Source organism: Holdemania filiformis, from assembly GCF_003459085.1.
GTDB lineage: Bacteria > Bacillota_I > Bacilli_A > Erysipelotrichales > Erysipelotrichaceae > Holdemania > Holdemania filiformis.
Window position 1 is genome coordinate 1 of sequence record NZ_QRUP01000006.1, and the last position, 115,343, is coordinate 115,343.

The window sequence follows — 115,343 nt, forward strand, 5'->3', positions numbered from 1 at the left end:
AGTTACGCATTTTTTTATTTTTTCCTATCCCTTATCTGTCACAGCCTCTTTTCTTTCGTTCCGCAACTCTGAAAAAAGCTTCCGCTGTTTGATCCTTATTTTTAACGGCTGGACAGTGATGCGGTTAATTCGAAGATTCAAGACAAAAAAAGACCGGATGATCTGTACGATCGTTCCGGTCCCGGATTTAATTTGAAGGGGACGCGTCTTCCAGATAATCCAGACAATCATCCACGGTATCGAACAACCGGCTGGCCGCCGCTTTAGCCGCTTCCACGCCGGAGCTCATCGCGAAACCATGCAGCCCCTCGATCATCGGAAGGTCGTTGTAATCGTCGCCGATCACATACACTTCGTCCGCCTTCAGCCAGGAAGCCGCCCACTCGACGCCGGTCTGCTTCGACACGCCCCGGGCAACGATATCCAGCGTTCCGCGGTTGAGATAGCTTTCCACCGCGTCACCGAACCTTTCCTGAATTTCCGCCTGCATTTCCGCCATCCGGCCGCGGTCGCTGATCCACGCCGCCAGCGAGATCATCCGGCCTTTCGCCAGCACTTCCGCCTCGCCGATCGTCTTGGCGAAGAACTTCTCGCGCCGCTCTAACGAGCGCGGACTCTGCACGATGTGTTCATTGACATGATAACCGCTGTCCTCGCCGTTACAGAATGTGAACGATTCGAAATCCGATTGCTTCAAATATTCGATCAAAGCGCACGCCCGGTCAAACGGAATCCAGTGCGCGGTTAAAATGTTCTGATCCCGATCCGCGATCAGCGCGCCGTTGGAACAGATAAAGACGTCCGGATCGACCTGATTGTGATGCGCTTCATCATAAATCGTATTCAGCGCGCGCCCGGTGACAATACCGAAGCGATGTCCATGACTCTGAAACTGAGCCACACGCGCGGCGGTTGCCGGATCCACCTGCGGCGCTAACCGCAGCGTTCCGTCGTAATCGGATGCTAAAAATTTCATTGACGTTCCTCCCCTGTCGTTTTAATTCAGCCGGATCGCAGGATGGATCCAGTATTCTTTTTTCAAACAGACCGATTGATCTCCAGCTTTCAGGCCGCAAAAAAACAGCGGCCTTTTACTTCCTGTTTTCCTGCCTACGCGTTAGTCTGAATCCAGTCGTCGATCAATTGAATCATGTTCGCCGTATTGCTGACAAGCAGCTTCGGCTCAAATGTCCGGACTTGTTTCAGCACCTCATCCAAGCGATCAAAGTCATGCAGCGCTAACAAATATCCCTGCTGCTCAAAGCTGGACACAATTTCCGTCTGATGATCGTTGTGATGCTCGTGATATTGCGCCAGCCGGGGCGCCGCGATGATCTTTTTCCCTAACCGCAGGCCGGCCATAATCGTTCCGACCCCGCCATGCGTGATCAACAGATCACACCGGGCTAACAGCTCGTCAAACTGTTCCATCGGAATCAGATCAAACAGCTTCATCTGCTCAGATTCAAAGGCGGTGCAGCCGGCCTGGACGATAACCTCATCGTTGATCGTTCCCTTCTTCAGCTGCTTTTCAATCGCTTCCAACAGCCGCGGGAAAGCCTTATCCTGCGTACCTAGCGTTACTAATATCATTAAAAGATCCACCCTCCCATCACAGCGTTCGGATACAGCTTCAGCATCGATTCCCATTGAACGATAAACAGGTCGGCAATCGGATAAACCAGCTTGCCCGCCTCCGTCTGCGTCGTGGAATTGGCGAACGTCTCAATCCAAATCACTTTCTTTTTGAAGAAATGCGCGATAAAACACATCGGCACCGCGGTATGCGTTCCGGTTGTGATGACGACATCCGGGCGGATGCGGACAAACAGCGCGAAGCTTTTGATGATGTTCCACGCAAAAATAAACAGATACGGCAGCAGATGCTGCTTTGTGCCGTAAGCCAGATAATGCATTCGTTTTCCATACTTTTGCTTTAAAGAAGCGTTCGATTTTGTCTTTTCCGTGACCAGCGACGCTTCGTAGTGTTGAAACAGCGGTTCCAGCTGCAAGAGCTCGGTTAAATGACCGCCGGTTGAAGAAATAAAGAGGACTCTTTTCATGGTATCACCTGCGCATAAAAATAAAGAGTGGAGTTCCACTCTTTATTTTACATTATTTTAAGCTGTTTTTCACTAATTCTGTAACTTCTTTGATATTGCCGCACTGCAGAGCCTTTTCCGCCATGACTTCCATTTCCTGCTTGGACAGGGAACGGATCATCTTGCGGGTACGCAGAATGCTGGAAGCGGACATCGAGAATTCATCCAGACCCAGACCTAACAGTACCGGCGCAGCCAGCTCGTCGCCCGCCATTTCACCGCACATGCCGACCCACTTGCCTTCCTTGTGCGCACCGTCGATCGTCACCTTGACCAGACGCAGGATAGACGGATTCAGCGGCTGATACAGATAGGAAACCTTTTCCGACATTCTGTCGGCGGCCATCGAATACTGAATCAGGTCATTGGTGCCGATGGAGAAGAAATCCGCTTCCTTGGCAAACTGATCCGCCAGCACCGCTGCCGCCGGGATTTCAACCATCATGCCGACTTCAATATGATCGGAAACGGCAACGCCTTCGCTGACCAGCTTCGCCTTTTCTTCTTCAAACAGCGCTTTTGCCTGACGGAATTCGTCCAGCGTCGCGATCATCGGGAACATGATGCACAGCTTGCCGTAAACCGAAGCCCGGATCAAAGCGCGCAGCTGAGTTCTGAAAATATCAGTTCTGTCCAAGCACAGACGAATGGCGCGGTAGCCCAGGAACGGATTCATTTCTTCCGGGAACGTGAAGTACGGCAGTTTCTTATCGCCGCCGATATCCAGCGTCCGAACGACGACCTTCTTGCCGCCCATGCCTTCTAATACCGCTTTGTAAGCCTCGAACTGTTCGTCCTCGCTCGGGAAGTCCAGTTCGCTGTCCATATATAAGAACTCTGTGCGGTACAGGCCGACGCCTTCGCCGCCGTTGTTCAGAACGCCTTCGACATCCTTCGGTGTGCCGATGTTGCCGGCCAGTTCAACCTCATGACCGTCTGTCGTCACACTCTTGGCGTCTTTCAGAACCTTTAACGCTTCTTTTTCCGCCTTGAACGCTTCCGCCTTGGCTTCATATTCTTTAACCTGTTCCGGCGTCGGATTCAGGATGACCTGACCTTCAACCGCGTCCAGGATCAGCAGATCGCCCTGACTGGCCTGTTCCATGATGCCGGCACAGCCGACAACCGCCGGGATTTCCAGGCTTCTTGCCATAATCGCGGAGTGCGACGTGCGGCCGCCGGTCGCTGTCGCGAAACCTAATGTAAACTGCTTGTTCAGCTGAGCGGTATCGGACGGCGTTAAATCCTCCGCCACGATGACGACTTCTTCATTGATTGTCGTCAGATCCGGAATTACCGCGCCGACGATGTTGCATTTCAGACGGAATGTAACGTCCTTGACATCGGCAGCTCTTTCCTTGAAATAATCGTTGTCCATCGATTCAAACATGGAAATCATCATGTTCGCGACGGTTTCCGTAGCGAATTCCGCGTTGCAGCTTTCATTCTTGATCATTTCCTCGATCTGTCCGGACAGTTCCGGATCGTTCGCCATCATCAGATGAGCGTCGAAAATCGCCAGCTCTTCCTCCGAAAGTTTTCCTTCCGCTTTCGCCTTGACCGCTTCAATATCCGCCTGCGTCTTGACCAGGGCAGCCTGGAACTTCGCGACTTCCGCCGCGCTGTCACATTCTTTCTTTTCGATGTTCAAGACCGGCTGTTGGAGCTTATACACTTTTGCGATAGCGATTCCTGACGATGCTGCGATACCTTTTAACATACTGCTTCCTCCTAATTTGATATCTCTTGCGACAAATCCAGCACATCCTGAACGGTACTCAGTTTCAGCATGGCTTCATCCTCAAATGTCAGGTTCATTTTTTCCTCGAAATTTAAGAGAATTTCCACCAGATCCACGGAATCAATGCCCAGCTCTCTGAGGTTCGTCCGGGGTGTAATTTCGGCGTTGTCTTTCACCTTTTCAGCCAACAAGGACCTCAACAGTTCAAACGTTTCCATCTTTCCACCTCTACCAGAAATGATATCATTTTTTACACGTTCAGGCAATCCATAAATTCATGGATCGCCCGCTGGCGAAGCCGATAAAACGTGCTTTTTGTATAGTAATTATAAAACCAGCCGTCAGCGCTTTCATCCAGAAATTCCCGGACGATGATTTCACGGTAAGTTTCAGGCATCGCTTCCAGCGCGCTTTCATACAAAGCGACGGTCAGCTCATCGCACTGCTGCTGATCTTTATGCTCCTGTTTCTTCTCCGGCGTAAGAAACCGGTGCAGTTTTAAACGTTGGCAGGATTTGCGGTAACATTGCGTCAGATACCGGATCACGCCCTCCTGTTCGCGGCATTTCAGCGGTTTGTTCATAGCGTCTCCTCCTTCCGGGATTTTTTACCCGCTATTATACTTATTCGCGCATTTTCGCTAAATTCCTTGTTTTTTCTCGCTTATCGTGAATTTTTTTATTTCCTGCTTCTTTTTTCATTTATTTTTCGTCTTAAAACTCAAAAAAACATTGATTTTCTGCCGCAGGTTTCATTTACAATACGGTTTCATCGTGACAATTATTCCGGTTTAGATTACAATAATGACGGAGGTTTCCCATGAATAAAACAACGATATCCATACCTAAAATATTAATTTCATTAATCGTTTACTTCGCCCTGCCGCTCAGTGCGGCCTGGCTGAACCAGTTCGTCGATTCCATGACGATCACCCATACGATGATATATAGCGCAACCGCATTGATTTTAATCAGTCTGAACTGGGAGGTTTTCAGTCTGCATCTGCAGCGGTTCGCTAAAAATATGAAAGACTGTCTGTTGTTCACGCTGATCTGCTTCATCGTCATCATTCTGCTGCAGCTCGCCTATCATTTTCTTCTGCGCCCGGATAACACCATTCTGGAACGCGAAATTCTGCTCCATTACACCTTCTTTATTCCGGCGATGGTCCTGGCCTACTCTGTCTGTTACGCCGTCAGCTTCACACTGGCATTCAAGATCTTTGTCGACCGCATTCACCTGCAGGTCAACGAGTCGATGACCATTCTGATCTCCGGCTTTCTGTTCGGTTTTCTGTGCACGGTCAGTCTGCTTCCCTCGACCTTCGATCAGTTCCTGCGGCTGTTCGGTTATTTCTTTTTAACCTCGACGCTGGCTTCCTACGCTTACAATCAGACCCACTCGATCATCCCGATGACACTGGCCTACTCACTTGTTCTGTTAGGAAACATTCTTCTAATTCTGATCTGATTTCATTACATTTGAAAAGCAGCGGCGCTCCCGCTGTTTTTTTATGAAATAAGATACGAATTGTGTTGGAAAAAGCCAGAGAATTCCTTATGAATTGTTAGGAATCGCCCCTTTTTCAGGGAAATTTGTTATAATGAAACAAACCTTATTTTTATGACTGGAGGGATTAGCCATGACAGCCTCCTCTTTCAGTAACGAACAAAATTCAACACCCTTCGCCGCCGATTGCGCGGATCTGATCGAATTTCTGCGAGCCCGCGACGGACAAAGTCAGGTTCAGGCCCTGAGCCGGATTCTGAAACCGTTCGGATTCCAGACTCTCACCTTGTACCGGCTGTTGTTCTCCGATTGGGAAAGCTGGTCGGAAGATCCCGCTCCTGCGCCAAAAATCAGTCCGGAAGAAATGAACCAAATTCAAGAAATATTAAAAAACTGTGATCTTTACATCAAAAACGACGAACTCTGGACTTCGCTGCAGACGCAGCCGGAGACCTTGCTTTATTGGCGGCGCGAAGAAAAAGAATGGAAAGAAACGGAGCTGACTTTCATCCGGCAGCTGCGCCAGTATACCGCAACCTATTCCAGTTCTCTGGACAATCGTCAAAACGAAATTCGTTTTTTCCATGAAATCATGGATCAGATGCCAACGCATCTATGGATTGCAGACGCTCAAACCCATGAAATTTTATTTATGAACCAGGCCATGAAAGACGATTTTCAGCTGGCTTCGCCGGAAGGCCAGCCCTGTTGGAAGGTACTGCAGCGAGGGATGAACGGACCATGCCGTTTCTGTCCGCTGCCGACGCTGGCCGCTCAGTCAGATCAAAAGCTGCCGCATACGCAGGGAGAACGGAAAAACACGCTGAACCAGCGCATCTACCGCAACCGCGACAGTCTGATCCATTGGATCGACGGCCGCCTCGTTCATTTTCAGCACGCGATCGACGTAACGGAATCACACCGTCTGCGCCTGGACGCCGACACCGACGAGCTAACGCTGATTCCCAATCGGCGGGCCGGTCTGCGCACGCTGGACGAACTGCTCGAACAAGTCGGTCAGGGACAATTGAGCATCACGGCAGCGATGCTGGACATCGATCAGTTAAAAGTGGTCAACGATCAATTCGGTCATCGGGAAGGCGACGTTCTGATCCGTCAGATCAGCCGGACCCTAACCGGCTTGCTTCGCCGGGAAGATTTATTTTTCCGACTGAGCGGCGATGAATTTATCCTGGTTTTGATCGATCAGCCTGTCTCCGCCGGAACAGCCCTGCTCAACCAGGCGCAGCAGCAGCTTCGGCAATGGGCTGAAGCGGAAAAGAAAGCTTACCGATGCAGCTTCTGTTACGGCTTGATCTTTGTCGCCGCAGGGCTTCAGCTTGCCTGCGGCACGCTGCTCTCCCAAGTTGACGATGCGATGTATACGCAAAAGCGGCTGCTTCACATCCAGCTCAAAGAATCGGAAAAGGCACAGATGCAGCTCAAGGAATATCACGGCGAGGTCTCGTTCAGCTATGATTCCGCTTATTTATATGACGCGCTGGTCGAAAGTACCGATGATTACATCTTTATCAATAACCTGCGCGACGATGTGTTCCGCTATCCCCAGGCGATGGTCGAGGAATTCGGTCTGCCTGGTCAGATCGTGCGCAACGCAGCGGCCGTGTGGGGGGAAAAGGTTCATCCTGACGACAAAGCGGCATTCTTAGAAGCCAATCAGATCATTCTGGACGGCCGTGCCACTTCGCACAACGTCGAATACCGCGCGCTCAATCAGCGGGGCGAGTGGGTTTGGGTCCGCTGCCGCGGCAAGGTTGTATTTGATGAGAACGGCAGTCCGGTGTTGTTCGCCGGCATTATCTCCAATCTCAGCCGGAAAAATAAAACGGACCGGATCACCGGTTTGTTCAATAAGATGGTTTACCGCGAGGAAACGCAGCGGCTGATAACCCGCCGGCCGGATACGCCGCTGGCGATCATGCAGCTGGGTCTGGATGATTTCAAACACATCAACGATTTATACGACCGCAGCTTTGGCGACGAAGTTCTGCGGATCAGCGCCCAGCGGATTATGAGCCTGCTTCCGGAAAATGCCGAGGTTTACCGGCTGGATGGGGATGAGTTCGGCATTCTGATCAGCGGCTGCCAGCCTGAGGCTATCCGCGGAATCTATAAAAAGCTGCAGACCGCCTTTGATCAGCAGATGATTTACGAAGGAAAACGGTATTATTGCACGCTTTCCGCCGGCTGCGCGGTTTACCCGCAGGATGCCCGGAGCTTCCTGGAGCTTGTTAAAGCGGCCGGCTATGCCCTGGAACAGGCCAAGCTCAACGGGAAAAACCGGCTAGAATTCTTTACCCGTCAGATCCTGGCCCGCAAGATTCGTTCCTTGGGGATTATTGAAAAAATGCGTGAATCCGTCGATCAAAATTACGCCGGTTTCTTCTTAATGTATCAGCCGCAGGTCAGCGTCACAACCGGCCAATGGATCGGCTTTGAAGCGCTGACCCGATGGCAGAAGGAGCCGTATGGCTTCGTGCCGCCCAATGAATTTATCCCGCTCCTGGAAGAAAGCGGCATGATCAGTCCGGTTGGGCGCTGGATTTTCCGGCAGGCTTGCGCGAAGTGTGCGCAATGGTCCGCCCTGGCTCCAGCCTTGACCATGAGCATCAATCTTTCGTATCTGCAGCTGATGGAACCGGACTTTATTGATTATATGCAGGAAACGCTCGCGGCGACGCAGGTGGATCCCGGCCGGATCATCGTTGAAATGACCGAATCGGTCATCGCGTCACGCGCTCATGCCTTGGAACATTTGTTCCAGCGGATTCACGATCTGGGAATGCGGATCGCGATGGATGATTTTGGAACCGGATATTCCAGTCTGGACATGCTGAAGAAAATGCCGGCGGATATCGTCAAGATTGACCGCGCCTTCGTGCATGGCGTGGACGCAAGTAATTTTGACGAATCATTTATTCAATTCATCGTGGCGATCTGCCATAAGGTCAATATCGAAGTTTGCGCTGAAGGCGTGGAAACGGAAGCCGAGTTTCAGATCTTGTATCCGATGAACGTCGATACGATCCAGGGATACTATTTCGGGAAACCGATGCGGGAGGAAGAAATTAACCAGAAACTTAAGGCCATGGTGAGTTCTGGACAAGACGCTGTAAAGTAACGTCAATCCAACCGCCGGTTTTTACAGCTATTGGATTTTGATATCAAAATGGTAATGAACGGATCATTCTTAAACCGGCAAAGTAGAATTTTGCCGCCGCCGTTATCCCCTTTCGCGATAACGGCTTTTTTTATGCTGAGGAGAAAAACTGAAAAAAGCAGGAACAGGCCCTGCTTTTAACTAACCTCATTTTATTCCGCGCCGCCGATCTCTTCCCAATTTTCAAGATCGCTAAAGCACAGGATCCTCCTGGAGATTTTACAAGCGTCCCTGACGGAAACGTTCGATCATCTGATGCCCGATACTTAACGGATCTGCATTCTCCGGAAGTTCTTCCGTACTCATCCATCGGGCCGCGGCAATTTCCTCCGCCTGCAGCGTAAGCTTTGGGCTGCCGTCCAGATCAGCAACAAACGCCATCATCTGTGTCGAAGAAAACGCCCACGGCTGCGAACCGTAATAACGCAGGTTTTTGACCTTCAGACCGACTTCCTCCGCGACTTCCCGCGCGACGGCCTGTTCCAGCGTTTCCCCGATTTCAACATAGCCGGCCACCAGCGCCATACGCCGGCCCGTCGAATGTCCCTGAACGACAAGCAGTTTGTTCTGGCTGCGATCGATCACCGCGGTAATGACACAGGGCGAAATCTGCGGATATTCGACCCGGCCGCACTGCGGACAAACGCGGGCCCGTTCCCGCGGACTGTCGCACAAAGCCTGACCGCAGATGCCGCAAAAGCGCCGGGTTTGACGCCAGCGCTTCAGCTGAACCGCGGTAATTCCGGCCATTGCCAAATAATTCGGCTTCAGCTCGCGGAACTGTGCGATCGGAAACCAACATAAAAAAGACAGATCGACCGAAGTCTCGTTCAGAAAATAAGCCTCCTCATTGATTCTGAATAGAAAAATCAGAGCTGCGGCTTCCGCTTGCGTCAGGGACAGCTCCGCGAAACGGGGATAGTCCAATCCTTCCGGACGCCGGATCATCGCCACCTGTTCCTCGCGGAACATCAGGATCCGATCCGACGGCTGCGGCTGCCGCGGTTCATATTGATTGTAAAAGTGATACGGATTGATTTCTTCGATCATGATAAGCCTCCTGAATACTCTCAGGATTATATCACATTTTATCAAAAATCGGTCTTACCACCAGAAAAAGACACGCGGAGCACGCAGCCGCAATGTCGCGGGAGAAGCCAGGTGCAGCGACAGGCGCAGCTGTTCAGCCCCTTGCGGAATCGCGCGGCATTGATATTTCCACTGCCACTCCGTCCCGACGGTCAGCGCTATTTGTTCTTCCTTCACCAGCGTACCATCCTGCTTCTGATAGCGCAGCATCATTCTAACCGGTGTGTTCCGGCTGGCCCGCATCCAGCCGCTTAAATATAGTTGGGTGCGGTCTTTGACCCAGATCGGCAGCGCATAGTTCAGCTGCGTATTCTGCCGGCTGGAAGTGTGCGTCATAACGCACGCATGATGTCCTTGAGCCGCCGGATCCTGCCAGCGGACATTCCCCTGGGATGTGAAATACAACAGGGAATCCTCAGGACCCGGACGAAACTGAGCATTGTGCAGATGATTCATAATGAGATCCTCCTTTAGAAATCCAAGATTTCCTAACCCAGCGTATGCTTTTTTCATCGTTGCTTCTGAGCGTTTCGCCGTCCGTGGTAAAAGAAAAAGACCGCTGGATTGGGCGATCTTTTAAGCTTTGTGTCAATTCTTGCGGGAGACTGGGCTGACTTAGGGTTTAATATACGCGAAGCCTGCCTGCTGCTTCTGCGCCAGCTCGATCACCCCGGCCGGTACAACAACCGTCTTCTCGATCAGGCTTTCCGGGTTCAGCGCCTGCGCGCGCAGCGCGTTGCGGCAGGCGGCGAAGACCACGCCCTCGGCTTTGGCCTGCGCCATGACGACATTCAGCGAATCGGGCAGAATCCCCGGCAGATAGCCCCGGACCGCGGGGCCGTTAGCCAATACTTCGATTTCATAAGATTCCTGATTCTGATGCAGTCCGTCGAGCATGTTGCGGACGTTGCCCAGCGTCATTGTCCAGGCCTCCATCGTGTCGATATGATAAATCACTTTCACACTTTCGCCTTCCTTCTGTGTTCTATTGTATCACAGCCTGGAAAAAAGTCTGAAACGATGCATTCTGGCCGAGGCATCAAGCCTTACAGTTTTTGATATGGGCTTTCAGCTTCTTAACCGCCCAGTCGTAATGGCTGGACGTGCAGCTGACAAAATAAGATCCAAGCGTGCTGCCGCCGACCCAGGTATAGATACCTTTGGCAAACAGCTGTTCGTTGGTGAACGTTTCCGCCAGCGCCATCACGGCTTTGTGCGACTGATCCAGCTGTTTCTTCGCCTGTTCCAGCGTCGTCGCCTGATGTTTTTTCCAGAAGCCGACGTTCATCACACCGTAGGTTTTCCAGTTATAGGGCTCAGGGATAAACGGCTTGGCCTCGCCCTTTTGATTCGCGTCAATCCAGTTCAGGATCAGCTGGTGCCATTCATAGAGATGAATCAGTACGTCTTTCAAGTTCTGATCACGTTTCCAGTGCGCTTCTTTTTTCTTTTCGTCGTTTTCAAAATGGAACGGCGTATTCAGTTCGGTTTCCGTCAGAGTGCCGATCAGGTTCAGCAGTTTTTCATAATTGGTATTCGCAGCGAGAATCAGGTCTTGTTTCGTCGTCGGTCGGCTCATCATTTTTCCTCATCCGTTCCTGATCTAAAGTTCAGGGAACGCTTTCTTTTTTATAAGTCTATCATACAGCATGAAAGTTGACATCTGTATGTCAGCTTTAAATTCAAATAAAAAAGAATGCCGATGTTTTATAATCTATCCCCGAATTTCTTCTCCAGCTTATTTTGATCTGCGCTTGATTCCACTGCGGTTATCCGTCTGGCTGTTCGATTTTACTAACAGACTCCGATTTTATCCGGCCGTGTGTCCGCGGTTCGTTGCCTTTTAGTTCAGAAAAGGAAAGACCCGCGGCCTTTCCCTCTTCATTTCTTTCATGTGCGGTTTTATCAGCTGCCGCTTTTCCTGTTTTATCGTTTATTTCAGATAAGAAATATTGGGCTCACTGAAATTCGTTACAGCTCCGATCCCCGGCTGGCAATCACCCTCTGATACCAGGCAAAGGAATCCTTCTTAAACCGGTTGCCCGTGCCTTTTCCGTGATCATCCAGATCGACGTAAACGAAGCCATAGCGCTTGCTCATCTCTGCTGTTCCGGAGCTGACCAGATCGATCGGTCCCCATGGCAGATAGGCCAGAACCTTCACCCCGTCCTGCAGCGCTTCGCCGACCGCCTGGATATGCTGACGCAGATAGTCTATGCGGTAATCGTCGTGCACCGTCCCATCGACAAAGACATCCTCATAGCCAAAACCGTTCTCCGCGATCATGATCGGTTTCTGATACCGGTCCCAATACTGGCTGATCGCGTTGTACATCCCCAGCGGATCGATCGTCCAGCCCCAGGCATTCGCCTTTAAGTAGGGATTCTCGCTGATCGAAGCCGGGTCCATCGTGTTCTTCTGCGAATCGAGTGTGCGCGAATAATAATACGAGAACGCCAGGAAATCCAGCGTATTTTCTTTTAACAGCGCCTTATCCGCTTCCGTAATGTCAACGTGAATGTCATTCTCCTTAAAGTAGCGCAGCATGAAGCCCGGATATTCCCCGCGCAGCGGCACGTCGGCATAGAAATACTGCATCCGGATCCGCTTCATCGCAAACACAATATCCTCCGGCCGGCAGGTCGCCGGATAGTAGGTGCAGTCCGCCAGCATGATACCAATTTGAATTTCGGGATTAATCTTCTTCGCATACGCCTTGATTTGTGCATTGCACAGGAACTGATGATGTATTGCGATATATTGATCCTCGATCAGATTCTCGGTCTTATCCCGCAGAATTCCCAGTGACTTAAACGAACAATACTGAACTAAGTTCGTCTGGTTGAACGGAATCCAGTATTTGACAAGATGGCTGTAGCGGTCTAACAGCACCTTGGCGTAGCGTACCATGAATTCAATCAGCTGCGGATTCTTGAAGCCGCCGTATTCCGTCAACAGCGGCAGCGGGATATCGTAATGAAACATCGTAACGATCGGCTCCATGCCGGCGTCAATCACCTCGCGGATGACCTGATCGTAGAATTGCAGGCCCTTTTCATTCGGCTCCCGCTCATCCCCGCGGGGAAAAATCCGCGGCCATGCGATCGAAAACCGGAAGCTGTTCATGCCCATTTCCTTCATCAGCGCAATGTCTTCCTTATAGCGGTAATAGAAGCCGTTCCCGTACCGTTTCGGATAGTACCCTTCCTGATCGGCAACAGCCGCCGCCAGAGTCGCACTGGTATGTTCGTTTTCCACCAGCTTCTTCCGATAGCGGATCCGGTCCAGCTGATCGTTGTATTGATGGATGTCCGACGTAGACAAACCGCGTCCGTCTACATCGTAAGCCCCTTCGATCTGGCAGGCCGCCGTCGCGCCGCCCCACAGAAAGTCCTGCGGAAACTTGTATTTTTCTTTTTCCATCGGGTTTCCTCCTGTTTTGAACTACTGCGAACCAACGATCAGTTCGTACAGTTCGATCAGCCGCTTCACCTGGCTGACCTCACACATCGTCGTCATCAAATGATCCTGGGCGTGAGTAAACAACAGTGACGGCGCGTGCGCCAGGCCGCGGGCTTCCTCCTGAATCACCAGCGTCTGAGCCTGGTGCGCTTTCAGGATGCCTTCGGTTTCCGCTTGTTCCATTTTTGCGTAGGCCTCTTTGAATTTCTTTTCTTTGGCCAGCTGAAACGCTTCGTCAGCCAGGGTTTTCGCGCTGCCCGAATGCAGGATGATCTGCATCGCCACCTGATTTAAATCAATTTCTGAAACCTCAGCCGGTTCCAGCCGTTCCTCGTTTGAATATGTCATCATGTCGATCCTTTCTTTATGAAAATGGTCGGAGCTTGAAGTTATAAGCAGCCTTCCGGATGAAGGGATTGCCGGTCAGTTCCGCCGATTTAACCGTTGAGCGCTTCGCTCTGTTCCTCGGCAATCCGCTGTTTCTCATAGACCTTAAAGAACGGATACCAGGTTGCCAGATAGATCAGGAATAATACGACGTAGACCAGAATCGCCCGCAGGTCCTCGGTGATCATCACGCTTGAGAGCGGCGCGGGAATCTGACCGACCTGAATCATTTTGGACGGGATATTCAATAACCCGCTGCGCATCGTAAACCACACGACCAACGGCCCGGTGATCGAATTGATCCACATCGGCACCATCAGCAGCGGGTTCATGACGATCGGCGCGCTGTACATGATCGGCTCGTTAATATTGAAGATCGAAGGCAGAATCGTCAGCCGGCCGACGGTTTTCAGACTCTTGGATTTTGAGAAGCACATCAACAGATTCAGCGTCAGCGTCGCGCCCATGCCGCCCATCGTGATCAGACCGGCCGTAAACACCGCTTCGTTGGTCGCGATGTTCATCGGTGCCAGCCCGGCTTCCACTGCGGCAATGTTGGCGGCGATGCCGGCCATGAAGATCGGCGTTTTCACACCGTTCCACAGCCAGTGCGAAATGCCCAGCGTATAGAAGAACGTCATTAAGAAGATCAGCAGGACGAAGCCCGGCAGCGTCTGACCGAAGTTCTGAATCGGCGAGAAGGTCAGCAGCACCAGTGCGAACAGATCAATATTCAGATAGAAGGTTAAGAAGACGGTCAGGCCGATCGAGGTGATGATCGGAATGATATTCTGAACCCAGCCGATCACAAAATCCGGCAGGCTGGAATCGCCCAGCGGATTGAGTCTGCCGACCAGGTGGAACAGAATTGACACCATGTAGCCGGCCGCGATGCCGACGATGATGCCGGTTGGGCCGAAGCGGTTGAACTCAACGCTAAACATGCCGTTGGCGTCGATCACCGGCTTGATAAACATAATGAACACGGAAATCGCGGTTAATCCAGCATTGATCGTATATTTGGTATGGCCGAGCTTCTCCATCATCTGGTTGGCGACCATGAAGGCGGTCAGCAGCCCCAGCATGCCGAAGGAGAAGTTGATGATGCGGATGAAGTTCGGCAGCGCCGGAATGTATGAGCGCAGAACATTATACAGGTGGATGCAGGACCCGGTCAGAATAAACGGGATGATCTTCTGCATCGAACTGGATAAGGCGGCAACAACCGGTTTCTGTGAGAACTTGTTCATCGTTGGCGTAAAGGAATTCGTCAGCCAGTTCATAAAACGTTTCATATTTTTTCCTCCCCTGGTGAAATCAATGGTTTTCCTGCCGGCTCTGATGCAGCTCCACCGCCAGCTCGATCAGCTTTTCTCCGTCCAGACTGCCGTAGACCTTCTGCGGAATGACGCCGACCGCAACGTTGTAGGGCTTAGCCAATTCCGTGAATTTAGCCTTGAAGTTTTCATAGTGCGGGGCCAGCAGCAGGACGTTGATCTTCGGCAGATACAAGACCGCCTCGGTTTCGCTCTTGGCTTCGATTTTTACGTTAAGGCCTTTTTTCTTGGCGACCTTGCGCGCGCCCTGCGCCAGAAAGCCGCTGGACAAGCCGGCGCCGCAGCACAATAAGACTTGAATGGGTTCCATATTTTTTCTCCTTCCCTCACTCGCAGATTCATTATAATTTGTCTGTCCTTTCCCCTCAACCGAACCTTTGCACGCTGAGGTGCATGACTGACAGCTCAGGCCAGAACCTCTGCACCCTGCGGTGAAAGGGATTGAATTGATTAAGAATATCTTTACCTTTATAATAAGATCATAGGAAAAAGGCCGGTGAGAGTATGGCGATCAACAAAAAGAAAAATCTGATCCTTTATTTATGGGAACAGAACGTCCCCTGCACGGCTGCCGAGCTGGCTGATGTCTTAAACGTATCTGTCAGAACCGTTAAAATGTACGTCAAGGAGATCAACGCGCTTGCGCATCATAAGGTTGTGCTCTCCTCCAACAAGGGATACACCGCGCTCAAAATCAGTGACCTGTCATTTCTGGATGAACCGCAGACCTTCGCGATGAGTTATGCGGAACGTTCCGTCTATATCATTAAGAAAATTCTGATCGAACACCGGCAGCTCAATACCTTTGATCTGTGCGATGAATTGTTTATCAGCTATTCGACGCTGAAAAGCGACCTGGCAAAAATGAACACGCTGTATCAGATCTTTCACGTGCGCTTCTCGACGCAGAACGATCTGATTCAGATTCAAGGCTCAGAAAAAGACAAGCGCACCCTGCTTTCAAGCATCATCCGGCAGGAAACGCACAGCCGGATTTTGGATCTGGACACGCTGAAACAGTCGTTCAGTCCCGCTGAAATCGAAAAGATCTCGCAAATTCTCAACGACTTTTTCAAGCAGGGAACGTACAATCTCAACAACTTCTCCTATACCAATCTGCTTCTGCATTTTGCGATTCTGATCGAACGGGTAAAAACCGGCAATTACTTATCGGAAATCCGCGAGATCATGACGAAAAATCCCGAGGAGTTGGCGCTGGTCAGACAGCTTTCCGACCGGATTGAGCAGGATTTCAGCATCACGCTGAACGCCTATGAGAAAAATGAGATTTATATCTTTTTTAAGACGAATATCAATTATCTGGTCGATTCCAATTATGACAAGCTGCGGGAAGTGATCGGAGAGGATGTGCTGGACGTGATCGTGAAAATCATGGCGGAGGTCTCGCAGCTGTATTCCATCGATCTGAAGCATGAGAGCTTCATCATCCCGTTCGGTCTGCATATCAAAGCGCTGATCACGCGGGCTTCCTTAGGAAAATACAACCGCAATCCGCTGTCGGAGAAAATCAAGCAGGATTGTCCGATCATCTATGACATCGCTATTTTTATCGCGCTGCGGCTTTCGGAGATTTACCAGGTTGCGATTGCGGAGGATGAGGTCGCCTTTATCTTCCTGCATGTCGGCACGGAAATCGACCGCCAGAATTCCTCGAATGATAAGCTGAAATGTGTCCTGTTGTGTTCCGATTATCTGGGCCTGGAAAAGAAGATCTATGATCAGTTGACGCAGGACTACGCCGATGAGATTACGATTGACGCGGTTGTTTCCAGCTATGAAGAATTGGAAAGACAAACATTTGATCTGTTGATCACGATGATTCAGGATGAACGGAATTATAACTATCCTTCGCTGTTGATTCTGCCGTTTCAGCTTGATAAACAGAAAAATGAGATTCGGGAGAAGATTTATGAAATTCAGCAGGCGAAAAAGAAAGAGCTGATTTTTAATCATTTCGATCATTACTTCCATCCGGAACTGTTCTTTGTGATCGAAAACGGAAGCCGGGAAGACGCCATCCAAAAGGTCTGCGATAAAATGGAGGCCCTCGGCTACGTTTCCGCTTCGTTTACCACGTTCGTCAAAGAGCGGGAGAACGCGTCGTCCACGGCCTTCGGCAGCATCGCGATTCCCCATTCGGTGCACATGGACGCCTATCAGACCAAGATCGGCATCGCGGTCAGCCGCAGCGGAATAACCTGGGGAAGCAATCTTATCAACGTCATGCTTCTGATCGCGATCAATAAGTATGATAAGCAGATTCTTCTGACGATCAACGAATCGATTTTGTCCCTGTTTGAGAACCCGGAAATTCTCTTCCGGGTAAAAAATACGTCCAGCCTGGCGGAGTTCAAAGAAATTATCCTGCCGAATCTTTGAGAACATCACCATGGCACGCGGAAGTCCCTAGCCGCCGAAGGATCAAGGTTATGATGAACACTGAATAAATAAACGAAGGTTCTGGAGGTAAATTCCTGAAATCTTTTGCATGGAGAAATGCGGATCTGGATAAGATGATCCGTTTTTTTTGATAACGCTCAGCCGGCTTTGCCGAAAAGAAAAGCCTGACGTCCGTTCTCTGTTCACAGGCAGAATGGCACTCAGGCATTTTATAGAATTTTATTTTGTTTGTGAGCCATGCCAGTTCCTAGCCGCCAGCACGATCAGATCCTTTGCCAGATCCAGGCCGATCGAACTGTTGATCATCAGATCATAGGATCCGCTGTCGCCCCAGTTTTTATCGGTGTAATACTCGTAATAAGCCTTGCGCTCCTTGTCCGTCCGCAGCACCAGCGCCCGGATATCCCGTTCCTTGCGGTTATAAAACGTCTTGACCCGTTCAATCCGGTCCGGCAGCGGCGCGTTGATGAAAACACTCAGAATGTCCTGCCCCCGCAAAACATAATCCGCGCACCGGCCGACGATCACGCACGGCTGCACCGCCAGCTGCTGGATGATCTCCGACTGGGTCATAAACACCTGAACATCGATCATCTGCGTTAAACTGAACAATGGATTGCTCAGCACCGACCGTTTCCTTTCTTCATTTCTGACGACTTCCTCGGAAAAACCGGTCTGCGCCGCGGTCATCGAAATGACCTCTTTGTCATAATACGGAATTTTCAGCTCCTCCGCCACTTTGCGCGCAACGTCGCGGCCGGCCGAACCATATTGCCGGCTGACGGTGATAATAGGATACCCCATACTTCTTTCCCTCGCTTCCCTCGCTCTTACTAATCTCATTGTAGCAGGGAGGCTATGATTGTCAACGAAAAGAAAAGACCCGCTTCTCCGCGAGCCTTTCCGATACTTCATCATCGATTAAAACAAAACTAACCCTGATCTTCCGTTTTCACTTTTTTCCTGGATGCCGGCCGCCGCTTCGGCTTCTCGTTTTTCTCCAGCTCCGAGCGGAAGTAATTTAAAATCTTCTCCAGACTTTCGATCATGACTTCCTCTTTTTCCAACTCCAGATCAACGATGCAGCTGTCGACCATTTCTTCATGGAACTGATGATGAATCCGCAGCACTTCGTTTGCCTTGGCTGACAAAAGCAGCCGCACAACGCGCTTGTCCTGCAGATCCTTGCATTTCATGATATATCCTTTGCGCACCAGCGAATTCACCGCGACGCTCAGTGTGCCCGGCGTGACCATCTGCAGCCGCGCAACATCGCCCAGCGTCTTGGTTTCGCTTTTTTCCACATTCTCCAAAATATGAACTTCCGTCATGGAAAGCGTGACACCCTGATGCTTCATATACTGTTCTTCAATAAATAAAATATGGTTAAATACTTCAACCAGCAAACCATTGACTGTCTCGCGAACACGATTCATGATGCCACCTCCGACGTGTTCATTGTAGCCTTTTCGTTCAGGCTCTGTCAAGGTTTATCCCGGTTTTATTCCTGCTTGATCAACTGATTCCTAAGCTTCTGGATAATTCGTTTTTCTAACCTTGAGATATACGACTGTGAGATTCCCAGCTGATCGGCAATGTCTTTCTGCGTCAGTTCCTCATGATTGATGCCGTAGCGCATTTCTAAGATCATCCGCTCGTTCTCTTTCAACTTGCTCATGGCTTTTAACAGCTGGCGCTTGTCTTCCTCGGCATAGAAGCTTTCCGCGACGATGTCGCCTTCTGTTCCCAAAATGTCGGACAGCAGCAGCTCGTTGCCGTCGTAATCGACGTTGAGCGGCTCGTCAAACGAAATCTCGGTTTTCCGCCGGCTCTTCTTGCGCAAAAACATCAGAATTTCGTTTTCAATGCAGCGCGAGGCATAGGTAACCAGCTTGATATTTTTATCCCGCTTAAACGTATTCACAGCTTTGATCAGGCCGATCGTTCCGATACTGATCAGATCCTCCATGAAAATCGGATTGGTTTCATAACGCTTGGCGATGTAGACGACCAGGCGCAGATTGTGTTCGATCAGCGTATCGCGGGCCTGTTGATCGCCGTTTTCCAGCGCGATCAGCGCCGCTTCCTCCTCATCGCGGGCAAGCGGATGCGGCAAGACGTCGTTGCCTTGAATAAAATGAACATGACGATTTCGTTTTCCGAACAAAAAAGCTTTTAATTTGCATAACCAACGTTTCATTCTATCTGTGACCTGTAAACAGCGTGACGTTCAGCAACGTATCGTAACCGCAGCCGTCCAGTGCTTCACTGAACGCCAGCCAGACCGGCTGAACGCATCCGCCCTGGATCTGCAGCGAAGCGCTGATCGCCGCCACATCCCGTACACCCGCAACGGTTTCCACCGGCAGCGGCTGGACCGGAGCCCAGTTCAGCCGGCCTTTGATTTCCCGGGTACAGAAAATCAGCGGGCGGCCTTCGATGACGGCGCTGTTGCCGGAATCCAGATAACCGGAGAGCGCCAGTTCGCAATCCCCCGCCTGCAGCGTCACCGGATACAAAAACGCGGTTTCCGCTAACCCCTGGCCCAGTTTCCGCTGGAGGATAAAATCCCACATTAACAGAAACCCGGCGGCGATCGTCCATTGCCAGCACGAAACAGGCAGAAACAACTGGAAATGCACAAGCGATCCCCGCCACAGCTTCATCAATCCGAATTCGAGCAGAAACCGCAGGCCCCAGGCAAAAGCCGCTGCCTGAAGTCCGAATGAGAAAACGGTCAGGACGCTGATCAGTTCGATCAGGGCGCAAACCCAGATTGCATCGTCAAACCAGCACAAACAAGCGGCCAGCGGCGCCAGCGGACACAACATCAGTATTCTTCTCAGCCGGACCGGACGCCGGCACAGCCACGCCGAGGTCAGCCAGACTGAACCGTTCAGGATTGTTCCGAGAATCACGGTTACTTCCACATAACTGTTCACGCTTTTCTCCTTTCTCTACGTTCTATGATAGAAAAAGCGGCGGGCAGTTTTTGTCGTTTTGCACGCCGGTTCTGTGAAAGTTCATGTTCGATTCCCGCACCGTTCAGGAAACTTTCAGCGATATTCGTCATTTTCAAAGCATGAATAAAAGACGGTAATTAACAACGCGATATGCACTCCGCACAAAGCCTCATTCCAGATCTGAGTCGCTATACCTGTATGAGCTTTAGTTTCGCTTCAGCCTGAGCCCTTTCTCAAACAAGCTTATGCAACGTTATTGTCATGTTTACTCTGAAAAATCTTTCAGTAATTTCTCACGCCCCCGTTGTGTGCGCCGCACCGCGCAAAAGATCAGCCAGCCTAAAATTCCGCCCAGCGTATTCATAATCAGATCGTCGATATCGGCGGAACGGCCGATAAAGAATTGCAGGATTTCAATCGTCAGGGAATATCCCGTCAGTGAAAGCAGGCAGGGGCGCAGCGGACGGAACTTCGGAAAGCAAACAGGCGTCAGAAATCCCAGGGGAACAAACATGACAATGTTGAGCAATAATTGTTCGATCATCCGGGCAAATCCCATTTGATACGTTTCCTGAATCCAGACAAAAGGAACAACGTTGATCAAATGCACCGGCGGATGAAATGCTGCGGGGCCTAATATAAGAAGGTCAACCCCCACTGTTGCGAAGAATACCAGAAGCGCATAGGAAGCCCATACCCAGATCAATCCTTTGCGCAGCTTTGTCAGATTCTTACGCCGGCGAATACCGCGCGTCAGAAATCCAGCGATCAGGCAGGACAGCGGCAGGCCGATTATCGTCATTCCAATGACCATTCCCATAGTTCTCAAATCCCTTCTATAAACATAGTTTTAGGATTTTAGTATACCCTGAAAATCAAGACGTGAAATGACGGACAGCTTGCATAGAAAGTGACAGTTTATTCACTTACGGCTATCGTAAAGTCAAAAAAAAGGAACGGCGCTCACCGTTCCCTGTAATTTATTCTTCGTCTTCCGTTTCCAGCAGGCCATAGCCTCCGCTGTTGCGCTTGTAAACAACGGCGATGCTGTCGGTTTCTTCATCAGTATAGATGAAGAAGGAATGACCGAGCATTTCCATCCGCATGATCGCTTCTTCAAGATCCATGCGCTGTGCTTTGACCGTCTTGGTTCTGACTGCGATATCGCCCTGGTCCAGCTTAACATTGTCCTGTTCGACAAAGCTCAGCGCCAGTTTTTCACGATGACGGCGGGACAGGCGGGTTTTCTGACGGCGAACCTGATCTTCCAGCTTATCGATCGCTAAATCAATCGCCGCATATAAATCTTCATGTTCAACTTCTGTTCTCAAGATTCCGACTTTGGTAGGGATCGTGACTTCAATTTTCTGTGTGAGAGGATAAGTGCGGACAACAACACGGGCTCTTGTTTCAGGATCGATTAACAGATATTTGTCCAAAAAGGATAATTTTCTTTCGATCTTCTGCCTCATTGCTTCCGTGATGCTGACATTTTTTCCGACAATCTCAAATTTCATGGATAATTCCTCCTTTGATGTACCTTTAGTATAAGCGGATTCAAAGAAAAAAATCAGTCTTTAAACGTCGGCGCTTTCGTGGTATACTGAAAGCGTAAGGGCTGATTTCTGTAAATCAGCCCTTTTTTATCATTTTATTGTTTCAAGGTCTGTCGTAAGACCCGCAGCGCGTTATCATAACCGATTGCCTGACACTCGTCTTCCGAGAATCCCTGAGCCCGCAGACCCTGGATCAGATTCTGCGCTTGAAGCGCGCTGGTCAGATTCGTGCCCATCGACGTCGCATGATCCTCGAAGAAATCCATGAAATCAAAGCCGACGGCCAGATGTTCCACGCCGACCAGATCGGCAATGTGACGGCCGTGCGCCGCCAGATGCAGAGCATCCTGATGTTCAGGATTGGAATCAATGAAGTTCCTCGCGGCATTCAAGCCGATCACACCGCCCTTTGCAGCGATTGCCATGATCTGTTGATCGGTCAGGTTGCGGTGTACCTCACACAGCGCGCGGGTGTTGGAATGAGTGGCGATTAACGGACCACGGACCACTTCCACCATATCCCAGAACGTTTTCTCATTGGTATGCGATACGTCGAGAATCATCCCTAGCTCATCCATTTTTCGAACAGCCTTGCGGCCTTCCTCGGTTAATCCGCGGGTAACCGTACCCTTCACGCCGGTTGCCAGTGCGTTTTCATCATTCCAGCACAACGAAGCGATGCGCACGCCCTGATCATAGAGCCACTGAATTTTTTCCTCGGCCTGATCCCGGATTCCGCACATGCCCTCGACGGTCATCACAACCTGCGGCTTGCCGGATTCTTCCAGATCAGCTTTGGATTTTATCCAGGTCACGGCATCCAGGTTTTCTTCAATTTCCTGGCGGGCGGCGAGCACCATTTTCTGCATCCGACCCCAGTCCTCCGAGCCTTCAAAATAACTGGCGATCCCAACGCCGAGCACTTCGCCCTTTATCAGCTTCGGCAAATGTTCTTCCCTCAATACATGGGTTCTTCCTTGTTCGTGCTTACGCAGAATATCCCAGCCAATATCGGCGTGCAAATCAAAAATTCTCATCTTCAATCCCCTTTCCGGCGGCGATCGCCGCTTCTTGATGTTGATGCCGGACTTCCCATTCCGCCAGCTTCTTTTTCAATCCGTTCATAACGATAATCATGGAATAGGTGTCCAATCCGCAGTATTGAAGCAGATGATCGCGAATCGCCTGGTGATCGGACTGATCGTTATTTTGATCGAGATTCCGCCATTGGACGACGGCGTCCATGCCTTGATGGATGTCGAGATCCTGATAAGTCAGGTTTTCATCAAACAGCGGCAGCAGTGTTTTCAAAGAATAATAGCCGCGCATCCGCGTGTCGTAGAATAGACCCGCCTGGAAGGGAAAGGCCAAATCAACCATGCGGGCATGGATCTTCATCAACGGTTTCGCGCGTTCCGGAAAGCGGGCGGCCAGCTCCTGAAGCCGGATCTTTTCCGCGCCTTCGGCATTGTAGGCGATCACGCTGCCCTTTGGCGGCAGATCTTGAAGCAGCTTTTCGACAAAGTCTTTCCGGCAGTCGTGCACACCGATAAACTCGCGATGGGTCAGCGTCCCGTCCGCTTCTAAAATATGCAGCGAATACTGAAAGGGTAACACTTGATAACTGCGCATTCCCTCATAAGGTGGCACAGCATAGGTTTCCCACTCAAAGTCGAGGAAGCAGTATGGGTATTGCAAAGCACCGTCAAGCCAGATTTTCAAACCGAAATAGTCAATGTAACAGCCGCCGTTCTGAGCGGCTTTGATCTGAGCGAATTGTTGGCGGGTTCCTTCAATCCGGTCCGGGTCAGCGTCCTGCAGCGTTAACCGGCCTTCCGCTGCCATCTGATTTTTATATTGAGATGAAACAAGGGTCAGGATTGAATCAGGCTCGAGTTCTTTTTCTTCCGGGAAGCATCGTTCATAGTAAACGCATTTGTTACGGCGCGTACAGCGGTTAGTTTTCACTGATTCAGGTTCTTCCAGCTCAAGCATCCGCTCCATTTCGTCAAGCATAGGCTGAACTTCAATTTTCTGCTTTTCGATTGCTTCTGAAAGTCTTCGGGCCGGACGGCCGGCTTCGTTATAAAACCGATCGGAAATGATGAAGAGTTCCTGGGGATCTAATTCTTTCCCCCGAATATAATCGGGATTGAGATGGATCACATAAAGTGAGTTCACCGCAAAACCAAGGTTTTCCAGCACCCAGGCGCTTAGCATATAATTGAATGCTTCGTCTTCTTTAGGCAGATGGCCGCCATACAGAAAATAGACTTCCCAGCCGGCATCTGTTTTGTGGAGAAAGGGAATTTTGACACGCAGCTGATGGAATTCAAAGCGGGCGGAAACCAGCCATTCTGATTCTTCCAGCGCCGCCATAGCCCGCTGCGGATCATCACCGCGAACTCCCTGAAAATATTCCTTAATTCCTAATTTCTGGCAGGCCAGCGCCGTTAAATCCTCATCCATCCTGACATAGGGAGAGAATGGCGGTGTCGGTTCTTTTTTAGAAAGCCAGAAATATTTCTGACATCGTTTAAATTTTTTACAATCGGAAGTATGAAACATGTATAATCACCTTTTTGATTATACCATTCCCCTCCGTGCAATCCAAGAAAAGTTGGATAAATCCCAGGTTTTCACAGATTTATTTCATTCTGGAATTTTCTTGGGAATTCAATCATTTAAGAGATGAGCTTATACATGTTTAAAATTTGCTTAAACGCCCAATCAACAGTAAAAAAGCACAGCTCCTCAAGCATGCTTTTTCTACTACAACACAATAATAATGTTTCAATTCATGCAAGCATGTAGCTTGCGACGCTTTGACCCATATGATATGGCCGCCTATTGTAAATTTCAATCCACGCAAGCATGTAGCTTGCGACGGGATCTACGATGACCTCAATTCCAAAATCGAAATTTCAATCCACGCAAGCATGTAGCTTGCGACGACTTATTAGCTGGGACGACGAAGCAATGATTATATTTCAATCCACGCAAGCATGTAGCTTGCGACATGCAAATTTACCCAATCAATGCAATTAGCTGTATTTCAATCCACGCAAACATGTAGCTTGCGACGAATTTTGAGCAACACCGCCAAGCTCTGATGGAATTTCAATCCACGCAAGCATGTAGCTTGCGACTACGTTCAGGTCATAGTTCATTTCGCGCAGCACCATTTCAATCCACGCAAGCATGTAGCTTGCGACCACGGTCGAAAAGTTTACAGCGACTGCTTATGCTATTTCAATCCACGCAAGCATGTAGCTTGCGACGCGTTATTTATATGGCTTGCGCCCCGGCCGCGATGATTTCAATCCACGCAAGCATGTAGCTTGCGACTGACTTGAGTCGTTTTGGAGCGAAAATTTTAAAAATTTCAATCCACGCAAGCATGTAGCTTGCGACGTTTGATTCAAAGCACGAAGCAAGCCGATACGCCATTTCAATCCACGCAAGCGTGTAGCTTGCGACTACAAAAAAGTAACATTATGCTAATTGGATGTATCTTTAAAAAGAATCTATCATCAGATTAGTAGAAATCCTGCCCTTTTACCATACTATTTTACTATAATCTAAACAATTTTACAAAGTCCCCGGTGCGAACCTCCCAGGGATTTCATGTTCACTTCAGGTTCGCACCGCATCCGCAGAAGCTATCCAAGTTTTAAAATAATTTCTCAATGCAGGATCACAAACGTAAACATAAGTTCCCCTAATGGCTCTCGTTAGTAAAACCTTATAGATATTAAGAATATATTTTTTCAAAATTTCTTCATCATGAATCGCGGCTTTACCAAAGCGATCAAAATATTGATCCGAATGAACTACAATTTGCTGCGCTTGCTCATCATACCCCAGCTCCGGACCAATGATCACTCCCGCATAGTTAAGATCATAACCCTGAACCGTATGAATACACCCAACTTCATTAATGGCGTTCGCTGAATTAACCCAGTCTTCATTGACTGAATTCCAAATAAACCGCTCATCTTCAATCTCAATATCATAAAGCTGCTGATCACGAATCTGATCCAAAGAATGATTCTGTGTTTTCCATTTCCAGGCATATCCTGCCACCAGGCGACACAAACCCACTTCTTTCTCCTTTTGCTTCAGCACTGCCTTTAAATCCCGGATGTGATCGTACAAAAGAAATTCATAATTTTTAAATTCCTTTTTCTTTGGATTTCCATATTCATATAATATATTCTCGATATAGGCAATATAATCTTGTCCGGCCGCGACACGCATTTGTGATGTTAAGAAATATTCTTCGGTATTTTGTTTCTGAACCAGATTCTGAAACACGGACTGATCGATATCCGTTGGTTTTATCGACTGTGTGTCATCGTAGAATAAAATCTGATAATCGCTGCAGCGCTGAATCCAGTCCAGTTCATTTCCGTCAGTTAATCCCAAACTCGCATTAATCCGGTCAAAAACTTTGTGGTGTCCAGGCATGATATTTTTCTTCTGACGAAGCCGGTGCGCCTCATCCACAATCAGCACATCATAATGCGATTTAATCACGTCTGAAGGTCCAATTACCATGGAAGACCGAAGACCTTGGACTTGCCTGAATACTTTTTTCAATGTTTTCCGCAGCGAAGTCATTGGGATGACCAGACCAATTTTTAAGCTTCTGACATTTTTTAAATAATACAAGCTTTGAAATGAAAACTCATCTTCTGCTTCTTCTATCTCCTCCTCCATATCGTTATGTTCAGCCATGATATCTGACATCAATTTCATCAAATAAACAGCCAGCACAGTTTTTCCGGTTCCCGCACCGCCATGCACTAAAAACACAGCTTCTTCGCTTTTGCGCAAATGCTGAAGCAAGGAATCAAACAAGCTTTCAGCAGTTTTATATTGATCATCTGTTAATGATTTATAGGGAGAAAACTTAAACAGATCGCTGTTCTCAATCTGTATCTGATTGTGCTGCGCAATCCCCTGCTTGATCAGCAGCCGCCATATTTCCTCAAATTTTTCTTTATACCTGTCTTTTTGATAATAATTATAATCCCGGATACCGGCATTTCCATTTTGAAGTCTGAACTGGCCATCAGCCGACAGATATTTAATTAATGAAGCCTCGATATCCGTTGTTGCGGATTTATTAAACTGTTTGTCCATGATCACTCTGAGCTGATCCAACCGGCGGCGGTCGGCGTTGCGGATATGCTGCTGCAGCCGATGGGCAATATTGATCGTTTCCCCGACATAGGCTTCATTTTTGCCTGACAGAATATAAACTGAAGGGTATTGAATTGCCTGAGTGATGCCTTTAGCCGCTGTCAGGGCCTGCTCGTTAAATGGAATTGTTTTGATTCTGACCATTCAGGTTTCCTCCTTACAGCTGATCGTATTTGGTGCTTTTTCCCTTAGCCTTTTCAACCGGATACTTTTTTCGATTCTGTTCAAGCTTCTGCAGGATGATCGTTTCGGCGTCCACACCGAGTTTATCACTCATCAACAAGCAATAATTCATGACATCCGCCAGTTCTTCGCAGACCTTCTGATGATCATAATCCGATCCCCACTGAAAACATTCCAACAGCTCGCCAGCCTCGATTGCGATCGACTTGGCCAGATTCTCAGGACTGTGAAATTGATCCCAGTCACGTTCCTCATTAAATTTAATAATTTCTGTCAATGCCTTTTTCATACATCCACCTCAATGTTTCCAGTATATCACGGATATTGTCCCCTTGAATATCCCAGATCTGTCTTTTCTTGTGAAAAAGGACGCCGCCAGGCAACGTCCTTTCTCATATTCAACACGTCTTTATTCAATACAAAACTGGCCGTCGCGAAAGAAAACAACTTCGGAACCGTCCGCATGCACGCCGGTGATCTGCATGTCGTCGCTGCCGAACATGAAATCGACATGAACCATTGAGAAATTACAGCCCTTCGCCTTCATTTCCTCTTCGCTCATCGACTGCGAGCCTTCCATATTCATCGGGTAAGCCCGGCCCAAAGCCAGATGACAGCTGGCGTTTTCGTCAAACAAGGTATTGTAGAACAAAATCCCGGACTGCGAGATTGGCGTATCGACGTCGATCAGCGCGACTTCTCCGAGATAGGCGCTGCCTTCGTCAAACTGGATCAGACTGGCCAAAGCATCTTCTTCTTCCTCGGCATGCCAGCGCACCGCTTTGCCCTCCTCAAATTCGATCCAAAAATTCTGAATCAACTTTCCCTGATAGCTAAGCGGCTTTGTCGCCTGAACTTTGCCGCGCACCCCGGTTCTTTTCGGCATCGTAAAATTTTCCTCAGTCGGCATATTGGGATTAAAGACCACGCCGCTTTGCGATTTTTCACAGCCGCCTTCCCAGAGATGGCCCTCGGCCAGCTCTACAATAAGATCTGTACCTTTCTGATTCTTAAAATGCAGCGCCGCAAACCGCTGGCGGTTCAGCCAGTCGTTGCGCTCAGACAACTGCCGGTTATGTTTTTCCCACAACGGGATCGGATCTTGTTGATCCTGAATCCGGACAGAAGCCAGGATCGCATCCCACAGCTTTTCCACCGCGGTGTCCGGCTGTTCCTGCGGAAAGACTTTCAGCGCCCATTCCGGATTTGGAATTGCGACGATCGACCACTGACCGAGATTGGCCATCGTGTAGTTCTGGAATTTTTCCAATGCTTTGCGACGCGCGGTGACGACCTGCTGGACCTTCTTTTGATCGACATCCTTCATGATACCCGGGATGCTCGAGTCAATATGCAGAATGCAGTATCCGCGGTCGACAAATTCCTGTTCCCGCGCCGTCAGCCAGTCTGGAACCCGCTGCAGCACAGGCGTTTCCGCGTACTGATAGTCCAGCTTGGTGATCTGATCATCGAGCCACTGTACAATGACCTCGCCCGCTCCGGCACGATAGCCTTCCTCGACGCACATTCTGACAAACGGTGCTGAATCAACCTGCGCCTTAATTACCAGCAGCTGTCCTTTCTGAACATTGACGCCCAGCCGAACTGCCAGTTCGGCATATTGCCGCAGGCATTTTTCTGAAACCAAGGTTATTCCTTCTTTCTATGATGTTAGTTTCCGTGGGAGATCGGCAGCATCGCCGCGCCGATGATTCCTGGTTCTTCCAGCTTTGCCACTTCAAACAAGGTATCGCGCATCGGCACATGGACCAGATTTTTGAAATTAGCGACAACTTTATCCAGGAATACATCCTTGGACTGCATCATGCCGCCGCCGATCACAAACATCCAAGGGTCGGCAACATGGGCGATGACCGAGAACATTACGGCCAGATCGTAGGCCATATCGTCAACGACAGCCTGGGCCTGCGGATTGCCCTGCTTCGCCAAATCAAATACATCGCCGGCATGGCGGATCTGATCGCCGAACAGCGCTTTGCCCTTGCGGGTAATCGCGACGCCGCTGGCTTCGTTCTCCACCGCGCCGATGTTCAAATGATTGATTTTCTCACGATTGCGGTCAATGATGATATTCGCAATTTCCCCGGCATGACCATGCTTGCCGCTGACAACCTTACCGTCGACGACTAATGCCCCGCCGATGCCGGTAGAAATCGTAACGTAATAGACGACGGGCAGGCCCTTTCCAGCACCGACCAGCGCTTCCGCCAGACCGGCGACATTAGCGTCGTTATCGACGTAGGCCGGCATGTTGAAATTTTGCGTCAGCTCCGCGGCAATCGGATAAAGCTCAAACCCCGGCAGATTCGTTGCCATCAACATTTTTCCGTTGATCGTATCGACCGGTCCCGGCACGCCCACGCCGATCCCCTCGCATTCAGTATACCCCGGAATCTCCCGGATCATTTCCATCATGTTGTCCATAACTCTGCGCGGTCCTTCCTGCGCCAGCGACGGCCGTTTTACTTCAGCTAAAACAATCCCGTCACGCGTCACTTTGGCAACGCGGACGTTCGTTCCCCCTAAATCAATTCCTAAATATGTTTTCATACTCTAGGTCCTCCTTATGTTTAATTATATCGAAAGCTGCAAGGGGTTACAACCAAAGACCGCCCGGAAACCATGGAATTTCACGCTGGGTTTCAAAAGGACTTCGATCATGAAATGGATGAACGATCTTTCTCAGCGGTCAACTGGCTTTAAGCAAAACAAAAAGCGGAGCTTACCGGATTCCGAAAGCCGCGGTCATCCCGGGCAGTCTGATCAGTGAATCTCCGCTTCATTTTACATAGCTTCCAGTTTTACAAACCTTCAAACGTCCTGAATCTGCTTTCAATTCAGAAGTCTTAGGATCTTATTTCTGCGCGTGGATGAAGGCGGCAATATCATCCGTCACCCGCGGATCGACGACCGCTTTCTGCATGTAATAGGTGTTTGGATTGGCGTCGAAGTCGCCCGGCATCATCAGATGCGACAGCCCGGAATAGCTGTGGAATGTCCAGTTAGCCTTTTCGCCATAAGCCGCTTTCCACGTTTCAAATTCCTGCAGCGGCACCTGATAATCTTCCTCACCCTGCAGCACTAACACCGGTTTGGTGATCGTTTCCGCGGTTTTGACCGGATCATAGGACAACAGATCTTTCCAATAGGCCGGATAGGCGCCGACCACCGCTTCATCTTCCGGCAAAGAGTCCAGCTGCTGCAGCTTGTCCAGCTCGGCCATCATCGCTTCCATCGACGCTTTTTCCTGATCTGTATTCATGAACTGCGCCAAATGCTCATACTGCATCCTCATTAAGGAAGCCAGATCCGTTACCGGTGCGGCCATCATGATATAGCCCGCTGCCTCCGGAGTTTCCGCCGCGATCCGCGGCATGCATAAGCCGCCTAAGCTGTGGCCCAGAACATAAATCGCTGACGAATCAATTTCCGGCTGTTTGGCAATCAGACCGACGATATCCGCAGCGTCCTGAATCGTTTCCTGTTCCACTGTAAACTGTGTGTCCCCGGCGCATTCAGCGCCATAAACAAAGGTCCGTTTGTCATAGCGGACGGTCGCGATGCCCTGCTCGGCCAGCCGGTAGGCGATATCCTGGAACACGGTATTGCCATACAGGGTTTCGTTGCGGTCATTCGGTCCTGAGCCATGCACCAGAATAATAACAGGCGCTGGCTGATCGCCTTGGGGCAGCGTTAAGGTGGCAGGCAAATCCTTGCCATCCCGCATTGTCAGCGTCAGCTCCTGCTCCGCAGCTCCTTCCGGCAGCGTCAGCGCCGCGACGTTGCTTGGTTCAACATATTCGGAGAAGTTTACGCCCGCGATCTGATCCTGATCGTCAAACACGACGTTCACGCACAGGTTCTGATTTTCAAACAGCACCGGAACCTGAACGATGATATAGCCGCCTTGCTGGATTTCATTGGCGGTCTGTATTTCTTTTAATGCCCCCAGCTGCTTCAGCGAAGGTTCCAGCGAAGCCTGCAGCTGCGAGGATGCCTTCTGCATCTGTTCATCATAGGCAAATCCCTGCAGCAGCTTGTCAAAATCCCCGGCTCCCAGTGTTTCCACATACACTTTGGCGATCTCCTCCCGGCTGCCCGTCACCTTATCCTGAACGTCTGTTCTCGGTTGATTGCTTTCGGCGGGAGCTGGCGTTTTCTGACAGCCGCTCAAGACAACCGACAACAGTAAAAGTCCGATAAATCCTTTTTTGATTGATTTGTTCATTTCTGTTTTCCTTTCTGATCTCAACATTTAGATGTTGATCTAAATGTATTATAGGAGCGTCTTCCATCTTTGTCAATTCTTATTTTTCTTCTTTTAATCACAGCGAAGGCTGTCACGATATCTCTTTCCCCCGCTTGTCTCCGCCTTACTTTGACTTATTTCTCACTCAAACTCAAATGGAATTCAACCCGACTGAGATTGAATACTTAATTCTCTAAAAACCCCCAGACTCCCGCCGCTGATTTTCTCATTTTTTATGATTTCTAAAAAAGCCCCGGCTGACAAAAACGTCAGCCGGAGCTTCCATGATCTCCATTTATTCATGACAGGAAGAATGAATTCTCCCCAACAGCGATAAATAGATTGTTAGATCGTAAAGTGTCAGTTAAGCCGCAATTTCCTCAGCGTCTAAAACATCAATTCCAATTAAATCGTGATGCTTCGCCTTAGTAACCTTCACCCAGGCGAAGGTGCCCGGCTGATAGTGATGCGAGCTTTTAAATTTGATCAGCCCATCGATACCGTCGGGCGCGCTGTGAATGCCGCGGCCATGGTAATAGCCGGTTAATCCATCCTGATTTTCGACGAGCACTTCCAGTGTCTTGCCGATCAACGCTTCGCCGTTTTCCTGTGCAATCTGATTTTGCACTGTCATTAAGCGTTCCAGCCGTTCATCCATAATTTCCTGGGAAATCTGTCCATCCATGGTATAGGCCGGCGTATCCTCTTCGTTGGAAAAGGTGAAGGCACCAAGCCGGTCCCAGCGCACTTCCTTGATGAAGTTGATCAACATCTGGAAGTCTTCTTCCGTCTCCTGCGGGAAACCGACGATCATCGTCGTCCGCAGCACCGGCATATCGTAATTCGCTCGAATCAGCTTGACCGTCCGCAGGATACTTTCCACGCTGCCGCGGCGATTCATCAGCTTCAGCATTTTATCGCTGCCATGCTGAACTGGAATATCGAAATACGGAATAACCTTTTTCAGATCCTTAATCCCTGTGACAAACTCATCGTCAATCTCATCCGGATACAGGTAAAGAACACGAATCCAGTGCAATCCGTCAATCGCATTCAGCTCTGTCAGCAGATCCCAGATCCGCCGGCGGCCATAGAGATCAGTTCCATAACGGGAGGTATCCTGCGCGATGACGACGAGTTCCTTAACCCCTTCCGAAGCCAGCTGCTTCGCTTCGGCAACCAGATCCTCAATCGGAAAGGAAACATAACCGCCGCGGATTCCCGGAATTGCACAATAGGAACAGCGGTTGTCGCAGCCCTCGGCGATTTTCAGATAGGCTGTCCACGGCTTGGTCGAAACCAACCGGGTGTTTTTCCCATAGCCATCCAGCACCTTTTCACCTAAGACCCGGGTCAGAATCTGTCCCATCTTCGGATAATCACTGATCGTTAAAAAACAATCGACCTCCGGCATTTCCGCTTCCAGATCGGCTTTGTAGCGCTGGGCCAGACAGCCGGCAACGATCAGTTTCCGGCAATTCTCATTCTTATATTCTGCCATTTCCAGGATCGTGTTGATCGCTTCCTCCTTGGCCGGCTCAATAAATCCGCAGGTATTGACGATAATCGCTTCCGCTTCGTGAACGTCGCTGACAATTTCATGCCCGGACTGCCGCAGCAGGCCCATCATTCGCTCGCTGTCGACTAAATTCTTGCAGCAGCCTAAAGATACTACTCCTATTTTCATATTCAATTCCTTTCTTTTCGTATATTTTTACTTGATAGAGATCGCTGACATTATAACACAAAAGCCTGGAATTGCCATTTCCAGATTGTACCCATAACTGTGATCTCCAGCAGGAAATCCGTTAAAGCCCTTACCTTCTTTTTCAGTTGAACCCTTCCTTTCCAATCAGAATGGAAATTGTCCATGCTTCGTAATTCTGATATAATCAAGTTTAGAATGGAGCGTGATTCCATGCGTAAAATTTATAATAAGCTTGTCCGCGACCGCATTCCGGCGATCATTCAATCCGAATGCCGCGATTGCCAGACGCGGCGTTTAACGTCAGCGGAATATCAGACCGAACTCAAAGCCAAGCTGGTCGAGGAAGCCCGGGAAGTTCAGGAAGCCTCCGATCGAGAAGCACTCATTGAAGAATTGGCCGACCTGAGCGAAGTTTTGGACGCGATGATGGATTTCTTTGAAATTGACGCGACCGAAATTCAAGCCGTTAAAGACGCGAAGGCGCAGACCCGCGGCCGTTTTAAAGACCGGATTTTCTTAGAGTTTACCGAAGATGAAGATGAACCTTCAGCATGAAAATGAACGTTTCTTTCGCAGGTTAAATCCGTCATCCCCATCCGCGGAGATAAACAAAAACGGCTTTTCAGCCGTTGTTTTTAAAATGGTCGGGATGACAGGATTTGAACCTGCGACCCCTTCGTCCCGAACGAAGTGCACTACCAAGCTGTGCTACATCCCGATACCTTTTATATTATATGCTAATTTCAAATTTTTGCAAGACTTTTTTCTAGGTTCTGGTAAAAAGTTCGTTTTCTGTCGTTTTTTAGCCTGCGCTCAACGACAACCATCGACTCATATCCGATCCTTTAAAACCAGCTGAGCGATGGGAGTTTCCAGCTGGCCGATCTGCGTTGTTTCAAAGCTGCCATGACAATCCGCGCCGGCAGTCATCATCAGATCCCGCTCACGGCAATAATTCACGCAAATCTGAGTTGTACCGGCGTCATGCGACGGGTACCAACATTCAATCCCGTCCAGTCCCTCCGCCATGACCGCGGGCAAGACTTCCGACAACTTCGCCGCTGGAATCACTTTGCCGGGATGGGCCAGAATCGCTTTTCCTTTCGCAGCCTGAATCTGCCGGACAACCTCCCTGACCGGCGGAAAGCCAACGCAGCAATAATCATGATGATAGCGGGCATACATCAAAAAGCCCTGCTTAAAATCGGCCACGAGATCTTTCGCCGCAAAGTAATGCAGCGCCTTCCAGCCGCCTAAGCGCCGGTCATAGGAAAACTGACGATATTCGTCAAGACTGACCGGTTCCCCGGCATGTTCCATCTTTTCGATCAACAACTCGTTCACCCGTTCCAGCCGCAGCCGGTTCGCTTCCACAAACTCCTGAAACTGCCCATTCTCTAAATCGACACCATAGCCCAGAATGTGAAAATTGATTCCGAAGTCCTGGGCGTCCAGCTCAACCCCGGACAGACAACGAATTCCGGTTCCCCGCGTCTTTTGAAGGCACTCCCGGCTTCCCGCCAACTGATTATGATCCGTGACGGCAATCAGGCTGACCTGCCGGGCCCGGGCTTGTTCGACGATTTCATCCACGGTCATCGTTCCGTCGGAATACCACGAATGAATGTGCAGATCAGCGTACATCGTTATCCCTCTCCTTCCGCAGTTCATCCGCTGAAAACCGCGGTTCTGCCTGGCGTCCTTCTCTGCCTGCTGGCTGACGTCCTGATTCTTTCATTATAAACGATGACGGACAGGCCGGCCAGTCTGAAATAAAAAAACAGCCCGAGTTCTTCCCTGAGCTGTATTTCACCCTTATCTTTTTGCAAGGTGCTGAATCAGCGCATCCATCGCCATCACATAGCCATAATCCTCGAATCCGCACAGCTGGCCGAGGCAAGCCGGCGCGGTTTTCGATTCATGCCGGAAGCTTTCGCGTGCATGAACGTTGGAAAAATGAACCTCGACGGCCGGAATCGGCGCAATGCTTTTGATTGCGTCATGCAGCGCGTAACTGGTATGCGTATAGGCTCCCGGATTGATGATCAGCCCGTCCATGTGCTCGAAATAACACCGCTGGATCGCATCGATCATCTCACCCTCGACGTTGCTTTGAAAAACCTCGACCTCGATCCCGCGCTGCTTAGCTTCCGCGGCGATCATCGCCGTGATTTCGGTATAATTGCGCGCGCCGTAGACGCCTTGTTCGCGAATTCCGGTCATGTTGATATTCGGGCCGTTGACCACTAAAAATTTCATTTTCTCCCCCTCACTTGTCAAAGCATTTCCGCCGCTGCGTCGACTGGCGGAACAGCCGTTTCATTTCCTCGGTATCCTCGTTTTCCAGCACACTGCGGAAATGGGCCAGCTCCGCGGCGAACTCGTCAATTTCACGAACGAGATTCGCCTTGTTCATTAAGAACAATTCCGTCCATAACGATTCATTAATCTTCGCGATCCGCGTCAGATCGCGGAAGGAGTCGCCGGTATAGTCCACCAGATGGGTGTTGTCGCTGGTATTCATCAGCGTCACCGCGATCACATGCGTCAGCTGGCTGAGAAACCCGACCATTTTATCATGTTCAGCCGGACTGAGCGTGGCAATGTGCCGGAAGTTCAACGTTTCCGCCAGTGCTTTCACCCACGCGATCCCCTCCGGCGTATTGGCGGACGTCGGCGTGATGATAAAATTCGCCGGCTCAAAGATCGAACAATCGGCATACTGCACGCCGCTGACCTCCCGGCCCGCCATCGGATGACTGGCGATGAATTCCACATCCGGCCGCAATTTTCCCTGTACCTGCGCTACGATTCGTTCCTTGACGCCGGTCACATCGGTGATCCGGGTTCCCGGGGCAAAGCTGTCCTGGTATTGATCGATCCACTCCAAAAGGGCCTGCGGATACAATCCGAACACAACGCTGTCCGCCTGGCGGACCAGTGCTTCATCAAAACCGACAGCGCCTTCGTCAATCCAGCCTTGCTTTAAAGCGTAGGCGATGCTTTCCGGATTGAGGTCCAGTGCACTGACATGGAAGCCTTTGCGCTTCAATCCCTGGGCATAGCTTCCGCCCAGCAAACCCAGACCGACGATCAGAAAATGCGATTCCTCCTGCATGTTATTTCTCCTTTACTTCGATTCCCAGCGAGCGCAGATCCCGGAAAAACCCCGGATACGACTTGGCGATCGCTTCTGCGCCTTCAATGGTCACCGGAGCGTCCGCCATCGTCGCGCCGATCGCCAGCGCCATCACGATCCGATGATCTTTATGACCGTCCAAGGTGACGCCGCCCTTCCAGGCTGTCGGTCCCTGAATCCAGACTTCACCCTCGCTTGAATGAATCGGCACCCCGACCTTGCGCAGCTCGGTTTCCATCGCTTCTATTCTATCACTTTCTTTATACCGCAGGCGAGCGGCATTGATCATTTTTGTTTCTCCCTGCGCGAAGCTGGCCAACACCATCAGAATTGGTCCAAGATCCGGACAGTTCTGCATATCCAGTTCGCATCCGGACAGGGAAGATGGATAAACGATCACTTCTTTATCCGTAACCTCTGTCTTTCCGCCCATCTTACGGACAAAGTCCAGGATCTGACGGTCGCCCTGACGGGAATCCGGCCGCAGGCCCTGACAATGAACCTCATGGTTAACGCATCCCAGCGCGGCATAGAAACCAAGCTGGGAATAATCGGATTCAACGGTCGTTTCACAGGCTTGATACCGCTGGCCGCCGGGAATCCGCAGCGTCAGCTCGTCTTCAAAATAAGCATGAACGCCGAAATCCTGAAGCATCTGCAATGTCAGCTCCACATACGAACGCGACTCAAACGGCGGTTCAATATGCAGCGTAGAATCCTCCTTGCGGCAGGCCAGCGCAAACAACAGACCGGAAATGAACTGTGAGCTGATGTCGCCGCGCAGCGTGATGTCCCCCGGCTGCAGCGCACCTTCAATTTCAATCCATTCCGCGGTTTGCGAGTAATGGAATCCCTGTGCCTCAAACAGCTGTTGGTAGACCGTCTGGGGCCGCTGCAGCAGGCGGTTCTGTCCGGTAAAACGAACCCGCTTGCCGGTCAGCGAGAAAATCGGGATAAAAAAGCGCAGCGTGGAGCCGGATTCCTTGCAGAAAATTTCCTCGCTTTGCAGCTGATTAAAATCGGGAATGCCCTGCACCCGCACATCGCTGCCTTCCAACTCAATGTGCGCGCCCAGCTTGCGCATTCCGTCGATCGTCGTCAGGATATCGTCGGAATAATCGACGTGATGAATCAGACTTTCACCTTGTGCCAAAGCGGCGCAGATGATCGCCCGATGGGCCATCGACTTGCTCGGCGGAATCGCCACCGTCGTCTGGGTGCAGCGTCCCGGGATGATCGTCGCCTGCATTACAGCGATCTCCCGACCACCTGGGCAATTGTGCGGCCCTTTTCGATCAGGGAGGCGAACTTCGCCGGCTTCAGCGATTGCGCCCCATCGCTCCACGCACATTCCGGACAAGCATGGACTTCAATAATCAGACCATCCGCTCCGGCTGCGATCGCCGCTAAGGACATCGCTTCCACCAGCTTCCAATCCCCGGTCGCGTGCGACGGGTCGATGATGATCGGCAGATGCGTGCGTTCCTTGATGATCGGGACAACACTCAGATCCAGCGTGTTGCGCGTGTATTTCTCAAATGTCCGGATGCCGCGTTCGCACAGGATCACATTCTTGTTGCCGCCGGCCATGATGTACTCCGCCGCCATGATCCACTCCTCAATCGTGTTCGCCAGCCCGCGCTTCAACAGCACCGGCTTGTCAATCTTGCCCAGCGCTTTCAACAGATCGAAGTTCTGCATGTTGCGCGCTCCGACCTGAATCAGATCGACATGCTCGACAAATTCGTCGATCTTATCCGCGCTCATCAATTCGCTGACGATCGGCAGACCGGTCTTTTCCCGCGCCTTGACCATCGCAAGAATGCCTTCGGTGCCCATTCCCTGGAAAGCGTAAGGTGAGGTTCTCGGCTTGTACGCGCCGCCTCGTAACATCACGCCGCCGGCATCTTTGACCTGCTGAGCGATGTCACAGATCATTTCCTCCCCTTCGACCGAGCAGGGACCGCCGATCACAACGATCTTCTCCTGACCGCCGACCTTGACGCCGCTGACATCGATCACCGAGTCCTGCGGATGAAACATCCGGTTGGCCAGTTTGTACGGAGCCGCAATCCGAGTGACGTCCTCCACCCATTCGTTCGCCATAATCCGCCGCTCATCCAGCTTCGCCGTATCACCAACCAATCCGAAAACATTGTAATTCGCGCCGGAGATCATGTTGACCTGAACGCCTTGTTTTTCAAAGTTTTGGATCAGCCGGTCGATTTCCGGCTGCGGTGTGTTCTTTTTTAATGTGATAATCATGGTTTTATTCCCCCTGTTTTTTCAATCTGCGCTCGTTTTCTTGACCGAATACGATGCTGTCTTTCCATGTCATGATTCTTATCCTGTTCGTGTAACGGCTGTTGCGTTTTCTCCGTTACTTCCGTCCAGACTTGTTCTTAGTCCTTCCTTATTCCTTTTCAGGATGGATCCTCACTGTTCTTAACTTATTTTAATCAATCAGTCCCGTTGTTTCCGTCAGCCAGTCCTGCCATAACCGGCGGGCGGTCTGATCGGCGCTGCCGTTGTTTTCAATCTGTTGGTCGCAGGCAGCCCGGTATAAATCAATCCGCTGGTCATAGAGCTGCCGCAGGGCTTCGCGGCTGGAGCTCAGCGGCCGGCTCGGATCGGTTTCCAGCTGATCCAAACTGCGGTCCAGGAAATAAACCTTGCCGCTCTGCCGCAGCCGTCTGACATTTTCCCAATCCTTGACGATCCCGCCGCCTGTGGCGATAATCTGCCCCGTCTGCAGCGTAACTTCCGCCAGGATTTCCGCTTCGATCTGACGGAACCGGGCTTCGCCTTGTTGGGCAAAGAAGTCCCGGATCGGCATGCCGATCCGCTCCACGATCCGCTGATCAATATCAACGGCCGGACGGCCGCTGATTTCCGCCAGTTTCCGGGCGATCGTGCTTTTGCCGCAGCCCGGCATCCCGATTAAGACGAGATTCATTTTCTCCCGCGCCAGTTCCGCCGTCATGCGCAGAATGGATTCCGGAGCGACAGGCTTGCCGATAAACGCTTCAATCGCCTCGGCGGCCTGCGCCGTTAACATGCTTAATCCCGTCGCTGTCCGGCAGCCGCGTTTCTGGGCTTCGACGATCAGGCGGGTGCGATGCGGATTGTAGATCACATCCGCGACACTTTCCAGCTGAGGGAAGCGATCCAGTTCCACGGGAAGGCCTTCCTGTGCTGGAAACATGCCGACCGGGCTGGTATTGACGATGACCTGCGCGCCGCTGTGATCGCGGTACGCTTCTTCGTAGGTCAGTGTTTCCGGCGACGGATTGCGTTTGACCTTAACGATCGCCGCCGCGCCTAAATCCTCCAGCACCGCCTGCACGGCCTGCGCCGCCCCGCCGTTACCTAACAGGATCACTTTCCGATCCTGAATTTCAATGCCTGCTTGTTCCAGCATGAACCGACAGCCGTAATAGTCGGTATTTTTACCGATCAGGCGGCCGTGATCATTGACAATTGTGTTGACGGCCCCGATCCGCCGTGCCCGTTCATCCAGTTCTTCTAAATAAGGAATCACAGCTTTCTTATAGGGGATCGTGACGTTCAGCGCCGCGAAATCCTTGTTTTTCATCCAGGCGTCCAAGTCCTGGGGAGCCACCTCAATCAGCTCGTAAGGATAGCCGCCCAGCGTTTCATGAATCCGTTGGGAATAGCTGTGTCCCAGATGTTCGCCGATCAATCCTCGCCGCATGGCCGTTCTCCTTCCCACCACAGAATGCCGAAGCGCTCAGTCAACAGATCTGCCAGCCCGAAAGCGATCAGACTGTCGACAACGACCCGCGCCCGATGCAGAATCGCCGGATCGTGCCGGCCTTCAATTTGCAGCGTCGTCGGTTCCCCGGTTTTCAGATTTACGCTGGGCTGCGGCTTGTAGATCGAAGGGGTCGGCTTAACGACCGTGCGGATGCGCAGCGGCATGCCGTTGGTAATCCCGCCGTTAATCCCGCCGTTATGATTGGTCAGAGTCCGGATATGTCCGTTGTTGATTGTGATGCCGTCGTTGGCTTCGCTGCCTCTTTTTGCGGCAAAGTCGAAACCATCGCCGAATTCCACGCCCTTCACGGCGCCGATGCTGAACAACAGATGCGCCAGCCGGCTCTCCACCGAATCAAAGAAGGGCTCACCCACTCCGGCCGGCATCCCGATCACCGCGCTTTCCAGAATCCCGCCCATCGAGTCGCCCTGAGCCTGTGCCTGTTCGATCCGCTGCTGGATGGCTGTCCGCGTTGAATCGCTCAGACATGCCAGATATTGATCCTCTAAGCTCAGCAGCTGCGCCCGCAGTTCTGCTTCCTCGTCCGCAAACGGCGCGTCCGTTAATTCCTGCATCTGCGCGACATGCGTTCCGACCTCGATGCCTTTCGCTTTCAGCATCTGAAGGAAAATGGCGCCCGCCGCCACTAACGGCGCGGTGATCCGGCCTGAGAAATGACCGCCCCCGCGGTAATCCTGATAGCCTAAATATTTAATCTCCGCCGTGTAATCGGCATGCGAAGGGCGCGGAATATATCTTGTTTTCGAATAATCCTTGCTTCGCATATTTTCGTTGCGGATAAGAATGCACAGCGGTGTGCCCGTCGTCCGGCCTTCAAAGACGCCGCTGACGATTTCCGGAACGTCCGCTTCCTGCCGCTGAGTCGATATTTTGCCTTTGGGTTTGCGTTTCTCCATCTGCTTGCCCATCCAGGCTTCGTCGATGCGGATGCCCGAAGGCAGACCCTGAATCACGACACCGATCGCTTCACCGTGGCTCTCGCCGAACAGCGACAGCTCAATACACTGTCCAATCGCACTTTTCATCGTTTGATCTCCTTGTTTTTTCTGGCTTTTTGTTATTTTTCCTTGTACTGTTGACCGCAGAACGGCTTGTCTTCCCTGCGTTCTTTTTGAAAAGAACTTTTCGATTACAAATATTCTTTGATCTTCTCCGTCGGGATATCTTTTAAATACGCTTCGCCGATCTTCCGCAGCAGCACGATCGTTAACGTTCCGCCGTCGATCTTCTTGTCTTTGGTGATAAAGTCGTAAACCTGTTGGCGGTCGTAGTCGATATCTTCTTTCAGATTCAGCCGCTGATAAATCGGATGCAGGCGTTCGCGGATCGTTTCATCTTTGATCATTTTCATCATGCCCAGCGCAACCGCTTCGCCATGGTACACGTCGTGCAGATGGTAATAGCTCTCGATGCCGTGGCCGATCGTATGTCCGAAATTCAGGATTCGGCGAACACCGATTTCCCGTTCGTCGATTTCCACGACCTTCTTTTTCATCATCAGTGATTTGTATAAGATCTTCTCGATGTGCTCCATCGGATCGTCCGTTTCAAACAACTCAAATAACGATTCGTCGCGGATTAAACCGGCTTTCAGTGCCTCGGCCAGACCGTTGTTGATATGCCGCTGCGGCAAAGTGGCCAGTACGTCCGGATCGATCAGCACCATTTTCGGCTGCCAGAACGCGCCGACGCAGTTCTTGATGCCGTCCAGATTGATCGCGACTTTCCCGCCGATGCTGCTGTCAATCTGTGACAGCGTCGTCGTCGGGATGTTGATAAACTCAATCCCCCGCATATACGTCGCGGCGACAAATCCGGACAGATCGCCGATCACCCCGCCGCCTAAAGCGACGATCAGATCTTTACGGGAAAACCGTTCTTTCAGCATCCGCCGCAGAATCTGTTGGTAGACTTCCATACTTTTAGCGCCTTCGCCCTGAATCACGCGTTCGACATAGCCCTGGCCGCATTGCGCCAACACGCGCTGGGCATATTCCTCCGGTACCCCCTCGTCCGTCACGATCATCACCTTCCGGTGACCTTCGAGATACTGTCCCACCTGATTCAGAAGTCCCCGCTGAATCAGAATCGGATAGCTTTTGTCTTTGAGATTGACTGTGATTTTTTTCATCATATTAACTTCTCCCCTCTCACACAACCTACAAAAAAACCGTACAGGCTTATCCTGCACGGTTCAGCATTTCTTTTCGCATTCCCCTTCAGAATTAGCCTGATTTCAAATCAAAACGGGCTAATGTCCAAAGTGAACCAGCCCTCTATCTAAAGGTAAAATAAAAGTAAGAAGAACTCGGATGTTCAATTTTTTCGCAAATATTTTTCAGCATACTCAACACCTCGATGTTTTTACTATATCACAATTCGATTGAAATGCAATCTTTTTCTGAAACTTCAGCTCTTTGTTACAACCTGGGAAACCGATTATTTCACAGATCCCAAATCCAGATAATTAAATTTAACGCCGCTTACTTCCTTCGACGTAATCTTTCCGGTAAAAGTAGTTCCTGAAGTATTGCCGATTGGATTCTGATTTTTATCGTATTCATAGACCACCCCTTGAACTGAATCTCCTACTTTCATATCCGAAATTCCATCAAAAATATATACGGAATACGTGCCATTGTTATTTTTCATAACAGTGAAATCAAAGTTATTGGCATTCAAACCGTATTTCTTCGCGATGGTCTGCTTAAATCCTTTTCCAAAATTCGGCCCTGTAGAGTCCAGCTGACCAGTTTTATTTGTATAAAAACCATTAACAGCCATTTCCAACATATCTTTGGAATAATTACCCAGAATCTGTTGTTCTGAACCGCCGTGATTGGAACAAGTGATTGAAAATTTACTTGGATCCACAGGATCAACTAAAACGTTGATTGTTCCGCCAGTGGGACATAATTTTTTATGGTCTCCTAATTTTTCGTCAATCGCTTTTTTGGCAGATTCCTCATTAAACGGTTTTTCACCTAAAGTATATTCCATAACCATGATTTTATACGCGTTGGCCTGATTGGCATGGCATACTGTGTCCGACGCCGTCTCGGTAAAACCTGTCAGTTTCGGTACCAGCATCAACATCAAAAGCACTAAAATCGCCACAACGACGATCAATTCAATTAATGTAAAACCCTTTTTCCGCCGTTTCATCGCTTATCCCTGCCTTATCTTGTTTCCGACGAGAAACACTGCCGGAAATCCATATTTATTATATCATTACGGCTTCGATAACCGAATCTTTTTTATGTAAAAATCCAGGATTTTAAGCCGCAGAGGTCAACTTTTTTATCATCTCTGTATAAATTTGCTTCAGCTCGGCCTGTTCCGCTTCGCTCATCGGTGCGGCATACGGATCGTGTGAATCAACGGTCGCGATATGATTGGCCGCGACCCGGCCATTAAGAACCAGCGCGACGTCCGGCACGTAAAACCCTTCTTCGCCTTCCTCATCCTTCAGCAGCCAGCCTTCAAAAAGCGTCATGATCTTTTCAATCATCGCTTCCGAGTAATTTTCAGGCTTGCTTGTATCGACATAATAGACAACTGCGCCGTTTTCCTTAGCCGCTTCATTTAAAACCGGCACCGCTTCGATACACCACGGACAATTCGGCTTGCCATAATAGATCATGAACGATTCACCCTGTTCGATTTTTTCCAGCGAAGCTTCCAGACTGATTTCAACGAAAGCATTCTGCTCGTCCGTGAAGCCTTCATAAGCGCTCAGGTCGGCGGATTTGTCGTTCACCGTCGGATCGGGAGTCGCTGCCGGCAAAGGCATGGGCGTTTGTTCGATTGCCGGCGAAGGTGTGAGGGACGGCGTGGGTTTCGCTTCCGGCGCAGTGGCGCATCCGCTGAGCATCAGCGCACCCAACAGAATCACAAGTTTCCTTCTCATAACAGCTCTCCGTTAAACGCCCGCTTGTAGCTGCCCAGAACTTTAACCTCCAGACAATGCTCGCGAACCTCGGCAATCGCTTCCTGCGTCTTCGGCTGAAGCAGACTGCCGTCGAAATCAATATAGAAACAATACTCAAACATCCGTCCGCGGATCGGCCGGGATTCCAGCTTCAACATGTTGATGCCCCGCTGAGCAAAGACTCGAATGACCTCATACAACGCGCCCGGTTCATGGTTGACGACGAAATACATGCTGATCTTATCTGCCTCCTGAACGGTCTGCTCGCCTTTTGCCACACAGAAAAACCGCGTTGTATTCAGCTGATTATCCTGTACCCGTTCCTTTAATATAGGCAGGTGATAATATTCCGCCGCCAGCCAGCTCCCCAACGCCGCTTTCGACGGATCCTGGCACTGCGCCACATATTCCACGCTTTTCGCCGTATCCTGATAGGTCACCGGTTTAATCCACGGATGCGCCGCAAAGAAACCGGAGCATTGATCGAGCGGTTCCGGATGGGAATAAACCTCGCGCAGATCCTCGATGTTCGTTCCCGACAGACCGATCAGCTGCTCGTCGATCCGCACTAAAATCTCGCCGACCGCAAAGATATCACTGTCCTTCAACAAATCATAAGTCCGATAAATAATCCCTGTCGTCGTATTCTCCACCGGCAGCAGCGCGTAATCGATAGCGCCGCTTTCAACGTCGGCAATGATCGACGGGAAATTGGCATAATTACAAGCGGTGAACGGCCTATCCTTAAAAAACTCCTGTACGGCAATTTCACTGAAGGTGCCGTGCGCCCCCTGATACCCCACCTTAATTTTCTTATCCATGATCTTCCTCCAAAGTGAATTTATTGTATCACACTTTTTTCCGCCGCGAAGTCCGGATTTGAATTGAAAGACGCTTTTCGCTATAATGATGTCATGAAAAAAATGCGTTCTGTCTTGAATAAAACCGAGCTGGCCGGCGGTGTGCTGTTTCCGCTGTTCACCTTGTTTCTGATCCTGCGCGATGATCCGCTGACCACCAATTTATCCTGGGTTGGCAACGGTCTGGGCTACCGCTTGTTGCTTGTGCTCTGGGCTATCGCCGGCGCGCTTGTTTTCCGGGCGATGATCCGCGCATTGGCTGAAGCGCTTAACGTTTCGTTACAGCGGCGGGAAGATCTGACGTTTCTTCTGATGATCGCTTCGATGCTTGTGCCTTATCTGCCGGAATCCTTTCCGTTTCTGGCTCAACTGCATATCCTTGTCAGCAATCTAGCCTTCCTGGCACTGAATCTCTTAATCCTGCGCGTCTTCTATGCCGGACAGCGGCGCAGATGGCAGTTAGGCCGCTGGGGAATGGAAATGACCGCGGGGATTCTGGTTGTCTGCGCCTTATTGTATATCCGCTTTCTCAGCGTCAATTCCTTACTCGAAATGTTTTATACCGCGGCGATGGCCTGGCTGTTGATCCTCGCGCGCCGAAAATGCGGGCCGGTTCCGCAGGATAAACGCCCGGATTCCTTCCAATAAAACGAATCCATTCATTTTCACAAAAGCAGATCTTCGCCGGTCTGCTTTTCCTGTTTATCCCGGCTTGATAGTCAAAATCTACTGTTTGTCAGAAACTCTGGGCCTTATCCTTGAGGCAGACAGCGGGGTGGCTTATAATAAAACCAACAAAGTTCCAGATCAGGAGTCAGGTGACAAGCATGGAAGAGAAAGAGATTTATACCATCACGGAATTCGCGGAGATGTTCCGCATTACAAGACAAACACTGATCCATTACGATAAAATCGGATTATTTAAGCCCGCGAAAATCAATGACAACGGTTATCGGCTGTACGAGCACTCGCAGAAACCGAAAATGATCGAAATCATGCAGCTGAAAGACGCGGGGATGTCGTTATCGGATATCATGGAAGTCATGAAAAAAAATAACGCGGATTCAATCTTAGCGCTTTTCGATACACAGATTGCGAAATTAGATGATCAGATCCTGGAATTGCAGATGAAAAAACTGATTACACATCACCGGAAGATGTACTATCAGTCGCTATTTGGAAAATACGAATTAAACAAGATCTTTGTCAGCGAGGAACAGGAAAGAACAGCCTTCTTCGCCCCTTTTGATTTATCGCTGGAAGAAGACGCGATGATTGACGCCGCCTATCGGAAATGTGTGGAATTGACATTACAGCACACCAATATTCAATTTGAAGGCTGCGGCGTTCTCTTTCGCAAAGGAGCGTGTCACAGCGCGGATCCCTACCGCGACAGCGGCGTCTTCTTCATCATTAAAAATATTTCGGCCGATCATTCCAATTTGATCACCCTGTCCGGCGGAATGAAAGTAAAAAAATATTTCTATGGCAATCCGGGACAATTTGAGCTCTTATGCGACGTCATGCAATATATTGACGACCATCATTACGAAGTCACCGGCAATATTGTTCTGCACAATATCGTCGAAAATTACTACATCGCCGGTAAAAACGATTTGAGTATGCTGGAAGTTCCGGTCAGAAAATTACCCTGAAGAAAAAACTGATCCACCTCAGGATGAATCCGTCAATTCATTTCATTTCTACCACGCTTAAAATTTGAAACGGCATTACGCCGGCAGCGCAAAGTAAAAACAAACCGCTTTGTACCGCCGGCCTTTTTGTATGTTGGGATTGAAGAAACATGGGAAAGCCGATATGCCTGCTTTCATCCTTTAGTAAACTTTTTTGAAAGTTAATTAAAGCAGGAAAAGGGATTGACTGTATTCCTGCTATACAGTTTATCATGGTCAACGTATGATGCTTACAAAGCACGGAAAGGAACAGAATGATGAAGAAATTTTTAGCTTTAGTCCTGGCAGCGGCATTGCTCGCAGGCTGCAGCGCTCCGGCAGAACCAAAACCTACACAGGAACCTACCCCGACGCCGGAGACAGAAAATAAAGAAACCGAAAAGAAGGAAGTGGCAACGAGCGGAAAATACGTTGTTGTCAACACGACGGGGGAAACAATCACTGAACTGTATATCTATAAAACAGGTTCAGAAGAGAAAGGCACGAATTACGCGGATGGCGGCCTTGCGGATGGCGAAAGCGTAACGATTGAAGTTCAGGTTGATGAAGCGGAAGCGGAGGGCTATGCCCAGACCCTAGAGTTCGTTAATGAAAGCGGAAAGGTTGAAAATGGTTTCCAGACGCTGCACTTGGAAGATGTAACGATAAATCTGCTTGCGGAAGGCGCGGACGCTTACACTGCGGCTACACCGTTCCAGTTTGGTCACTAATTCGATTTTATCCTGACTGATAAATGAAGAAAAGAAGATGGAGTCTTAGGTTCTAACTAAGTTCTCACATCTTCTTTTTTTATTTTAGCGTTTAGCGTTCAATTGAACTTCGTCGTTTTAATTGCCGTTTATGCCAGCGCTTCCCGCAACCCCTGCCAGGCATAGTCCGCGGCCTGAGCGGCGGAGATCTGTAACTGCGGGTTGGTAATTTGGAAGCAATACGCCTGCATGACGCCGATCAAGACAAAGCGCTGATACTCCCGCGGCCGCTGCGGCTCGATTACGCCTTCCTGCAGCGCCTGGTCCAGCAACAGATCGATTAAACGGATCATCTGGCGCATAATATTTTCCATCGCTTCCTCGCTGACGTATTGTTTTAGCTCCCGCTTGCCGACGCTGGACATCAGCGTCTGAAACGGCGAGAACTGACTCAGGGCTTTTTCCATCACCGTCAAAATCTGCCGAAAGCCGGCCTCGAAGCCCTGATCGAATTGAAGCAGGCCGCAGAAGCTGTCAAATTCCTTATGAAATGTATACAACAACGTTTCCCGGATAATTTCCTCTTTCGAAGAAAAGTATTCATAACAGGTGCCCTTGCCGATCCCGCTGGCTTCGGCAATTTCCGAAACCTTCAGTTCATTGAGCGAGCGGCCCTGCTGCACCAGACTGATCACGCCGAGATAGACCTGAGTCTTTTTCTCCTCACTCATGCGCTGGTTCTGCCTTTGCTTTTTTGCGGTCCTTGCGGCGGCTTGTCACTTCGATCATAATCGGCACGACAAACAGCGTCAGCACCGTGGAATAAGTCAGACCGCCGATTGTGACGATCGCCATGCCCTGCATCATATCGCTGCCGGTGCCGATCCCCAGCGCCATCGTCGTCATCGCCAGAATCGTCGTCAGCGCCGTCATCAAGATCGGACGCAGACGAGTCCGGCCGGTTTCAATGATCGCTTCGCAGGTGGCATAGCCTTGTTCTTTCAGCTGGTTGGCATAGTCGATAAAGACAATGCCGTTGTTGACGACGACGCCGCACAGCACCAGAAAGCCCAGCATCGCGACGATGCTCAATTCCTGACCGGTGATCAACAGGCCCAGGAAGCCGCCGGTAAAGGCCAGCGGAATCGTAAACATAACGATAAACGGAGATAACAGGCTCTGGAACTGAGCGACCATGATCATGTAGATAAACGCGATCGCCAACAGAATCATCTGAATCATCGTGACCATCGTTTCCATGATCGTTTCGTTTTCACCGCTGAACTCCAAGCTCACCGATTCCGGCAGTCCGCTGGTATCCAGCTGCTTCTGCACGTCGCGGGTAACAAGGCTGACGTTGTAGCCCTCCTTGATCGTACCGCTGACATTGACAAAGCGGCGGGAGTTTTCACGGTAAATGCTGTTCATGCCGGTGCCGTTTTCGATATCGGCAATCCGCCACAGCTCAATTTCCTTTTCTTCCTGATTTTCAGTTCCCTTCAGCTTCATATCCTGCAGGTTATCCAGCTGGGTTAAGGAAGCGGCGTCCTGAACGATGACGACCGGATAGTCCTTGTCCTGAATCGCCAGAGTCGTGCTGGTCGTTTCCTCTTTAATACTGGAAGCGACGCTCTGATAGACCTGCGCTACGGTCAGGCCGTATTTCATCGCTTCATTCTTATCGACGATGACGCGGACTTCCTTGACCGGATCCTGCTGACCGTCGTCCACGACGTCGATGCCTTCGATCTGCTTCAACTGATTGCCGAGCTGGATCGCGGCCGTCTGCAGCTCGTCCAGATCATCGCCGTACAGCGTCATCGCGACGCCGCTGCCGCCCAGCACGCTCAAATCCATATTGCTTGTGGAAACTGCCGCATCAACAGGCAGATCCGCCAGAACCTGCGGGATTTCCGCTTCCATTTTTTTCGTATTCGCTTTTTCTTCAGTGATGATATAGAAGGTCGTGGAGGTATTGCCGCCTCCACCCATCATCGTAGACAGGCCGCTGCCGCCGCTGGTAACGCCGACGGTCTCGACGCCTTCCACCTGCATCAGCCGTTCCATGACCTGATCGTACATCGCGAAGCATTCCTGATCGGTAGCGTCCTCATTCTGCAAGGTCACACTGACCGACATCTGTCCGGAATCCATCGACGGAATCAGCGTCATCCCCATGTTCATAACGCCGATCGTACTGAAAATCAACAACGCGATAACGCCGCCCATGACGATCAGCTTGTGACCCAGCGACCATTTCAACAGCCCGGTATACCCGCTGACCAGCTTCTCAAAGAAGCCGTGCTTCTTTTCATTCTGTTTTTTCAGCATCTTGCTGGCAAGCATCGGCACCAGAGTTAAGGCAACGATCAGTGAGGCGAGCAGCGAGTAGGCGATCGTCAGTCCCATATCGACGAACAGCTGACGGGCCAGACCGGTCGCAAACACGATTGGCAAGAAGACGCAGACCGTCGTCAGCGTCGAAGCGATGATCGCTCCAGCAACCTGTTTGGCGCCTTCAATCGCCGCATCGATCAGGCCGACACCCTCATTGCGCATCCGGTAGATGTTTTCAATAACGACAACGGAGTTATCGACGAGCATCCCGACGCCTAACGCCAGACCGGACAGCGAGATAATATTCAGCGTCACACCGCTGAAATACATCAGCACCATGGCGAACATCAGCGAGATCGGAATACTGAGGGCGATGATCACCGTCGGCTTGAGATCGCGCAGGAATAAGATCAGAACGATAATCGCCAGAATGGCCCCGTACAGGAAATTCTCCAGAACGGAATTGACGATCATGTCGATATAGACGCCCTGATCCATCAGGGTTGAGAAATGCAGACCTTCATACTGCGTACCCAGCTTGTCAAAGGTTTTATGCAGGGCTTTGCAGACGTCCGCGGTCGAGGCGGTCGAGCTTTTCTGGAAGGAAAGCATGATGCCCGGATTGCCGTTGACGCGGGTATATAATTTTTCACTGTTATTGACGATCTGAACGCTGGCCAGATCCTTCAGCCGGACTTCTTCCAGTCCGTCGATCTCCATCGACATGAGAAGCAGATTTTCCACTTCTTCCAGCGAAGCGAACTGATCTCCGACCTTGATCAGCAGCGAATCGTCGTTGGAGGCGATATAGCCGGCCGGCATCGAGAAGTTCTCCGCCGTCAGCATCGTCGAGATCATGCTCGGCGAAAGGGCTTCAGAAATATTTGCTTTTTTCAGTGCTTCATCGCGGGCGTCGGCAATCTGTTTCAGACCGTCCTCAATCTGTGTCTTGGCGGATTCCAGCGTTGTCTTGGTCGTGGAGATCGTCATTTCGCCCTTGGTGATCTCACCGGCCGCGGTCAATTTGCCGGATTCCAGCTTGGACTGCAGGCTGTTGAGGTCGGAAACGTCGATCCCGGCTTTTGTCAGCATACTGCTGGCCGCCTGCTTCACGCCTTCAGCCGTCGCGATTTCGATTTCAACATTGCTTAACTTGACCTTCGCGTCGTCGTATTTCGGAACGATCTGAAGCGCGCCCTGCATCGCTGCGATTCCGGCATTCGCTTGGTCCACCGTACTGTTGAGCTGCTCGAGCATCGCGCTGAGGGCAGCTTTGGCCTGACCGGCATTTTCCAGGTCGGCAAGTCCCGCCTGCTGAAGCATCAGCTTGATTTCCTCCGGCAGTTCCATTTCATCCGGAAGATCCTGAATTTGTCCCTGAAGCGCAGTTAATCCCTGAATTCCCAGCTGCGCTTGGGCAAGACCTTCCTGAGCCTTTGCGATAGCCGCTTCAACGGCTGCCGTAACTTCCTCTGGAGTGGCTTCCGCGCTTAAGCCTAGCTGCGCCTTCAGCTGATCCACGCCGCTGACGATCTGTTCAAAGGCCGCCTTCTCCGCTTTCAGCTGAGTGATCTGCGAATCCATCGCGATCAGATTCGTCGCCGCCTGCTGCAGCTGGACGGAAGACTGCGCCAGCTTGTCATAGGTTTCATTTTTCGTACTGGTTAATTCCGATTCGCCGTCGGTGATTTTCTGCAGGCCGTCGTTGACCTCCTGCAGCTTTTCCCGCAGTTCCCGTTCGTTTTTCGCCAGCTCGGAATCGACGCTGTCCAGCACTTTGTTGTTGATCTCGTCGATCTTGTCATGATCGAGCACGATCTGCACGGTTTCTTCCAACAGACCCGTCGGATCGACCGATGCGACACCCTTGGTCTTTTCCAGCTCCGGTACGACCTTCTCATTGACAAAGTCGCTCAATCCCTGCAGGTCATGACCGTCATAATCTGCCGTCGCCATCATAATCGGCATCATGTTCGGGTTGATCGCCATCAGCGTCGGACTGGAAATCGTTTCATCCAGATAGCCCTTCACCAGATCGATCTTGGCATTCAGATCGAGCATTGCCGTATCCATGTTGGTATCGTCGGCAAATTCCAGAATAATTAACGATAAATTGTCCGAAGAAATCGAACTCATATTCGACAGGTTTTCTGTCGTGCTGACCGAGGATTCCAAGATCCGGGTCAGACTGGTTTCTACTTTTTCGGCGCTGGCCCCCGGATATGTCGAATAGATGACGACATAGGGCAGCTCCATTTCGGGCAAGAGGTCAGTTGTTGAATTCATAAATGAAATCACGCCCAGCAACAGGCACATGACCACGCCCACAATCACAGTATAGGGTTTCTTAACACTAAACTTAGAAAACATAGGCCTCTCCTTTTCCCGACCGACTGGTCGGTCACTTCGCTATTGTATTCCTTTCCCTGCAAAAATACAATTGACAAACGCATGAATTTATCAATTTCCAGGCCTTTCCAGCAAAGTAAAATCCCACCCGAAGGCGGGATGTGGAAAAGAACATCAATTAGTATTCCGGCAGATTCTCATCCGAATTTCCGTTTGAGAGAAACCGGCGCAGGATCTCCGCGAGCCGGTCCATGTCGATCGGCTTGGCGAAATGGGCGTTCATCCCGGCCTGCATCGCCAGCCGCACGTCTTCTTCAAAGGCGTTCGCAGTCATCGCGACGATCGGCAGCGTTTTACTATCGCGGCGGTTGAGCTTCCGGATCTGACGGGTCGCCTCGTAGCCGTTTAACCGCGGCATCTGAATATCCATCAGCACCAGATTGTAATACCCCTCGGGACTGGCCGCGATCCGGTCCACCGCAGCCTGACCATCGGCCACTTCGTCGAGTTGAACGGTGATCAGACTGGCAATCATTTCCCGGGCGATCTCGCGGTTGATCTCATTATCCTCGGCCAGAAGCAGACGGCATCCGCTGAAATCTGTGATCACCGGCTTACTCTCAGCCGGCTCACGCCGTTCGTCCTCCAATTCGTAAAGCAGGCGGCAGATTTTAAAACGGTAGAACGGCTTGGTCAAAAAGCCGCTGACACCGCTTTGCCGCGCCTGTTCCTCGATATCCGACCAGTCGAAAGCTGAAAGAATGACAATTTCAGGCTGGGCGCCCAGTTTTTGCCGCAAGGCCTGAACGGTTTCCAGTCCGCTCAGCCCCGGCATTTTCCAGTCGATCAGAATCAGCCGGTACGGATCCTTTGCGCGCTGTGCCTGTTCCGCGGCGTCCAATGCGGCTTCCCCATTGTCGCGGTAATCGCAGCGCAGCCCCAGCGCCGTCATCAATTCTCCGGCTTCCTCGCCGATCTTCGGATCATCGTCCACGACCAGAATGTGGGCACTCTGCCAGCGGGCAGGAATTTGTTCTTCGGTTTGACTTTGCAGCGGTAAAGGAAGAATTACAGTGAAGACCGAACCCTGTCCTGCCGTGCTTGTGACCTGAATCTCGCCGTTCATCAGATCGACGAGATTTTTTGTGATCGCCATGCCCAATCCAGTTCCATTTTCATTCGGGGCCTGCGGGTGATCCGAACGTTCAAAGGGCTGAAACAGACGCGTCATGAACTCTGGATCCATCCCGATTCCGGTATCCGCGCACCGGAATACAAAATTCTGACAACCTTTATATAAGCTGGAACGCTGACTGATTTCCAAGGTAATCGTGCCGCCTTCAGGCGTATACTTCACGGCGTTGCTTAAAATATTAATACACACCTGACGGATCCGCAGCGGATCGCCAACGACCCCTTCCTTCTCCAGCCGCTCCGGTTGGAACGCAAAGGTCTGATTTTTTTCTTCTGCCTGCGGCCGGACCAGTTCGACAACCTCGGTGATCAGCTCGGCAAAATTAAACGGTTCCTGCGCGATCGTCAGCTTGCCGCTCTCAATTTTCGACATGTCGAGAATATCGTTGATCAAGCTTAACAAATGCTTGCTGGAAAGACTGATTTTGCGCAGACAGGCCTGGACGCGTTCCGGATCGTTGAGATGCGCACCGGCAATTGCGGTCATGCCGACGATGGCATTCATCGGCGTGCGGATATCATGACTCATATTGGAAAGGAACTGACTCTTTGCGGCGCTGGCCGCAGTCGCGTTCTCCAAGGCAGTTTTCAGTATCTCCTGCTGGCGCTCCGCTTTTAAACGCTGTTCATCGGTCCGGCGGGAAATTAAAATTGCCAGCTGATCTTCGGAATACGGGTTATCGACATGGATGATCTGCGTCGTCGTCCAGTGAAGCTGCTCGTCGGTCAGCTTCATTTTCATCTCCAGCACAACCTCGCCGATTCCGCCGGCAAACGCCTCCTGCAACGCATTCAGCTGAAATTGGCGATAATCCTGCCTGAATTCCGGATCAATGGACGCTTCCAGTTCAGTGTATAACTGGCTGTAAGTTTCTTGTTCGCCCAGCCGAATCATCAATCCCGGCCGGACATAGACGAACTGCACCTGGTCCTGCGTCAGATTCAGGCTGATGATCACAGGATAGGCGTTGGACAACGCACTGACCAGCGTCAGCCGCTCCTGCAGCGTTCTTTGTTTTTCCGCTTCTTCCACCTGCTTTTCCTTGGTGATGTCGTGAAACGCGTAGATCAGCACCGGTTCTCCGTTTTCATCCAGCGTTTTTTCAATAATCCCCGAGGTCCAGAACACACCGCCGTCCCTATTCTTCATCATCTCGACGAGGTTGATTTTTTCCCCGCTGCAAATCGCCGCTTCAATTTGTCCGGCAAAGTGTTCGTAATCCAATTTAGGCATCGAAGCCCGCAGGTCAGGATTGAGAACTTCGTCTGCATTTTCCAGCGTATAGCCCATCAGCCGCCAGCCTTCCCGGTTGAGCTGAAGCAAACGATAAGGCTGAGTGGTGGAGATTAACGCGACCGCTTCCGGCAGCGCGTTATAAAGATGACTGATATAATTGGTTTGATGCGTCAGACGCCGCTGCGTCTTGGTCATGTGACGCAGATAAAGCAGAACCAGCGCGCTGATCCCCAGGACTGCCGAAGCCACCAAAGCCAGCGACTGTCTTAGCAGCGCGTGAGTCTGAGCGTTGACGGCAGCTTCCGGAATAATTGAAATTAACGCCCAGTCCGAGTCCAGCCCGACTGGCGTAAAACAGAACACCGTGCGTTCGCCTTCATAGGTAAAAATTGCCCAGCCGGTTTCTGCGGACTTCAGTGAATCCGCAAATAAAGCCAGAGCTTGGGAATCATTGTTTTGGGAAGAAAGCATATCCAATAAATTCTGCACCGTCTTGTTGCTTCGCGGATGCGAAGAACGGATCAGAACGTCGCCGTCCGCGTCGACGACATACGAAAACCCGGCGTCGTTATAGAAGGACAGCGTAAACGTATCAACAATGCCGCGGACTTCAAACTCCTTTATCAAATACCCCTTTTGATCATCTGAAAAATCAACTTCGAACACTAAGTCGAATACATCCATGCCGGTCACGCTGCTGATGTGAGGATCGATCACGGCCTGACCGCCGCCGTGGGGATCCAGCTGCGCGAGCGCCTGCTGATCACAGGGCCGGTCTGACGGCAGGCAGACTTGTTCGCCGAAAATCAGATGGACGTTGCTTTCCAGCGTGTTGATTTCACGAAGCAGTGTGTCGAGAGCGGCGGAATCGGATGCCGGATAGTCTGCCAGACGATCGGCGATGTTCCGCAGATCCGCATAATTTTCATCTAACTGCACAGCCAGCGTACTCCGGCCCTGACGCGTCGATTCTAAAATCGTATTGATCGACTGCTGCCACAGCTGGGTTTTCACACTGCTAATAAAATGTGTCGTCAACAAGCAGAGCGTCAGCGCCAGCGCTGCCGCCCCGACTGTGACGGCGCGGCGGGTATTGCGTACAAGTTTCTTCATGATTGTTCCTCTTGTTCAGCGTCCGCGTCCAGCTGTTCCATAACCTGATCCAGAGATTCGCCTTGAAGCAGGCGGACGATGGCTTCCGCGGTTAATTCCCAGATCGGTTTATCCAGCAGGGAATCCGAGCCGATCACCACTCGTCCGTCCGCATACGCCGGAATCAGCGGCTGAATCTGCGTCAGCCTGGAATGACCGCCGTTTTTTAACGGACTGAATGAAGCCTGCTGATCGGCGAACTTTTGAATGTTCTCCGGACGGGTGAAAAACTCTACGAAACGCAGCGCTTCTTCGCGATGCGGACTGTCAGCGTTGACGCTCAGCCGGGTGTCGGCATTGATTACCGCAAAGCCGCCGTCCTCCAGCAGAGGATAAGGGACGACAGAAAACGCAAAATCCGGGTTCTTCTGTGCCAGCCGCCCTGCGGCCCAGGCGCCGGTCAACAGAAACGGCGTCTGTCCGTTCGCAAAAAGCTCCAGATCGTCGGAGGTCTTCTGTGTCGTCAACGTTGCTTCCGGATCCAGATAGCCGTTGGCGATCATCGCTTCGACATACGCAAAACCCGGCCTCAGCTTTTCGCTTAAGGTTGTGAATCCCAGATTCACCTGTTCGAAGTAGTCCGCCTGCTGCCGGGTCTGATAGAGCGCTGCCAATCCGATACCGATCGCGACCGTCTTCAGGGATATATCGTTATTCGCGATCACCGGCGTGATTCCCTGACTGACAAAGTAATCGCAGACCGCTTCCCATTGAGCCAAGGTCTCCGGCACGTTTTGATGGTGTTTTTGCAGCAGATCGAGATTGCAGTAAAGACCAAACACGGAGACTGTCGTCGGCACCCAATAGATATGCTCTTGTTCCCGCATTTGACTCAACATTTCATCCGTATAGTTTTCAATGGTCGCCAGGCCGGAAAGATCGGCGAGCTGTCCTTGGGAGGCTAAGATCAGTTCAGTGTCATGATTGATCATAAACACATCGTCGCCCTTGCCGTTAGCCATGCGTTTGAGCAGCGCCTCATAATACGCCGAGCCTTTAAGACTTTCGTAAGCGACGCGGATATCCGGATTTTCCAGCATGAACTGCGAAATGATTTCTTCGATCACCTGCACGTTTTCCGGTTCGTATTTATTGCCGAAGTAGGTCAGCGATACCCTCGATTCTTCATTGGAAGGCAGAATGACGACCGGATTGGCAGGCCCTGCGCAGCCTGTAATGATGAATAAGACAAGAGCCCAGACGCCCAACGAATGTCCTTTGTTTTTTCGCCGCATCGTTTCCCCATCTCCCTTTTAGCTGCTTTCTGATTTCAAATCAGACCAGGCAGCGTATTCTTTTTCTGATATGATCTAAATTTAATCAGAAATGAACTGTCAAAAATACTAAATTTCTGATTCTCACAGCCTGATTTTCCCTATTAGTGAGTCTCCAATCTTTCCGGTATTTCGTCAATTCCGATTTTGTCTTTTTTAGCATACCATAAAGGGACTTTGATCAACAGAGTTCACAATTTAGGAACATAACGGAAGATGGCTTGGAAAACAAGAGAAAACCGACATCGGTCAACGCTAAAAAAAAGAAGCCGGGGAATTCAATTTGAATTTCCGTGCTTCTTCAAAAAACGATTTTCCCTATGATCTCTGCACAGATTTTATGAATCAACTGATCGCGGCTCCTGCGCTCCCCCGCGATTCTTATCCGCCTTGTCAATTCATAAAAGCTTACGCTTCGACCGGACTGTCGTCCTCCGCCGTAGTTTCCAGCAGCTGGGCTGACTGAGCCGGATCGAGCTTGTCGACCGCCTTCAGCTTGCGCTGAATCATCCGCGTGCGCGTACCGACGAGCTTATCGAGTTCTTTATTCGCCTGATCCAGCCGCTGCTGGGTCATCGCCAGTACGTCGTGGAACTTATCGAATTCTGTTTTCACCGCGCCCAGGATCGTCCAGACCTCGCTGCTGCGCTTCTGGATCGCCAGCGTTCTGAAGCCCATCTGCAGACTGTTGAGCAGCGCTGCCATCGTGCTTGGTCCGGCGATGTTGATGCGGTAATCCCGCTGCAGCGTTTCGACTAAGCCGCGGTTGACGACTTCGGCGTACAGGCCTTCAAACGGCAGAAACAAAATCGCGAAATCGGTTGTGTAGGGCGGTTCGATATATTTATCGTGAATATCCTTGGCAAAGGAACGGATTCGCTGCGACAGCACGTTGACAGCCTGCGTCACGGCTTCCTGACTGCCGGAATCGTAGGCATCCTGCAGGTTGGAATAGGCGTCAGCCGGGAATTTGGAGTCGATCGGCAGCCATACCGGCTGATCGTCCTCCCCCGGCAGCTTGATCGCAAACTCGACGACGTTCTTGCTTCCCGGCACCGTCGCGACGTTGGTTGCGTATTGTTCCGGCGATAGAATTTCTTCCAGGATCGCGCCCAGCTGGATTTCCCCGACGATGCCGCGGGTCTTGACGTTGGACAGCACTTTTTTCAAATCGCCGACGCCGACAGCCAGCGTCTGCATTTCGCCCAATCCCTTATAGACTTGTTCCAAACGATCGTTAACGAGCTGGAACGACTGTGTCATCTTGTCCTCCAGCGTCTTCTGCAGCTTTTCATCAACAGTCTGGCGCATTTCATCCAGCTTCCGGTTATTGTCCTGCTGGATCGCAGCCAGTTGTTTTTCAATCGTCTGACGCATGTTTTCCAGTTTCTGCTCGTTCCCCGTTTCAAAGGTTTTCAAGCGGTTTTCCAACACGCTGAACTGATTGGCCATCGCCGTGTTGAGCGTATTCTGCTTTTCCGACAGCGACTGGCTGATCTCGGAGAATTTCCGGCTCTGCAGCTCGGAGATTTGTTGCTGATTGGAGCTTAACAGCGCGCTTAAAGACTGCAGCATTTCGCGCTGGGCTGCCTGCTGCTGCAAAACGCTGTGATTCATGGCGTCGAGCTTCTGGCTTTCCGCCTGAAATGCGGTCTGTTGATTAGCGCTCAGCATTTCGCCGACTAACCGCACGGCGTTCTGCGCCCCGTCGACAATTTCCTGCCGGCTCTGCCGGTCCTGTTCCGCCAGCGTCGTCTGCAGCGCGCTCAGCTTTTTATCGAAATCCTGCGCTTCAAGTCTGGCCAGCCGCCGGTTGACGGCCATCATCTGAAACAGACAAAACAACGCGGCGCCGGCGGTGATTGCCGTCAGTATTAAAATTCCTGTTTCCATTCGTTTGTCCCCCGCTTTCTCATGCCAACAGCCGGTCAAGGCCGGCTGTCCGGTGTTCTTCATTATACAGGAAAAACGGCTTGAACACCACTGCGCTGCAGCGACTTTCAAGCCGTTAAAATCAAAACCTGTCTTTCAATCCAACGATACGGATCTCTGATATTCTTCCAACTTTATTTCTGACAATGCTGATTCATCCAGCCGGTGATCTCACGCAGCCGCTTAAAGCGGTGCAGTGGTTTGCCGCTGCGGGACAGCTCGTGGTTTTCCCCCTTAAACAAGCAGGCGCGGGCTTCGACGTTCAGCACCTTAAAGGCCGTAAACATTTCCATCGCCTGCGATACGGCGCAGGTATAGTCCTCAAAGGAATGAATAAACAACGTCGGCGTCGTGCAGAAATCCGCGTATTTCAAAGGCGAGTGATCCCACATTTTTTCCATGTGATTCCAAGGTTTGCCGCCGTCATGCAGATCGTCGTCATAGCTGATCCCGGAGGTTCCGTAATCGCTGATCCAGTTGGAGATGCTGCGCTGGCTGGCGGCCGCGGCGAAGCGGTGCGTATGCGTAATGATCCAGTTGGTCATGTAGCCGCCATAGCTGCCCCCGGTGACGCCCAGCCGCAGCGGATCGATCTGCGGGTTCTGTGCCAGAATGTGATCCGTAAATTCCATGATATCTTCATAATCGATCGTTCCATATTTCAGGCGCAGATCCGCAAAGGCGTCGCCATAGCCGTCGGATCCGCGATGGTTGCAGAAGAAGACATAATAGCCCGCGCTTGCCCAGACCTGCATTTCGTGGATCAACAGTTCGCCATACGTCGTGCGCGGACCGCCGTGAATGTCCAGGATTGCCGGATATTTCTGATCCGGCTGCCAACCGACAGGTTTGATCAGCCAGCCGTCGATCGTCTGACCCGCGGAATTGACAAAGCCGGCGTACTCAACAGGCTGAACAGCCTTGTTTTGGAGGTCTTGTTCGCTGATCTGCGTGCGCCCCCTCAGCGTTCCCGATTCGTCAGCCGTATAGACTTCCTGCAGCCGGCCCGGTTCCATTGCGCAGAACACATATCCGGATTCCGTCAGATCAAAACCACTGACGGCGCCGTTGAACGCGACTGCTTTTTCCAAACGGTCTCCCTGCAGCCGCATCAGTTCCGTGCGATACCCGATCGTGGATGTAAAATAAAGCACATCATCTTTCATCATGAACGTTTTTCCTGATCCATAGCGGACGTCGCTGTTGACACAGCTGCCGATGGAATATTCGTAATCCAGTACCTTGCAGACTTCCCCGTTCGCAACATCGCAGCGGTAGAAATCACAGCTCGTACCGTTGCCATAGGCCTGCATATCGGTTGCCATCAACATCAGCACGTCGTTTTCCGCGGCGATCGCGCCGATCCGCAGTTCTCCCTGCGGCACAAGCGTGCGTGAGGTGTGCGTTTCAAGATCATAACAGACCAGCTCCGATGTTTTCGGCTGCACATCCCGCCAGTTCTTTCCCGTATAGAATATCCGCTGACCGCTGACGATCACCCGGCCGCAATCATAGCCCTCCGGCGTGATCCGCTGATGCTGACCTGTGCGTTTGTTCCAGAGCAGGCAGCCGCAGCGGTCTGAATCGATAAATCCGGCGCCGTTGGCAACAAACGGGACTTCATGCAGAATCACATAATCCTGCGCGTCGTCCAGTTCTTCCTTGGACGTCGTCTGGGGATCTAAAGTATATAAATTTTCCTGAATCTTCAAAACCACCCAATTGCTGTCCGCCACCGGCGTCATCTGCAGGACGGCGTAGGGAACTTCAAACGCTTTCCGGGCTTCGCCCTGGTTCAGCGATAGCCGGTAATAAACGGTTTTCTGTTCATACGGTTCCGGTTTATCCTGCGGCTTGCGCTCCGCCGCGAACAGCACCGTGTTGTCATCCTCAAAGCAGAATGACGAAACCTTGCCGTCGCTGATCAACGGCTTCAGCTGCATCGTCGCCGGCTCCAGTTCCATCAAATTGGTGCGGTAGCCGTTTTCCGCCTTGTCCATCTGCGTTTGCAAGCACAGGATATGCGTTTTGGAGGCCGCCAGGCTGTGTACGAAATGGTAGTCGGTCAAGTCTTGAATTTGTATTCTTTCCATGTTGTTTCCCACCTTACTATGAATTGGTTACAGGATACCGCACTTTCCCTCCGCCGGCAAGTCCTTTCCGGCGTTTTTCCGCCAGGTGTTCAGCACGGCATCAAATTCGGTTTCATCCAGACGGGCGGAGGATCGGGCGACAACCCGGGCGGCCATCGCGTTAGCCAGATCCACTGCCTCGACTAACGGCCAGCCCAGCTTCAGTCCCGCCAGCACCGTTCCGGCATGGCAATCGCCGGCGCCGATCGTATCGACAACCTTTGCCGCGACGCCCGGAAGTTCCTGGACATTGCCCTCTGCTGAACAGCACACCGCGCCCTGTTCGCCCCGGGTGATGATCACAGCCTGACCAAACCGATCATGCAGCGTTCTCGCGGCTTCTTCAATCGCTCCAGTCCTGCTTAGCCAGCAGGCTTCCGCTTCATTCAAATGCAGGACCGGCCGGCACGCTTCCATTTGCTGCCAGTGCAACGCATCTAAATGCATCAGCCGTGCGCCCGGGGCGAAAAAAACCTGCGGTCCGGGATGATCGCGCAGCCATTTCAACATGGCCTGTCCGCTCGGCTCCTCCAGTTCAATTCCGCAAACATACACATAGTCCAGCTGCGCCGGATCGAGGTCTGCCAGCCATTCTTCACAGAAGCCATATTCCGCGCCATGGGTTGATAAAAACGTGCGCTCGCCGCTGTCCTCCACCAAACACAGGCAGCAGCCGTTATCCTGACCTTTCACCCGCACCGCCGGCGACAGTCCTTCTTCCCTCAAAAGTTTCTCGGTCAGCTGGCCGAAAACACCGTCGCCCGTCGGCGAACAGTGAAACAGCGGCAGCTGGAACAGCCGCAGCATCCGCGCCGCATTATAGGAACAACCGCCCAGCGCCATCGTCATGGAACGCGTATTGATATCCTCCTGGGTTACCGGCAGATGCGGCACCCGGACGATCATATCGATCACCGTGGAGCCCAGAATCAAGGTTGTTTTCATTTTCCTTCCCCTTTCATTGATCCGTTGATTTTATCATACCACGCCCATTCGCAAAATGGACGGCAATCTCACCGAATTAAAAAGGGAAGCGTTGAAAACATAAATCAAGAATTCAACATGAATCAATAGAATACACAGCTGTTTTTTCCCTGGCGCTTGGCCTGATACATCGCCGCGTCGGCTTTCAAAAATAATTGACGGTACGTCGTTCCCTGCGCAGGAAAGAAGGCGCAGCCGATGCTGCAGGAAATTCCTGTCAGGGCAGCCGAAGGCTGATGCAGATGCTGCAGCTTCTGACGAATCTGTTCCAGACGGGCGCCAGCCTGTTCGCCAGTTCCCGCTTCCTGCAGTAAAACGACAAATTCATCGCCGCCGATCCGGCCGACTAAATCCTCCGGCGCAAACAGCTCGCGGATTTCAGCCGCGGTTTGCCGCAGCGCTTCATCGCCGCAGTCATGTCCATAGGCGTCGTTGATCTGTTTGAAATTATCAATATCCATCACAGCCAGCGTCATGCGTTTCCCCTCCGGAGCGCAGCGCAGTGTTTCCTCGATTAGCTGCTGAATCTTAAAACGATTATATAATCCCGTCAGGCAGTCCTGGTGCGCCAGCCGCCGCAGCCAATGAAGCTCGCGCCGCTGCTGATCGATATCACTTACCAGGCCAAGCACCTTCACCGGCTGACCCTGCGCATCCTTTTCAGCCGTTAGTTCCAGCTTATACCAGCGAAAGTCTTTCCCACCGCAACGCAGGCTGAGCTCAATGGGCGGGACCGGCTTTCCCTGCCGCAGCTGGCTCCGGATTTCCGCGATCTGCGCACCGGAGAGTGAGTGCTGCCGGCGTGCCTGATCCTGAAACAGATTGGAAAGCGCAGGCTGAAAATGAAAATGCGCGAACCAGTTCTCCGACACCCGCAGCGTATCCTGACAAAGATCCCATTCCAGCCAGAATTTCTGCGTCTGCGTTAAAAGCAGCTCCAAGTCAGAGCTGCGGCCGGATGGGGCTGCGCTTTCCGTTTTCACTGCCGCTTCCAGCAGCGTCAGATGAACGAGCTGACCTAAAAGCACGTCGATCACAAGCACATACCGCAGCGGCTTTCCCGCGCACTGCACAGTTCCCCGCTGCAGCATCAGCTGACCGGAAAGCATCTGGATCCGGGGTTCGCCGAGCGTTGTCAGCCGCGGCTGTTCCCACAGCCACCGCGCGGCAGCTTCCCGGCCATAGATTTCGATCTCCCCGCTCACAACAGCCGCTTCCGGCCGCAGCCGGTGCGCGAGCTCCGTCCGCTTTCCCGCCTGGATCAGACGCGTTAAATCTTCTAAAAAACAAACGTTTCCCTTCATCAAAATTCCACCTCTTATCAGATTTATTGTAGTGGCTGATTGCGACGAAGGTTGTCAAACTTTGTCAAGTGAAGAAAGCCGTTGGCGGATCTGTGCCTTGCGGAAGTGGAAATTTTTTTGGAAAAAACATCAGATTCTATGTTTTTTCACGACTGTTCTGGGAAATCAAGGCTGTTTTAAGCGACCGTCAGGAATCTGTAATAAATTGTTAAGCTGCCGTTCATTTCCCCAACGGCTTCGTATGTTATAGTAAGATCAAGAATAAAAGAGCGTTTGGCGCTTATGCTGAAAATAAAAGGAGGGAATCCCCAATGCAAAAAAACCTGACTGTACTCTACAAGTTAGCCGCAATCCTGATCGTGATCGCCTCTGTCTTCTATTTCTCTTCCGGCGCGCTCAACCAAACGCCGAATTTAAACACTCCGAATATGCCGCTGTCGCAAATTCTAATTCCAAACTAACGTTGCGATTCTCTGAAAACGCCGAAGTTGAAAGTCCTCCCTGCTTTCAGTTCTCCGGCGTTTTTTGTTTTTATTCTATGTCAAGGAAGAATGGAATCCGCGGCCTCCGGTTTGAGCTCCAGGCGGCGATTAGGATAATCCAGGCGCCAGCTGCACCCTGCCAGCACGTCCGCGCCCAACAAACCGGCGACCGCCTGATTTCGCACGGGATATAACGACTTATTGATCACGGGAACATGGCTGAGGATAATTTCGGCTGTTCCGATCCGCAGAAGAAGCCGCGCGAGCCGTTTGGCCGGAATCTGCGTCGTTCCATCAACGCCCGTCAGCGTTTCCAATTCCAGCGGCAGTGATTCTGGCAATCTTGAATAAAACAAGGACCCGCCGGTCGTGCTGGTATTGCCGCTGTCAAACCCCCAGCATAAAATCTCGCCGTTCGTTTCCGCCTGCACCACAGGCATAGAATCCCAGCCTGACAATTCATGAACCGTGCTTTTTTCCGGAAGCGACGGCTTTCCCGACAGCCGCTGACTTTTTTCATCCCATTGCCAACAGCCGAACTGAAGAACGTCCCACCCCAGCAGTCCGTCGATTTGCGCGGGATGTCCAGTTTCCAGCTCAAAGACAAAACAGGCGTCCGGCAGCACCATCCACACCTGTTCCGTCACCGTCAGTGCGCCGATCTGCACGGTTTCCGCCAGCCACTTCTCGGCCTGAATCCGTCCCAGACCACTCCCGCCGCCCACAATCTGTTCATGCAGCGGCCGCAGCCCTGCCGCTTCCGCAACCGATCTGCGCACAGCGCTGCATGAAGCGCCGGTATCAAATAAAACAACGGCCGGCTGCCCTTGAAGCTGAATCGGAATCGGGAACACGTTGGGCAGACCCCGGTCAATCCGGGGCAACGGTTGTTCCGCCTCCATCCATGTTAATTTCATCACTCGTCCTTCTCCTTTCAACTTCCTGCTTTCAGTATAACAGGAAAACCTATCCCTGCCGCACCCAATCCCGGATTTTCTATTGCAGAAAGAAAACGCGGACAATTCCATAAAAAAGGATTGACTTGGAGTGAACTTCAGGCGTTACAATAAAGTCACGAGGAAACTGATGCCTAGACGGTTTCCAAAGTAAGGAGGTCCATTCCATGGAAAAATCAAAAGTTTATTTTACCAAGATCATCACGCCGGAAAAAATGATCGAGATGGAGGAAATTCTCGGCCGCGAGCTGAAAGGCAAAGTCGCGGTAAAGCTGCACAGCGGCGAAGTCGGCAATCAGAACTTCCTGCGCCCTGAATTTATGAAACCTGTCATTGAAAAGGTAAACGGTACGGTCGTTGAATGCAACACTGCTTATGAAGGTCAGCGTAATACGACGGAAGCGCATTGGCATACGATGGAAAAGCACGGCTGGTCTAAACTGTTTCCCGTCGATATTCTTGATGAAGACGGCGATCTGGAGCTGCCGGTTGAAGGCGGAAAGGTAATCCAGAAAAACTTTGTCGGCGATCATCTGAAAAATTATGATTCCATGTTGGTGCTGACGCACTTTAAAGGACATCCGATGGGCGGCTACGGCGGCGCGTTGAAAAACATCTCGATCGGTCTGGCGTCCAGCTATGGCAAAGCTTACATCCATGGCGCCGGAGTCGCGGAGAACATGTGGTCCGCGGATCATGATCAGTTCCTGGAATCGATGGCCGACGCTGCGAAATCCATTCTCGACTATGAGAAAGAAAACATTGTCTTCATCAACGTAATGTGCAACATGTCGGTCGACTGCGACTGCTGCGCGAAAGCGGAAGATCCGAAGGTCAGAGATATCGGTATCCTGTCCTCGCTGGATCCGGTCGCATTGGATCAGGCCTGCATCGATCTGGTCTATCAGTGCGAAGATCCAGGGAAAAAAGATTTGATCGAACGGATTGAATCCCGCCACGGCATCCATACGATTGAGGCCGCTGCCGCATTGGGGATCGGTTCGCGGGAATATGAACTGATCGATGTCGATTCCCTTACAAAATAAACGAACTCAACTCTAAAAAAAGAGGAATTCAGCGGCGGGCGCCCCTTGATTAATCAAGCGTCCTGTCCAAATTCCTCTTTTTTTCATTGATCCGCGTACTCCTTCATCACCTGATTCCAGCGCAATACCGAGTCGACCGAGGTTTCCAGCCAATAAAGAAACCGGGTGCCGGGCAGCCGCGGCTCCCGCGTCCGCATTGCCTGGACTAACGGCGCTCCATCCGCCGCGTTATGCCACAAGTCGACGAAGATCGTGTCTACTTCGCCGGGTTTCAGGCGGTCCACTGCCGCGAAGGCATCGTCATGGATAATTTTCAATTTTTCCGGCTGTTCCCACTGCGGCAGAATCCACTGCGTAAACCATTGGATGACCGCGGCTTCCTTCTCTACGACGATTATCTGTTCGACATTGTCCTTGCGTGAAAGATGATAGGCGAAATAGCCTAAACCCAAGCCGCAGACCAGCACCCTTCCCTGGGCTTGTTTCAGCAGCGGGCGCATTGTGTTGATCTCGCTGGGAATTACGCTCATCCACTCAACGCCATTTTCATATACACAGGGATAGCGGTATTCCGTATTGAAATAGCCCAGCTGCGGGCACTCCACTCCGGTTTCATCCACCCGGTAGTCGTCATAGATCAGGATTTCAAACGGCTGATAGCTTTCCCAGCGCACCGTCCAGCCGCCCTGGGCCGTATCCGGAAAATGGATGTTGCGCAGATAAGCGTCGGCTTCATATTCAGCTGCGGACAAACAACGGAATCCCGGCTTGAAATATTGGTCGGCCAGACGGCGGTGCAGCGGATTTTCATCCAGTTCCAGACCCGCAATAATACAAAACAGAGTGTAGACGGCGTCCGTTTCTGATAATCCGCAGCTATGGCACAGAGATTCAACCATCTCCCGTTCAATCGCGCAGGCGTTTTCCCGCAGATAATCCGCAGCGATCTGCGTCATTGCGGAGTTAAGTTCCAATCTTTGTTTCAGCTGTTCCTTTGTCATTGAAGTTCCTCCTGAATTGCCGTGGGGTTTGTTTCGAGATCAGAGATAAGATCTGCCGCCTTCAGAGCGTAGATTTCGCACTGAGTGACGGCGGGATCACATTGACTTTGCCAATCTGACCGCATTGGGTTTATGGGATCGAGGGATCGCAGGAAACAGGAAATCGGGCGGAGTCTCATCCTCGCTTCCCCTAAGCCGGCGCCGGCTGCCGACAGGGTCCGCCAGACAACGCAGATCGAGAGAATCCCGGGATTGAAAACCGGTGAGGATCTCCCTCCGCAATCCGCGGACGAAAACGGCTTGGGCGCCTGGATCCGCGTAACTTTGATTCGCCGGGCTCCGCCTGAATCCTTCCCCCCCCCCTGAATGTCGTCCAATCCCTCCGTTTACTATACAAAAAAACCTGTCAGCGACAGGGTTTTTAATAAGTGGTGGTTCCAGCCGGGATTGAACCGGCGACACATGGATTTTCAGTCCATTGCTCTACCAACTGAGCTACAGAACCATTGGTTGCGGGGGAAGGATTTGAACCAACGACCTCCGGGTTATGAGCCCGACGAGCTACCAGACTGCTCTACCCCGCGATAACTAAGTATAAAATTTTCAATGGCGGAGGAACTGGGATTCGAACCCAGGCGCCGGTTTCCCGACCTACCGGTTTTCAAGACCGGACCCTTCAACCACTTGGGTATTCCTCCAGAATGACTTGGTGGACCCTGTAGGACTCGAACCTACGACCAGCCGGTTATGAGCCGGCAGCTCTGACCAACTGAGCTAAGGGTCCGCAGATCCTAAACAATCAAATGGTAGCGAGGGTGGGACTCGAACCCACGACCTTCCGGGTATGAACCGAACGCTCTAGCCAACTAAGCTACCTCGCCAAAAATTTAAATCATGGTCGGGATGACAGGATTCGAACCTGCGACCCCTTGATCCCAAATCAAGTGCACTACCAAGCTGTGCTACATCCCGAAATATAAGTTCCCGAAGGGAACTGTTTTTTTAATAAAATGGCGCGCCCAGTAGGAATCGAACCCGCAACCTTTTGATCCGTAGTCAAACGCTCTATCCAGTTGAGCTATGGGCGCGTATCTCGTTGTTCTTATCAACAACGCTTTGTTATTATAACAGAGTTCGTGTCGATTTGCAACAACTTTTTTTATTTTTTCACAGCTTGATTTTTAGGATTGGTGGGGATGACGGGACTCGAACCCGTACGATGTTTCCATCACCGGATTTTAAGTCCGATGCGTCTACCGATTCCGCCACATCCCCAATTTTATGGAGGTACCTGCCAGATTTGAACTGGCGATCACAGAGTTGCAGTCTATTGCCTTACCACTTGGCTAAGGTACCATTTCGCTGTGCTTTATTATTATATATGAACTCCTATTAAAATGCAAGGCTAAAATGAAACGAATTTCAGCGGACTTTCAAAACAAAAAAGGCGCCGATTTCAACGCCTTTTCCGTTCTGTTTCACTCTGAGCCGTCAGACTTTTAACTGTTTTTGACTTTAATCCACAGATCCGCTAATTTCTTTTTCAGGATCTCGTTATGCTTGAATACTTCATCCTTGGCATACCCGACACGCGGCAGATAAGCCGGATTTCCATCATATTCCCCGCCCGTGGCGCTCATTTCCTCCAGTACGTTCTTGTTGCTGGAAGCGTAGCCGACCGTACTGGAATTATCATAGGAAGCGTCGTCAGTCAGAATGTAATTGATGAATTCATTGGCCAGCTTCGGGCATTTGGCGTTCGCCGGGATGACCATCGCGTCGCTCCACAGGTTTGTGCCTTCTTCCGGCAGCCAGTAAGCCATATCCTCATTTTCCGACAAAATGTAAGCCGCGTCGCCGCTGTAAACGACGGCGATATCCTTTTCGCCGGTGACCATGCCGTCGATGACTTCATCTGTCACATAGGAAGGATCGACCTTCTTATCCATGTCCAGCAGCCATTCATAAGCTGCCTGAATCTCGTCTTCATTTTCTGTATTCATCGAATACCCCAGCGCCTTAAACGCCATCATGAACGAATCCCGCTCGGAGTCATAGACGAACACATGTCCCTTGTATTTCTCATTGCGCAGCACGTCGAAGCCCTGCGATTCCACATCTGCCGGATCGACGTTGTTCTTGTTGTAGACAATTCCGACCATGCCCCAGAAATACGGCGCGGAATAGGTATTATCCGGATCGTAGGACAACCCCTTGACGCCGTCGGCCAGGTTCGCCAGATTCGGAATCATCGACTTATCCAGCGGCTGAAGCATATTTTCGTCGATCATCCGCTCGATCATGTAATCGGAAGGCACCAGCACGTCGTACTGACTGCCGCCCAGCAGCTTCGTATACATTTCCTCGTTGGAGGCAAACATCGAGTAATTGATTTTGACATTGTACTGTCTTTCAAAATTGGACAGGACGTTTTCCCCGACGTATTCGCCCCAGTTGTAGACATTCAGCGTGCTGCAGCCATAGACCTCCTGCGGATCGATATCGCTCTTGCCGCCGCCCCCGCAGCCGCCAAGCGAAACGACCAACAGGCCGCACAAACCCAGTTTAACCCAGTTTTTCATTTTTCTTCAATTTCCTTTCTTTCACCAGCGGAATGACGTTGACCAGAATCAGAACAACGGTGATCATCACCACAATGATCGTGGACAGCGCGTTGATGCTCGGATTGATTCGTTTATACATCGAATAGACGTAAATCGAGATGTTGTTAATGCCAGGACCGGTCGTGAAGAACGAGATGACGAAGTCATCAAACGACATCGTGAAGGCGATCAAAGCGCCGGAAACGATCCCCGGCATGATCTCCGGAACGATCACCTTGATCAGAGCCTGCCATGGCGTCGCGCCCAGATCCAGCGCGGCTTCCGGCAGGTTGGGATCCATCTGGCGGAGCTTGGGCATGATGCTGAGCATGACGTAGGGGATACAGAACGCGATATGCGCCAACAACAGCGTCATGAAGCCGGTTTTAATGTTTAACGAGGTGAACAGAAGCATTAAGCCGATCGCTGTGACGATTTCCGGATTCATCATCGGCAGATTGTTGATCTGCAGCGTGAGGTCCTTCACGATCCGCTTGGATTTAGACAAACCGATGGCCGCGATCGTGCCGACAATCGTAGAAACCACCGTCGCGATCACTGCGATGACCACGGTGTAATAGATCGACTCCATAATCGTGCGGTTGGCAAACATCTTTTCATACCACTGCAATGAGAAGCCGGTGAATTTGCTTAACGACTTACTGTCGTTGAAGGAGAAGACGATGACATAGAGAATCGGCAGATAGAAGAACGCGAGAACCAGCACCAGATAAAACCGGGAGAACAGGGATTTCAATTTTTTCATGCGCGGGTTTCCCCCTTGTTCTCATAGTCAACCTTCTTGGTGATGAACATCGAGATCATGATGATCACCGCCATGATCAGCGAAATCGCCGAACCGAAGTTCCAATCGCCGGTGGAAATAAAGTAGTTCTCGATCAGGTTGCCGACCAGGACGTAATCGCCGCCGCCCAGAAGCTTCGGAATAAAGAAGCTCGATACCGCCGGCAGAAAGACGAGCGTAATGCCGGAGATGACGCCCGGCATCGACAGCGGCAGCGTAACGCGCAGGAAGGTCTGCACCTTGTTGGCGCCCAGATCCTCCGCTGCGGTTAACAGGCTTTGATCCATTTTAGTCAGCGACGTATAGATCTGTAAAATCATAAAGGGAATAAAGTTATAAACCATGCCGACAAACACCTTGAATTCGCTGCTGACCGGAAAGTTCAGCAGGATGCCGCGCCAGGCGTACGTTCTGACCAGCATGTTGATCCACATCGGCAGCGTGATCAGCAGCACCATGACCGATTTGCGGTTGCCGTCGAGCTTGGCGATGAAATACGCCGCCGGATAGCCTAACAGCACGCAGATGACCGTTGTGATCAGCGCGATCTTTAACGACCGCCACAGCACGTTGGGAAAAATACTGTCGGAGAAAAAGCGGGCGAAGTTATCGAGCGTAAACTGCAGCGTCAGCACGGAGTTGCCCTGCTTGGTGAACGCGTACAGCACGATCAGAAGCATCGGCGCCAGAATCATGATCGCGATCCATACCAGATATGGATACAGCATGCGCGCAAAGGATTTCATAGCGGCTTACACTCCCATCTTGGACATGACGTGAATGTCCTCCGGCGCGAATTTGAGATCGACTTTCTTGCCTTCCTCCTGGAAATCCGTGGTGTGGATCTTGAAGATGCGGCCTTTGGTCGCAAAGGTAATGTCGAAGTCGCCTTCCGCAATCGTTTCCGGATCGAAATCGTATTTCACTTCGCTGATCTCGATCGGACTGTCGTCCTCCAGATCCCAGGCCTCGGCGCTGGCCCACATTTTCAAATCGGTGTTCAGCGCGACGCTCTCTTTGATTTCATCCGGTGTTTTATAGAAGTCAAAAGCGGTAATACCGATGTTATGCTTGTTGTCCTCGACGTACTTCGGCTCGACGACGCTGATTTTAATCGTGATCGAAGTGCCTTTGGAGGTACCGAAGGTCGCCGGATAGGTGCCGGGCTGCGGCTTGATATCATATTCGACGGTAGACAGGGAAATAAATTCATCTTCCTCGTCCCAGGCCTGCGCGTTGGCGCGGGCGATGACGTCGGCGTCGGTCATCTCCGCGACGTCCTCCAGGTCCATCGTGAAGTCGTTGGCGGAAATTTTTTCGTTAGCTTCCGGATTTACTTTGTCATGATTAGCCAGAACGTGCATCTTGACCGTTTTCGCGGTCCCCGACACGGTCTGAACCATGATTTCATAATGAACCCCCTTGAACAGCAGCGATTTAACCTCGCCGTTGAGGATTCCCTGGCCGCGCGGCACGATGTCGATGTCTTCCGGACGGATCACGATATCGACGTTTTCATTCTTTTTAAAGCCGAAGTCCACGCAGTCATAGATCTTATCGTCGAACATGACGCGGTAGTCTTCCTTCATAACGCCGTCGATGATATTCGATTCCCCGATAAAGCGGGCGACGTATTCGTTTTCCGGCTCGTTGTAGATTTCTTCCGGGGTGCCGATCTGCTGGATTTCGCCATCCTTCATGACGACGATCTTATCAGACATCGTCAGGGCTTCTTCCTGATCGTGCGTGACGAAGATAAACGTGATGCCGACTTCCTTCTGAATTTTTTTCAGCTCATGCTGCATTTCCTTGCGCAGTTTGAGGTCCAGCGCGCCTAACGGTTCGTCCAAAAGCAGAACCTCCGGCTCGTTGACCAACGCGCGGGCTATCGCGACGCGCTGCTGCTGACCGCCGGAAAGCAGGGTGACGTTGCGTTTTTCAAAGCCTTCCAGGCCAACTAAGGAAAGCATCCGCATAACCTTCTGTTCGATGACATCCTTGGACTGCTTCTTGATTTTCAAGCCGAACGCGATGTTTTCATACACGTTCATGTGCGGAAACAACGCATACTTCTGGAACACGGTGTTGATCTCCCGTTTATAGGGCGGGACCTGGCTGATATCCTGACCGTCGAAGATAATCTTGCCTTCCGTCGGTTCCAGAAATCCGCCTAAAATTCTGAGCAGCGTCGTCTTGCCGCAGCCCGATGGACCGAGCAGCGTGACAAACTCATTTTCATAGATATCCAGATTGACGCCCTTCAAGACGATCTGGCCGTCAAATTCCTTCACGATATTCTTAAACTGAATTAGTTTTTTCATTCGTAAATCCCCTTTCTCATTGGATCTAAAAGATCGGCGGCGTGCAGATCCACAGCACGCGGGCCGGCTGGGCCGAATCATTTTTCAGACAGTGGCTAAACGATCCCTTGACATAAAATGTCTGCCCTTTTTTAACGATATAGACCTTTCCTGTGTCCAGATTGACCAGTTTGATCCGACCGGACAGCACGTAGCCGAATTCCTCCCCTTCGTGAACAGCGACTTCATGCGACTGGCCCTGCGGCGGCAGTTCCAGCAAAATCGGCTCCATTTCGTTTTTCTGGGCATTGGGCACGATCCAGTGGATCGTACAGTCCTCACGTTCATCGACGAAGTAGTCGTCGTCGGTAAAGACCAGCTTTTCCTCGGTTTCTTCCTGGAAAAACTTCGCCAGCGTCGTCCCCAGCGCTTCGACGATATCCTGCAGCGTCGCGATCGAAGGCGAGGTCAGATTCCGTTCCAGCTGCGACAGGAACCCCTTGGTTAATTCGCAGCGGCTGGCCAGTTCTTCCAGCGTCAGGTTGTTCTTCGTCCGCAGCTGTTTGATCCGATATCCGATATCCATCCAACCCCTCCTTTTCCGCTCCTATGTTTAGTAACACTAAACTTCTCGGAAGCATTTAATAAACACAGATATTATTATACATACGCGCCTGTAAAATTCAATAGTTTTAAACAAAAAGATTACTGCCGTTAAACTTTTTTTCAGGATTCAGGTCAGCGCGGACCTGCGGCGGCTAAGTTCATCAGCGGAGCGAGGATGGACAGCGGCTGGATTCTGACGGATTGTCTATTCTCAGCGTTCTGCTTTCTAAGAAACTTTGTCCTTCAATCCATTCCGGAATGCGCGGCTGCGTTCTCCTTTGCCAGCGCTTCCCGCCCGGGATCAGATGCTTCCGATTCTGCTTTACCCTCACGAATGGCCGCCGCTGATCTTGCCCTGTTTTCCAGTTCTTTGCCTGTATCCAGTTTTCCCCGATCTGTCCGCTTCATCCCCGCTCTCGCCGATCGGCCGAGAATAAAAAAAACCGGATACATAGGGTACCCGGCCTTGTGAAACAATCTGAGAATTAATTGTACCGCAACAGACGATTTACAGCAAACCGTCGATCATGTTTTCCAACATGTTTTTCGGCTGGAAGCCAACGCTCTGCTTCACAGCTTTTCCGCCTTTGAACGCGATCAACGTCGGAATTGACATGACGCCGTAGCGCTGCGCCAGATCCTGCGACTGATCGACATTCACCTTCACGATGTCCAGCTTGCCTTCATATTTCGCCGCGACTTCTTCCAGCACCGGCGCCAGCATTTTGCACGGCCCGCACCAATCGGCGAAGAAATCCACGAGCACCAGCCCGTCCTTCGCTGTTATTTCATCAAATTCCTGCGTATTTACAATTTTCATATTCTTCATCCTCCTGTTCAGTAATCTAAGTATATCACAGTTTTTTCCTTTGCATACCGAAATGCTCACGGCTGAAGGCGGGGAGATCACCGGTCAAAGTTCTTATTTATGGCAAAAAACAAAACAGCCCGAAGGCTGTTTTGAGACTAGGCTATATCCGCTCGGAATGGCTTAGAGCTTGCTTGCCGCGCCGCGGTCGACGATGACCGTAACATCCGGATGGTTCTGCAGGACGCTGGCCGGGCATTCTTCCGTAACCGGACCCTTGATCATGGCATAGACGGCATCCGCCTTGTTTTTGCCATTGGCAACCAACAGGATTTTCTTGGCTTTCATGATCGTCGCGATGCCCATGGTGATCGCTTCGGTCGGAACTTCCTCGCCTAACGGATCGAAGAAACGCGCGTTATCCTGACGTGTCTTTTCCTTCAGAACGACGGTGTGCGTCAGCGTATCAAACGATGTACCTGGTTCGTTGAAACCGATATGGCCGTTAGCACCGATGCCTAACAGCTGGATGTCGACTTCAAAGTTCTTCATCGCTTCTTCATACTTTTCGCATTCCGCCTGAATGTTGTCGCTGTCGCCGACTGGAACGTGAACATTCGCATCAGGAATGTCTAAGCCGTTGAACAGGTTTTCATGCATGAAGGTCCAGTAAGTCTGGCTGTGATCGCGCTTCAGGCCGATGTATTCATCCAGGTTGAAGGTGACGACATTCTTATAGGACGTCCCGTTTTCCTTGTGATCCTTGATCATATTCTGGTACAGACCGATCGGGCTGGAGCCTGTCGCCAGACCCAGAACCGGATTGGACTTGGATGTGATGACTTCCTTCATGACTTCAAAAGCTTTTTCGCTCAGTTCGTCATAGTTTTCCGTCACAATAATTTTGAACATTTGAAATTCCTCCCTTTTTCATCTATAACAATAGCACGAAACCGGTGTAAACTCAACGTTTCGAGCCGTTGTTGCCAAAATTAAAATTACGCGATTTCGATCGTGTACGAAGTCGTGAAGCTGCCGTTTTCCTTCAGCTGGATCGTGCCCTCGCGTTCTTCAAACGGAACGTGGACTTCCTCGAAATCACCATGCCCGTGCCAAGGTTCAATGCACAGGTAAGGAGCGTTCTGCTTGGTCCAGAAGGCCAGCCAGCGATAACCGGCAACGCTGACTTTAACACTGTTTTTGCCATTGGTCAGGGTGACATACGGTGAGCGCAGATGCTCGAACAAAAGCGTCGGAATGTTGTTGAACGTCGCATAGTCCAGAGCGATTTCCCGTTCCTCATTTAAGCTCAGCGACGCGTTGGAACTGGAGGTCGTCTGCGTTTCCGGGCAGGCGAAAACGAGTTTATAATCTTCGAAGCGCTCGCCTGAAGCCATCGGACAGTTAAACGCCGGATGCAGGCCGAAGGAGAACGGCATCATCCGTGGCGAATGATTGTCAATCCGGTAGGTGATCGTCAGCTTCCGGCCGGACAGCTGATAGGTCACCGTGAGTTTGAATTCAAACGGATACTGCGCGCGGGTTTCCTCATTATCGCTTAACGATAAAACGATCGTATCTTCACTCACGCTTTCAACGGTGAATTCGCTGTGGCGGGCAAAGCCATGGTTGCCCATCTTGTAGGTCTTCCCGTCGATCTGGTAGTCCTTGGTCCAGGTGCTGCCGACCATAGGGAACAGGATCGGATTGCGGCCGGCCCAGAACTGCGGATCGCCCTGCCACATGTGTTCGATATTCTTTTCTTTGTCATAAAAGCTGGTGATTTCCGCCGCCAGCGTTTTTACTTCCACCACGGCGACTTCATTTTCAATTCTCGGCATGATTTTCCTCCTCGATCAATCCAAAATGCAGACAGGCTTTGTAGACGCCATCGCGATCGATATCGTCGCTCACATAATCGGCGGCCTGCTTCGCTTCGTCGCAGCCATTGCCCATCGCGATTCCCAGACCTGCCCGGCGAATCATTTCCACGTCGTTGTAGCCGTCGCCAAAGGCCACGGTTTGGGATTCGTCAAAACCCCAATGCGCCGCCAGTTCAAGCATTCCGCTGGCCTTGTTCGCATCCGCCGCGGTGACTTCGTTGGCGAAATGCATGACCATAAGATGCGAATTGTGCAGCAGCGGCCGGATCGCATCGACATGCTGGGCATCCCGGGTGTAAAAAATGATGTTGACTAACGGCTGATGCTTCCACAATGTCTGGCCGGGACGCATCTTATACAGGAAATAGAACAGATCGCTGATTTCCTGGGTGTAGTGCAGGTCATGGCTGTTTTCGCCATGCACGCCGCTGTAGCGCACGACTAAGTTGTTGCGGCGGCAATAATCGATCACCCGTTCGGCATCGCCTTCGTCAATGATTTTCGAAGCGATGATTTTCCCATGATCCATGATAATCCCGCCCTGAGCGCAGACAACGCCGTCCAGCAGATCCGTCAGCTTCGGCGGCAAATTAACTAATTCCTCCACTGCCCGGCTTGTGCACAGCGCGATCTGACTGCCGTTTTGCTTCAGTTTTTCCAAAGCGGTATAAGCGGAAGCGGGAACGTCGTGAAGGGTATGGGAGAACAGGGTGTGATCGATATCAAAAAAGACGGCGCGGGCTTTACTCATGCAGCATCGCCTCGCCCAGCACCCAGGTTTGGGCTACGCTGTAATCGTCGTTGAGCACGCATAAATCGGCGTCGAAGCCGGTTTCGATCAAGCCTTTGCGGGCAAAGCCCATGCGCTTGGCCGGATTGATCGTCGCGGCGTTGATCGCCGTTGCCAGCGGCAGCTTCATCATTTCGATCAGATTGCCGACCATCACATTCATGCGGTTGGAGCTGCCTGCCAGCTTGCCGTTAGGCAGCCGCCCGCAGCCGTCCTCGCCGACCGTCACGTCGCGGCCCTTCATGTGATAAAAGCCAGGTTTCAAGCCTTTAATCGATACGGAATCAGTGACCAGGATGAGTTTATCCTTGCCCTTGACGCGGCCCAGCACGCTGGCGACGGCCGGATGCACATGCACGCCGTCGGCGATCAGCTCGGCATAAATGTCCTCAAAGAACATTGCGGCTCCGGCGGTTCCCGGTTCCCGGTGATGCAGACCGAGCATGCCGTTAAACGTATGCGTGAAGCTGTCTGCCCCGTCTTCGATCGCTTTGGCGCATTCGTCGAATTTCGCTCCGGTATGCCCCATCGCCACCTTGACGCCCTGGGAAACACAATAGCGGATCAGCGCGTGATCGTCATCTTTTTCCGGCGCGATGCAGATCATCTTGATCTTGCCTTCAGCCGCCTTCTGATAGCGGTCAAACTGGTCGACGTCGGGTTTCTGAATTAAGTAAGGATTATGCGCGCCCTTGAATTCATGGGAAATCTGCGGACCTTCGACATGGATGCCCTGGATTTTTGCACCGCGGTGATCCTCGTCCATGATCGTGCTGATGAGCGCGAAGGATTCCAGCAGATTGCTTTCCGGAGCGGTCGAGGTCGTCGCTAAAAAGCTGGTGACGCCGTCCTGCGGCAGATATTCGATCCAGTTCAGCAGACCTTCGCGGGTTGCGTAGTTGCAGTCCAGCCCGTTGTAGCCGTGGCAGTGAATGTCGATCAGCCCCGGCAGGATCCGCTTGTCGCCGTAATCCACGTCAGCTTTCTGAGCGTCATAGGATTCGATAGCCGTGATCTTTCCGTTGTCAAAAACAAGCTGAGCCGGAACGAATTGTTCGTTCAGCCAGACGCGAGTGCTTTGTATTCTCATCTTAATTCCCTCTTTTCTCTGGGTGTTTCTCTTTGTTTGCCGTTGCCGAATTGAATGGGGATTCCCATGGCCGCAAAGCCTGGGCGGCGCATAATCACGGCCGCCGATCTGCGGTGTTTGCGGAAAGAACAGACCGCTGGAAATCCTGTTTTTCTTTAAGATTCCTCGCGGCATCTGTATTTTTCCTTAGTTCTGACGGCCAACTACAAAGAAAAACCTGAAAGGTTCAGGTTTTTACAGCATTTCTTTTCCGAGGCAGTATGTCTGAACCACGTCGTAATCGCGGTTGAGAACAACCAGGTCGGCGTCGTAGCCCGCCATGATCTTGCCCTTGCGGTCATCCATGTTCAACAGACGAGCCGGGTTCAGGGAAACCATGTTGACAGCCCAGTCAAACGGCAGCAGCGCCTTTTCAACCAGGTTCTGCAGACCACGGTTAAACTTCAAGGTACCGCCGGCCAGCGTGTCAGTACCGTGCAGATAAGCGGAGCCGTTTTCACGGATATCGATCTGATTGCCGCCCAGCTCATAGTAGCCTGGCTCGCAGCCCTTTGCGCACAGCGCATCGTCGATCATGACGGCATAATCGCGGCCCTTTGCGGTAACGTAAGCGTTGACCGCTGCCCAGTTGACATGGTTGCCGTCGCAGATGATTTCGCCATAGGTGTCGCGGCAGCGCATTGCGGCGCCAACCAGGTTCGGCGTGCGGTGATGCAGCCCGTTCATTCCGTTAAAGACGTGCGTCATGGAGTTTGCGCCGTTGGCGATGCCCATCAGCGCGTCTTCATAGGTCGCGCCGGAATGACCAATCGAAACGCAGACGCCATGGCTGGAGGCGTAGCGTGTTAAAGCCCAGTCCGGATCCATTTCCGTTGCCAGTGTGATGACTTTGATCATGCCCTTGGCGGCTTCCTGATATTTCTTGAACTGCTCAACATTCGGTGTGACGATGAACTGTTCCGGCTGCGCGCCCTTGTTTTTTGCGTTCAGGTACGGGCCTTCAAAATGAATGCCGAGGATTTCCGCGCCTTCATAGCCTTCGTCAACAACTTCCGTGACATTGATCAACGCTTTGGTCAGCACTTCTTCGCTCTGCGTGACTGTGGTCGGCAGGAAACCGGTGATGCCTTCCTTCGGCAGTCCGGCAGCCCAGGTCCGCAGCCCTTCATGATTGGCGTCGTTCGTATCAAAACCCAGACCTCCGTGGCAATGGATATCGATCATGCCCGGCAGGATCCGGTCCTCGCCGTAGTCCTTATCGACCGGCTTGGTTCCATATGGGTAAATTCCTGTGATCTTCGCGTCTTCGATCTCCAGCTGCGCTTCGATGAACGTACTGGAAACCCAGACCTGCTTACTTTGAATAATCATCTTTTAGTCCTCCCTTGATGTTCTTATTATATCCCCTTTGAAAATTGAATTCAACAATTGCACCCCGCAAAGATGGCTTTTTTATTCATTGATAAGAGTATGTTTTGTGATAATAATTTCATGAATGAAAGCGGTTCGGCTGCGGCCTGGAAACGAATCGGAAAAAGAACGAAGAACATGGACGGGTTTGCGCAGCTTCCTTGTCTTAGACGAGCGGAATTCTCATGAGAAAAGTCGGAACCCGGACTATTGTCTGGAATTTTAGATCCCCCGCGTTGGCAGCCATTCAGCTTTGGAGCAGTTTTGAAAGTGTGCGGCTAAAGGTTTGGCAGAGATCGCCGGCGTTTAGCACCGGACAAGCCTAACGAAAAGCAAAAAACGCCGCAGAGATCAACCGGCGTTCGTTGAAACAAATAGCGTTGGATTACCCGTGAAGCAAAACGATTGGGATCATCCCTTGCGCTTGTTCGCAGGTGAGGATGAACCCTGAGATGATTTTCTGCGTTGATCAAAGCGCTTGTCCTGAGCTGCGTGTTTTTTTCCTGCAGCAGATTCCTCACGCCCTTTTCCCGACTTTTGCGGGCGGCTTTCTGACTTGGTATTTCCGCTGCCGCTCCCCTTTCGTTTGCCCTCTTCTTTAACGTGCCGGTCAGTCTTCCGGCCAGCACCTGCCGCAGGCTTTCCCCAGGGAACTGGCGGAATCAGACAATCGCGGCCATAGCCGATCAGATCGGTCCGTCCGGCACGGGTCAGCGCTTCATGCACAAGTTTATAATTCCGCGGGGCGTTGAATTGCATCAACGCTCGCTGCAGCTGTTTTTCATGTGGATCCCGGGCGACGTAGACCGGTTTCATCGTCATCGGATCCAGCCCCGTCCAGTACATCGTCGTGGAAATCGTTGCCGGAGTCGGATAGAAATCCTGCACCTGCTGCGGAATGTGATTGATCGACTTGAGATAACAGGCCAGCTCGATCGCGTCGTTCAGATCACAGCCGGGATGCGAGCTCATCAGGTAAGGAACGAGGAATTGATTCATTCCATATTCCTTGTTCAACGCCAGATACTTCTCCCTGAATTTTTCATACAGAGCGTGATTGCATTTGCCCATTGTATCCAGCACCTTGTCGCTGACATGTTCCGGCGCTACCTTCAGCTGACCGGAGATGTGATACTGCACCAGTTCGCGGAAAAAGGTATCGTCTTGATCATACATCAGATAATCGTACCGCACGCCCGAGCGCACAAACACCTTTTTCACGCCCGGCAATACCCGCAGATCGCGCAGGATGCTGAGGTAATCGCGATGAGAAACCTCAAGATTTTTGCATGGCTTGGGATGCAGGCATTCCTTGCCCGGACAGGTTCCGCGCTTCAGCTGATCCTGACAGGAAGGATGGTAGAAATTCGCGGTCGGGCCGCCGACGTCATGGATGTAACCTTTGAAATCCGGATCCTGGATTATCTTTTTCGCTTCCTCCAGAATCGACTGCTTGCTTCGTGAAGAAATCACCCGTCCCTGATGATTGGTCAGCGCGCAGAAAGCGCAGCTGCCGAAACAGCCGCGATTGGAGATGATCGAAAAGCGGACTTCATCAATCGCCGGGATGTGATGATACATCGGATGGAAGGTTCTTTTGTAGGGGAGTGAATAGGTAAAATCCATCTGTTGCTGCGTCAGAGGCAGCGCCGGGGTATTGGCGACGACATACCAGCCTTGATACGGCTCGACCAGCACCGCGGCATTGAGGGCGTCGATGTTGAGATGCTGGATGCGGAAGCTCTCGGCATATTTGCGCTTATCCTGCGACACTTCCTCAAAGGCCGGCAGCAACTTATGCTCAAACAGATGATCGATCGTCTTACATTTGTAGACGGAGCCTTTAATCCAGATAATATCCTGGATCGGCAGACCGCCGTCCAGCGCTTCCGCCAGCTCGATGATCGAGTTCTCGCCCATGCCGTACAATACGAGATCAGCGCCGGAATCCAAAAGGATCGATCTTCGGACTTTATCATCCCAATAGTCATAATGGGCTAACCGCCGCAGCGATGCCTCAATCCCGCCCAGAATCACCGGCGTCTTGGGATAGAGTTGTTTGATTTTCTGGGAATACACAATCGTCGCGCGGTCCGGGCGTTTGCCCATCTCGCCGTTATCCGTGTAATTATCTTTATCGCGGCGGCGTTTGGAAACCGAATAATGATTGACCATCGAGTCAATGTTGCCGGAGGACACCAGAAAGCCCAGCCGCGGCTCACCGAATTCCATAAAAGGTTCGTCGCGCGTCCAGTCGGGCTGCGGTATCATGCAGACCTTATAGCCGTAGGCTTCCAGCATGCGTGTGATGATCGCCGGGCCGAAGGACGGATGATCGATGTAGGCGTCGCCGCTGATATAGATGAAATCGGGTTGCGTCCAGCCGCGTTGTTCCATTTCTTCACGGGTTACAGGTAAAAAATCAGTCATCGTCTTCCTCCTTGGCTGGCTGCCAGCGTTTCTTGTTTCTGTTTGTTTAGAACGGATGAGTTGTGCAAATCAAAGTGGCGGGAAATCCAGTCGTTTTGAGATGGGCTTTTCGCCATCGGGCGCGTTTTCCTGGTTTGCGCTGTGAATAATATAAATTCTTTTATTTGCCTGTTGTCATTCCCGGCACTTCTTGATTCGTGATGGGATTGTCTTTATTGTACTTGAATTTTGTCGTTTTGTCTTCCACAGCTGCGAAGAAAAAGCGCCGGTCAGCGCTTTAACTCAATTAACTTTTCCCAGGCGCAGTCGCTGCGGCCAAAGTGACCGTAAGCGGAATAGCGGCTGTAGATTGGCTTTTTCAGGTCTAACTGACGAAGGATGCTGGAGACGCGGAAATCGAAATTCTTATGAATAATTTCCAGAATTTCCTCGTCGCTGACCTTGCCGGTCCCGAAGGTTTCGACATAGATCGAAATCGGTTCGCTCTTACCGATGGCGTAAGAGACTTCAATTTCCAACCGATCCGCCAGGCCGGCCGCCACCAGGTTCTTGGCGACGAAACGGCTGTAATAGGCCGCACTGCGGTCAACCTTGCTCGGGTCCTTGGAGCTGAAGCAGCCGCCGCCGATCCGTCCCATGCCGCCGTAGGTATCGACGACGATCTTACGACCGGTCGTGCCGCTGTCGCCGAACGGTCCGCCAACGACGAAGGATCCGCTTGGATTAATGAGAATCTTCGTATCCTTATCGATCAGGTTGGCGTCGATTACCGGATTGATGACCTCATTGATGATCTTGGCCCGGATTTCTTCCTGGGTCGCTTCAGCGATATGCTGCGTGGAAACGACGATGGTGTCGAGCCGGACTGGTTTGTTATCGTCATATTCCACGGTGACCTGAGTTTTGCCATCGGGTTTCAGGATGGAGTGGGCTTCCTGTTTGCGGACTTGTTCCAGCCGCTCTGCCAGCCGGTGAGCCAGCGCGATCGGCATCGGCATGTAGTTTTCAGTTTCGTTGCAGGCGTAGCCGAACATAATTCCCTGATCGCCCGCCCCCATATCGGCTTCATCATGCATGACCGCTTCGTAGATTTCTGCCGACTGCTTCGACACCTTGGTCAAGACTTCAAATTCTTCTGTGTAGCCGATCTCGCGGATCTTGTCCTTCGCAATTTTCTCAAACGGCAGATCGGCATTGGTGTTCGCTTCGCCATAGATAAAAATCAGATTGTCTTTGATCGTCGTTTCCACCGCCATCTTGCTGGCAGGATCCTGACGAAGCGCTTCGTCCAGAATCGCGTCGGAAATGGCGTCGCAGATTTTGTCCGGGTGTCCGCTGGTGACGGATTCGCTGGTAAAAAATTTTTTCATAGATTATCCTCCTTGTCTTTTTTATCAAGGCAGATATGACGCATAAGAAAAGCCTTCAGAAAGAAGGCTTCATGATTCATCGTCCTGCTTTCTTATCGTTGCCAGCATTACCACCTTGCTTTCAAGCAGGTTGGTATGAGTTCGCCGAGCTGACTCTCTCCCTCATTCTTGATAAAAAGACCAGGAATAGTAAACCATACCTGATGATAAAAAGCAAGGATTTCTCTACATAATCCGCAAATTCCAGACATTTCCGGCTTTCTGCCTGAGCTTGATTTGAATTGATTTGAATTCTGCGAAGCTTGCCGCCCATTTGTTATTTTCAGGCTTGTATTCCTTCTGCGACTTTGGTATCATAGTTAGAAAATATTCAGAAAGAGGAAAGAGGAGGATTTTTGTTTATGAGTTCAATTCGCCTGATCGCCACCGACCTGGATTTCACCTTACTGAACGAACATTTTGTCTTAACCGAAACCACAAAGGAAATTCTCAGCCGGATTTTGGACAGCGGCGTGGAATTTGTGCCATGCAGTTCCCGGCCCTTAGGGGAGATTCCGCAATGGCTGCGGGATCAGAAAAAAATCCGCTGGATCGTCACGGCCAACGGAGGCTTGATCGTGGATAATCAAACGGGAGAAACCTTGGTTTCCAATACGCTGCCTGCGGCCAAAGCCAAAGCGTTATTGACAAAGGCGGAACCGATGAATCCGCATTGGAGTTGTTTGATTGAAGGGCGGCTTCACAGTCATCTGGCGATTCTGGACGACCGGAAGGCGTTGAAGATCGACGGTTCTTACTTGGAAAATATTTTGAAAAACCGGATTTGGGAATCGGGGATGGATTTCCTGGATGCCCTGCCGGACGCGCAGATCGCGAAGATTCATTTTATTACCAGCCGCGATTATCCGGAAAAGAAGCAGGCGTTGATCAATCTGTTATCAGATGAAGAGGGAATTGAACTCACATCTTCGCATCCGTCAAACCTGGAAATTCTGCATCCGCAGGCGAATAAAGGCGAAGCCTTGAAATGGGTCATGCGGCAACTGAACTGCACGCCGGAGGAAACGGCGGCATTTGGTGATAACGCCAACGACCTGCCGATGTTGAACGTCGCCGGACACAGCGTCGCTGTCGCCAACGCGACGGAGGAAGTGCTGGCGATGGCGCGGCATCATGCGTTATCGCATAAAGAAGACGGGGCTGCGCGGATGATGGAGCAGCTGGTGTTTCAGTAGGGAGTAAAGAAGAAGCTTTTTCAAAGTATGTCCATCACGGTTTATCCTTGTTTGCCAAAACGCATAAATAGAAATTAAAATCAAATATAAGAGGCCGGCTGGCAGAGACAATCTCACTCTGCTTAACCGGCCTTTTTCTTACCCTTTTATGATTAAAACATTTACCCGGCCGATTCTTATTCAATCATTCAAATTACAATGGCTATAACATCATTTCTCGACAAATTTAATCTTTTATAGGAACTCCTTGCTTTTCATTCATCTCATAATACTTGTTTTTCTTCTTTTAACTCAAATATCGAAATCTTAAGCATCATCTTGAATTGAGGTTTTATCCTCCTGATGCATCTTTTTAAAGTCCACAATAACCGCTAAGAATCGTTGTCCATATTTTTGTAGTTTATTAACACCAACACCTGCGATATCCAACATCGCCTCTTCATCAAGCGGCAATTTAATACACATTTCAATCAGGGTCTTATCATTAAAAATGATATAAGGTGGTAATCCTTCCTCCCTCGCAATATCTGTCCGAAGTTTACGCAAAGCATCAAATAAAACATAGCCAGCGGAGGTAAGCTTGTCTGTATTTCTTTGCTTGCCCTTTAATTTTCCAGCTTCCTGTATTTTTTCTTCAGTGACTTTTAAAATCACATGGGTATTTTCATCTTGCAGCTTCGAGATATCGCCAAGTTTCAAAACTCCATATTGGTCTTCTGACTGAATCAAATATCCCTGATTAATGAGTTCATAGATGAGCTCTCGGATCTGCGACTCAGAGTATTTCTTTAATGCTCCATAGGTTTTGTAACGGTTCGTGCCTACCTCTTTAAGTCTTGCACGATTTGCACCGATTAAAGTTCCCAATACAATTGTTAATCCGTACCGGCCTCTTGTTTCTGCAACGCAATTGATAACCTGTTTCGCTTCTTCAGTCATATCAATTTTTTTATAGTCTTTCATGCAATTGCCGCAGTTATCGCAAGGTTTTATTACTTTTTCCCCAAAATAATCTAAAATGGTATTCCTCAGACATCCATTGGTTCTGCAATAATTCTCCATAATTTTAAGACGCCGGGCATCCCGTTGTTTTATAATCTCAATTTCCTCAGAAGAAAGATCTGAAAAATCTTTATTTTCCAGCAAGAACTTGTTGATCATGATATCTTGGGCAGAAAATAATAGGATGCATTGTGAAGTCTCTCCATCCCGGCCTGCACGGCCTGCTTCTTGGTAATAACTTTCCATGCTTTGAGGCATGTTATAGTGGATTACATACCGGACGTTCGATTTATCAATGCCCATCCCAAAAGCATTCGTCGCCACAATGACCGGAGTTCGATCATAGATAAAATCATCCTGATTTCTTTTTCTTTCTTCTTTGTCTAATCCGGCGTGATAGCGGGTAACAGAAACACCTTGTTTAGAAAGTAACGTAAAAAGGTTATCTACGTTTTTGCGAGTCGCGCAATAGATAATTCCGCTTTCTTTTGCATGTTTCTCAACATACTCTATGACAAAACGATCTTTATCTTTTCTTTTTTCTACACTATAAAATAAGTTTTTCCGATCGAATCCAGTCACAACCACCTCAGGTTCAATCAGATTTAAAACACAGAGTATATCTGTTTTTACTTCTTGCGTTGCGGTTGCCGTAAATGCACTGACAATCGGACGTTTTGGCAAACTTTTGACAAATTCGATGATTTTCAAATAACTTGGTCTAAAATCCTGACCCCATTGAGAAATGCAGTGAGCCTCGTCAACGGTAATCATGGAAATATCTGCACGATGGGCAAAATGGATAAAATAGTGACTTTCTAGTCGCTCTGGAGCGACATAGATAATCTTATAGACTCCTTTTTCAGCAAGCTGTAAAGCTTTAGCAATTTGAGCTTCACTCAGGGATGAATTAATAAAAGCGGCGCGAATTCCTGCTTCATTCAGGGCCTTGACCTGATCCATCATCAGTGATATCAACGGTGAAATTACCAACGTAATCCCAGGTAACATCACAGCAGGAATTTGATAGCAGATTGATTTTCCTGCCCCTGTCGGCATGATTGCCAATGCATCGCGCCCGGCAAGAATTGCATTAATGATTTTCTCCTGACCTTCTCGGAAAGAATCATAGCCAAAGTATTTTTTCAGGTTCTGTCTTGCGTCCATCTTCCATCCCTCAAATCTATTTCATAAACCTAGACCAATGATAACACAGATATTTAGTAAACTGCTTGGATATTTGAAGCAAGTATCTTAAGATAGAATGTCAGGAATATTCAAATCACTTTTATATCAGTAACGGAAATTAATCGATGGAACGAATAATAAAATTTCAGAATAAGGTTTAAATTTTTATACCTCAAAACCTTAATATTCTTTCCTCATATATACTTCTATTGTTTTTGGTTGTAAAATCATAGAAGTTTCTTTACTTCAAGTCTTTTTTACATTCTACTACTCAACCAGTGACATCACTACTATGCATTCAACATGAAATTTTTGTCCAAACTTATCCTACGCCAATACATATATTTATTAAGATTCAATTTAATTAGTATTCTTTCTTTGTAGGGTACTTTAAACAAAATTCTTCGTTTATCTTTATAACTATTAGAATCATGATTCTTAGAAAAATAAAGTACTCCTGTTTATTTTGATTTTCATTTACTCTTTGTGTACCATGAGTATAGCTATTACGAATATCAAGTCCATTGTCAAATTCGGACTTATTAAATAAATAATTATAATAATCCTGTTCTGGTTTCGAAAATAATGATGACGAAAACTGTATTAATCCTATTTTATTTAATTCCATAATAATAGATTGATAATTTTTCATATAATTAAAACACACTACATCGTGTTCATATAACTCATTTAGTATCTTTATCTTTTCCCTATATGGTGTTATTCTTTTTTCTTCATCAATTTTTATAATATTATGATCAATTAACCAATCAATGCTAGATATTTGATAATCATTAAACATATCATAATAGATATTTTCTTTTTCTAGTAAACAATAAAACGAATTGTATTTATTTGATAATTTAGGGATGTAATGAATTATTGATTGATCCGAAAATAATAAATGACTTATCCTTTGATATTCATTCCCACAAGGATAAATATATTTATTACTTAACATGCTTGGTATATCTTTAATAAACATATGCTCAGTTGATATATGTAATAACTCATCATCAATTTCTCCATCTTCACAATAAATTTTAAATTTTTTCAAAATACTATCAAATTCAGCAGCAATATTCCTACATTTTTCAAGATATGACGCTGTTCGTGAAGATTTATTAAAACTAAAGCCTTTTACATTAAATTCTTCTTCTAAATAATTACAAAAGAACCAATCAATAATGTCCTCTAAATAAATATTATATTTTTCTAATTCTTTACAATATCCTATCATTTGAAGTTGTGCCAACATCTGAATTTGTTGAAATGCAATTCCAGTAGAATATTCTTTTCTTCCTTTAATTCCTAAAGTTTTTTCTATAATGCTCATTTGAGATTCTCTAGAAACGTGAAGAGATCTAAATTGCAGATCTGTATATGCAAATAAATAAATAAAATTATTTAACAACGTTGGATAATCCAAATTTTCTTTTATCCATTTTGCACTATACGAAACCGATAGAGTTCTATTATCATATGGTTCAAATTTAATTTCTTCATCTAGCGTATCAGAAAAAGAAACCTGCACACCATATTCGAATCCAGTTCTATCTTTGAATAAAACCTCTATTTGTTCATCATATTTTCGTTTTGCTCTTAGCCTTAATCTATCGGGTAAACACAGATCATTTGTACCGTTTGATTCAAAAATTAGTCGTAGATAATTACTATTAGGTGAGTTACTTGCTATGTAATTATCTAATATTAATGTTTTCTTTTCATTTGATAACTCGGCTGGGAAATATAAAGTTTCTATATTTCTGTCATGTTTCTCCAAGTAATAACTTAGCATCATTTCAGCACAAAATGGATTTGCTTCCATGTATATAACTATTTCTCCCGAAAACTTTTTCACTAGATTTTTACATTTCAAAACATCTTCTAAGAGAAAATGTTTATTCAAAATTATATTTCTAAATATCTCGTCTGAAATTTTATCATAAACTTTATACTTTTCTATAAGTTTCCAAAAATCATCTCTGTAGTCGTAATAAATTGTATCAAACATGCTTTCCATTGTTTCTATATTAATTTCCGAAAAAAATTTACCTATTACTTTTGAAAAGTTTTTTACAATCTCACTATAATCGTTCAGTTGTTGTTTTGTCCATTGTATAGGATAGATTTTATTTCGAAAAAAATGTTGTATATTATATAATTCGATAATTTCGTTAATATCTGTTCTTTTTGTCTCAATCTCAAAATTACAAACAATATCTTCTATTCTCTTTACATAAAATTCAGCACTTAAATCATTTACAGAATAGTATTTTACTCTTAAAACATCATTTGTATCCATAACTATATCAAACCTTTCTTAAATTATTCGGAAATATCTAAATGCATCTTTGATTGCTTCTTCTTTTTCTATTGGACAAACCGGCTGTTTCGAATCGCCATTTTTAGATTTATTATAATTTTCTCTTTCTTTAATTCCACACTTTTCTTTTACTTGTGCTATATATAAATTTGAAACTTTAAAGCCATACTTTTCAAAAACATACTGTTTTATATTGTTGTAAGTAGCTTTACTCTCTGAAGAAGCCATATCTAATTCAATCTCATGAAATTCAATGTTGACATGTTTTTTCGTCTTAAGTTTGGAAAGCAACACGGCGGTTACAACATGCGTTGAAAGTTTTTTCTTATACTACATGGCAAAAGATTTTATTCAAAATTTTCCCGACTTTCCCTAAAGAGTTCCTTTTGCCTGATTCACCCCTTTTTGCAGTATTTCACCCCTTTTCAGAGTGCTTACCACATCTATACTCATTACAAAACTTCCATTTATTTTGTTTCACCATTGAGTATATCTTTAATCCATTCGGGTACCGTAAGGACTTTCTTTCCGGTGAAAAGCATTTTTATAATTTCCTTAGTATCCTCTTTTCTCCAGAACCTGTCCCGGATATAACAGTCATAGCTGCTGAATTTTTGCATCTTAGATGAACTTTCAAATTTCTTTCCACAAAACATATATTCATGCTTGTAAAGTGGCAGGTGATCTTTGACCACGCTCTTCTGCATCCCTCCGAACAGCAAATTTCCCTCTGCCCGATAGCCGCTTATCAATTGGTTTGCCACAATATCTGCATACACTGTCAGCACAGTCTTCTTCCATCTACTTTCCTTCCTTGGCTTGCAGACGCTTTTTGGCATAGCCATCCAAACCGTTTGCTTTGCAATAATTTCTCACCTTATCCCTTGAAAGCTCTAAGACAATTGCAATCTTCCGGTAACCCAATCCTACATTCTTAAGACGCTCAATCGTCTGTTTCTGTTCCTCTGTCATCTGACATCAACTCCTTAACAAATTTGGTAGTTCAGTAATTGCTCTGAATTGCAAACTTGTCAAGAAAATCTTAATTACAAACTATCTGTCTGCTTTCAAAGACTCCAGATAACCTGAATTTAAATATTCTATTTCTAATTTTTCAAATTCCGCATCAATTTGTTTTCTATTTTTCTTTTTCAAACTACTTTCATCAACAACCAAAATCAAGTCTGATTTAGAGCGTGTTAATGCTACATACAAACGCATCATCTCTTTATTAACATCTAACTTATTTTTGAACAAATACTCTAGCAAAGCGTTATCGATAATAAACATGCATAATTCATTTTCAAGTCCCTTGACTTTATCAATACTTTTAACTTGTATCTTTTTGCTGGTGTCCTCAAATGTCAAATCATTTATTAATTTAGCATATTCGTTTTTCTCCAACTCAATTTGAAAATTCTTTATAAAAGATTGTATTGCTTTTTTTGCATCCTTTTTCAAAGTAATATTTATTAAATATTTTTCAATGGTCTTAAGATATGCATCTTTATCATATTTTGAGTCAACCTTTTCTAATAATTTTTCACAAATACTTTCTTCTAATGAAAAGTTATTACTATAGTTTTGGGTTGAAAAAATCTCCGTTTCCTGCCTAATATAAATTAGTGCGTTCCTTGCCTGATACAGCTTATGTAATTCCAAAAAATTTTCATCAGATGAAAACATATAAAAAACTTTTCCCTCTACATCACTTATTGTAGTCTGTTCTTCACTGCTAGGACAAAATAGATTAGATATTCGCAAATGGCATTCCGGGATACGCCTCGTAACCGTATTAAAAGGAAGCATTTGAAACACAACATTATTTTGAAGTACTCGCTCTGTAAAATTTCTAAATGCATGTGGATACTTTATCGCTTGTTTCGGATCTCCAACTATGTATAAATAAATACTTTCAGCTAATGTTTCAAACAAAGCCAATGCATCCTCGTTCAAATCTTGAGCTTCATCAATAAAAAGTGCACATATCGACGCTTGCAAATATTCAATTATCGTTTTCTTTTTGTTACAAACTGCTTTAGTTTCACCTTTTCGGCATACTATCATTTGTTTTGCTTTATTAAAAACCTGTGAATTATGGATGATTCCTATTTCATTTAGCTTCTTTATCTGATATCTTTGTAATTGTAATTTAGTAGGTAATTTCATAGAAGTTGCCTTAGAATATGCCCTTCCAAAATAGTATTTACTAAATGGATATAGTAATTCGTTCAACAAAAAACTATGAATCGTTTCGATACAAATATTTGCTGGAATCTGTCCATTATTTAATTCACACATTCTTCGTAGAATATTAATTTTAGCATCATTTGTGAAAGCAATTACATATATTACTTTGTCATCTTTTTTATTCTCATAGCACATTAACACTTTTTCTGCCAACGAATATGTTTTTCCCGCACCTGCTCCTGCTATTTGTACCTGACTTAATAATTTTTCACACACTCTATAATTTCTCCTATATGTTTAGGTAATTCTATAATTATTTCATTTTCAGCAATTGCCTCACATAAACGCCTCATATTATCGGCCTTACTATCCTTTAAAAATTTTGATGCAGCTTCTTGCGTTTCAAAATAATCCTTAATTACTGTCTCGTTTTTTCCTGTTGCTGCCAAATCATCTTCTAATGTATACCCCTCTGTCGTTCTAACAAAAATATTTTCATTTTCATCGTCATAAGTCTGATGTTCTTGCTTTGCATTAGGCTGATTATCAAAATCCCTTACTACCCCTATACAACTCGTTGAATCTTCTTTATGTATTTGTAACCAGATATCCAAAAATGTTTTATAGCCTTTTTGTCCAATCGCAATTACCTCAATTTCATTTAAACTTTCTACCTCTTTGTCTAAAAAAGTATTTATAAACATTTCTTCTGTAGGGCCTTCTACTAAAATCAAACGTTTTGCAAATAATATCTTCAATATATCAAAATTAGGACGTTTTGCTAAATAGTTTACCAATTTATCATCCACCTGTTTTAAAGATATTGCTTTACCATTTTTAAGAACAACCACATTATTTAATTTCAATTTATTAATTACTTTTGGATTGTGAGATGTAATCAATAATTGCATAAAATCATTTTTTACTTCCACACTCTTTTTAATAAAATCTAAAACCAAATTAAAATTATTTACACATAGATGTGCTTCCGGTTCCTCAATACAAAGGAAATCAAATGTTTTATCATTATTTTGAAAGTAGCTAAACAAAAGAATTAGGTACATAAAATTTCTTGTTCCCAGCCCTTTTTGATAAAGAAATTCCTCTCCATATCCAATATTTATATTTGTAAATATATTTTTTAAATTAGGAAAATTTGGAATGAGCTGTATCTCATCAATAAAATCTTTCAAATTCTCAAACTTCTTATTTTCCTGTATTTTTTCAAAGATTTTCTTAAATGATTTTATATCTTGTATTTCATCAAAGAATTTATTATATGAATCCTCAATCTGTGCACGATCTTCCTTTGTTATACTTCTTTCAATTAATGAACTCACTAATTTGTAAGAATATTGTTTATCACTCTCAGAAAATGTATCACGTTCTGCATTTATAATACTGATATTAAAATTCTTTACTTTATCTTTATTTATACTTTTAGAATTATTAACCGAGTAAATTCTATACTCATATTTTTCCACAGGTATCATAAAATTTTCTACTTTATCTTGAAGGAAAAGACATTCCTCTATAAAGTCTCTTAATTTGCAAGGTGCATATGCATATTCTACTTCAAAGCATATCTCATCATCTTCGCTAAGATTAATCCAATCCTTTAATAATTGCTTTTGATATTCTGTTTTTGCATCAACAAATGTAATCTTTACTTTTACAATCGGTATTTTCTTATATACTGATTTCATAAAATCTTTATCTTCTAATTTTTCTGATATCTCTTTCGCATTTTCCTGTAAATAATTTTGAAACCTCTCTACAGACTCTTCATTTATATCTGTGATAGATAAAGAACGTGAAAAATATTGTAAACCATTATTATTCAGTACCAATCGTATTGCATCTAAAAGATTCGACTTTCCTGTATCGTTTTCACCAATAATAATTGTAAACTGGTTTAAAGGTATATCAATATATTGGAAATTGCGAAAATTTTCAATATGAATATTTTTAATGTACATACCGTTTCTCCTTCATCTTTCAAGATATGATAATTTTACCATACTTATTTCTTTCTACGAAAAAAAACTATCATAGTACATATCTGTTACTGTCAAGTAATTGTTGGAAACGCCTTTTCCAGATTTATTTTATCCCCATTTAATTAACATTTTTTCTTTGCCGGGCCTTTTGCCAAAACGTTCATTTTTTTCCCCCACCTCAGTAACACCAAACAAATTTCAGTCCTTCCAAACAGAAAAACACAACCTCATATCTGTCCGAAACTACGAAATTCTTTGATTTACTAGTCTTTTCTGAACAGAAAGCAGACAATTTCCACATGCGTCGTCTGCGGGAACATATCCACCGGCTGCACAACCTCCACGCCATACCCCCGCTCATTCAACACCGCGCAATCCCGTGCCAAGGTTGCCGGATCGCACGAAACATACACAATCCGTCCCGGGTTCATCCTGACCAACGAATCAATCGTCGTCCCGTCCAGGCCCTTGCGCGGTGGGTCCACGATCGCCACATCCGGCTGAATCCTCCGCTCCAACAACTGCGCCGTGCACACTCCCGCGTCACCGCAGATAAACTCCGCGTTGGCGATCCCGTTGCGGACCGCGTTCTTCTTCGCATCCTCCACCGCCGAAGGAACAATCTCGATGCCGATCACCCGCTTCGCCTTCCGGGCCGCACTCAATCCAATCGTGCCTGTGCCGCAATACACGTCGATCACCGTTTCTTCCCCGGTTAAACCAGCCAGCTCGATCGCCTTCGTATACAACACTTCCGTCTGGACCGGATTGATCTGATAAAACGACTTCGCTGAAATCTGAAACCGCAACCCCAACAACTCTTCCTCAATCGAAGCCGATCCCCACAACACGATCTCCCGATCCCCCAGAATCACGTTATCCTCACGCCCGTTCACATTCAGGATGATGCTGCGAATCTGCGGATACGCCGCAGTCAAACGCCCTATCAGTTCGTCTTTCCCTTTCAGGTTCTCCGACTTCGCGATCAACACAACCATAACCTGCCCCGTCTTAAACGCATGTTTGATCAACCAATACCGCAGCTGCGCCGGATCGCCCGCTTCCTCAATCCAGGACCGCAGCGATCTCAAAATCTGATTCTCCAGTTCGCTGTGCAGGCAGCATTCGTCAAAATCCACAATATCATGCGAATGACTCCGATAATAGCCGCTGATCACTTTTCCATCCCGGTTGACCCCCACCGGCACCTGCACCTTATTCCGATAGTTCCAGGGAAATTCCATCGACAACACCGGCTGAACCTCCACGTCCAGATGTCCAATCCGCTGGAAACAATCCGCGACCCGATGGCGCTTAAACTCCGCCTGCAGCTCAGCCCCCATCGTCTGCAGCTGACAGCCTCCGCACTGACGCGCAACGGGGCAGCGCGGCTCAACGCGCTGCGGACTCTCTGATAAACGCCGGATCACCCGGCCATAACCCACGTTCTTCTTCACGGCCGTCACCCCGATCTCCGCACTTTCCCCCTTCAATAAATCCTTCACGAAGAAACACAATCCTTCATGACGAACTACCCCCAGTCCATCAAACGTATAGTCGACAGCCGCTCCTGTAAACACATCATTCTTCTTTAACGCCATTCTCCGCTCCCCTTTCTGAATCACAATTTCAGCTCATCGCAACGATGTAACAACCAAACCTCAAACCCTAAATCCGATCCAAAAACGAAAAAGGGCTTCCGCCCTTTATTCCTTCGTGTCGTCCTGCGCTTCCGTATCCTCGCCGCCAACGACCTCGTCATCGTCATCCTTCGCCGCCTGAGGATTCCGCTTTTCCGCCAGTTCCTCGCGCAGCTGCTGGGCCAGATCGGCATCCAGCGGTTTTGATACGATCTGCGTCGCAGCCTGTTCCATACTGGAGTTTTTCGCGCGGATCACATACACGTAATCCTCGGACCCCGATTTATCAACATTGTTGTAGACATGCACTTCCAGGTCATACATCTTCTTACCATTCGACGCCGTAAAGTAAGTCCCTTCATTCAGCACCGCCGTCACATCATTGTACGCCGTTTCCGACAAAGCACTCGCTTCCTCGTCGCTGATCGAATCCACGGTATCAACATACACCCGCAATGTCGCCGTCGTCAGTTCCACCGTGACCTTCTCCACCTGGTTTTCACCCTTGATCCGGCTTTCGATCTCCGACAGCTGATCCTTGGTGATCGCCGGATCCAGATCGCCCTTGAACCGATCGCCGTTGATCGGCTTCCCCGTGTCCATGGACGCGCTGATCAAAATCCATCCCAGAATCGCGCATGGAATCGCGATCAGCACCAAGCCCACAATCAAAATCATTGTGGATTTATCATTCTTCTTCGTTTTATGTTTCTTTGCCGGCGCCGAGGCCGGTTTCTTCTTCACTGTTTTCTTTTGTTCAGACAAAGTCCTTCACTCCTTATCTTTTACTATTTTACAGGAAAAGAAGGGATTTGACCAGTCATTTCCTGAACCCTGCGTTTTTTGTAAGAAAAAGGACACCGAAAGCGTCAGTAACGCCTGGATGTCCCCCTTCAATCAGATTCTTTTCTTCAATTCCTCGACGATCAGCTTGTTAGTCATCGCCGGATTGGCCTGGCCTTTGGACTTTTTCATGACCTGACCGACCAGGAAGCCGACGGCGCGGTCCTTCCCGTTTTTATAGTCTGTGATCGACTGCGGCTGTTCATCCAAAACCTGATTGATCAGCGCGATCAGCGCGGAAGAATCGGACAGCTGTTTCATGCCTTTTTCCTGAGCGACCTGCTTCGGATCCTTCCCCTGAAGTACTTCCTCAAAGACAATCTTCGCCTGCTTGCCGGAGATTTCTCCGCCGACGATCATGTTGACCAGCTCAGCCATCGCCTGCGGCGCAACCGGGTTTTCAGCCAGCTTTGTGTTCAGCTTCGTCAATCCGGCCGGCAGCTCGACGATCACCCAGTTGGCGGCGATCTTGGCGTGCTGCGTGTGCTTCATGACCTGATCGTAATAATCGGCCAACTCCTTATTTGCGACTAACAGCGCGATATCGTTTTCCGGCAGTCCCAGCTCGGCATACCGGGCCTGGCGAACTTCCGGCATTTCCGGCATCGCGGCCTGCAGCTGACGAATCCACTCCGGATCGAGCTGGATCGGGAAAATATTCGGTTCCGGGAAATATTTGTAATCCACAGCGCCTTCCTTTTTCCGCATTGAGATCGTCGTGCGCGACGCCTCGTCGAAACGGCGGGGTTCCTGAACGACCTGACCGCCTTCGTTTAAGATCTGTGTCTGACGTTCAATTTCATACTCGACCGCTTTCTGGACATTGCTGATGGAATTGAGGTTTTTAATTTCCGTCTTAACGCCGAATTTCTCAGTTCCGACCGGACGCAGCGAGATGTTGACGTCGCAGCGCATCGAGCCTTCTTCCATCTTGACGTCGGAAACGCCCAGATAATACAGTGTCTGTCTGAGCTTTTCGACATACGCCATCGCTTCCCTGCCGCTGCGGATATCCGGTTCCGATACGATTTCCACCAACGGCGTACCGGCGCGGTTGAAGTCGATCAGCGTGCCGGCGTCATAGTGAAACTGCTTCGCTGTATCTTCTTCCATATGCAGCCGTTCAATCCGGATGACCTTCGGCCCGTTATCCGTTTCAATCTCGACATGTCCGCGACGGCCGATTGGATAGAACTGCTGGGTGATCTGGAAGCCTTTCGGCAGGTCGGTATAGTAATAGTTTTTCCGGTCAAACCGCACCAGCGGATCGATCTCCATGTTCAGCGCCGTACAAGCCTGCACCGCCATCGCGACGGCCTGCTTGTTCAGACACGGCATCGTGCCGGGATGGCCTAAATCAATTTCGTTAACGCAGGTATTGGCCGGAGCGCCGAACAACACCGGAGCGCCGGAGAACATCTTGGTTTTTGTCTTTAACTCACAATGTATTTCAATTCCGATAATGACTTCGTATTCCATTATTCAATTCCCTCCGCTGTGGCGTCCTTCAGGCCGGTGATATCTTCCATCGCCGCCGCAAAGTCGAACAGGCTCTGTTCATCCCAGGCCTTCGCCGTCATGTTTAAGCCGACCGGCAGTCCCTCGATCAAGCCCATCGGCACCGTGCAGCTTGGATACCCGGTAAAGTTGCCGATGACCATGTGATTCTCCGCGATCAGATAACCGTCGGACAATTCGTCACGGGAGTGATCGTCCAGCTTCGGCGCGACATCGCTGCTGGCGGGCGCGATCAGAATATCGTAATCCTTCATAACCTCCGCGACATTCTCGACGATCAGGCGGCGTACCCGCTGCGCCTGGCGGAACAGCTTTTCCTGATTTTCGACAAACAGACCGTAGCTGCCGATGACAAACCGCTTGCGGATCAGCGAGCCGAAGCCCTTGGTGCGCGACTGAATCATGATTTCTTCCATGCTGCCGCCCGGCTGCTGAACGCCGAACCGGATGCCGTCCAGGTTGGAGTGATTGGCCGTTGCTTCGCAGTTGGCGATTAAGTAGTAGGCCGGCAGGATCGCTTTCAACAGATCCTCGCGCAGACTGACTTCTTCCACTACCGCGCCCTTTGCTTTTAAAGCTTCGACGGTCTTTTCAAACAGGGCTTTCACTTCCGGATTGGCCAGCGCGTCGATCACGTTTTTAAATACCGCGACGCGGCGTCCCTTAATCTCGCTGTTCAGCGCTGCCGCGTAGTCCGGCACCGGTCTGTCAGATGAGGTCATGTCGCGATCATCCCGGCCGGCCAGCACTTTTAAGGCCTCGGCCGCATCCAACGCGCTGCGCGTGAAATAGCCGACGTGATCGAGTGAAGAGGAATAAGGAATGATACCGTAGCGGGAAATCCGGCCATAGGTCGGCTTCATGCCCAGAACACCGCAGAACGACGCAGGTTTGCGCACAGAATCCCCGGTATCGGAGCCGACCGCAAACGGAACGACACCCGCCGCGACTAACGCCGCGCTGCCGCCGGAGGAGCCGCCCGCCATGCGGGTGCGGTCATATGGATTATAAACCGGGCCAGTCGCCGCCGTTAAATTGGTGCCGCCCATCGCCAGCTCGTCCATCGACGCTTTGGCGATCACCACAGCGCCGGCTGCCTTCAGCTTGTCGACGATGTGCGCGTTATACACCGGAACATAGTTATCCAGAATCTTGCTGGAAGCGGTCGTGCGGACGCCGCGGGTACAGACGTTATCCTTTAAGACCACCGGCATGCCGTGAAACGGTCCGTCCGGAATTGTATCCAGCGCCGCCAGCTGATCTTCAACGTCGACAAACGTCACCACCGCATTGAGCCGCGGCTGGGAAGCCTGTGCTTTGGCCACGGCCGCTTCCACCCGTTCGCGGGCGGTCGTCGTCGCTTTTAATTCACTCATCGTTGCCATTTTACTTCACCACCTTCGGAACCACAATGTGGCATTCTCTGACTTTCGGCGCGTTGGCCAGCGCGTCTTCGCGGCTGATCACATGATCGACGACATCCTCGCGCAAATAACTCGTCGGTGTTTCAAACGGGTAGACCATCGGTTCCACCCCCGTCGTGTCGATGCTCTCCAGCAGTCTCAGCTGTTTGTTCAACGTTTCGAATTCGGCCGCGATATCGGCGGCTTCCGCGTCGCTGAGATCGAACATCAACCGGTGCGCTAATTCTTTAAAATAAGCGGGTTCTTTGATTTCTTCCATCCTTCTTCTCCTTCTTTGCTTCTTCCTTTACTGTTTCTTCTTTTCCGTTGTTTCTTTTTTCAGTTGTTTCTTTTATTTCCGCCAGGGCGTTCCGACTCTGCTTTTTTTTGCTGGCTTGTCAAGGGCCGCGCTTTTCAAACGGAGGTCAGCTGATATCCAGCACCGTGGTTTTCATCGTGCCTTTTTCGCGGTGCAGAATCATCACGGTTTCTTCCAGCTGCTTGATCTCGATGATCAGCTCCATATCCGTACTGGAAAAATTGGCCGACAGCTCGTTAAGCAGCTGCATCAGAGAGTAGATCTCCGTGTAGCTCTTGGCCTGAACGGTCACGGTGATCTTGAGATAGTCCGCCGTATCGTTGGTGTAGCGGGCCTTGCCGATGATATTGACGTTTTCCGGCATGAAATCCTTGACGCCGGCCTTGACCGTGCTGAATTGGGACGACAGCACGCCGTCCAGCGCTGTCGCCTGATCGCTTGGGATCAGCACCCATTGTTCCTCAATCGGGGTGAACTGGCCGCTGCGGCTGGTGAACAGCCCCTGGCCGATGAACGCGCCCGGGACGCTGGAACTGGTTGAATTCGAGCTGTAAAACGTGATGTAGATCGGCAGATCGGCATCGACTTCGGCTTTGTTGCGGAAGTAGCGTTCCAGCTTGCGGCCGATCGTGCTGGCATAGGTATACAGCTTGTCCTGCGGGATCTGTACGGTGCTGTCGCCGCTGGTCACAGAGCTGTTCATCAGAATGCCGACCGAAATACCGTTGAGCGTTTTCTGGTCTTCCTTCGCGATGAAATCGATCTCAACGATGCCATAAACGATGTAGGGGCGTTCCAGAATGATCGCGTCGCTGATCTCAAAATTGCCGCTGGGATTGAGTCCATAGGAGTGATCGCTGCTTTCGTAGCGCTGCAGCTCCTGGATATCTTCATATTCCAGAATCTGACCGGCCTGCAGATAATTGTCCTTGACTGAAAAGTGCTGCTTGCTCAATTCGATCAGCTCTTTCGGCATCTGCATCAAATCAAAGCGGCTGTTCGTATTCCCCCGCCAATACCGGCCTTCGGACAGTTCGTGAGGCAGCAGTGTCTGGTAATCGTCCGAGGAATAGCTGCTGATCACCGTGCCGTCGCCGGTTTCCTCCGGCGCTTTCTGGGAGCAGCCGGCCAGGCTCAGCGCCAGGCAGAGTGCCAGCGGTATCAGACCCCAGCGGTTATTCCGCATGGCGGTTGACCTCTATCATGAATTCACTTTCCGTCATCGTCGCGACGCCCAGGCTCTGGGCCTTCGTCAGCTTGGAGCCGGCGTTTTCGCCATAGATCACAAAATCAGTGCGCTTGGAAACACTGCCGGACACCGTAGCGCCCAGATGCTCGAGCAACGCCTGAGCTTCCGGCCGGGTCATCGTCGCCAGGGTACCGGTCAGCACGACCGTCTTGCCGGTGAAGATCGTTTCCACCTGTTCCTCTTTCAGACAAATCATATTCAAGCCATGACCGATCAGCGCTTCGATCAAATGCTGATTGGCTTCGTCATGGAAGAAGTCCAGCACGGTCTGGGCGGTGATCGCGCCGATGTCCTTGATTTCTTCCAGTTCTTCATAGGTTGCCTGCATCAGGGCCTGCATCGTTTCAAACCGGTAGGCCAGAATTTTCGCGGCCTTCTCACCGATCTGGCGGATGCCTAAACCGTACAACAGCTTCTCCAGTGAATTCTGCTTCGAGTTCTCAATCGCTTCCAACAGGTTATCGGCGCTCTTCTTCCCCATTTTCGGCGTTTCGAGAATTTCGTCGTAATGATCCTTCAGGTTGTAAATATCCTCGACGGTGTTCAGCCATCCCTGGGAATGAAACAGCTCCACGCGTTTGACGCCCAGTCCGTCGATATTCATCGCGTCGCGGCTGCAGAAGTGAGCAATCGACTCGACAACCCGCGCCGGACAGTCGTTGTTGATGCAGAAGTGATGGGCTTCGTCAGGATAACGGACAAGCGGCATCCCGCAGACCGGACAAACCTTTGGAAAAACATACGGCACTTGCGAGCCGTCGCGTTTTTCCGGCACGCTCGCGACAATTTCCGGGATGATATCGCCGGCCTTGTGAACGATGACGTAATCGCCGATCCGGATATCCTTATCCCTGATCATATCCTCATCGTGCAGCTGCGCGAAACCCACGCTTGTCCCTGCCAGACGTACCGGCGTCAGCTGGGCATTCGGTGTGATCTTGCCAGTCCGGCCAACCGTGACGAAGATGTTTTCCAGCCGCGTCACGGCTTCCTCAGCCGGGAATTTATACGCGATCGCCCACTTCGGGGTTTTCGCCGTAAAGCCTAACTGCTGCTGCTTTTCATAATCGTTGACCTTGATGACGATGCCGTCGATCTCATACGGCAGATCGCTGCGCATTAACGTCAGTTCCTCGACAAACTGCCACACTTCCTCTATATTGCGGCACAGCCGGTTCAGCGGATTGATCCGGAAGCCCAGGCTGTGGATGAAATCGAGCGATTCCGAGTGCTGGTGATGTCCCAGCTGCGGCCCCTGCGGGACATGGTACCACAAAGCGTCCAGACCGCGCGAAGCCGCGACTTTCGAGTCCAGCTGGCGGATTGAGCCGGCTGCCGCGTTGCGCGGATTGGCGAATTCTTCCTCGCCGTTTTCCCGGCGCTTCTGGTTTAAGCGTTCAAAGCTGGCTTTCGGCATGTAGACCTCGCCGCGGACTTCCAGCTCGCCTTCATATTCAATTTCCATTGGAATCGATTTGATCGTGCGGACGTTATGCGTCACGTCCTCGCCCACGACCCCGTCGCCGCGGGTCACGGCATACTGAAACCGGCCGCCCTGGTAATTCAGCGACATCGCCAGGCCGTCGATTTTGCATTCGCAGCAATATTCCACCGGTCCGACTTCAGCTTCCGCTTTGCGGGCAAACTCAAAAAGTTCTTCCTTATTGAAGACGTCGCCTAACGAAAGCATCGGACGTTTATGCGTAATCTTATTAAATTCTTCCAACACCTGACCGCCGACGCGCTGGGTTGGGGAGTTGGGATCAAACAGTTCGGGATGCTGCTGCTCCAGGGTGATCAGCTCCCGCATCAGTTGATCGTACTCCGCATCGCTGACGGTCGGATGGTCCAGCACATGATATTCATAGTTATATTGATTCAGCTGCCTGCGCAGCGCAAGAATGCGATCTTCGCTCATCACTGTACCTCCTGAAATATCCAGTTTATTATAGCATAAGAACAAATGTTTTCTTCATCATCTTTACCAAGTTTACGCAATCTAATCGTTCCCCGGCTGCTTCTTTTCACTTTCCTTTTACATCCCGCTTCCTCACAGCGGACTCCCGCGATCAAATCCGTGATGGAAGCTCAGTAAATTTATCGGATCAAATCCGCAGCCGCGCCGTGCTTTTCAACGCTTGTTTCCCAGAGTCCCTCATTCATGACAAGAGAGAAAAAAGAGCGCTGATAAAATCCACATAAAAACCCTCCGGTTTCCCTGATTCCAGGAGCGGGAGGGTCTTCTGTTTTTCTGCATTCAATCCAAATTTTGCGTCCAATCCCGCTTCTAACGCAGCTTACGCCGCCTTGGAATGCCCATGGAATTCTCGCTTTTCTTCCAGTCTGCGACGCAGGCTCCCGCTTCGGTTCTGCCGCAAGCCGGCAGCTGCCGATTCAGTCTGACGCTGTTAAGAGGATTATTCAACTTCCTCGGCTTTCTGGATCGACGGATGGGTCGCCATGATCTTGCGCACGCCGAACGGGAAGGCAAACGCGATTTTCAGCATGCCTTCGCTGTATTCCAGCACAATGCCTTCGCCGAAAGCGGCATGGCGGACGTGATCGCCCTTCTTCCACTTCGTCCGCGGCTTGGAGGCGAGTCTTTCCTCAAATGGTGCTTCATCTTCAAACAGCGCGGAGTGCAGCTTGATTTCCTTCGGCTTGCCGGTATCGAAGGTCGCGCCGATGTGTTCGATATATTGCGGATCGATTTCCTTGATAAACCGCGACGGCACTTTGATCCGGCTTAAAATGTAGCTGAAGCCCGAGCTTTCCGTCAGATACAGCTTGTTCTGGGCACGCGTGAAGGCGACGTACGCCAGCCGGCGTTCTTCCTCCAGCCCTTTCAGCTGGCTTTCCTGCATCGCGCGGTCGTTCGGGAAAATCCCTTCGCTCATCCCGTAGACAAAGACCGTATCGAATTCCAGCCCCTTCGCCGCGTGAACCGTCATCAGCTGGACGTGATCGCCGCCGTCCTCCGCGCCTTTATCGCCATACAGCGAAACCAGCTGCAGGTATTCTTCCAGCGAACTGTCCGGGTAATTGATCGTATAGCTTTCAATATCGGTAATCAGTTCCTTCAGGTTTTCCAGCCGCTCATTTTCCTTATCCGCTTCCAGCATTGAGCGGTAGCCGCTGTCCAGCAGGATCATTTCCAGCAGCCGGCTGATCGGTGTCGAAGGCGCCAGATTCTTCCACTTTTCCACCATTTTAACAAAGTTCTCGATGGTTGTCTGGGCCTTGCCGCTGACAACCTTTTCATCGCGGATGACCTCGTACATCGTCTTGCCTGTTTCGCGGGCCCGCTGCACGATCGTGTCCATCGTCTTGTTGCCCAGCCCCCGCCGCGGAACGTTGATGATCCGCATCAGCGCCAGATCGTCGCTGCCGCACACCATCCGCAGATAGCACAGAGCGTCCTTGATTTCCGCTCGTTCGTAGAACTTGATGCCGCCGTAGATCACATACGGAATCCGCTGTTCGATCATCGCTTTTTCAAGCGCACGGGAGAGGTAGTTGGAACGGTAGAGAATTGCGCAGTCGCGGTAGCGCTGGCCTTGCTTGTGCAATTCGTTGATCTTGCAGGCAATCCAGGTTGCTTCATATTCTTCCCCGGCGCTGGAATAGTGCGTGATCGCGCCGTTGTCCGGCCGGCTGGTGAACAGATCCTTTTCCACACGGTTGCGGTTGTTGTGGATCAGCGCGTTGGCGCCGTTCAGGATGCTTGGCGTCGAGCGGTAGTTTTCATTCAGAACGATGGTTTCGCACGGCTGGTAGTCTTTTTCAAAATTCATGATGATGTTGACATCCGCTCCGCGCCAAGTGTAGATCGTCTGGTCCGGATCACCGACGACATAGACGGAGTTGTCGTTGCCAGCCAAGAGCTGGATCAGATCGTACTGGATCTTGTCGATATCCTGGAACTCGTCGACGTGGATATAATGGAAACGCTGCACCCACTTGGCCTGGATTTCCGCGAATTGGCGGAACATCCGCACGGTATATAGAAGCAGATCGTCGAAGTCCAGCGCGTAGATCGCCTGCTGACGGTTGACGTAATATTCGTAGACCTTCGCCTTGTCGTTTTCCCCGCGCAGATCGCCGGCGAACACATAGGCCCGCTCCGGGCTGATCTCAGCGGCTTTGTTATTGGCGATGTAGTCCAGCATCGAACCGAAGGTATAGGTCTGCTTATCCAGGCCGAATTCCTTGTAGGCTTCCTTCAGAATGCTGCGCTGATCGTCGGCGTCCATGACCGTGAAATTGCGGGGCATGCCCATCGCCGGGATATCCTCGCGCAAAATCCGCACGCACAGCGAATGTATGGTCGAAATGAACACAGCGTTGCCTTGTTCCGGAAGCACCTGCCGGATGCGCTCCTTCATTTCGTTGGCGGCCTTGTTGGTAAAGGTGATCGCCAGAATTTTATTCGGCCAGACATGACACTGCTCGATCAAATGCGCGATCCGCATCGTCAGCACGCGCGTCTTGCCGCTGCCGGCCCCCGCGATAATCCGGACATACTGACTCGACGTCAGCACGGCCTTTTTCTGATTTTCATTCAGCATCTCAATTGAAACCATTGTTCGCCACCTCTGCTTTTCTATCTTTAAGCTGATTTTCACGGACTTGAAAAACCACATCTCTCTTGATCTCCGCGCTCTGCAGCTTTCTGTGAAATCCCTGAAATTCAAAGAGTTGATTCAGACTTTCTATATTATACATGAAACCCGGGTCTTTTCTATCCCTGCGCCGCGGGTTTCAGAATTTTCATTTTTTCCGACGGAACCCGCCACGGCTAAAAGTCAGCCAGTTCAGGCCTTGCGCCGTATTCTATCGCTGCGGTCACCCGGACTCCTCACTGTAAACAATCATATCGTTTAGACCTTCCCCATCTTCCCTCGGCAGCCTGCATCTCCATCGTTGCGCATGGAAAGGAAAAGGAAGGTCAACGCGATCCTTCCTTCTGACGCAGCATCAATGTCCAGCGGCCGATCGGCGCGAAGCCCAGCCGGCTGTAAATTCTTCCCGCTTCCTCGTTTTCGAAGAACAGGCACGGTTTTTTACCTTCGCTTAACAGCTGTCCGCACAGCGCTGTCATCACCGCGCTGGCTAACCCCTGGCGCCGCCAGTCCGCGCGCGTCGCCACGCCGCCGAGGATCGCCGCTTCCGCGGTTTCCGCCGTGCTGTTGGCCTGGCAGATCACCTGGCCTCCCCGCTCAATGATGAAATGGCGGCCTTCCCGCGTTTCAATCCGGCGCGCGATCATCGCCGCTTCATTATCCGTCTGGAACACCTCGTCCAGCAGACCTTTTATCCGGCCGGCATCCTGCGGCTGGGCTTGGCGGATCTGCGGATCCGATACTGATTCCGCCTTCAATGTGTTCAATTCGCAGAACAGACATTCCTCACGGCTGAAGGCATCCAGCGCCAGCCCCTCCAGCACCTCTTTGCGGCCCTGGATCGCCTGGATTTCATACTCCTGAACCAGCCGTTCAACAAACTGCGGATCGACGCGGTTTTCTTCGCTGGCAATCACCAGGTTATGATAATACACCAGATAAATGCCATGTACAAATTCATCCTTATCAATAAAAACGGTTTGAAAACCCTGGTTGAACCCATAGTTCTCAATGTCCCCGATCAAAAACAAATTCAGCGACGGGTTTTGCCTCAGATAAGCCAGACATTCCTGCCGATGTTTTTCGCTGCAGCGAATCATCATCGCAATCACCTCGATGACTTCTATTCTATCAAACTCTGAGGTTGAGGTGAACTATTTTTTCAACTTTCTTAATTTTTCCAGCATTCTCCGCGATTCCTATCAAGCCATGCTATAATGTACAAATAAGGAGAATCAAAAGGATGAAACGAATTGCAAATCAATGGAAAGATTACGAATGCTGCGACGCGGGCGACGGTGAAAAGCTCGAGCGCTGGCAGAATATCATACTGCGCCGGCCGGATCCTCAGGCGGTCTGGAAGCGCACGGAGCACGCCGGATGGAACCGCGTGCATGCACATTATCACCGTTCAAACCGGGGCGGAGGAAGCTGGGAATTCAAACAGGCCGTCCCGGAGACCTGGACGGTATCCTATAAAGAGCTGACCTTTAAGGTTTCCCCGACCGGCTTCAAGCATACCGGACTGTTCCCGGAGCAGGCGGTCAACTGGGATTGGATGCAGAGTAAAATCCGCAAGGCCAAAGCCGCCGGCCGGCCGGTCCGGATCCTGAACCTGTTCGCCTACACCGGCGGAGCGACGATGGCGTGTGCCAGCGCCGGGGCCGATGAAGTCGTGCATGTCGATGCCAGTAAAGGGATGGTTCAGTGGGCCAAGGAAAACATGGCGCTGTCCCATCTGGAAAACCGCACAATCCGCTTTATCGTTGACGACGTCCTGAAATTTGTCGCGCGGGAAAAGCGCCGCGGTCATACCTATCAGGGCATTCTGATGGATCCGCCGTCCTATGGCCGGGGGCCGAATGGCGAAGTGTGGAAGCTGGAGGATCAGATCAACGAATTAGTGAACGCCTGCCTGGAGATTCTGGACGACGACGCGCTGTTTCTGCTCGTCAATTCCTATACGACCGGATTTTCCTCCATCGTTCTGGAAAATATTCTGCGCACAACCGTGCTGCGCTGTCATCCGAAGGGTTATGTGTTCGCCGGGGAAGTCGGGCTGCCGATCACCCAGGATCACATGATTCTGCCGTGCGGAATTTACGGCGCGTGGAGCGACGAAGACGATGAAGTTCAAAATTCTTTATGAGGATAATCACCTGCTGGTCGTCGTCAAGCCCGTCAACATGGCGGTGCAGGCCGACGACAGCCGGGATCCGGATCTCTTAACGCTTTTAAAGCAAGACTTAAAAGAGCGGTATCAGAAACCCGGCAATGTCTACCTCGGTTTAGTCCATCGGCTGGATCGCCCGGTCGGCGGCGTCATGGTGTTCGCCAAGACCTCCAAAGCCGCGTCCCGCCTCAGCGATCAGGTCCGCACCCGCGGTTTAAAGAAAACCTACCAAGCCGTTTTATGCGGCCGCCCGCAAGCCGCTTCAGCGACGTTGAAAGACTGGCTGATCAAAAATGAAAAGACCAATACTGTGCGCACAGCCGCACCCAACACGCCGAAAGCCAAGGAAGCGATTCTAAGCTATCAGATCCAGGGCGAAAAAGAAGGACTGACACTGGCTGAGATCCAGCTGGAAACCGGCCGGCCGCATCAGATCCGCGTGCAGTTTGCCAGCCGCCGCACCCCTTTGTGGGGTGATCAGCGGTATAATCCGCAGGCTCGTCCCGGCCAGCAAATCGCACTGTGGGCAGTGTCGCTGACGCTGCGCCATCCGGTGACGCAGGAAACGATGACGTTTACCTGTCCGCCGCCAGACAACGTTCCATGGAATTTATTTTTTCCATCCTAATAAAGAGAGGAGTTCACGATCATGGCAACAAAAGTACCTGTGAAAAAGCGCAAGGTTAAGCGCAGACGGCGCAGACGGATCCGCAAATCTGTTCTGTTCGGTTTGATCGGCATCGCCGCGGCGATCGTGCTGGTCTTCGTTCTCACAACCATTCCGAAAATTACAACCGACAACAAGCTGAAAGGCCTGGGCTATTCCAAAGAAAGCATCGCGATGATCAAGCGCCAGAAGCTGACCAAAACGATTCTCAGTGATAAGCTGTATTCCGACAATCTTAACGCCGCCCTGGCGTCTGAAAATTTCAACAAGGATTATCTGCGGCTGTATCTGGTGACCGATTCGCTGAGCGAGGACGACACGCGGCTTTACGACCGCCTGCGGGCCCGGAATTATCCCGAGGATTCATGTTTGAAATTGTTTGAGAAACTGAATTTCTGGGAGATCACGCCGCTGTTGGTCTTTGATTACGTCAGCGATGTCGACGCTTATATCCAGGACTGCACTGATCATCGCGACGTCAACAGCGAGAATCATTTTGAGCTGAGCGGCAATTACGTCCACTGGTATGACAGCACGTCGGCTTCCGACGCGAAGGATGTCAGCATGATCGTGAACAAGCGCTATTACCTCGGTGAAAACTACGCTCCGGATGATCTGGTGCCGTTAAGCCTGACCTATGCCGCGAAGGATTGTTACCTGCGCCAGGAAGCGGCGGATGCGATGGCCGCGATGTGCGACGAGCTGAACGCCGGCGGCAAGCCGAAGATGTATGCCTCCTCCTCTTACCGCGATTATCAGTATCAGGTTAATCTGTACAACGGCTACGTCAATTCTAAAGGTCAGGAGTGGGCGGATTCAATTTCAGCCCGGCCAGGGTTCTCTGAGCATCAGACAGGACTGACCGTCGATATGGCCGCCACGGGCGCGCAGCTGTCCAAGTTCGCCGATACTGAAGCGTTCCAATGGATGCAGCAGAACGCACACCGCTTCGGCTGGATCCTGCGTTATCCGGAAGGAAAGGAAACGATCACTGGTTACAACTATGAAGCCTGGCATTATCGCTACCTGGGCGTCGAGCTGGCGACCAAGGTGCATGATTCCGGTCTGACCTATGACGAATATTACGAACTGTATCTGCGTTAAATGACGATCCGGTTTTCTCTGCCGGATCGTTTTTATATTAACCGCTCTTGTCTGACCTGTCCTGTTTCGCAGGACTGATGGACGCCTTCGGCCATCCTGCAGCTTCTTCCTGCATGATGAAATTCTTATTTTCACTCCAACAAAAAAGCCTGACAACCCGTCAGGCCAATTTGTTTATTATCATTAGCTTTATACTTCGACAATCCCCAGAGAAGCCAGCACAATCGCCAGCACCAGCACAGTGATAATCAGGCGGTTGGAATTCATCCACTTTTGTCCCAGCATCCAGTAGCACAAGACCGCGAACAGCGCCGGCATCAACCCCGGCATGATTGAATCCATGTATTTCTGAAGCGGGAATTCCTGCAGCAGCATTTCCCCGGTCTTCGGATCCGTGCCCAGACTGACCGTCAGCGTCTTCAGCGGAAACTTCACCATGGTGGCGATCATCCCGCCAACCACGGTTAATCCCAGGACGGAGGCCGCGGCCGTTACGGTTTCCTTAATCCCAGACAGCGTGTTGACGATTTTAGCGCCCTGTTGATAGCCGATATCATACAGCTTAAACCGCAGCAACAGTACGCCGATCAGCCAGATCTCCCAGATCATAATGCCGACAACACTGCCTTCCTTGGCCATGGTCGCCGCGATCGAACCGAACACCGCGCCGGGAATCATGCTGAAAATGGTATCCCCCACCCCGGCAAACGGTCCCATCAGCGCGGTCTTCATCGAAGACGCGACGTCGATGCCTGCGCCGTTTTCCTGCATTTCTTCCTCGATCGCTACGTTCATTCCGACAATGATATCCCCCATCGCCGGCGTCGTGTTGAAGAATACAGAATGTGCCTGAAGCGCTTTTTTCTTCAGCGCCGGCTGATCCCCGTACAGCTTTTCAATCAGCGGAAGCATGGTTGTCAGATAGCCTAACCCTTGCATACGTTCGTAGTTCCATCCGATCTGGGAATTCCAGATCCAGCGGAGATTAATGCGGCGAAGCTCTTGTTTGGTCAGGCGTTTCGTCTGTGTCATAGCTTTGAGTCCCCCTCTTCTTTATCCCTTATGTCGCTTTCATTATAGACCTATTCAACTCAATTTCCAATCAACGATTCAGATTTTGTAGAATTTTCAGAATTTTTTATCCCGATCTGATTCTCGTTTTCTGCTGCCTTTAAAGAATGAAAATTGAATTGCCGTTATAAAGAAAGATCCCGTTGCAGGATCTTTCACTCCATTGAAATTTATTGATCGTCGTCAGGATGCGTCAGCTCGATTAAAGCAGCTGGATCTGTGAAGTCTCCGGGTCTTTCTTCACCTGGGCCGCATACGCCTTGGCCTGATCGATCAAATGATTGATCCCGGTGCTGCGGTAAACACCTTTCTGAATCAGGATTACATCGTAAATAACGAATGGATCAATCCAGTTCAGCTGCACTAAGCCCATCTGACGTACCTTCGGCACGCAGACATAAGGAATCAGGCAGATCCGGTTGTCATCCTTAGCCGTGTTGATAACTGCATGGATACTGCCTAAAAACAACTCTGAGGCTGGGCGTGCGCCATTTTGCGCCAGACACCGGCGGAACTCGTCGGTGAAACAGCAGTCCTCATAGGTATAGGAGAAATTTTCCCGGTTCAAATCGCCAAGATGCACTTCCTCCTGCTGCGCCAGCCGGTGATTGGGCGACGTCATCAAACACAGCCGTTCCTGAAACAGTGGAACGATCTGTTGCCCCTCGCTTTCCTGAGTATTGAGCATCTGGACAAATCCGATGTCCACCTCATTCTGATTCAGCCATTCCGGCACCCGCGCGCAGCAGATCGCGTTGACCTGCAGCGTCAGCTCCGGCTGCGTCTTTTCCACGGCCGCGAAGAAATCGCCGAACGCGAAGCCGACCATCAGCTCACCGCCGGCGACCCGGATCGTGCCGATCGCCGATTTCGTCTGATCAAATTCATACTGCAGTTTGAAATACACACTGAGCATCTCGTCGGCGTAGCGCATAAACCGCTTCCCGTCATAGGTCAGCTCAATTTTCCCATTGCGGTATTCCACCAGCTGAACCTGCAATTCATCCTCTAACGAACGAATGTGTTTAGCCAGGGTTGAGGGCGCATAGCTCAATTTTTCCGAAGTCTTCATGTAGTTTTTTTCCTGGGCTAAGGTCCGGAATGTGATCAGCTGTTTAATATCCATCGTTGCTCTCCTTCACTGCAAAAGCATCCACATTGAAAATGGATGCTTTTTTAATCATTGGTTATCTGTGGGACTACTTCGCGTCAGCAACGACCGTTTCGCCTGCCAGCTTACCGAAGACGACCGTATCAACAACCGCGTTGCCACCTAAACGGTTAGCGCCGTGGATGCCGCCAGTGATTTCGCCTGCTGCATACAGACCGGAAATCGGCTGTCCTGCTTCATCCAGAACGCGGGTTTCCGTGTCGATTGTCACGCCGCCCATCGTATGATGGACACAAGCCTGACGGGCTGTCGCAACCCATGGTCCGTTCTCCAGCTTGGTGGAGTACAGCGTTCTGCCGAATTCGTCAGTACCGCCGTCCGCAGCCGCGTTGAAGCTGTCGACAGTTTCTTTTAACGTCGCGGCGTCGATGCCCATCTGAGAAGCCAGATCATCCAATGTATCCGCAACTAAAATATAACCGTTTTCTTTCAAATAATCAAACGTAAATCCGTCGGCAGAACGCCAGTTCGGGTCGGTAATGTCAACATAACCCGCGCCGTCGCCAGATTCCAGCATGTAGAACATCGAATCGGTCTGTGCCATAACCGCCAGACAGATCTCATCACGACGGCCGTCTTCACGAACGAAGCGCTTGCCTTCTTTATTGATGAAGATAATCTGATCCGTGCCGTTGACGTCACGCGGCGGATATTTCGTCAGCTGGCCGTCTTTTACGTTGCCCAGATACAGCAGCTGAATCTGTTCCATATCGGTCAGGGAAGCGCCGGCTTCCAGTGCCATCGAGATACCGTCGCCCTGCGAGCTGCTGAAACGGTTGGTCGTCATGACCTTGCTCAAATCGTTCCATTTGCCGGAGGTGTTGTATTCCTGGACCATCTTGCTGTTGGCCGCGAAACCACCGGTTGCCAGAACGACGCCCATGTTCGCGCTGACGGTGAATTCATTACCCGCTTTGTCCTTGCAGACAACGCCGGTTACCTTTCCTGCATCATCCTGAACCAGTTTTTCAGCGGTGCTGCTGGTCAGAACTGTAATCTTTTCATCTTTCAAAATGTTTTCAACATACGTTGAGATAAAGCCGGTGCCCATCTGCATCGTGCTCGTATGTGTTCTCTGCCACAAGCTGCCTGCACCCTGGCCAATGATATCGCTGAATTCCATACCCAGTGATTCGATCCATTCCAGGCCTTCATAGGAATCATAGCACAGAACTTTGACTAAATCCAAATCGCCGACTTTATCGCCGTTGATCCATGTCTGCAAAGCATACCATTCTTTCGTATCGAACAGATCGGTACGGCCGCTGGCCTTGTATTCATCCCACTGCGCCTGAACTTCTTTCTGCAAAGCAGCATGCGCATCGTTGATCGGATCTTCTGCCAGAGCTTTTTCAACGGTCGTCTTCACAGCGTCCGTCATGGTTACTTTGTTCTGCAGCGGTTCGTCCGGTGTGTTGTAAATCGCGCCGCAGACTAAGGTATCGCCGCCGACTTCGCCGTTCTTTTCAACGATGACAACGTTAGCGCCCTTCTGGGAAGCCGAGATTGCCGCAGCCAGACCTGCTCCGCCGCCGCCAACAACGACAACGTCCGCACTCTGATCCTGCTGCGCTTCCGAAGCAACTTCTTTCATCCAGTTCGCCGGATCCGCGCCTGCCTGAGTCAAGCAGTCTTTCACAGCGTTGATGACCGCCGCGGAAGTAATCGTCGCGCCCGCTACGGTATCGACGTCTAAACTCTGATTGGCTACAATTTCTTCCGGAATTAAGACTGTCGGTGCTTTCCCGCCTTCATCCAATTCCTTGCCGGCTGCATTTTTCAATACGCCGCCAATCCCCGGTGTTTCTGAATCCTTTGTTACCTTTACGGAAACAATGGCGTCCTCGCTGACTTCAACGGTGACTTCAACGACATCGTTCATTCCCTGCGACGTCGCGGTGTACGTCCCAGCCTTCATGCCTGTCGCAGCGGTCGGCTCATCCTTTTTCGGAGTTGAGCATCCGGCCATTGAACAGATCATGAGAAAACTGGTCAGTAAAAGCATTGCCTTTTTCATTCTTCATTTTCCTCCTTGGATCTTGTTAGAATTATATCATGTTATTTTTTTATCAACTCACACTAAAAGGAAATGCGTTCTCGCTTTTTTCGTGACTGGGCTTCTCCCAGTTTCTCTGCAGCATACCGGCCCGTCACTTTGAGCCTCGTCAAAAAGCGCCGGAGTTCATCCCCGGCGTCTTCCTGTTCCATGATTTTATTTATTCTTTTAATCGTTCCTGATCTGAATCACACGCTACTCCCGGAATTCCGGTCGTTTGGGTTTCACTGTTTTCTGCTCCGGTTTCGCGGAAGATTTGCGAAGTCCCCGGGTCAGCGCCAGTCCATAATACAGAAGCCGTTCCAGGACATAAAGCACGAGCACAACCTTTACCGCCATAATCGAAAAAGCCATACTGGAAGTCTGGACGGAAGTCGGACGGTAGATGACGTCATAGGTAATCGGTCCTTCGCTTTCCAGCATGTCAAACGTAACCAGCCCGGTATTCTCCGCAGCATAAGGAATAATCGTGTCGATCACTTCGCCATCCTTGATCGCATCGACCTCATAGCCGTAATAATACGTACGCGGAACGGTAAGCCACTGGCCACTCGGCCCCGATTTTACAACAAACTTAAAATGTCCATACTCGCTTTCATCGACGTTCTTATCATTGATCAGCAGCTTCATACTGCTGTCGATGAACGATTCGCTCGGCGACACCGCCCATTTCACCCATTCGCGGTAATCCTTGTAATCAACGTCCACATCATACGGCAGATAATCCGCGCTGCTTAACTGCTGGACGTTGTAGACGGCGGTTTCCTGCGTTTCTCCATAAACGCTCAGCTGTGCTTCCTCCACCGTCAGGGTATCCGGATAGCCGTAGATCTGATCATAATTCACCTTCAGCATGGAATAGGTCGGAATCAAGATCACGATTACGCTGGCCGTCTTCAACAGGATCCTGAACTCCACCCGTTTGAAATTCCGGATGAACACAAACCAGTAATACCCGCCGGCCAGCGCCAGCATCGGAATGCAGACCGGCAGCAGCCGCTGCACAAACTGCATAAAGCTGAAAAATGGAAACAGCTGCCAGGGAAACAGCTTCGTCATCATCAACATCGACACATAGCCGATAATCCAGCAGTGGAATATAAACGGATTGCGCTTGCGCTTCTCCTTCACCGCGAAGCCGATCAGCGGCATGAAGATCAGAAACGGCCCCGGAGAATTATTCAGATATACCGAAGTATCGACGGTGAAGTTGAAGATTTCTGACAAATCGACCGCGGAAGCCGCCAGCCCGCCGCCCAGATTAAACGTATGCGAAACGACCATATCCACCGCGCCCATCTGTTCCAGCATCGGAGCGATGAAAAACCAGGCGCAGGCCAGCGCCGCCAGAATCGCCTGCAGGATATTCAGAATCCGGATTTTTTCCCGCCACAGCTTTTTCATATTGATCAAAGCGAAGACCGCGAATACGATGCACATTAAAATAAAGCTGATGTTGTGCGACAGCACTAAACCGCAATATCCCACGGCCAGCCAGATCCAGCGCCGGCTGTCCTTATACATCGTCTGATAGATTCCCGCCAGACAGATTGGAATGAAGACCAGCGCCAGCAGCTCGCCTAAGCCGCCCCGCCGCAGAATGTCGGTGATGCTGTGAGTGTTCAGCATGAACAGCAGCATCGCCAGAATCGCTGCGTAACCGCTGCGCTTGCTTACCTTATAGCTGCACAGGCCGATCATCATCGTCGCGATCCAGACTAACCCGAACACATACTTCTTATACACCAGCACCGGAAGCATACCGTCCGTCAAAAGCGCAGCCGGCCAGTACAGAAAGAGGTTACAGTAAAAGATCGGCGTCGGATATCCGAAATTGTAATTCTGATTCCAGAACAGATACGGGTATTCGACGTTATTCTGCTGGGCCTCCATCAGGCTGATAATCCGATTGATGTGGAAGCCGGTATCGGCGCCCAGATGAACCTGACCATTGTTAAAGGGAAAGCAGAAGAACGAAGCGATCAAGAATGAAACGAGCGCGATGATCAGAATCGTGCCGGCCCACATCAAGATCGGTTTTTCTTTTTTTAGTTGAATCACGTGATTAATCATGGCTTTATATTTCATCATATTTCTCTTAAATATCCTTTTTTAGTCACTATCTTCTTATTGTACTCAAATTTTCAGTAATTAAAATAGTAAAAAAGTAAAATTAATTCTTTTGTCATCCATTACACGGTTCCTCTGCCGACGTTCTCTGTCCTTTTCAACAGTTCCTCGGATGCCGGATTTTCCGGCTGCGAATTAGATAAGGAGGTGCTGGCCCTCCATTTCCTAAAAAAGAGCGAACCGCTGTAATCCGCATTTTAACGGAGTCAATATAAGAAGAACCCCCGGCGCTTCTTCAACGCCGGGGGTACCGCAGGAATTCAGCTGACAGCTGATTAAAACTTCTCGGAAACCTAATCAATTCTTCTTTTCCTGAATCCAGCCTTCGATCAGCTGCGCTGCCCGGACCGCGCCGCCGGCCTGGCGGAAGCTGCGGCTGATTGCTGCCGCGTTTTCTTTTAAAACCGGATTGGTCAGAACCTGATTAACCGCTCTGCGGATCGCGGCCGGACTGTTTTCTTCTAAAAGAATACCGGCGTTCAGCTGCACGACCCGCCGCGCGACGCCGCCCTGTTCCGCGGTTTGCGGATAGAGAATCAGCGGCATCTCGGCATACAGCCCCTCGTTCACGCTGTTCATTCCGCCATGCGTCAGAAACAACGCAGCTTTCTGCAGGACCTCAAGCTGATCTACCTGAGGGCGGATCGTGAAATGAGCCGGGGCTTCCAGCGCAGCCGCCTGGTTTTCCGTGCCAACCGCCATGATTACTTCGCCCGGATAATCGCGCAGCGC

General features: G+C 50.0%; 97 protein-coding genes, 10 tRNA genes, 1 CRISPR repeat array and 1 riboswitch (1 of these 109 running past the window's edge). Of the genes, 13 read left to right on the forward strand and 94 right to left on the reverse strand.

The features are described from left to right. Nucleotides 1–187: 187 nt before the first annotated feature. From DWY25_RS06145 to DWY25_RS06170, 6 genes are all read right to left on the reverse strand, one after another. Nucleotides 188–976: an HAD-IIB family hydrolase gene (locus DWY25_RS06145; protein ID WP_117894499.1), complete on the reverse strand. Its 789-nt coding sequence runs from the start codon at nt 974–976 to the stop codon at nt 188–190. Nucleotides 977–1,110: 134 nt separating this feature from the next. After that, complete coding sequence (gene pssE / locus DWY25_RS06150; RefSeq protein WP_181981721.1) at nt 1,111–1,593, reverse strand: PssE/Cps14G family polysaccharide biosynthesis glycosyltransferase; 483 nt, start codon at nt 1,591–1,593, stop codon at nt 1,111–1,113. After that, entirely contained in the window at nt 1,593–2,063 is a 471-nt protein-coding gene (gene pssD / locus DWY25_RS06155; protein ID WP_006059271.1) for a PssD/Cps14F family polysaccharide biosynthesis glycosyltransferase, read from the reverse strand. The genes pssE and pssD overlap by 1 nt, the downstream gene beginning before the upstream one ends. A gap of 52 nt (nt 2,064–2,115) precedes the next feature. Then, nucleotides 2,116–3,822, reverse strand: a complete 1,707-nt coding sequence (gene ptsP, locus DWY25_RS06160) for a phosphoenolpyruvate--protein phosphotransferase (protein ID WP_117894501.1) — start codon at nt 3,820–3,822, stop codon at nt 2,116–2,118. Between the two features lie 11 nt (nt 3,823–3,833). Then, entirely contained in the window at nt 3,834–4,061 is a 228-nt protein-coding gene (locus tag DWY25_RS06165; RefSeq protein WP_006059269.1) for a phosphopantetheine-binding protein, read from the reverse strand. 32 nt (nt 4,062–4,093) lie between these two features. Next, nucleotides 4,094–4,426: an MG284/MPN403 family protein gene (locus tag DWY25_RS06170; protein WP_006059268.1), complete on the reverse strand. Its 333-nt coding sequence runs from the start codon at nt 4,424–4,426 to the stop codon at nt 4,094–4,096. 236 nt (nt 4,427–4,662) lie between these two features. Between DWY25_RS06170 and DWY25_RS06175 the strand changes: the two genes are divergently transcribed. Together DWY25_RS06175 and DWY25_RS06180 are read left to right on the forward strand one after the other, a co-directional pair. Continuing rightward, nucleotides 4,663–5,313: a hypothetical protein gene (locus DWY25_RS06175; protein ID WP_117894502.1), complete on the forward strand. Its 651-nt coding sequence runs from the start codon at nt 4,663–4,665 to the stop codon at nt 5,311–5,313. A gap of 172 nt (nt 5,314–5,485) precedes the next feature. Next, complete coding sequence (locus tag DWY25_RS06180) at nt 5,486–8,494, forward strand: bifunctional diguanylate cyclase/phosphodiesterase (protein ID WP_117894503.1); 3,009 nt, start codon at nt 5,486–5,488, stop codon at nt 8,492–8,494. Between the two features lie 258 nt (nt 8,495–8,752). Here DWY25_RS06180 and nudC read toward each other — a convergent pair whose 3' ends face one another. The 8 genes from nudC to DWY25_RS06220 form a co-directional block, all read right to left on the reverse strand. Beyond that, nucleotides 8,753–9,583, reverse strand: coding sequence for an NAD(+) diphosphatase (nudC, locus tag DWY25_RS06185; RefSeq protein ID WP_117894504.1), 831 nt, complete (start codon nt 9,581–9,583; stop codon nt 8,753–8,755). A 54-nt stretch (nt 9,584–9,637) separates the two neighbouring features. Further along, on the reverse strand, nt 9,638–10,078 hold the full coding sequence (locus tag DWY25_RS06190) for a hypothetical protein (RefSeq protein WP_117894505.1): 441 nt from the start codon (nt 10,076–10,078) through the stop codon (nt 9,638–9,640). 159 nt (nt 10,079–10,237) lie between these two features. After that, nucleotides 10,238–10,585 carry a DsrE family protein gene (locus DWY25_RS06195; protein WP_117894506.1) on the reverse strand — a complete coding sequence of 116 codons (348 nt, stop codon included), beginning with the start codon at nt 10,583–10,585 and terminating at the stop codon, nt 10,238–10,240. Nucleotides 10,586–10,661: 76 nt separating this feature from the next. Then, entirely contained in the window at nt 10,662–11,201 is a 540-nt protein-coding gene (locus DWY25_RS06200) for a ClbS/DfsB family four-helix bundle protein (protein ID WP_117894507.1), read from the reverse strand. Nucleotides 11,202–11,593: 392 nt separating this feature from the next. Further along, entirely contained in the window at nt 11,594–13,045 is a 1,452-nt protein-coding gene (locus DWY25_RS06205; protein WP_117894508.1) for a glycoside hydrolase family 1 protein, read from the reverse strand. A 21-nt stretch (nt 13,046–13,066) separates the two neighbouring features. Further along, nucleotides 13,067–13,435, reverse strand: a complete 369-nt coding sequence (locus DWY25_RS06210) for a PTS sugar transporter subunit IIA (RefSeq protein ID WP_117894509.1) — start codon at nt 13,433–13,435, stop codon at nt 13,067–13,069. Between the two features lie 86 nt (nt 13,436–13,521). Further along, nucleotides 13,522–14,766, reverse strand: coding sequence for a PTS sugar transporter subunit IIC (locus tag DWY25_RS06215; RefSeq protein ID WP_117894510.1), 1,245 nt, complete (start codon nt 14,764–14,766; stop codon nt 13,522–13,524). Between the two features lie 22 nt (nt 14,767–14,788). Further along, nucleotides 14,789–15,118: a PTS sugar transporter subunit IIB gene (locus DWY25_RS06220; protein WP_117894511.1), complete on the reverse strand. Its 330-nt coding sequence runs from the start codon at nt 15,116–15,118 to the stop codon at nt 14,789–14,791. Nucleotides 15,119–15,312: 194 nt separating this feature from the next. Here DWY25_RS06220 and DWY25_RS06225 point away from each other — a divergent pair, with 194 nt between their 5' ends. Next, the gene (locus tag DWY25_RS06225; RefSeq protein WP_117894512.1) at nt 15,313–17,208 is read left to right on the forward strand and encodes a BglG family transcription antiterminator; all 1,896 of its coding nucleotides are present in this window, start codon (nt 15,313–15,315) and stop codon (nt 17,206–17,208) included. Nucleotides 17,209–17,448: 240 nt separating this feature from the next. Here the strand turns inward: DWY25_RS06225 and DWY25_RS06230 are convergent, their stop codons facing one another. The 14 genes from DWY25_RS06230 to rimO form a co-directional block, all read right to left on the reverse strand. Then, entirely contained in the window at nt 17,449–18,033 is a 585-nt protein-coding gene (locus DWY25_RS06230; protein WP_039864332.1) for a cytidylate kinase-like family protein, read from the reverse strand. Nucleotides 18,034–18,161: 128 nt separating this feature from the next. Further along, on the reverse strand, nt 18,162–18,665 hold the full coding sequence (locus tag DWY25_RS06235; protein WP_117894513.1) for a MarR family winged helix-turn-helix transcriptional regulator: 504 nt from the start codon (nt 18,663–18,665) through the stop codon (nt 18,162–18,164). Between the two features lie 65 nt (nt 18,666–18,730). Further along, nucleotides 18,731–19,429 carry an RNA polymerase sporulation sigma factor SigK gene (sigK, locus tag DWY25_RS06240; RefSeq protein WP_117894514.1) on the reverse strand — a complete coding sequence of 233 codons (699 nt, stop codon included), beginning with the start codon at nt 19,427–19,429 and terminating at the stop codon, nt 18,731–18,733. 1 nt (nt 19,430) lies between these two features. Further along, a complete protein-coding gene (locus DWY25_RS06245; protein ID WP_117894515.1) occupies nt 19,431–20,171 on the reverse strand; it encodes a sigma-E processing peptidase SpoIIGA in 741 nt (246 codons plus the stop codon). A 286-nt stretch (nt 20,172–20,457) separates the two neighbouring features. Then, complete coding sequence (locus DWY25_RS06250; RefSeq protein WP_117894516.1) at nt 20,458–21,012, reverse strand: VanZ family protein; 555 nt, start codon at nt 21,010–21,012, stop codon at nt 20,458–20,460. 160 nt (nt 21,013–21,172) lie between these two features. Further along, nucleotides 21,173–21,709: a ribosome hibernation-promoting factor, HPF/YfiA family gene (gene hpf / locus DWY25_RS06255; protein ID WP_117894517.1), complete on the reverse strand. Its 537-nt coding sequence runs from the start codon at nt 21,707–21,709 to the stop codon at nt 21,173–21,175. Nucleotides 21,710–21,843: 134 nt separating this feature from the next. Beyond that, nucleotides 21,844–22,785 (reverse strand): dipeptidase, encoded by a 942-nt coding sequence (locus DWY25_RS06260; protein WP_117894518.1) that lies wholly within the window; start codon nt 22,783–22,785, stop codon nt 21,844–21,846. Then, nucleotides 22,772–24,316: a DUF2779 domain-containing protein gene (locus DWY25_RS06265; RefSeq protein WP_244925941.1), complete on the reverse strand. Its 1,545-nt coding sequence runs from the start codon at nt 24,314–24,316 to the stop codon at nt 22,772–22,774. Before DWY25_RS06265 ends, DWY25_RS06260 begins: the two co-directional genes overlap by 14 nt. A gap of 222 nt (nt 24,317–24,538) precedes the next feature. Then, nucleotides 24,539–25,228: a CRISPR direct-repeat array (repeat unit 32 nt; unit sequence ATTTCAATCCACGCAAGCATGTAGCTTGCGAC). Between the two features lie 156 nt (nt 25,229–25,384). Further along, complete coding sequence (locus tag DWY25_RS06270; RefSeq protein WP_117894519.1) at nt 25,385–27,100, reverse strand: DUF2075 domain-containing protein; 1,716 nt, start codon at nt 27,098–27,100, stop codon at nt 25,385–25,387. Between the two features lie 13 nt (nt 27,101–27,113). Next, nucleotides 27,114–27,428, reverse strand: a complete 315-nt coding sequence (locus DWY25_RS06275) for a nucleotide pyrophosphohydrolase (protein ID WP_117894520.1) — start codon at nt 27,426–27,428, stop codon at nt 27,114–27,116. 120 nt (nt 27,429–27,548) lie between these two features. Further along, nucleotides 27,549–28,787, reverse strand: coding sequence for an aminopeptidase (locus DWY25_RS06280; protein ID WP_117894521.1), 1,239 nt, complete (start codon nt 28,785–28,787; stop codon nt 27,549–27,551). Between the two features lie 23 nt (nt 28,788–28,810). Then, a complete protein-coding gene (locus DWY25_RS06285; protein WP_117894522.1) occupies nt 28,811–29,710 on the reverse strand; it encodes an ROK family protein in 900 nt (299 codons plus the stop codon). Between the two features lie 304 nt (nt 29,711–30,014). After that, nucleotides 30,015–31,388 (reverse strand): alpha/beta hydrolase, encoded by a 1,374-nt coding sequence (locus DWY25_RS06290; RefSeq protein WP_181981722.1) that lies wholly within the window; start codon nt 31,386–31,388, stop codon nt 30,015–30,017. A 385-nt stretch (nt 31,389–31,773) separates the two neighbouring features. Continuing rightward, the gene (gene rimO, locus DWY25_RS06295) at nt 31,774–33,096 is read right to left on the reverse strand and encodes a 30S ribosomal protein S12 methylthiotransferase RimO (RefSeq protein WP_117894524.1); all 1,323 of its coding nucleotides are present in this window, start codon (nt 33,094–33,096) and stop codon (nt 31,774–31,776) included. A 231-nt stretch (nt 33,097–33,327) separates the two neighbouring features. On the opposite strand from rimO, the gene DWY25_RS06300 reads away from it, so the two are divergent. Then, entirely contained in the window at nt 33,328–33,672 is a 345-nt protein-coding gene (locus DWY25_RS06300) for a nucleoside triphosphate pyrophosphohydrolase (RefSeq protein ID WP_181981723.1), read from the forward strand. An 86-nt stretch (nt 33,673–33,758) separates the two neighbouring features. Here the strand turns inward: DWY25_RS06300 and DWY25_RS06305 are convergent. From DWY25_RS06305 to pheA, 12 genes are all read right to left on the reverse strand, one after another. Then, nucleotides 33,759–33,835: transfer RNA gene (locus DWY25_RS06305), tRNA-Pro, on the reverse strand. A gap of 113 nt (nt 33,836–33,948) precedes the next feature. After that, nucleotides 33,949–34,761, reverse strand: coding sequence for a PHP domain-containing protein (locus DWY25_RS06310; protein WP_181981724.1), 813 nt, complete (start codon nt 34,759–34,761; stop codon nt 33,949–33,951). A gap of 171 nt (nt 34,762–34,932) precedes the next feature. Then, nucleotides 34,933–35,376: a type II 3-dehydroquinate dehydratase gene (aroQ, locus tag DWY25_RS06315; RefSeq protein WP_117894527.1), complete on the reverse strand. Its 444-nt coding sequence runs from the start codon at nt 35,374–35,376 to the stop codon at nt 34,933–34,935. A 10-nt stretch (nt 35,377–35,386) separates the two neighbouring features. Then, on the reverse strand, nt 35,387–36,235 hold the full coding sequence (locus DWY25_RS06320) for a prephenate dehydrogenase (RefSeq protein ID WP_117894528.1): 849 nt from the start codon (nt 36,233–36,235) through the stop codon (nt 35,387–35,389). A 1-nt stretch (nt 36,236) separates the two neighbouring features. Continuing rightward, complete coding sequence (gene aroA, locus DWY25_RS06325; protein WP_117894529.1) at nt 36,237–37,505, reverse strand: 3-phosphoshikimate 1-carboxyvinyltransferase; 1,269 nt, start codon at nt 37,503–37,505, stop codon at nt 36,237–36,239. Next, nucleotides 37,505–38,521 (reverse strand): 3-deoxy-7-phosphoheptulonate synthase, encoded by a 1,017-nt coding sequence (aroF, locus tag DWY25_RS06330; protein WP_117894530.1) that lies wholly within the window; start codon nt 38,519–38,521, stop codon nt 37,505–37,507. Before aroF ends, aroA begins: the two co-directional genes overlap by 1 nt. A 190-nt stretch (nt 38,522–38,711) precedes the next feature. After that, nucleotides 38,712–39,971 carry a shikimate kinase gene (locus DWY25_RS06335; RefSeq protein ID WP_117894531.1) on the reverse strand — a complete coding sequence of 420 codons (1,260 nt, stop codon included), beginning with the start codon at nt 39,969–39,971 and terminating at the stop codon, nt 38,712–38,714. After that, nucleotides 39,956–41,080 carry a chorismate synthase gene (gene aroC, locus DWY25_RS06340; RefSeq protein ID WP_117894532.1) on the reverse strand — a complete coding sequence of 375 codons (1,125 nt, stop codon included), beginning with the start codon at nt 41,078–41,080 and terminating at the stop codon, nt 39,956–39,958. Before aroC ends, DWY25_RS06335 begins: the two co-directional genes overlap by 16 nt. 104 nt (nt 41,081–41,184) lie before the next feature. Continuing rightward, entirely contained in the window at nt 41,185–42,189 is a 1,005-nt protein-coding gene (gene aroB, locus DWY25_RS06345; RefSeq protein WP_006058641.1) for a 3-dehydroquinate synthase, read from the reverse strand. Between the two features lie 305 nt (nt 42,190–42,494). Beyond that, complete coding sequence (locus DWY25_RS06350; protein ID WP_117894533.1) at nt 42,495–43,220, reverse strand: prepilin-type N-terminal cleavage/methylation domain-containing protein; 726 nt, start codon at nt 43,218–43,220, stop codon at nt 42,495–42,497. 112 nt (nt 43,221–43,332) lie between these two features. Beyond that, on the reverse strand, nt 43,333–43,965 hold the full coding sequence (locus DWY25_RS06355) for a hypothetical protein (RefSeq protein WP_117894534.1): 633 nt from the start codon (nt 43,963–43,965) through the stop codon (nt 43,333–43,335). Next, nucleotides 43,962–44,807 (reverse strand): prephenate dehydratase, encoded by an 846-nt coding sequence (gene pheA, locus DWY25_RS06360; protein WP_117894535.1) that lies wholly within the window; start codon nt 44,805–44,807, stop codon nt 43,962–43,964. The genes DWY25_RS06355 and pheA overlap by 4 nt, the downstream gene beginning before the upstream one ends. Nucleotides 44,808–44,900: 93 nt before the next feature. Between pheA and DWY25_RS06365 the strand changes: the two genes are divergently transcribed. The 3 genes from DWY25_RS06365 (at nt 44,901) to DWY25_RS06375 (ending at nt 47,250) form a co-directional block, all read left to right on the forward strand. Continuing rightward, nucleotides 44,901–45,494: a hypothetical protein gene (locus DWY25_RS06365; RefSeq protein WP_117894536.1), complete on the forward strand. Its 594-nt coding sequence runs from the start codon at nt 44,901–44,903 to the stop codon at nt 45,492–45,494. 179 nt (nt 45,495–45,673) lie between these two features. Beyond that, the gene (locus DWY25_RS06370) at nt 45,674–46,501 is read left to right on the forward strand and encodes a MerR family transcriptional regulator (protein WP_117894537.1); all 828 of its coding nucleotides are present in this window, start codon (nt 45,674–45,676) and stop codon (nt 46,499–46,501) included. A gap of 296 nt (nt 46,502–46,797) precedes the next feature. Further along, nucleotides 46,798–47,250 carry a hypothetical protein gene (locus tag DWY25_RS06375; protein ID WP_147336669.1) on the forward strand — a complete coding sequence of 151 codons (453 nt, stop codon included), beginning with the start codon at nt 46,798–46,800 and terminating at the stop codon, nt 47,248–47,250. Between the two features lie 128 nt (nt 47,251–47,378). Here DWY25_RS06375 and DWY25_RS06380 read toward each other — a convergent pair whose 3' ends face one another. From DWY25_RS06380 to DWY25_RS06415, 8 genes are all read right to left on the reverse strand, one after another. Beyond that, nucleotides 47,379–47,960, reverse strand: coding sequence for a TetR/AcrR family transcriptional regulator (locus DWY25_RS06380; RefSeq protein ID WP_117894539.1), 582 nt, complete (start codon nt 47,958–47,960; stop codon nt 47,379–47,381). Continuing rightward, nucleotides 47,953–51,936: an efflux RND transporter permease subunit gene (locus tag DWY25_RS06385; RefSeq protein WP_117894540.1), complete on the reverse strand. Its 3,984-nt coding sequence runs from the start codon at nt 51,934–51,936 to the stop codon at nt 47,953–47,955. Before DWY25_RS06385 ends, DWY25_RS06380 begins: the two co-directional genes overlap by 8 nt. Nucleotides 51,937–52,093: 157 nt before the next feature. Next, a complete protein-coding gene (locus DWY25_RS06390; protein ID WP_117894541.1) occupies nt 52,094–55,459 on the reverse strand; it encodes a response regulator in 3,366 nt (1,121 codons plus the stop codon). Further along, nucleotides 55,456–56,733 (reverse strand): ABC transporter substrate-binding protein, encoded by a 1,278-nt coding sequence (locus tag DWY25_RS06395; RefSeq protein WP_117894542.1) that lies wholly within the window; start codon nt 56,731–56,733, stop codon nt 55,456–55,458. Before DWY25_RS06395 ends, DWY25_RS06390 begins: the two co-directional genes overlap by 4 nt. 447 nt (nt 56,734–57,180) lie before the next feature. Next, nucleotides 57,181–58,665, reverse strand: a complete 1,485-nt coding sequence (locus DWY25_RS06400) for a DNA recombination protein RmuC (protein WP_117894543.1) — start codon at nt 58,663–58,665, stop codon at nt 57,181–57,183. Nucleotides 58,666–58,838: 173 nt separating this feature from the next. Continuing rightward, nucleotides 58,839–60,797: an alpha/beta hydrolase family protein gene (locus DWY25_RS06405; protein ID WP_117894544.1), complete on the reverse strand. Its 1,959-nt coding sequence runs from the start codon at nt 60,795–60,797 to the stop codon at nt 58,839–58,841. A gap of 27 nt (nt 60,798–60,824) precedes the next feature. After that, complete coding sequence (locus tag DWY25_RS06410; RefSeq protein ID WP_117894545.1) at nt 60,825–61,781, reverse strand: carbohydrate kinase family protein; 957 nt, start codon at nt 61,779–61,781, stop codon at nt 60,825–60,827. 122 nt (nt 61,782–61,903) lie between these two features. After that, nucleotides 61,904–63,124 (reverse strand): GGDEF domain-containing protein, encoded by a 1,221-nt coding sequence (locus DWY25_RS06415; RefSeq protein WP_117894546.1) that lies wholly within the window; start codon nt 63,122–63,124, stop codon nt 61,904–61,906. Nucleotides 63,125–63,435: 311 nt separating this feature from the next. Between DWY25_RS06415 and DWY25_RS17715 the strand changes: the two genes are divergently transcribed. Next, entirely contained in the window at nt 63,436–63,585 is a 150-nt protein-coding gene (locus tag DWY25_RS17715; protein WP_181981725.1) for a hypothetical protein, read from the forward strand. 80 nt (nt 63,586–63,665) lie between these two features. Here the strand turns inward: DWY25_RS17715 and DWY25_RS06420 are convergent, their stop codons facing one another. Next, nucleotides 63,666–64,523 carry a retropepsin-like aspartic protease gene (locus DWY25_RS06420; RefSeq protein WP_187117669.1) on the reverse strand — a complete coding sequence of 286 codons (858 nt, stop codon included), beginning with the start codon at nt 64,521–64,523 and terminating at the stop codon, nt 63,666–63,668. A gap of 206 nt (nt 64,524–64,729) precedes the next feature. Between DWY25_RS06420 and DWY25_RS06425 the strand changes: the two genes are divergently transcribed. Continuing rightward, nucleotides 64,730–65,608 carry a DUF362 domain-containing protein gene (locus DWY25_RS06425; RefSeq protein ID WP_117894548.1) on the forward strand — a complete coding sequence of 293 codons (879 nt, stop codon included), beginning with the start codon at nt 64,730–64,732 and terminating at the stop codon, nt 65,606–65,608. An 83-nt stretch (nt 65,609–65,691) separates the two neighbouring features. Here DWY25_RS06425 and DWY25_RS06430 read toward each other — a convergent pair whose 3' ends face one another. The 24 genes from DWY25_RS06430 to metK all read right to left on the reverse strand — a co-directional run bounded on the left by DWY25_RS06430 (nt 65,692) and on the right by metK (nt 82,704). After that, the gene (locus DWY25_RS06430; protein WP_117894549.1) at nt 65,692–66,609 is read right to left on the reverse strand and encodes a polyamine aminopropyltransferase; all 918 of its coding nucleotides are present in this window, start codon (nt 66,607–66,609) and stop codon (nt 65,692–65,694) included. Nucleotides 66,610–67,038: 429 nt separating this feature from the next. Then, nucleotides 67,039–67,114 (reverse strand) — tRNA-Phe (locus DWY25_RS06440). A 2-nt stretch (nt 67,115–67,116) separates the two neighbouring features. Further along, nucleotides 67,117–67,193, reverse strand: a tRNA-Met gene (locus DWY25_RS06445). Nucleotides 67,194–67,216: 23 nt separating this feature from the next. Continuing rightward, nucleotides 67,217–67,307, reverse strand: a tRNA-Ser gene (locus tag DWY25_RS06450). 9 nt (nt 67,308–67,316) lie between these two features. Continuing rightward, a tRNA-Ile gene (locus DWY25_RS06455) sits at nt 67,317–67,393 on the reverse strand. A 20-nt stretch (nt 67,394–67,413) separates the two neighbouring features. Continuing rightward, nucleotides 67,414–67,490: transfer RNA gene (locus tag DWY25_RS06460), tRNA-Met, on the reverse strand. Nucleotides 67,491–67,504: 14 nt separating this feature from the next. Further along, nucleotides 67,505–67,581, reverse strand: a tRNA-Pro gene (locus DWY25_RS06465). Nucleotides 67,582–67,620: 39 nt separating this feature from the next. Continuing rightward, a tRNA-Arg gene (locus DWY25_RS06470) sits at nt 67,621–67,697 on the reverse strand. 100 nt (nt 67,698–67,797) lie between these two features. After that, nucleotides 67,798–67,884, reverse strand: a tRNA-Leu gene (locus tag DWY25_RS06475). 7 nt (nt 67,885–67,891) lie between these two features. Then, a tRNA-Cys gene (locus DWY25_RS06480) sits at nt 67,892–67,965 on the reverse strand. Between the two features lie 143 nt (nt 67,966–68,108). Continuing rightward, complete coding sequence (locus tag DWY25_RS06485) at nt 68,109–69,191, reverse strand: ABC transporter substrate-binding protein (RefSeq protein WP_117894551.1); 1,083 nt, start codon at nt 69,189–69,191, stop codon at nt 68,109–68,111. Then, nucleotides 69,175–69,978, reverse strand: a complete 804-nt coding sequence (locus tag DWY25_RS06490) for an ABC transporter permease (protein ID WP_117894552.1) — start codon at nt 69,976–69,978, stop codon at nt 69,175–69,177. Before DWY25_RS06490 ends, DWY25_RS06485 begins: the two co-directional genes overlap by 17 nt. Then, on the reverse strand, nt 69,975–70,763 hold the full coding sequence (locus DWY25_RS06495; RefSeq protein WP_006058616.1) for an ABC transporter permease: 789 nt from the start codon (nt 70,761–70,763) through the stop codon (nt 69,975–69,977). The genes DWY25_RS06490 and DWY25_RS06495 overlap by 4 nt, the downstream gene beginning before the upstream one ends. A gap of 6 nt (nt 70,764–70,769) precedes the next feature. Continuing rightward, on the reverse strand, nt 70,770–72,338 hold the full coding sequence (gene potA / locus DWY25_RS06500; protein WP_117894553.1) for a spermidine/putrescine ABC transporter ATP-binding protein: 1,569 nt from the start codon (nt 72,336–72,338) through the stop codon (nt 70,770–70,772). Nucleotides 72,339–72,363: 25 nt separating this feature from the next. Next, nucleotides 72,364–72,903 (reverse strand): helix-turn-helix domain-containing protein, encoded by a 540-nt coding sequence (locus DWY25_RS06505; RefSeq protein WP_117894554.1) that lies wholly within the window; start codon nt 72,901–72,903, stop codon nt 72,364–72,366. 263 nt (nt 72,904–73,166) lie between these two features. Beyond that, nucleotides 73,167–73,331 (reverse strand): hypothetical protein, encoded by a 165-nt coding sequence (locus DWY25_RS17720; RefSeq protein ID WP_181981727.1) that lies wholly within the window; start codon nt 73,329–73,331, stop codon nt 73,167–73,169. 100 nt (nt 73,332–73,431) lie between these two features. Then, complete coding sequence (gene trxA, locus DWY25_RS06510) at nt 73,432–73,752, reverse strand: thioredoxin (protein WP_006058611.1); 321 nt, start codon at nt 73,750–73,752, stop codon at nt 73,432–73,434. A gap of 162 nt (nt 73,753–73,914) precedes the next feature. Next, nucleotides 73,915–74,643 (reverse strand): glucosamine-6-phosphate deaminase, encoded by a 729-nt coding sequence (gene nagB, locus DWY25_RS06515; protein ID WP_006058610.1) that lies wholly within the window; start codon nt 74,641–74,643, stop codon nt 73,915–73,917. A gap of 86 nt (nt 74,644–74,729) precedes the next feature. Beyond that, on the reverse strand, nt 74,730–75,572 hold the full coding sequence (locus tag DWY25_RS06520) for an aldose 1-epimerase family protein (protein ID WP_006058609.1): 843 nt from the start codon (nt 75,570–75,572) through the stop codon (nt 74,730–74,732). Further along, nucleotides 75,559–76,365 (reverse strand): Cof-type HAD-IIB family hydrolase, encoded by an 807-nt coding sequence (locus tag DWY25_RS06525; RefSeq protein ID WP_117894555.1) that lies wholly within the window; start codon nt 76,363–76,365, stop codon nt 75,559–75,561. The genes DWY25_RS06520 and DWY25_RS06525 overlap by 14 nt, the downstream gene beginning before the upstream one ends. Then, nucleotides 76,358–77,494, reverse strand: a complete 1,137-nt coding sequence (gene nagA / locus DWY25_RS06530; protein ID WP_117894556.1) for an N-acetylglucosamine-6-phosphate deacetylase — start codon at nt 77,492–77,494, stop codon at nt 76,358–76,360. Before nagA (DWY25_RS06530) ends, DWY25_RS06525 begins: the two co-directional genes overlap by 8 nt. A gap of 234 nt (nt 77,495–77,728) precedes the next feature. Then, on the reverse strand, nt 77,729–78,865 hold the full coding sequence (gene nagA, locus DWY25_RS06535; RefSeq protein ID WP_117894557.1) for an N-acetylglucosamine-6-phosphate deacetylase: 1,137 nt from the start codon (nt 78,863–78,865) through the stop codon (nt 77,729–77,731). Nucleotides 78,866–79,315: 450 nt separating this feature from the next. Then, complete coding sequence (locus tag DWY25_RS06540; protein WP_117894558.1) at nt 79,316–81,334, reverse strand: YgiQ family radical SAM protein; 2,019 nt, start codon at nt 81,332–81,334, stop codon at nt 79,316–79,318. Nucleotides 81,335–81,603: 269 nt separating this feature from the next. Continuing rightward, on the reverse strand, nt 81,604–82,704 hold the full coding sequence (gene metK, locus DWY25_RS06545; protein ID WP_117894559.1) for a methionine adenosyltransferase: 1,101 nt from the start codon (nt 82,702–82,704) through the stop codon (nt 81,604–81,606). Between the two features lie 89 nt (nt 82,705–82,793). Beyond that, nucleotides 82,794–82,882: riboswitch (SAM riboswitch) on the reverse strand. A 223-nt stretch (nt 82,883–83,105) separates the two neighbouring features. Here metK and DWY25_RS06550 point away from each other — a divergent pair. Further along, nucleotides 83,106–83,939 (forward strand): Cof-type HAD-IIB family hydrolase, encoded by an 834-nt coding sequence (locus tag DWY25_RS06550; RefSeq protein ID WP_117894560.1) that lies wholly within the window; start codon nt 83,106–83,108, stop codon nt 83,937–83,939. Between the two features lie 306 nt (nt 83,940–84,245). Here the strand turns inward: DWY25_RS06550 and recQ are convergent, their stop codons facing one another. From recQ to DWY25_RS06625, 16 genes are all read right to left on the reverse strand, one after another. After that, nucleotides 84,246–86,108 carry a DNA helicase RecQ gene (recQ, locus tag DWY25_RS06555; RefSeq protein WP_117894561.1) on the reverse strand — a complete coding sequence of 621 codons (1,863 nt, stop codon included), beginning with the start codon at nt 86,106–86,108 and terminating at the stop codon, nt 84,246–84,248. Nucleotides 86,109–86,493: 385 nt separating this feature from the next. Then, a complete protein-coding gene (locus DWY25_RS06560) occupies nt 86,494–88,434 on the reverse strand; it encodes a hypothetical protein (RefSeq protein ID WP_117894562.1) in 1,941 nt (646 codons plus the stop codon). Nucleotides 88,435–88,452: 18 nt separating this feature from the next. Continuing rightward, complete coding sequence (locus DWY25_RS06565) at nt 88,453–88,683, reverse strand: 23S rRNA methyltransferase (protein ID WP_181981728.1); 231 nt, start codon at nt 88,681–88,683, stop codon at nt 88,453–88,455. A 239-nt stretch (nt 88,684–88,922) separates the two neighbouring features. Next, nucleotides 88,923–89,243 (reverse strand): hypothetical protein, encoded by a 321-nt coding sequence (locus DWY25_RS17845; RefSeq protein ID WP_220412917.1) that lies wholly within the window; start codon nt 89,241–89,243, stop codon nt 88,923–88,925. A 13-nt stretch (nt 89,244–89,256) separates the two neighbouring features. After that, nucleotides 89,257–89,427, reverse strand: coding sequence for a hypothetical protein (locus DWY25_RS17850; RefSeq protein WP_220412918.1), 171 nt, complete (start codon nt 89,425–89,427; stop codon nt 89,257–89,259). Between the two features lie 81 nt (nt 89,428–89,508). Further along, complete coding sequence (locus DWY25_RS06575; RefSeq protein ID WP_117894563.1) at nt 89,509–90,921, reverse strand: UvrD-helicase domain-containing protein; 1,413 nt, start codon at nt 90,919–90,921, stop codon at nt 89,509–89,511. Then, nucleotides 90,903–92,624, reverse strand: coding sequence for an ATP-dependent nuclease (locus DWY25_RS06580; protein ID WP_117894564.1), 1,722 nt, complete (start codon nt 92,622–92,624; stop codon nt 90,903–90,905). Before DWY25_RS06580 ends, DWY25_RS06575 begins: the two co-directional genes overlap by 19 nt. 284 nt (nt 92,625–92,908) lie before the next feature. Next, nucleotides 92,909–94,246: a 23S rRNA (uracil(1939)-C(5))-methyltransferase RlmD gene (gene rlmD / locus DWY25_RS06585; RefSeq protein ID WP_244925942.1), complete on the reverse strand. Its 1,338-nt coding sequence runs from the start codon at nt 94,244–94,246 to the stop codon at nt 92,909–92,911. A gap of 105 nt (nt 94,247–94,351) precedes the next feature. Continuing rightward, entirely contained in the window at nt 94,352–95,050 is a 699-nt protein-coding gene (locus DWY25_RS06590; protein ID WP_117894566.1) for a hypothetical protein, read from the reverse strand. A gap of 132 nt (nt 95,051–95,182) precedes the next feature. Further along, nucleotides 95,183–96,607, reverse strand: coding sequence for an Asp-tRNA(Asn)/Glu-tRNA(Gln) amidotransferase subunit GatB (gene gatB / locus DWY25_RS06595; RefSeq protein ID WP_117894567.1), 1,425 nt, complete (start codon nt 96,605–96,607; stop codon nt 95,183–95,185). Next, nucleotides 96,607–98,031: an amidase family protein gene (locus DWY25_RS06600; RefSeq protein WP_117894568.1), complete on the reverse strand. Its 1,425-nt coding sequence runs from the start codon at nt 98,029–98,031 to the stop codon at nt 96,607–96,609. Before DWY25_RS06600 ends, gatB begins: the two co-directional genes overlap by 1 nt. A 1-nt stretch (nt 98,032) precedes the next feature. Next, nucleotides 98,033–98,329: an Asp-tRNA(Asn)/Glu-tRNA(Gln) amidotransferase subunit GatC gene (gene gatC, locus DWY25_RS06605; protein WP_117894569.1), complete on the reverse strand. Its 297-nt coding sequence runs from the start codon at nt 98,327–98,329 to the stop codon at nt 98,033–98,035. A 145-nt stretch (nt 98,330–98,474) separates the two neighbouring features. Then, complete coding sequence (locus DWY25_RS06610; protein ID WP_117894570.1) at nt 98,475–99,554, reverse strand: CamS family sex pheromone protein; 1,080 nt, start codon at nt 99,552–99,554, stop codon at nt 98,475–98,477. Next, a complete protein-coding gene (gene ligA / locus DWY25_RS06615; RefSeq protein WP_117894571.1) occupies nt 99,544–101,535 on the reverse strand; it encodes an NAD-dependent DNA ligase LigA in 1,992 nt (663 codons plus the stop codon). The genes DWY25_RS06610 and ligA overlap by 11 nt, the downstream gene beginning before the upstream one ends. A gap of 499 nt (nt 101,536–102,034) precedes the next feature. Further along, nucleotides 102,035–104,200 (reverse strand): ATP-dependent helicase, encoded by a 2,166-nt coding sequence (locus DWY25_RS06620; protein ID WP_117894572.1) that lies wholly within the window; start codon nt 104,198–104,200, stop codon nt 102,035–102,037. 365 nt (nt 104,201–104,565) lie between these two features. Then, the gene (locus DWY25_RS06625; protein WP_117894573.1) at nt 104,566–105,342 is read right to left on the reverse strand and encodes a GNAT family N-acetyltransferase; all 777 of its coding nucleotides are present in this window, start codon (nt 105,340–105,342) and stop codon (nt 104,566–104,568) included. A gap of 140 nt (nt 105,343–105,482) precedes the next feature. On the opposite strand from DWY25_RS06625, the gene DWY25_RS06630 reads away from it, so the two are divergent. The 3 genes from DWY25_RS06630 to DWY25_RS06640 are packed head-to-tail and all read left to right on the forward strand — an operon-like array spanning nt 105,483 to nt 108,183. Continuing rightward, on the forward strand, nt 105,483–106,388 hold the full coding sequence (locus DWY25_RS06630; RefSeq protein WP_117894574.1) for a class I SAM-dependent methyltransferase: 906 nt from the start codon (nt 105,483–105,485) through the stop codon (nt 106,386–106,388). After that, a complete protein-coding gene (locus DWY25_RS06635; RefSeq protein WP_117894575.1) occupies nt 106,366–107,040 on the forward strand; it encodes an RluA family pseudouridine synthase in 675 nt (224 codons plus the stop codon). The genes DWY25_RS06630 and DWY25_RS06635 overlap by 23 nt, the downstream gene beginning before the upstream one ends. 21 nt (nt 107,041–107,061) lie before the next feature. Then, entirely contained in the window at nt 107,062–108,183 is a 1,122-nt protein-coding gene (locus DWY25_RS06640) for a M15 family metallopeptidase (protein ID WP_117894576.1), read from the forward strand. A gap of 189 nt (nt 108,184–108,372) precedes the next feature. Here DWY25_RS06640 and DWY25_RS06645 read toward each other — a convergent pair whose 3' ends face one another. From DWY25_RS06645 to DWY25_RS06665, 5 genes are all read right to left on the reverse strand, one after another. Beyond that, nucleotides 108,373–109,215, reverse strand: coding sequence for a PTS system mannose/fructose/sorbose family transporter subunit IID (locus DWY25_RS06645; RefSeq protein ID WP_117894577.1), 843 nt, complete (start codon nt 109,213–109,215; stop codon nt 108,373–108,375). A 241-nt stretch (nt 109,216–109,456) separates the two neighbouring features. Continuing rightward, nucleotides 109,457–110,380 carry a LysR family transcriptional regulator gene (locus tag DWY25_RS06650; RefSeq protein ID WP_117894578.1) on the reverse strand — a complete coding sequence of 308 codons (924 nt, stop codon included), beginning with the start codon at nt 110,378–110,380 and terminating at the stop codon, nt 109,457–109,459. A gap of 73 nt (nt 110,381–110,453) precedes the next feature. Then, complete coding sequence (locus tag DWY25_RS06655; RefSeq protein WP_006061247.1) at nt 110,454–112,442, reverse strand: FAD-dependent oxidoreductase; 1,989 nt, start codon at nt 112,440–112,442, stop codon at nt 110,454–110,456. A 234-nt stretch (nt 112,443–112,676) separates the two neighbouring features. Beyond that, nucleotides 112,677–114,569 (reverse strand): hypothetical protein, encoded by a 1,893-nt coding sequence (locus DWY25_RS06660; protein ID WP_117894579.1) that lies wholly within the window; start codon nt 114,567–114,569, stop codon nt 112,677–112,679. Nucleotides 114,570–114,908: 339 nt separating this feature from the next. Then, nucleotides 114,909–115,343 carry the final stretch of a macrolide family glycosyltransferase gene (locus DWY25_RS06665; protein WP_117894580.1) on the reverse strand. 735 nt of this gene lie beyond the right edge of the window, so the window shows 435 of its 1,170 coding nt (coding positions 736–1,170); the start codon falls outside the window, past its right edge; its stop codon occupies nt 114,909–114,911.

Excerpts from the sequence above, each read along its gene's own strand:
- DWY25_RS06145 (WP_117894499.1), bottom strand. The coding sequence starts at position 976 with ATGAAATTTTTAGCATCCGATTACGACGGAACGCTGCGGTTAGCGCCG.
- pssE (WP_181981721.1), bottom strand. The coding sequence starts at position 1,593 with ATGATATTAGTAACGCTAGGTACGCAGGATAAGGCTTTCCCGCGGCTG.
- pssD (WP_006059271.1), bottom strand. The coding sequence starts at position 2,063 with ATGAAAAGAGTCCTCTTTATTTCTTCAACCGGCGGTCATTTAACCGAG.
- ptsP (WP_117894501.1), bottom strand. The coding sequence starts at position 3,822 with ATGTTAAAAGGTATCGCAGCATCGTCAGGAATCGCTATCGCAAAAGTG.
- DWY25_RS06165 (WP_006059269.1), bottom strand. The coding sequence starts at position 4,061 with ATGGAAACGTTTGAACTGTTGAGGTCCTTGTTGGCTGAAAAGGTGAAA.
- DWY25_RS06170 (WP_006059268.1), bottom strand. The coding sequence starts at position 4,426 with ATGAACAAACCGCTGAAATGCCGCGAACAGGAGGGCGTGATCCGGTAT.
- DWY25_RS06175 (WP_117894502.1), top strand. The coding sequence starts at position 4,663 with ATGAATAAAACAACGATATCCATACCTAAAATATTAATTTCATTAATC.
- DWY25_RS06180 (WP_117894503.1), top strand. The coding sequence starts at position 5,486 with ATGACAGCCTCCTCTTTCAGTAACGAACAAAATTCAACACCCTTCGCC.
- nudC (WP_117894504.1), bottom strand. The coding sequence starts at position 9,583 with ATGATCGAAGAAATCAATCCGTATCACTTTTACAATCAATATGAACCG.
- DWY25_RS06190 (WP_117894505.1), bottom strand. The coding sequence starts at position 10,078 with ATGAATCATCTGCACAATGCTCAGTTTCGTCCGGGTCCTGAGGATTCC.
- DWY25_RS06200 (WP_117894507.1), bottom strand. The coding sequence starts at position 11,201 with ATGAGCCGACCGACGACGAAACAAGACCTGATTCTCGCTGCGAATACC.
- DWY25_RS06205 (WP_117894508.1), bottom strand. The coding sequence starts at position 13,045 with ATGGAAAAAGAAAAATACAAGTTTCCGCAGGACTTTCTGTGGGGCGGC.
- DWY25_RS06210 (WP_117894509.1), bottom strand. The coding sequence starts at position 13,435 with ATGATGACATATTCAAACGAGGAACGGCTGGAACCGGCTGAGGTTTCA.
- DWY25_RS06215 (WP_117894510.1), bottom strand. The coding sequence starts at position 14,766 with ATGAAACGTTTTATGAACTGGCTGACGAATTCCTTTACGCCAACGATG.
- DWY25_RS06220 (WP_117894511.1), bottom strand. The coding sequence starts at position 15,118 with ATGGAACCCATTCAAGTCTTATTGTGCTGCGGCGCCGGCTTGTCCAGC.
- DWY25_RS06225 (WP_117894512.1), top strand. The coding sequence starts at position 15,313 with ATGGCGATCAACAAAAAGAAAAATCTGATCCTTTATTTATGGGAACAG.
- DWY25_RS06230 (WP_039864332.1), bottom strand. The coding sequence starts at position 18,033 with ATGGGGTATCCTATTATCACCGTCAGCCGGCAATATGGTTCGGCCGGC.
- DWY25_RS06235 (WP_117894513.1), bottom strand. The coding sequence starts at position 18,665 with ATGAATCGTGTTCGCGAGACAGTCAATGGTTTGCTGGTTGAAGTATTT.
- sigK (WP_117894514.1), bottom strand. The coding sequence starts at position 19,429 with ATGAAACGTTGGTTATGCAAATTAAAAGCTTTTTTGTTCGGAAAACGA.
- DWY25_RS06250 (WP_117894516.1), bottom strand. The coding sequence starts at position 21,012 with ATGGGAATGGTCATTGGAATGACGATAATCGGCCTGCCGCTGTCCTGC.
- hpf (WP_117894517.1), bottom strand. The coding sequence starts at position 21,709 with ATGAAATTTGAGATTGTCGGAAAAAATGTCAGCATCACGGAAGCAATG.
- DWY25_RS06260 (WP_117894518.1), bottom strand. The coding sequence starts at position 22,785 with ATGAGAATTTTTGATTTGCACGCCGATATTGGCTGGGATATTCTGCGT.
- DWY25_RS06265 (WP_244925941.1), bottom strand. The coding sequence starts at position 24,316 with ATGTTTCATACTTCCGATTGTAAAAAATTTAAACGATGTCAGAAATAT.
- DWY25_RS06270 (WP_117894519.1), bottom strand. The coding sequence starts at position 27,100 with ATGGTCAGAATCAAAACAATTCCATTTAACGAGCAGGCCCTGACAGCG.
- DWY25_RS06275 (WP_117894520.1), bottom strand. The coding sequence starts at position 27,428 with ATGAAAAAGGCATTGACAGAAATTATTAAATTTAATGAGGAACGTGAC.
- DWY25_RS06285 (WP_117894522.1), bottom strand. The coding sequence starts at position 29,710 with ATGAAAACATATTTAGGAATTGATTTAGGGGGAACGAACGTCCGCGTT.
- DWY25_RS06290 (WP_181981722.1), bottom strand. The coding sequence starts at position 31,388 with ATGAACAAATCAATCAAAAAAGGATTTATCGGACTTTTACTGTTGTCG.
- rimO (WP_117894524.1), bottom strand. The coding sequence starts at position 33,096 with ATGAAAATAGGAGTAGTATCTTTAGGCTGCTGCAAGAATTTAGTCGAC.
- DWY25_RS06300 (WP_181981723.1), top strand. The coding sequence starts at position 33,328 with ATGCGTAAAATTTATAATAAGCTTGTCCGCGACCGCATTCCGGCGATC.
- DWY25_RS06310 (WP_181981724.1), bottom strand. The coding sequence starts at position 34,761 with ATGTACGCTGATCTGCACATTCATTCGTGGTATTCCGACGGAACGATG.
- aroQ (WP_117894527.1), bottom strand. The coding sequence starts at position 35,376 with ATGAAATTTTTAGTGGTCAACGGCCCGAATATCAACATGACCGGAATT.
- DWY25_RS06320 (WP_117894528.1), bottom strand. The coding sequence starts at position 36,235 with ATGCAGGAGGAATCGCATTTTCTGATCGTCGGTCTGGGTTTGCTGGGC.
- aroA (WP_117894529.1), bottom strand. The coding sequence starts at position 37,505 with ATGCAGGCGACGATCATCCCGGGACGCTGCACCCAGACGACGGTGGCG.
- aroF (WP_117894530.1), bottom strand. The coding sequence starts at position 38,521 with ATGATTATCACATTAAAAAAGAACACACCGCAGCCGGAAATCGACCGG.
- DWY25_RS06335 (WP_117894531.1), bottom strand. The coding sequence starts at position 39,971 with ATGCGGCGAGGATTGATCGGCGAACATCTGGGACACAGCTATTCCCAA.
- aroC (WP_117894532.1), bottom strand. The coding sequence starts at position 41,080 with ATGAAAAGTGCGATTGGACAGTGTATTGAGCTGTCGCTGTTCGGCGAG.
- aroB (WP_006058641.1), bottom strand. The coding sequence starts at position 42,189 with ATGATGAAAAAAATCACAGTCAATCTCAAAGACAAAAGCTATCCGATT.
- DWY25_RS06350 (WP_117894533.1), bottom strand. The coding sequence starts at position 43,220 with ATGAAACGGCGGAAAAAGGGTTTTACATTAATTGAATTGATCGTCGTT.
- DWY25_RS06355 (WP_117894534.1), bottom strand. The coding sequence starts at position 43,965 with ATGAGAAGGAAACTTGTGATTCTGTTGGGTGCGCTGATGCTCAGCGGA.
- pheA (WP_117894535.1), bottom strand. The coding sequence starts at position 44,807 with ATGGATAAGAAAATTAAGGTGGGGTATCAGGGGGCGCACGGCACCTTC.
- DWY25_RS06365 (WP_117894536.1), top strand. The coding sequence starts at position 44,901 with ATGAAAAAAATGCGTTCTGTCTTGAATAAAACCGAGCTGGCCGGCGGT.
- DWY25_RS06370 (WP_117894537.1), top strand. The coding sequence starts at position 45,674 with ATGGAAGAGAAAGAGATTTATACCATCACGGAATTCGCGGAGATGTTC.
- DWY25_RS06375 (WP_147336669.1), top strand. The coding sequence starts at position 46,798 with ATGAAGAAATTTTTAGCTTTAGTCCTGGCAGCGGCATTGCTCGCAGGC.
- DWY25_RS06380 (WP_117894539.1), bottom strand. The coding sequence starts at position 47,960 with ATGAGTGAGGAGAAAAAGACTCAGGTCTATCTCGGCGTGATCAGTCTG.
- DWY25_RS06385 (WP_117894540.1), bottom strand. The coding sequence starts at position 51,936 with ATGTTTTCTAAGTTTAGTGTTAAGAAACCCTATACTGTGATTGTGGGC.
- DWY25_RS06390 (WP_117894541.1), bottom strand. The coding sequence starts at position 55,459 with ATGAAGAAACTTGTACGCAATACCCGCCGCGCCGTCACAGTCGGGGCG.
- DWY25_RS06395 (WP_117894542.1), bottom strand. The coding sequence starts at position 56,733 with ATGCGGCGAAAAAACAAAGGACATTCGTTGGGCGTCTGGGCTCTTGTC.
- DWY25_RS06400 (WP_117894543.1), bottom strand. The coding sequence starts at position 58,665 with ATGGAAACAGGAATTTTAATACTGACGGCAATCACCGCCGGCGCCGCG.
- DWY25_RS06405 (WP_117894544.1), bottom strand. The coding sequence starts at position 60,797 with ATGGAAAGAATACAAATTCAAGACTTGACCGACTACCATTTCGTACAC.
- DWY25_RS06410 (WP_117894545.1), bottom strand. The coding sequence starts at position 61,781 with ATGAAAACAACCTTGATTCTGGGCTCCACGGTGATCGATATGATCGTC.
- DWY25_RS06415 (WP_117894546.1), bottom strand. The coding sequence starts at position 63,124 with ATGAAGGGAAACGTTTGTTTTTTAGAAGATTTAACGCGTCTGATCCAG.
- DWY25_RS17715 (WP_181981725.1), top strand. The coding sequence starts at position 63,436 with ATGCAAAAAAACCTGACTGTACTCTACAAGTTAGCCGCAATCCTGATC.
- DWY25_RS06420 (WP_187117669.1), bottom strand. The coding sequence starts at position 64,523 with ATGAAATTAACATGGATGGAGGCGGAACAACCGTTGCCCCGGATTGAC.
- DWY25_RS06425 (WP_117894548.1), top strand. The coding sequence starts at position 64,730 with ATGGAAAAATCAAAAGTTTATTTTACCAAGATCATCACGCCGGAAAAA.
- DWY25_RS06430 (WP_117894549.1), bottom strand. The coding sequence starts at position 66,609 with ATGACAAAGGAACAGCTGAAACAAAGATTGGAACTTAACTCCGCAATG.
- DWY25_RS06485 (WP_117894551.1), bottom strand. The coding sequence starts at position 69,191 with ATGAAAAACTGGGTTAAACTGGGTTTGTGCGGCCTGTTGGTCGTTTCG.
- DWY25_RS06490 (WP_117894552.1), bottom strand. The coding sequence starts at position 69,978 with ATGAAAAAATTGAAATCCCTGTTCTCCCGGTTTTATCTGGTGCTGGTT.
- DWY25_RS06495 (WP_006058616.1), bottom strand. The coding sequence starts at position 70,763 with ATGAAATCCTTTGCGCGCATGCTGTATCCATATCTGGTATGGATCGCG.
- potA (WP_117894553.1), bottom strand. The coding sequence starts at position 72,338 with ATGAAAAAACTAATTCAGTTTAAGAATATCGTGAAGGAATTTGACGGC.
- DWY25_RS06505 (WP_117894554.1), bottom strand. The coding sequence starts at position 72,903 with ATGGATATCGGATATCGGATCAAACAGCTGCGGACGAAGAACAACCTG.
- DWY25_RS17720 (WP_181981727.1), bottom strand. The coding sequence starts at position 73,331 with ATGAAGCGGACAGATCGGGGAAAACTGGATACAGGCAAAGAACTGGAA.
- trxA (WP_006058611.1), bottom strand. The coding sequence starts at position 73,752 with ATGAAGAATATGAAAATTGTAAATACGCAGGAATTTGATGAAATAACA.
- nagB (WP_006058610.1), bottom strand. The coding sequence starts at position 74,643 with ATGTTCAAAATTATTGTGACGGAAAACTATGACGAACTGAGCGAAAAA.
- DWY25_RS06520 (WP_006058609.1), bottom strand. The coding sequence starts at position 75,572 with ATGCCGAGAATTGAAAATGAAGTCGCCGTGGTGGAAGTAAAAACGCTG.
- DWY25_RS06525 (WP_117894555.1), bottom strand. The coding sequence starts at position 76,365 with ATGAGTAAAGCCCGCGCCGTCTTTTTTGATATCGATCACACCCTGTTC.
- nagA (WP_117894556.1), bottom strand. The coding sequence starts at position 77,494 with ATGAGAATACAAAGCACTCGCGTCTGGCTGAACGAACAATTCGTTCCG.
- nagA (WP_117894557.1), bottom strand. The coding sequence starts at position 78,865 with ATGATTATTCAAAGTAAGCAGGTCTGGGTTTCCAGTACGTTCATCGAA.
- DWY25_RS06540 (WP_117894558.1), bottom strand. The coding sequence starts at position 81,334 with ATGACTGATTTTTTACCTGTAACCCGTGAAGAAATGGAACAACGCGGC.
- metK (WP_117894559.1), bottom strand. The coding sequence starts at position 82,704 with ATGAAAAAATTTTTTACCAGCGAATCCGTCACCAGCGGACACCCGGAC.
- DWY25_RS06550 (WP_117894560.1), top strand. The coding sequence starts at position 83,106 with ATGAGTTCAATTCGCCTGATCGCCACCGACCTGGATTTCACCTTACTG.
- recQ (WP_117894561.1), bottom strand. The coding sequence starts at position 86,108 with ATGGACGCAAGACAGAACCTGAAAAAATACTTTGGCTATGATTCTTTC.
- DWY25_RS06560 (WP_117894562.1), bottom strand. The coding sequence starts at position 88,434 with ATGGATACAAATGATGTTTTAAGAGTAAAATACTATTCTGTAAATGAT.
- DWY25_RS06565 (WP_181981728.1), bottom strand. The coding sequence starts at position 88,683 with ATGGCTTCTTCAGAGAGTAAAGCTACTTACAACAATATAAAACAGTAT.
- DWY25_RS17850 (WP_220412918.1), bottom strand. The coding sequence starts at position 89,427 with ATGACAGAGGAACAGAAACAGACGATTGAGCGTCTTAAGAATGTAGGA.
- DWY25_RS06580 (WP_117894564.1), bottom strand. The coding sequence starts at position 92,624 with ATGTACATTAAAAATATTCATATTGAAAATTTTCGCAATTTCCAATAT.
- rlmD (WP_244925942.1), bottom strand. The coding sequence starts at position 94,246 with ATGGCGTTAAAGAAGAATGATGTGTTTACAGGAGCGGCTGTCGACTAT.
- gatB (WP_117894567.1), bottom strand. The coding sequence starts at position 96,607 with ATGGAATACGAAGTCATTATCGGAATTGAAATACATTGTGAGTTAAAG.
- DWY25_RS06600 (WP_117894568.1), bottom strand. The coding sequence starts at position 98,031 with ATGGCAACGATGAGTGAATTAAAAGCGACGACGACCGCCCGCGAACGG.
- gatC (WP_117894569.1), bottom strand. The coding sequence starts at position 98,329 with ATGGAAGAAATCAAAGAACCCGCTTATTTTAAAGAATTAGCGCACCGG.
- DWY25_RS06610 (WP_117894570.1), bottom strand. The coding sequence starts at position 99,554 with ATGCGGAATAACCGCTGGGGTCTGATACCGCTGGCACTCTGCCTGGCG.
- ligA (WP_117894571.1), bottom strand. The coding sequence starts at position 101,535 with ATGAGCGAAGATCGCATTCTTGCGCTGCGCAGGCAGCTGAATCAATAT.
- DWY25_RS06620 (WP_117894572.1), bottom strand. The coding sequence starts at position 104,200 with ATGGTTTCAATTGAGATGCTGAATGAAAATCAGAAAAAGGCCGTGCTG.
- DWY25_RS06625 (WP_117894573.1), bottom strand. The coding sequence starts at position 105,342 with ATGATGATTCGCTGCAGCGAAAAACATCGGCAGGAATGTCTGGCTTAT.
- DWY25_RS06630 (WP_117894574.1), top strand. The coding sequence starts at position 105,483 with ATGAAACGAATTGCAAATCAATGGAAAGATTACGAATGCTGCGACGCG.
- DWY25_RS06635 (WP_117894575.1), top strand. The coding sequence starts at position 106,366 with ATGAAGTTCAAAATTCTTTATGAGGATAATCACCTGCTGGTCGTCGTC.
- DWY25_RS06640 (WP_117894576.1), top strand. The coding sequence starts at position 107,062 with ATGGCAACAAAAGTACCTGTGAAAAAGCGCAAGGTTAAGCGCAGACGG.
- DWY25_RS06645 (WP_117894577.1), bottom strand. The coding sequence starts at position 109,215 with ATGACACAGACGAAACGCCTGACCAAACAAGAGCTTCGCCGCATTAAT.
- DWY25_RS06650 (WP_117894578.1), bottom strand. The coding sequence starts at position 110,380 with ATGGATATTAAACAGCTGATCACATTCCGGACCTTAGCCCAGGAAAAA.
- DWY25_RS06655 (WP_006061247.1), bottom strand. The coding sequence starts at position 112,442 with ATGAAAAAGGCAATGCTTTTACTGACCAGTTTTCTCATGATCTGTTCA.
- DWY25_RS06660 (WP_117894579.1), bottom strand. The coding sequence starts at position 114,569 with ATGAAATATAAAGCCATGATTAATCACGTGATTCAACTAAAAAAAGAA.